The sequence below is a fragment of the Marinomonas sp. genome, from assembly GCF_039940335.1.
In the GTDB taxonomy this organism is placed as follows: Bacteria; Pseudomonadota; Gammaproteobacteria; order Pseudomonadales; family Marinomonadaceae; genus Marinomonas.
Window position 1 is genome coordinate 1 of record NZ_JBDVGW010000005.1, and the last position, 115,343, is coordinate 115,343.

Here is a 115,343-nt window from a genome sequence, read left to right on the forward strand (position 1 = left end):
GGATTCGAACCCCCGACATCCTGCTCCCAAAGCAGGCGCGCTACCAGACTGCGCTATACTCCGATGGCTCCTCGAACTGGACTCGAACCAGTGACCCAATGATTAACAGTCATTTGCTCTACCAACTGAGCTATCGAGGAACTAATTTTATCTTGTTCGCAACAAACTTCCTTTAAGGAAGATGGCGGAGGAGGAGAGATTCGAACTCTCGGTAGGCTATTAACCTACGCCAGTTTTCAAGACTGGTGCATTAAACCGCTCTGCCACCCCTCCGTTGCGAGCGAGGTGTATATTACTGATTTGAAATTTCAGTGCAACATTTTTTTTAAAAATTTTTAACTTTTTTCACTTACATAGCCCAGTTCTGCAGACGTACGTATCCAGACATTGGAATACCAGTAATAATGCTGGCCAGAATAATCAGGCATAGTGCAGTTAATGCGACCGCGTCCAACAGGAAAAGGCTTCATTGCCGTTGCCACTACTTCATTATCTGTTACCCAATCTAGCGTCGCTTTACCTTGGCCTGATACGTAACAGGTCAAATCTTTAAAGCGGTATTTACCTTCTTTAAACGTTAGCTTGAGTGAGACGGGCTGATCGGTCGCAAAATCGCCTCCGCGTTGTGCTTCAAGCAATGGCATTGGCTTAGCGTTCAGCTTGGTTTTTAATGTCGATAACTTGGCGTAATTCCCTGAGGCAGGGAAGCGCGGCAAGTTTTCAAAATCTGAATCAGCACTCACAACACCGGACTGCTGACCAAAGGCCATAATACCTCGTTGCTTCATCAAGTCCCGAATCGTTCCATTTGATTCGCCGTACGGATAAGCCAACATTTTAGGTGAATGACCAAGATGTTTATTCAACAAAGTCTCGACTGCATCCACTTCATCTGTCATACGTTGCAGCCAAGCCTCATCCGACTCCCCTTCTAACTTACGCAACATATAAGGATGGCTCACCGTATGATTGGCAAATACACCGCCTGCGCTTTCCATTTCTTTCATCTGTTGCCAAGTAAGAAAATGGCGATTAGATTGCTCCACTGGCTGAGTATTAATAAACACAGTGAAAGGGAAGCCGCGCTCCTTCATGATAGGAAAGCCTGCCAAATAAATATTACGGTAGGCGTCATCAAAGGTAATGGCGACAGCTTTTTCTGGTAGAGCTTTATGAGCTTTTAAAGCTTCTAGCGCTTGGTATAGATCAACAACCTGAAAGCCTGCCGTTTTTAGGTAGTCCATTTGCTCGGTAAATTGCTCTGGCGTGACTGACGTCGAAAATGGCGTACTCTCGCCCACATGGTGATATTGCAACACAGGTAAATAATCTTGTGCTTGCACTGCTGCGCTAGCACATAGTGCACCAGTGACGATTCCATACATGATTTTTGACGACATATTTATCTCTCTTTAATTTCAATAGCTTCATTCTACGCGACACACGCCCCACATGAACAGCCAAGAGAGCCTTAACATTAACCAATAAACAAGGACAACTGTTATGGTCGTTTTACTAGGTCACTGCCTCTACAACCAAACCACAATCCCTTCTACACTCAAACTTAAGACATTAACCACTTATTATTAAACGTAGAGGTCGCCATGAGTAAGTCATCTTTTTATCAGCAGCTTGAAACCAATTTAAACCAACTTGATAGCCAAGGCCTGTTTAAAACAGAGCGCCCTCTTACCTCTTCACAATCCAGCCTAATCACCACCCAAGATGGCCAGCCGCTTATTAATTTATGTGCAAATAACTATCTTGGCCTTGCCAATGATCAGGGCGTTACTCATGCGGCCCACCAAGCCTTAGATGAGTATGGCTATGGTATGGCTTCGGTACGCTTTATCTGTGGGACACAAAACACTCATACCGCATTAGAAAAGAGCCTCAGTGAGTTTTTACAGATGGATGACACCATCCTCTACTCTTCTTGCTTTGATGCGAATGGTGGACTCTTCGAAACCTTATTGGACAAAGAAGATGCCATCATCAGTGATGCCCTTAACCATGCCAGCATTATAGACGGCGTGCGCCTATGTAAAGCCAAGCGCTACCGCTACGCCAACAACGATATGGCAGAACTTGAGGCGACTTTGCAACAAGCCGATAGCGATGGTGCCAGAACCAAGTTAATCGTGACCGATGGAGTATTTTCCATGGACGGCATTATTGCTGACCTAAAATCCATCTGTGATCTGGCGGATAAGTACGACGCCCTAGTGATGGTGGATGATTCCCATGCAGTAGGCTTTCTGGGAGAAAACGGTCGAGGCAGCCACGAGTATTGCCAAGTATTAGGTCGTGTCGACATTATTACTGGCACCTTGGGCAAAGCGCTAGGTGGCGCGTCTGGTGGTTACACCAGCGGAGCAAAACCTATTATTGATTGGCTACGTCAGCGTTCGCGTCCGTATCTGTTCTCTAATGCGTTAGCGCCAATGATTACCGCCACCAGCTTATACATTTTGGAATCTTTAAAACAAAGTGGCGAAGCGCGTCAACAACTCAGAACCAACAGTCAATATTTTAGAGAAAAGATGAGTGCGCTTGGCTTTGAGCTCGTGCCCGGCGACCACCCTATCATTCCGGTTATGCTGGGCGATGCTAAACTGGCTCAAGACATGGCCAACGCCCTTTTCCAAGAAGGCGTATTTGTGACCGGTTTTTCTTACCCCGTAGTCCCCATGGGCAAAGCAAGAATTCGCACCCAGATGTCAGCAACTCTGACTATAGAACAGCTCGACACAGCCATTGCCGCTTTTGCAAAAGTCGGTAAAAACCTAGGTATTATTTAAGAGGTTCAGATGAAAACATTAGCCAAAACTCACGCACAACCAGGCATCTGGATGACCGAAGCAGAAGCACCAGAATGCGGCCATAACGATGTGGTCATCAAAATTCGTAAAACGGCTATTTGTGGTACCGACATGCACATCTACCATTGGGACGATTGGGCACAGAAAACCATTCCAGTCCCCATGGCGATTGGGCACGAATTTGTTGGAGAAATTGCGCAAATCGGCCCTGAGGTTTCAGGCTTTGAAATTGGCGATCGTGTGTCGGGTGAAGGTCATATTACCTGTGGTCACTGCCGTAATTGTCGTGCTGGTCGTCGTCATTTATGTCGAGAAACCATAGGTGTTGGGGTAAATCGTAGCGGGGCTTTTTCGGAATATCTCGTGATTCCTGCCAGCAATGCCTTCAAGATTCCTAATGACATCAGTGATGACATGGCGGCGATCTTCGACCCCTTTGGTAATGCCGCTCACACAGCTCTCTCTTTCGACCTTATTGGTGAAGATGTACTGATAACAGGAGCAGGTCCAATTGGTGCCATGGCTGCGGCCATTGCCAAGCATGTGGGCGCGCGCAATGTGGTCATTACCGATGTAAACGACTATCGCCTAGCCCTCGCCAAATCCATGGGCGCCACAAGAACTGTCAATGTCCAAACCGAATCCCTAAAAGACGTCATGACAGAACTTAATATGCACGAAGGCTTTGACGTGGGATTAGAAATGTCAGGCAATGCGATGGCCTTTGAGTCCATGCTGGAAAACATGAACCATGGAGGCAAAATTGCCATGTTGGGTATTCCTAGCAAAGACACATCGATCGATTGGAATCAGGTAATCTTCAAAGGCTTAATTATCAAAGGTATTTATGGCCGTGAAATGTACGAGACTTGGTATAAGATGGTCGCTATGCTGCAATCAGGCTTAGACATTAGCCCTATCATTACTCACCATTTTTCAGTTGATGATTTCCAACAAGGCTTTGACACCATGGCGTCGGGGCAGTCTGGTAAAGTCATTCTAGATTGGCAATAAAATCCATGTGTTAATGCCAGAGTATGTTGCGTCTTGAAGAAGATAGCGTTAGCGTTATCTTTTCAAGATCGCAACAGAGCACAAACATGTTAGAAATTGGCACTCAACTCCACCCTACTCCGCACCCTGATGCCTTATTTATACTGCTGCATCGCAATCAAGTTCTCGTTGAAGCGGACAAACGCTACCTCTTCAAGCTTGCCGAGTTTCAGCCCGACGCATCGATGAGTGCGGTTTTCTGCGGTCAGTGGCAAGGGCAAGATGTTTTTGTGTGCAGCTTCACCAACTTGCCAAAAGGCTTTATTGAAGCAGACTTAAGAGAATTACTCTTTACTCAAGATAATGACCAATATCTACTACTCAGCCGTGCTCACCAGCTAGCCACCTGGGACAAAGACCATAAGTTTTGCGGCCGCTGTGGTACTAAAATGGACAAAAAGCACCCACGGGAGCACACCAAGATTTGTCCAAGTTGCAACTTGCGCCATTACCCAAGAATATCCCCCTGTATCATAGTGTCCATTCGTAAAGGCAATAGCGTCTTGCTTGCCCGCGGCTTACACGCCCCAAAAGGCAAATTCAGTAACATCGCAGGTTTTGTCGAAGCAGGTGAAACCTTAGAGCAAGCCGTGGCCCGAGAAGTACAAGAAGAAGTTGGGCTGAAGGTGAAAAATATACGTTATGTGGACAGCCAGCCGTGGTCTTTTCCTCACCAGCTTATGGTGGGATTTTTCGCGGACTACGAGAGTGGTGAGATTCAGCCCGCCCCCGGTGAGATTGACGAAGCCGACTGGTACCCTCTCGATGACTTGCCGCATATACCCAACCCAGCAACCATCTCAGGCCAATTGATACTGCGCCACATAGAACATATTCAACAGCAAGACTAGCATTGGTTCACCGCTAATAAGCCTCCAAATCATAGGAGGCTTATTTACTCTCCTCATTAGTCATAAGCCGTCAAAAAACATTTTGGCTTTGTATTCTCTATGCCTATACTAAGCGCTCTTTTTTACTCGGCTAGATGAGCGCATCGTGCAAGCACTACTTCAATCTATAGAACAAAGAGTTAAGCCACTTATAGGCAAGGGTAAAGTGGCGGACTATATCCCTGCTTTATCGAGTGTTGATGGCAACCAGTTTGGCATCGCGATCTACGGTCACGATGGCTCTCTGTATCAAGCAGGTCAAGCGGATACGCCTTTTTCTATTCAAAGTATTTCGAAGGTGTTTAGCTTAACGCTAGCCATTAAACATTATGGCGAAAGTATGTGGCAACGAGTGGGGCGTGAACCTTCAGGCAACCCATTTAACTCCTTAGTACAACTCGAATACGAAGCAGGCATACCTCGTAACCCTTTCATAAATGCTGGCGCCTTAGTGGTCAGCGATATGATTCAGTCTCGTTTCGCTACACCTCATTATGCGATGCGCGGCTTTATCCGTCGCCTAGCAAACAACCCAAACTTACACTCGGATAAAATTGTTTCTGATTCTGAATACGAGTTTCGGGCTCGCAATGCTTCCATGGCGTATTTAATGAAGGCCTTTGGCAATTTCGATAACGATGTTGAAAGCGTCTTGCACAACTATTTTGACAACTGTGCCATGAAAATGAGCTGCGTGGATTTAGCCAAGGCTTTTAGTTTTCTGGCTAACAAGGGGGTTTCCCCTCACACTGGAGATAGCATTTTAAGCGCTAGAGAAACCACTCAAATTAACGGTTTATTAGCCACCAGTGGTTTATATGATGAAGCAGGTAACTTTGCTTATCGCGTTGGTTTACCGGGTAAAAGTGGTGTTGGTGGTGGAATTATTGCCATTGTACCGAACCGTTATTCCATTTGTGTCTGGTCGCCAGAACTAAACAAAGCCGGCAATTCCTTAGCAGGTATGGCGGCCTTAGAAGCCCTTTCTGCTGACCAAGGCTGGTCGGTCTTTGGTTAAGCCATAAGCCAACAAAGGGCGCTCAGCGCCCTTTGTGTTTCACCTTTACTAATCTGTTAAAACTTTATAACAAGGGGTGTATTCACTGCCCGGTAGTTTCATTCTTTGTTGAGTTACAAAAGCTTGTAAGAGAGCGTCTAATTTAGCGAGCAAAGCACTGTCCCCATGGATTTCGAAAGGTCCATGCTTTTTAATGTAAGCCACACCTTGAGCTTTAACATTCCCCGCTACAATCGAAGAGAAAGCCCTTCGTAGATCCGCCGCCAACAAATGTGTCTCTTGATCAAAATGTAAATTCAGCTCAAGCATTTTTTCATGAGTTGGTTCAAACGGGTGCTGGAACTCTTCAGGAATATACAATTTCCAATTGTAATAAAACGCATCCTGTTGCGATTTACGGTATTGGCGTACTTCTTCAAGGCCTTGCTTCATAACACGCGCCACTTCCACTTCATCATCAATAATGATGCGGTATTTATTCTGCGCCTCAACCCCTAGTACATCGCCAATGAAGGCATGAATCTGCTCAAAATAGTCAGCACTTTCTTTTGGCCCAGAGAATACCAGCGGGAAAGGCACATCGGCGTTATTTGGGTGTAGCAGTATGCCAAGAATGTAGAGAATCTCCTCGGCTGTACCAGCCCCCCCAGGAAACACGACTATACCGTGCCCTGTGCGTACAAAGGCCTCTAGTCGCTTCTCGATATCAGGCATGATGACCAACTGATTAACGATAGGATTAGGAGATTCCGCAGCAATAATGCCTGGTTCTGTTAGACCCAAATACACACCACTACGATTGCGCTGTTTGGCATGGGCGATAGCCGCTCCCTTCATGGGGCCTTTCATGGCACCAGGGCCACAGCCAGTACAGATATTCAAATCACGTAGGCCCAACTCATGACCGACTCGTTTCGTATAGTCGTACTCGTGGCGGGCAATAGAGTGACCACCCCAACACACCACCATATCTGGACTTTGAATGCGACGAAACACATTGGCATTTCTCAGCAATTCAAAAACCACATTGGTGATTTCATCGGAGCTAGCTTCTTTCTCATTACGCACCAAGCTGTATTCATGGTAAGAAAAAATAATATCGCGCAGCACACTAAACAGCATTTCACGCACGCTGCTAATCATTTTGCCGTCCACGAAGGCACTGGCTGGTGCATTGGTAAGCTCTAGTTTCACGCCACGCTCTTGCTGGACGATCCGAATACCGAAGTCTTGATATTTATCCATGACAGCTTGCGGATCATCCAAGTCGCTACCACAATTTAAAATGGCTAGTGCGCAGCGACGGAACAAATCATTTAAAGGTCCGGATTTTTCGGACATTCGGGAAATTTCATTTTGAGACAGCATTTCTAGTGCGCCCTTAGGTGCGACTAATGCATCAATACGACCTTCATATGTCATATTCGCCCTCCTTCATTTTTATCTATAGGCGTTTGGTTTTCTTTCATCATGTGTCTTTCATCATGCACTAAAGTCAAAGTAAATAAAAACAATTAATTAGGTTTGATTTTGACACTTCTATATGAAGAGTAATCAGCTTTCATTGCACTTTATCAACCTTCGATTTAGATATCTAAATGCCTCTAGAGTTCGTTAATGGAGCCAAGACAAGCCCAATTTTTCATGCAGTAATATCTAGGTTTAATTAGCTAACATAATAACCACAAAACAATACAAACATGACTCTAAAAGGTTTTCGGTCTTTTTCGCCTTACAAATCAGGACGAAACATCACACAAGACTTTCAGCTTTTGCATGAAAATTAACCATTAATAAAGAGTTCTTAATTATTCCTATCCGTTAGTCATCCTGAGGTTGTATATGGGCATAAATGCAGCAGTAAAGCGTAATCCATGTAAACTATTGTTACTAGTATTAGGCCTCTATCAAACCAGCTTGTTTGCAGATGAATTAGAGCCTATTCGTTTACAACTTAAAGCCCCTCATTCATTCCAATTTGCAGGCTACTACGCAGCTAAAAAACTAGGTTATTACCAGCAAGAAGGGCTGGATGTGGAAATTGCAGCGGCAAAATTCGGACAGAATGTTGTTGAAGAAGTGGCTTCTGGCAGAGCTCAGTATGGTGTCGGGGACGAAGACCTGCTGATTGCCAGAGACAGAGGCTTCCCAGTCGTTTTGCTAGCCGCCATTTTTCAGCATACCGCCTCAGCCCTACTGGTAAACAATCATATTCTCAGTTTGCACGATTGGCATGATAAGGACATTATGGTTAAGCCTGACTCAGCGGCTTTACTGGCCTACCTTAAGAAAAACGGCATACTCATCAGCTCGCTAAATATCGTTAGGCATACCTTTGACATTCAAGATTTGATTGATGAAAAAATAGATGCCATAGGGGTAGACTCTCCTCTAGACGCCTTTCATTTAGAGACCATTCACTACCCTTACAAAGTTTTCACACCTAGATCATTAGGTATAGACTTTTTAGGTGACAATTTATTTACTAGTCAAAAGGAAATCGACCAGCATGCGGATCGTGTAGAAACCTTTCGTAAAGCCAGTGTTAAAGGTTGGCAATATGCCTTAGAGAACCAAACAACCGTTATTAATTGGATTATCAAAGATTACGACTCTTACTTATCTAAAGCGGCCCTAACCTTCGAAGCCAACGCCCTTTACCCACTCTTAGAGCCAAATTTAGTGCAGTTAGGCTATATAAACAAAGAGCGCTGGGCAAACATGGCCGCCACTTATTTTGATGTGGGTCTCACTCAACAGCCGTCCTTGGCAGAGGATTTCTTTTATTCGCCACCAAGTAAGCAAGACTACAGCATTGTCTATATTGTATTGACGGTCACCTCTTGCATCATCATCGCGTTATCCATGTTGGCAATCTTTGTAATGCGCACTAATCGTAAACTTGACGTGGCATTAGGCGAAAGCCGTCATGCAGAGCAAAGGATTTGGCAGCAAGCAAATTTTGATTCACTCACCAAATTGCCTAACCGACACAACTTTAAAACAGCACTGGATAAAAAAGCCACCTCAGCGCTAGATAAAGGTGAAACACTAACGCTCCTGTACCTAGATTTAGATCGTTTTAAAGAAGTAAATGATATTCATGGTCACGATGAAGGCGATAGAGTGCTCATTCAGGCCACTAGTCGAATGCAAAATCGTCTCCCAAATTTATGTATGGTTTCTCGTTTAGGTGGTGATGAGTTCACTATTATCATTGAAAATGTGAACGACCGAGCAACTATTGAGGCCATTGCACAGCGTATACTAAGTTGTTTGCGTCAGCCTTTTAGAATTGGTTCTGAAAGAATCTTTTTATCTGCAAGTATTGGTATTGCTCAACTACCTCTACATTGTACCGATGCAGACTGTTTAATTAAGTATGCAGATGAAGCTATGTATGCTGCCAAACATTTAGGACGCAATCAACTTCACTGGTTTACTAAAGAGTTACACGACAATGTATTGAATCGGATAGAGCTAATTTCTGACTTGCGTACAGCGATTAAAAATCGCGATTTTAGTTTGGTCTATCAACCTATCATTGATTTACAGAGCCACAAAATAATTAAAGTAGAAGCATTAATTCGCTGGCAGCACGCTAAAAAAGGCTTTATATCTCCCGCCGTCTTCATTCCTATGGCTGAAGAAGCGGGCTTAATTAATGAAATAGGAGATTTTGTCTTTCGTAGCGCGATAGCTCAGCTTGCTGATTGGCGTAATAGTATTGCTCCAAACCTCATGATTAGCATCAATACCTCACCCGCTCAATATTTGAACGAGCCAAATATCATGGTTGAGTGGTTCGATTTACTGCATGAGCTAACCTTCCCAGAGAATGTTGTAACGCTCGAAATTACTGAAAGTATGTTGATGCACAATAAAGATGCCATCACAACCCAGCTGCTTGCTTTTCGTGACCAAGGAATACAGGTCGCACTGGATGACTTTGGGACAGGTTATTCGTCTTTAGCTTATTTGAATCGATTTGATATTGATTTTATTAAGATTGACCAATCCTTTGTAAAAAGCCTTGAACTGAACAACAGTGAACAAACCCTATGTGAGGCCATCATAGATATGGCGAAAAAACTCGGCTTACAAGTCATCGCGGAAGGCATAGAAACAAATGATCAAATGAACATTTTAAAAACAGCAGGCTGTCAGTTTGGTCAAGGCTATTATTTGTCTTACCCACTCACTGCTGCGGCCATTACAGAGTTACTTCATCAACAAAGCCTAGTACTCATCAAGTCATCATGAGTGCTAGGCCGAGCCTATAATGTTTTAAAAGCTCCCACTTTTTTCACGGCATTGATAAAACCTGGTTGGGCTTCTAATGCTTTGATGTAGTTCAAAATGTATGGATAAGCCGACAAGTCTACTCTGGATTTTGACGCTATTAATGGAAAGCTCATTTGAATATCCGCCGCAGAAAAGGCATCCCCAGCCAACCATTTATGCTGCTGCAATCTCGCTTCTATATAGCTTAATTGAGGCGCGAGTCGCGGTAAGATAAAGTTTTCTTGAATCTTTGTCATCAGCATCTTGGCAATGGGTTTAATAAAGAATGGCATAGGATTTTCAGGCACCTTCATTAATACCAACTTCATTACCAACAATGGCATGAGCGAGCCTTCGGCGAAATGCAGCCAGTAGCGGTAATCTAATAGAGCTTGCCCTGCAAATGGGCGAAGCTGAAAATCTGGGTCGTAGGTATCCAGCAAGTATTCGATAATGGCTCCCGACTCAGCCACCACAAGATCACCGTCACATAGGATAGGAGACTTCCCTAACGGGTGTATCGCCTTTAGGGACTCTGGTGCAGAAGCACTTTGAGGGTCTCGCTCATATTGCACCACTTCGTACTGCAGACTGAGTTCTTCTAATAGCCACACAACACGTTGCGAACGTGAATTTTCTAAGTGATGTACCGTTATCATACCGCCTCCTACAATGACGAATAGTGGAGGTGTATATCGCCCCCTACATTTCTGATACTAAGGTTACGTGAAAAACTTCAAAAAAGATTGGCTACTTTTCGTAATCCCCTTTTCCACTTTATATTTCAGTAACGATCTCTTGTCTTGTATCCATCAAAAACCACTAACCTGTCTTTTTATTTAACACGCCGGGCAATATCCATTAGTGGCTACTAAATGCTCAAAAACCAAAATAGCCAAAAACTATTAATAAAAACTTATTAAGAGATATGATCAACAAAATACCAATAAAAAGCAAATATGTATTTGTTTTAAAATTGATCAGTATTTCGCCATATAAGTTCATATTTAATGCACATTTCATCACAAAAAACGATTTACAGCACAAAAACTGCTGGTAAAGTTCACCGAATTTTTAAGCTGGTCAAATCATAAGCGTTCATTTTTTATTCAATTAAACAATGAATGCCAGTATGACTGAATGAAAACTGCGCGGCGAAAATCGCGACTATGTCTAGCCTTCTGGTTATTCATCACTGCATTTCACCACTTGTATATGCGTTCTAATACCAAAATATAGAACTGATTTCATATGAAGATAGTGACACTCACCTATATCAACTTCCTGTTGGCGGCTCGATCGCCTGTGTCCTTGTGCGCCTCTTTCTTTTTAGACCAGCTTATTCTGTCGCCTGTTCGTAATGTGTTAGGCGGCTTGGGATTCTCCCAACCAACCCTTGATCCAAAAATAACGAGATAACAAGATGAGTTTTGAAAAACTAGACAATGTCAGCGAGGAACAGCTGCCAATTGCTAAGCATAAACAGCATGGATGGAAGCACTTCCTCGGTCTCTACGCGGGTGAGCATGTTGCGGCAACTGAATTTGTCATCGGGGCTACTTTCGTGGCTCTTGGTGCAAAAACCATGGATATTTTACTGGGTTTGCTAATTGGTAATATTCTAGCCATTTTGAGCTGGACGCTTATTACCGCGCCTATTGCGACACAAACACGACTCAGCTTGTATACCTATCTTGAAAAGATCGCTGGCCAGTCCATGACCAAGCTCTATAACTGGGCGAACGTTATCATCTTTACGGTGATATCCGCCGCCATGATTACGGTCTCCAGTACGGCGGTACGTTATCTATTCAATATCCCAGCTCAGCTAAATTGGTACCCAACAAACCCTTGGTTTGTTTTGGTGGTATTAGCCGTGGGGGTTGTAGTGGTATTCGTTGCTATGTACGGCTTTAAAACAGTGTCTGAGTTTTCCAGTATTTGTGGTCCATGGTTGTTTGTCATGTTCGGGTCGGGGGCTCTTGTGATGATGCCCGCTCTTGCCGACTCGGTGTTAGGCACCACGACGTTAAGCAGTATCAAAGACTTTATAACCATAGGAGACCAATCCATTTGGACAGGGGTGAATGCCCATGGGGAGCCTGGCATTGGCTTGCTAGAGGTGATTGGTTTTGCTTGGGCTGCTAACACTATTACGCACTTTGGCCTGATCGATATGGCACTGCTTCGCTACGCTAAAAAGCCTATCTACGGCTTAGCTACCAGCTCTGGCATGTTATTTGGCCACTTCATTGCTTGGATCTCTGCAGGCATCATGGGAGCCGGCACAGCAGTTTTAGTGAAAAAGTCTATCATCGAACTTGACCCAGGCGACGTTGCTTTCCAAGCACTTGGTTTATCTGGTTTTGTTATCGTGATTATTGCCGGTTGGACCACAGCAAACGCTAACTTGTACCGTGCAGGACTTGCCGCACAAGCCATTTTCCACCGTTACACTCGCCGTCAAACAACCCTTACTGTGGGCCTAGTGACAGTTATTGTGGCCTGTTTCCCATTCGTATTCGGAAAAATGCTACCGCTATTAACCTATGCAGGGCTATTAGTTGTACCTGTAGGTGCGATCGTGTTTGCCGAGCATATGATTTTTCCCAAAATTGGCTTTAGTCGCTACTGGGTGAGCTATAAGAAACTGACTCACAGCACGCCAGCCGTCGCTGCATGGGGCATTGGACTAGTATTTGGCTTTGGCCTTAACGCCTTAAACATTATCCCTTTCTACTACCTCTTCTTGCCTGCTTGGGTTGTGACCATTGTCGTCTATACCTTGCTTGCTAAACGCTATGGTGCTGACAAGGCTTACCCGCAAGAGCAAGCCGAAATGGAACGTCAAAATCAATTGGTTGAAGAGTACCATGAGCACCAAGCACAACAAGTTGATCCGATTGTTGAAGACACCTCTTTGTTGTCAAAAGCACTGAAAACTATCACTTGGGTAAGCCTAGGCATCACACTAGCGTTGGCATGCATCACCATGTTCGCCAGCCCAGACATGACTAGCTACTTAAACAACCGTGATACGTTCTACCTATACGGCTTTATTTGCACCCTTGTGTACTTCGTTGCAGCCTACTGGGCATTGCGTCGTAAAAAAGCCTTACAAGCGTAATTTTTTAGAGAATCACTGATGAACACAGCCATTACATTACAGCAAGCAAGCCTCACACAATTACCTGCCGAGGTGACTTACCCAAGCTACAACCGTAGCCAGGTAAAAGCAGGTATCGTTCACATTGGTGTCGGTGGTTTCCATCGATCCCATGAGGCTTTTTATACGGATCAATTACTTGCAACCACTGGAAGTACTGAATGGGGCATTTGCGGGATTGGATTACGTGAAGGGGACCGCAAAATTGCCGACGTACTGAAGCAACAAGATTACTTGTACACTTTGGTGGTTAAGCACCCTGACGGTAAAGTCGAAAACCGTGTTATTGGCTCTATTATTGATTTCATGTTGGCTTGCGATAACCCAACTGCTGTCATTAATAAAATGGCCCATGTGGACACAAAAATCGTCTCCCTGACCATTACCGAGGGTGGCTATAATTTTAACCCTGCAACGGGTGACTTCGATTTTACCAATCCAGATGTACAGCATGATCTGACTCACCCAGATCAGCCAAGAACTGTATTCGGCTACCTTACCGCAGCTTTAAAAGCGCGTCGTGTGATAGGCCTGCCTGCGTTTACCATTCAGTCTTGTGACAACATTCAGCACAACGGTAATATGACGCGCAAAATGGTACTGGCGTTTGCTCAGCAACAAGATGCAGACCTTGCCCAGTGGATCGCAACGGAAGTGTGCTTCCCGAATGCTATGGTGGATCGTATCACGCCTGTTACGACCCTTGCGGACATTACAACCCTTGAAGAGCAAGGTGTGACGGATGCTTGGCCTGTGGTTTGTGAACCTTTCACACAATGGGTCATTGAAGATACGTTCTCTAATGGCCGTCCGGCTTGGGAAGAAGTAGGGGCTCAGTTTGTAGAAGACGTAACCCCTTACGAGACAATGAAAATTCGTCTACTAAATGCGGGGCATTCTGTGTTGGGGCTGTTAGGCTCATTACACGGCCATGAAACCATTGATGGTTGTATCGCAGACCCTTTGTTTGCGACTTTCTTGCGTCAATTTATGGATGTGGAAGCAACACCTGTATTAGACCCGGTGCCAGGCATTAACCTAGACCAATACAAAGACACCTTGATTGAGCGTTTTGGTAACCCGAACGTGAAAGATAACTTGGCACGTATCTGTCTAGAAAGCTCTTCTAAGCTGCCTAAGTTCTTGATTTCGACCATTACGGAAAACCTTGCTAAGGGTGGACGTATTGAGCAAGCAAGCTTGGTGCTGGCCGCTTGGTGTTATTACTCAGACAAAGGTGTGAACCAAGCAGGTGAACCATTAGATATTGTCGACGAGATGAAAGTGGCATTGCATAACGCAGCAGCAGCCACTCAAGAGGATATCTTAGCCTTTGTGAAACAGAGCAGTATTTTTGGTGATTTGGCCAACAATGCTACTTTTGCCGAGACTTACTCACGCTTAGTGGGTGAGCTTTACAACCAGCGTAACATTGCTCAGCAAATGCAAGATATGCTACCAACCGAAGCGCAACGCATCGCCTAACCTTTGCGAAACAAAACGGTAACACCTTCAAAACCTTACTGATTAAGTCAGTAAGGTTTTTTTATCTCTTGGCAAAACAAGTCCCTATTCAAAAAGACGTTCAGTAAATCGTACAAAAGCGCTAAACTGTGCCTGTGACAGGCTGCTGGCTAAAGACCCCTTTATGTAAAATACTAAGGTGAAAGAATGAACTGGATGTCAATAATTCTAACGCTGACGGGTATTATTACCCTTGTATTCAGTTTAAAACCTGCGTCACAAATCTGCCAAGAAGACCATCATTTTGGTTGGCGAGTTCTGTCCTTTCTCATTCTCTTTTTTATCTTAGGCTACAGTGCAGCCTTATATTATTTAATCCAACACCCTGTTGAAAGTGGCCTAGATGAAGCCTTCTCGGTGATATTGTGTGGCGGTGGTTTTTTCGTCTGTATCGTCATCAATATGAGCCTAAACAGTATTATTAAAATCGAACAAGTGGCTGAACAGGAAAGACATAACGCCCTGCATGACAACCTCACAGGACTACCTAACCGAAAATACTTATTGCTGAAAATGCAGTACTTTCAGCAGCAAGAAAAAGATTTTGCCCTGCTCTCCATCGACTTAAATAACTTCAAGCAAGTCAACGATGCGTTAGGCCATCACTATGGCGATGAGCTGTTAGTGGCTGTGTCAAAGAGAGTAAACAGCATACTTCCCCAGTCCGCGTTTTTGTCACGTTTGGGAGGGGACGAATTTGCCATTGTTACGCCACCCGCTAAAAAATCCGACTATATGAGAATAGTCGAGATGGTACATGATGCTCTAAAGGACCCGTTCAAACTGGTGGGCTACGACATTAATGTTTATATCAGCATGGGCATTAGCCTGTTTCCTGAAAACACCTCACATATCGATGAATTAATGAAGCAAGCCGACATGGCCATGTATGTTTCTAAAAATAAACGACTTGCTTTTACTCTATTCAACAAAGACTTAAGTCAGGGTGTCAATGAAAGGCTGGCCATTTCTTCACGCATTGAGCAAGCTATAGACAAACACGAATTCGAACTGCACTACCAAGCGATTGTCGATAACAATAAACACATTCATGGTGCCGAGGCGTTAATTCGCTGGCCACAACAAGATGGCAGTTTTATCGACTCAGAAACTTTCATCAAGATCGCAGAACAGAGTACATTGATTGATAAAGTGACCATTTGGGTTCTGGACCAAGCAGTCAAAGACTATGCGCAACTTATCGCACAGGGCTTAACTGGCCCACTGCACATCAACCTTTCAGCACAAAACCTGCAAAGCAGCTTGTTTTTCCAGCATGTCTCGAAGTTGGTGGAAAAACAGCATATCCAGACAGGGCAATTTGTTTTTGAAGTCACTGAAAGTGCCATGATGACCAACCTACAAGCCACTAAAAGCATGATGCAAAAATTCCATGCCATGGGTTTTGAATTTAGCATTGATGACTTTGGCACAGGTTTCTCCTCTTTTTCACTATTACGGGAGCTGCCAATTAAGCAGATTAAAGTTGATCGCTCGTTCGTCACCCAAATGACCGCCAACGACATCAACCATTCGATCGTAAAATCTGCGGTTTACCTAGCTAAAAATTTAGACTGTAGTGTCGTAGCAGAAGGGGTTGAAAATGACACTGTGGCACATTTATTAGCCGCATTAGAATGTGATTACTTACAAGGCTACCTGTTCAGTGACCCTCTTTCGTTGGCAGATTTTAGCGCTCTATTAAACGCTAACACTACCTATTCAAAATAAAGACAAACCTATGCCTTCACTTAAGTTTCTGCTAGATTTAGGGCGACTTTTTGTTTTAGAGGCTCAATCGTCTAGATACGCCCTAACCCTTTGACTGACAAGAATATACACAGAAAAAATGATCATTAACCCTATCAAGTTCTACAAATGCCTTGCCGATGAAACCCGCTTACGTTCTATTATGTTGATACAAAGAGAGCAAGAACTCTGTGTTTGTGAACTCATGGCAGCATTGGATGAAACTCAGCCAAAAGTGTCTAGACATCTGGCATTATTAAGACGTGATGGCCTGCTGACGGATCGTCGCCAAGGCCAATGGGTGTACTACAAAATCAACGCTCAACTGCCCCAATGGGCAGTTAACGTCATCACAGAAACGAGCCTGAGTAACAGTGAGTTTATCGAAGAGAACTTAACCAAATTACAAAAAATGGGCGATCGACCCGAGCGCCAAAGCTGTTGCTAGAGTCACCAGCTAACAGACCAACCTGAATTTCCATATTCACCTGAACGCGCCATAATCGTTCAGGTGTCTTCATTTTTCTAGCATTTCTCTTTTCATACAATCCATCACTCTATTTTAATCGATTAACACCCCATCAAACCGCCCTTCGGGCCACCGACACAAAACTGTCAAAAATCGTTCAACAAACCTTCACACGAAACCAATAGTATTTCGATCGATAGAAAAAATACATATTAGGGTTTCGAATGATAGACAACTTATCAACAAGACAAAAAGAGATTCTGGCGCTACTCAAAAACCACGGAGGCAAGGTGTCCAGTGCTGAGCTCACACAACATTTTGACGTGTCGGTACAGACCATACGAAAAGAGTTGAACCTGCTCAGCGAGTTGGCATTGGTAAAACGCGTCCACGGGGGAATCTGCTTACCAGTACAGCGTAGTAACTTGTCTTTTTCGAATCGTCAAATTATTCACCTAGAAGAGAAAAAGCAGATTGCCAGCCAGTTAGTGGCGTACTTGCCAGAAGGCTGCAGCCTATTTTTGGGTATAGGCACGACTCCTGAGCAAATTGCCCGTCACCTGATTCATCACCCGGGCTTAACTGTCATCACCAACAACCTAAATGCCGCCATCGCCTTATGCGAAAACCCTAATATCGAAACTCATATGGTCAGTGGCCGCATACGCGGCACCGACCAAGACGTAGTCGGTGAAGACGCTACTCAATACCTCAGAAAGTTTCAGGTTAACTACGGTATTTGCGGAGTGGGAGGCATCTCCAGCACGGGTGATTTACTCGATTTTTCACCTGAAGAATCCCACTTATCCCAAGCTATTTTGGACAACTGTGAACAACGTCTTTTAGTGGCAGATCAGCACAAATTCCAACGCAGCGCGCCTGTTAAAAGCAGCCATTTGAAAGATATCGATATGTTTTTCACCAACCATATTTGTCATGAGCTCATGCAATTATGCGAGCACCATGACGTGAAAGTTACAACGGCAGATAACACATCTGCGAGGGCATTATGAGTTTTTTAAAGGTTTCCAACTTAACCAAAGAATACGCTAATCATTGCGTCGTCAATGATATTAGTTTCTCTATCGAACAAGGGGAATTCATCTCCCTACTAGGGCCAAGCGGTTGTGGTAAATCGACCACTTTAAACATGATTGCAGGGCTGGAGTCCCCTAGTGGCGGTGAAATTCATCTAGGAAATAACAACATCACCCACTTGCCACCCGGCAAACGTGGCTTATCCATGGTGTTTCAGTCCTATGCTCTATTCCCTCACCTAACCGTGAAGGAAAACATTTTGTTTGGCTTGAAAGCACGGCGGGTGGATAAACAAGAGCAGATTAAACGACTCAAGCATGCCATAGAGCTGGTGGGTCTTGAGGAACATATCCACAAGAAACCCAGCCAGCTTTCTGGTGGCCAATGCCAGCGTGTGGCGCTAGCTAGAAGCATCGCTTCACAAGCGCCATTGTGTTTGATGGATGAGCCGCTTTCTAACCTAGACACCAAGCTGCGGAACGAAATGCGCAATGAGCTGCGTCAGCTACAAAAGAATCTCGGCCTAACCCTAGTTTATGTCACCCACGATCAGATCGAAGCCATGAGTATGGCCGACAAGATCATACTGTTAAACCAAGGACAAGTAGAACAACAAGGTACACCTGAAAGCTTCTATCAACAGCCAGAGTCAACGTTTGTTGCGCGGTTTATCGGTCATCCACCCATGAACCTGATTCCCCATGGGGAGCACATCATTGGGATTCGCCCTGAACATATCGAACTGAACTCGGCAGGCCATGCCGCCACGATCAATAGCTGTGATTATCAAGGCGCGACCACTGTCATCAATGTGGACATTGTCTCTGGCCCCTATCAAGGCGCTAAAGACATTCAATTGTCCCTGATGGGTAAACATCATTTAAGCACAGGCGCACAGCTCAACATCCTTTGGCCTGAGCAAGAACAACACCTTTTTTCCAAAACAACTGGCAAACGTCTTGCCGGGGTATAGCACTATGAAAATCAACCTGAAAGGAGCGACTGTAATGCGTAAAAACCTGAAGAAACTTCTCACTGTGGGAGCAATAGGGCTGAGTTTTTCAGCGTTAGTGCATGCCAAAACTGAATTAACCATGTACTACCCTGTCTCCGTTGGCGGGTCATTAACCAAGGTAGTGGACTCCATTGTGGCCGACTTTGAACAACAAAACCCAGACATTGACGTTAATGCAATTTATGCTGGTAACTACAATGATGCCCGCGTTAAAGCGTTAGCAGCACTCAACAGTGGCAAGCCAGCACAATTATCCGTGATGTTCTCCATTGATGTTCATGAACTGATGGATTTAGACGCTATCGTGCCATTCGACGAAGTGATCAGTACCCCAGAAGAAAAAACTTGGCTAAACAGCTTCCACCCAGCATTAATGGAAAACGGCCTAGTCGATGGTAAAACCTACGGCATTCCTTTCCAGCGCTCGACCATTGTTATGTATTACAACAAAGACATGTTCCGCGCCGCAGGCCTTGATCCAGAAAAAGCCCCAAGCAGCTGGCAAGAGCTGATCGACATGGGCCAGAAACTGACGAAAAAAGACAGTTCTGGCAAGGTTACCCAGTGGGGTGCCATGATTCCTTCCACGGGTTATCCATATTGGATGTTTGGTGCCTTAACGAAAGAAAAAGGCCACAAATTAATGAACCAAGCGGGCAACAAAACCTACTTTGATGACCCGAAAGCCATTGCCGCTTTAGAGTTCTGGCAAGACCTAGGTGATAAATATCAAGTGATACCAAAAGGCACCATTGAATGGGGCACCCTTCGCCAAAACTTCCTAGAAGAAAAAACCGCCATGATGTGGCATTCGACCGGTAACCTGACCGCAGTGAAAAATGCGGCGAAGTTTGACTTCGGTGTGGCTATGTTGCCTGCCAATGTAGAGCGCGGTTCACCAACAGGTGGCGGTAACTTCTACCTATTCAAAAACGCAACCACTGAAGAGAAAAAAGCGGCTTTAGAGCTAGTGAAGTTCATGACATCACCAGAGCAAGCGGCTAAGTGGAGCATCCAAACAGGCTACATGGGCATCAGCCCAGCGGCTTATCAAACGCCAGAGCTGAAAGAGTATGTAAGCAGCTTCCCACCTGCGGCAGTGGCGCGTGATCAGCTTAAATTTGCCACGGCAGAGCTGTCTACGCACCAATCAGGTCGTGTACGCAAACTGCTAGATGATGCTATCCAAGCAGTACTAAACGGCCAACAGAGCGCTGAGCAGGCGTTAACCTCTGCCCAGAAGCAAGCTGATCGTATTCTGTCTCGTTACCGTTAATTTTCACCTGAATACAGCGGGGCCTTTGTTGGCCCCGCACTGAGATCAAAAATGTTTAAAACTTACAAAGCCCAAGCTTGGTTATTATTGGCACCAGCCCTAATTCTTCTGGTCGCTTTTACTTATTTCCCCATTGGCAATACGGTATGGCGCAGTTTTTTCGGCTTTGGCGTACAAATGGGTGACTACCTCAGCGATGAGAACTATGCCCGCTTAATGGAAGACACCGTTTTCTGGAAGGTCCTGAAAAACAACCTGCTTTATGCCCTAGTAACAGTGCCTGCTTCCATCGTGCTGGCATTAGTCATGGCCCTATGGGTCAACAGCAAGATTGCTGGGCAAAGCTTTCTGCGACTTTCCTTCTTCACTCCCACTATGTTACCGATGATCTCCGTTGCAAATATTTGGTTGCTGTTTTACAGCCCAGAAATTGGCTTATTTAACAGTGTATTAGAAAGCTTTGGTGGCTCAGGAATCAATTGGTTAGGGGACCCGGACACTGCCCTGTACAGTTTGATGGCGATGACCATTTGGAAAGAAGCAGGCTTCTTTATGATTTTTTATCTCGCGGCATTACAAACTATCTCGCCTGACTTATATAAAGCCGCCAGAACCGAAAATGCTTCTGCTTGGTACATCTTTAGACGCATCACTTTTCCACTGCTGATGCCGACGACGTTATTTGTTTTCGTGAACGCCTTACTGAATGCGTTTAAGTTGATTGACCACCTTTTTATCTTGACCAAAGGCGGCCCAAACAACGCAACCAATTTGTTACTTTATTATATCTACGAAAACTCATTTTCCTTTTTCGATACCGCCTATGCTTCCGCACTTACTGTGGTCTTGCTACTGGTGTTGATCATTATGGCACTCATTCAATTCGGCATTATTGAACGTCGTGTTCACTATTAATTCCCTAACAGTAGAGATCAATCATGAATAAGTTATTCACCGCCTGCTCTTCTAGTGTCGCTTGGGTCTTCGCTCTGCTTTGGGTGTTTCCTTTGCTGTATGCCTTTTGGGCGGCGTTTCACAGCGCAGAATACGCCACCAGCTTCCAGCTTTTTGCGCCATTGGAAATCAACAATTTTATTAAGGCTTGGGATCAAGCGCCTTTCGTTCGGTACATGCTCAATACCTTCGCGATCAGTCTATTGACCCTAGCAGGACAATTAATCGTCTGTACCTTAGCGGCTTATGCGCTCGCGCGTATTGCCTTTCGAGGTCGAGCGTTAATCTTTAGTTTGATCATTATGCAACTGATGGTGACACCGGAAATACTCATTGTAGAGAACTACCAAACACTTGCTCAATTACGCCTTATTGATACCTACTTTGCTGTGGCCATTCCTTATATGGCCAGTGCCTTTGGTATTTTCTTGCTACGCCAGAGCTTTAAAAGCGTACCGATGGATTTGGAAAATGCTGCCAAGCTCGAAGGTTGTAACCTTTTACAAATCATTTGGAAGGTCTATGTGCCACTCGCTAAACCCACCTATGTGGCTTATGCCTTGGTGTCGATCAGTACCCATTGGAATAATTTTCTTTGGCCTCTGGTGGCGACCAATACCGAAAATAGTCGCCCGTTAACCGTAGGCTTGTCTATTTTTGGCGCGCCAGAATCCGGTGTGGACTGGGGCGTCATTTGCGCGGGCACCTTGATCTCTATCGGGCCATTACTGGTGGTATTTATTCTCTTTCAGCGCCAGTTCATCCAATCCTTTATGCATGCAGGAATTAAATAATGCGGATAATCAGTTGGAACATTCAGTCCATCAAGGGTTGCGATGATGTCTATGATAGCGAGCGAATTATTAAAGATATCAAGGCCTTTGGCGAACTTGACGTTATCTGTTTACAAGAAGTGGCTCGCTATATTGAGCCTTATAACAATGACGACCAGAAACAACTATTTGAAGAGGCCTTTGCCGACTACCACAGCGCTTGGGCACCGGGCTTTAGCCGCCCTTTGGATGCTCACAGACAACAAGAATTTGGTAATCTCACCTTGGTAAAACACGGTAAACTGTTGGATCAGCGCAGTCATCAGTTGCCTATGCCTTGTGTGCTACCCGCGATACAAATCCCTAGAACCCTGGTAGAAACCGTGATTCGCTATCATGATTCGAGTATTACTCTGCTTAATACCCATCTTGCCTATCATTCAGCGCTAGAGTCCCAGCAACAGTTAGAGTTTTTAGCCCATTTAAAAACTCAGATTCTGAGCCATGTATCGCCTTTGCAAACATCGAACCCTGCACGGTTCGATCAAGATGCTTACCACAGTGCAGAAAAGGGTCATCATGTACTGCTTTGTGGTGACTTAAATGTTGCGCTTGATAGCCCTTCTTACCAACAACTTACGCAAACGGATGGCTGGCTTGATTGCGCCATGCTTACCGCCAGCAACTCGCGACAACCAACCTGTGGCGTGCATGACCAAGCACTTTGGCCTGAAGGCCCACACACCCGAGATTACTTCCTGTGTGGTTCGAGTTTGCAGAACCTTATCGACACGCTGGAAGTGAACACAGACACCATGGCTTCGGACCACCAGCCCATCTGCCTTACTTTAAAAGACTAATTACTTATGACTATGCCAGAACCATTACCAACCCAGCTTAGCCAAAACATTCGCGTGCTATTTACCGATGTAGACGACACACTGACCTACAACGGCGAGATTCCCTTCGAGACAATACAAGCTATACATCAACTAAGAGCGGCAGGTATTTTAGTGGTACCTGTCACCGGCGCCAGCGCTGGCTGGTGTGATTGCTTATTAAAAACCCTGCCGATCAAATACATTGTCGGTGAGAACGGTGCCTTTTATATGGAACAAGCCGAGGGTGGCCATACTATTACTCACTTTCTAAAAGCGGCTGAACGGGTTGAAAAAGACCTCTCGCAATTGAAGGAGCTTGCTCAACAGCTGAAAACCACCTTTGCAGATATCGGCTTTACGCAAGACCAAAATTTTCGCATTAGCGATGTGGCGCTGGACATCGGTCAGGCTGTCAAAGTCGAGTTCTCAAGAGCAAAACAAGCCACTGAATGGCTGAAATCTCAAGGTGTAAACGCCAAGCTTAGCTCGATTCACATCAACACTTGGATCGGCAATTACAACAAAGCCAGTGGTGCTCTGGCATGGATTGATGCCCAACAAATCCCCTTAGCGCAATGTGCTTTTATCGGTGATTCCACCAATGATGAGGCCATGTTTGAAGCCATGCCGTTATCCGTCGGCGTGGCCAATGTACAAAAATTTTTACCCACCCTGAGCCATAAGCCTAACTACATTACCCAGCAAAATGGCGGGCTAGGTTTTGTCGAACTTGCCAAGGCACTGCTAAATAAAAACTAACAGCAGCCTGCTATCATCACCCCACAGAAAGGTTTGTGGGGTGAATCACAACAGCTGCTTTTTCACTGATAAAATGGTGTTAATAAGGTGATCAGGAAAGTTTTGATCCTTTTTATGGGCCAAGCCCACCACCCGCTTTAACTTCACATCATGAAGTGGGCGTAAGCAAATGTCATCACGACCACGAGAAGAATGCTCAGGGATCAAGGAGATGCCCAAACCTGCAGCAACCAGATCCAGTGCGTATTCCTCAGTTTTCACTTGTGCGCGCACATCGGTGGTTAACTCCTGCTTTTGCATGAGGTAGTTCCAAGACTCCAAGATGTCACAAGAAGTACGAGAGATAAAAGGTTGATTATCAATTTGCTTAATAGACAATGAAGCGAATTCTGCCAAAGAATGTTCAAGAGGCATGGCAATCACATAGTGATCTTCCCATAAAGGATAAAAGACATCTTCCTTGGTGATGTAATGATTGCTAGTGAAGTACAAATCCGCACTCTCGGACTCATCGACTAATGTGAGACTTAATCTTGGTACCTCATCAAGCATGGTTTTAATAGCCTGACTCACCAATGCACCGGAAAGAAAGGGTGTCAAAGATATAGATAAGGTAAGTGGTGCGGGAGACTCAAGAAATAGGCTGCGCATATCACTTAAATCGTTCACCATTTTGCAGGCATAGGGGTACAGCAATTTACCACTGTCTGTTGCAGAAACTCCCTTTGAATGGCGTACAAACAGCTTAACATTTAGGTCTTCTTCTAAATGCGCCACCATAGTAGAAATAGAGGGTTGGGCAATGAAACATCGCTTTGCGGCAGCATTAAAACTACGCTCTTCGTACACGGCAATAAAATAACGTAACGATCGAATATCCATAGCTCATCACACCTTGAATCGAATAGCTCATAATATATCGAACTCAGGCAACAAATAGCTATAGGAAAAACCTTTACCTATAGAAGATAAACAGTATTTTCTATTCGTTAACAGGCTCGATATGGTTAATGAAGTTTAAATTCACCTTCAAATACATACATATCAGAGGTTTCAGATGTCACCAGCTTGCTTAGAGATACTAGGTATAAATGCCCTAAAACAAGGCGATACGTTTTACAGTCTACTAACTGGGAATACCAAAGCATTGGGAGACGGTGCGAGCTTTTCCGTACCAAGCCCGATTGATGCAGAGCAGCTTTCTACGTTCAATAATGCGACACCTAGCCAACTCGACGCAGTCAACCTTGAGCTAGAAGAGGCCTTTAAAGTATTACGCTCCATTCCTGCACCACGTCGTGGTGAACTGGTACGCCGAATAGGTGATGAAGCTCGTAAATATAAGAATGAATTAGCGCAAGTCATCTCTTTAGAAGCAGGTAAAATTGTCCCAGAAGCGTTGGGAGAAGTACAAGAGTGGATTGATGTCTGCGATTTCGCGGTGGGTCAATCACGAATGTTACATGGTTTATCCATTGTCTCTGAACGCCCAGGCCATCGAATGATGGAGCAATGGCAACCACTAGGCCCAGTCGCCGTCATTACCGCCTTTAACTTCCCGATGGCTGTTTGGGCTTGGAACGCTATGCTTGGTCTAGTGTGTGGTAACCCTATTCTGCTAAAACCATCCGAAAAAGCCCCTCTATGTGCCTTAGCCATGTATCAAATCGCACAAAACGTCATTGCAGGCATGGAGGATATTCCTAAAGCGGCCGTGTCTGTGATGATAGGGGGTCGCGACCTTGGTGAAGCGATTGCGGCAAGTGAGACATTCCCTCTTGTATCAGCGACAGGCTCTACCGCAATGGGACGCGCTGTCGCGAAAACAGTAGCTGGTAGATTAGGGCGTTCTTTATTAGAGCTTGGCGGCAATAACGCCATGATAGTGTCAGAGTCAGCCGACCTTGAACTGGCTCTACGTGCCATTGTTTTCTCTGCCGCAGGGACTGCAGGCCAGCGTTGTACGACTTTACGCCGCTTAATTACCCATGAAAGTGTGGTCGATGGCTTGGTGGCGAGTTTAGCCAAATCTTACAGCTCACTTTCTATTGGTAACCCTCTTATCGAAGGTAACCTAGTGGGTCCACTGATTGATGAAACAAGCTTTAATACTATGCAAAATGCATTAAAAGCAGCTCAAGAACAAGGTGGTGAAATCGTTTGTGGTGGTGAGCGTGTCACGGAAAACGTCCCTACCGGTGGGTTTTATGTGAAACCAGCCATTGTTCGCATTGCGCACGATGCACCCATTGTTCATCAAGAAACCTTTGCTCCAATTTTGTATGTTTTGACCTATAGTCATTTTGAGCAAGCTATTGATATTCAAAACGAAGTTCCACAGGGTTTATCATCTGCTGTGTTCACTGAAAGCATGCGTGAAGCCGAAATATTCATGTCACCAGCAGGCTCTGATTGCGGCATTGCCAATGTCAACATTGGTACATCCGGCGCTGAAATCGGTGGAGCATTTGGTGGTGAAAAAGAGACGGGGGGTGGCCGTGAATCTGGCTCCGATGCATGGCGTAATTACATGCGCCGTACCACCAATACCATTAACTATGGCGGTGAACTGCCATTGGCTCAAGGTATTGTCTTCGAATAGCAACTAACCGGTATGGCCAGCAAAAGTTGGCCATTCTTTTGCTTCTATCATCTCATCACGTTTTTAGAAGGTGAGCATTATGTCTAAGCTCTTATGTGATTCTTTATGGAGAGCCAGTGCACCACAAGGCCCAACACTGGCCCCATTACTGGGTGAGGTAGAAGTAGAGGTTGCCATTGTTGGTGGTGGCTTTACCGGACTTTCTGCCGCCTTACATCTCGCCAAGTTAGGCGTTTCTGTCGCGGTCATTGAAGCTCAAGAAATTGGCTTTGGCGGCTCGGGGCGCAACGTTGGTCTCGCCAATGCGGGCTTATGGCTAGAGCCGAATAAATTGGACCAAACCATAGGCGCCACGGCGGGTAAAAAGCTTTATGACACCCTATCTGCAGCACCAGACTATGTTTATCAATTAATCGATCAATACCAGATTCAATGTGAAGCGACCCATGCTGGTACACTCCACGCTGGCGTTGGTAAATTAGGGCTAAAACAATTACAGCGCCGTTATGAACAACTGTCTCGTCGAGGTGCTCCAGTTCAGCTATTAGACAGCGCCGCCGCACAACAACGCATAGGCTCTACCAAATTCAATTCGGCCTTGTTCGACCCAAGAGCAGGCACTATTCAACCGTTAGCCTATGCTCGTGGCCTAGCGCATGCAGCGTTACAAGAAGGTGCGAGATTGTTCGACCACTCTTCCGTCCAGAAAATGGAACCCTCCAGCAAAGGCTGGACGCTTTACAGCGAGCAAGGGCAAGTCCATGCGAACAAAGTGATACTGGCCACCAATGCCTACTGTGAATATGGCGCTAAGCAACAAGAGCAAAAATTTATCCCTATCCATTACTCACAACTTGCCAGTAAGCCTCTTAGCGAAGAGCAGTTAGCGAGCATTTTGCCCAACAAAGAAGGGGTATGGGATACCTGCACCGTCATGAGTTCATTCCGCTTAGATCAACAAGGTCGTTTTATCTTTGGTGGTATGGGTGGCAAAACTGGTGCTCTTGAAAACTGGGCAAGCCAAAGAGTCAGCGATCTCTTCCCCGCACTGAGCAAAGTAGAGTGGGATTATTATTGGACGGGGACTATCGCCTGTAGCGAAGACCACATTCCCCACTGCCAAGAGCTGCAACCAGGCCTTTATAGTGTGGCGGGGTACAGTGGTCGAGGCATTGGACCGGGCACCATGGTGGGGGCAGAACTCGCCCAATGGTTAACCGGAAATATTGAAAGCTTATCCATTCCTACTACTCTCTTAAGGGACGTGCCTTTTCGAGAAGTGAAACGCATGTTTTATGAAATCGGTGCCCATGCCTATCACCTTGGGCAACAGTCACATGCACTGGATTAAGCGAGCTCATTTACTCGAATGACTCTTAAGACTAAAAATAGTCGATAATGGTTTCAGTAAATAAAAGGCTGGCTCCGTTTAATCGATAAAGCATAAAAAGCCCCATATCAGCGTCACTCGCCTTGATATGGGGCTTTCTATTTTTCGCACTTCCTTGATGCCAAAAAGTGTCTTAAGCAAAAGGTATTCCGTATCTAAACCGCACGTTGTACCGCGTTTGACCAAAATCAGCCGCAGCATCACCACTCCGATAACAAAAGTAATGACAGCCTCCTTTATTCATTCATTGTGTGTTTTTTAAAACTCTTTCTTGACGAAAACATTTTCAAAATGTATTTTGTATCCAATATCCTAAAAGACGGTGATTGTTAAAACAATTACAGGTGACCTTCATCATCTAAATACGGATATGGAACGCTCGCTTCATCGCGAATTATGGTCAGTCCCTAGATATCTAGGACAACCACTATTAACAATGATACCAGTCATAACGACCGCTCTTTTATGAGTGAAAAAAGGACAAAATGATGAACAAAGAAATCTTTCACGGCGTAATTCCTGCCTTAATGACACCTTGTAAAGCCGACCGTACACCAGACTACGATGCACTTGTAAGCAAGGGTCAACAAATGATTGAAGCAGGTATGTCTGCTGTCGTTTACTGCGGTTCAATGGGTGACTGGCCATTGTTAACGGATGAAGAACGTATGGAAGGGGTCGAGCGTTTAGTAAAAGCAGGCATTCCTGTCATGGTTGGTACTGGAGCAATTAATACCAAATCAGCCGTTGCGCATGCTGCTCATGCTGAAAAAGTAGGGGCTGCAGGTTTAATGGTTATTCCTCGTGTTCTCTCCCGTGGCTCCGTCATTGCTGCACAAAAAGACCACTTTAAAGCCATTCTTAATGCTGCTCCTTCTATTCCTGCAATCATTTATAACAGTCCTGTCTATGGGTTTGAGACAAGAGCCGATGTATTTTTTGCGCTTCGAGAAGAGCATAAAAACCTAATCGGTTTCAAAGAGTTTGGGACTAAAGAAGCGATGCGATATGCCGCAGAAAACATTACCTCTAAAGAAGAAGAGGTATTGTTGATGGTAGGTGTTGATACTAGGGTTTATCACGGCATTGTAAATTGTGGTGCAACCGGCGCGATCACAGGTATTGGTACAGCATTACCAAAAGAAGTTTTATTGCTGACAAAATTATCGAAAATGGCAGCATCAGGCAATCCAGAAGCACGATTACGAGCACAAGAGTTGGAAGAAGCTATGTCGGTACTTGCAAGCTTTGACGAAGGTCCAGAACTTGTCTTGTTTTTTAAATATTTATTAGTGTTACGAGGTGAAAAAGAATACGCTCTGCACTTTAATGAAACAGATAAATTAAATGAAGAGCAGCGCATCTATTGCGAGAAACAATTTAAGCTTTTTAATACTTGGTTTGCACAATGGGTGCAGCAAGAAGGTGTGATTAGTGAGTGTCTAGCCTAGACCATCAGTAAAAATTATCACTAAAACCTGCCAGCGTGCGTCGTTACCTGTTTTATTAAACGAAACGACAAGCGCTGGCATTTTTGTATGTAAAACCTATCTCAATTTTAAACACTACCCATTGGCCAATAAAAAACCCCAATACAGACAACTCTGAATTGGGGTTGATTGTTTTATTAAAGGTTAAATAAGGTCTTCTGGTAACAAACTTGAAGGGATATCTTGGTAGCATACTGGTCGTAAGAAGCGGCGTATCGACATTGTGCCAACTGAAGTTGCACCAAAGTTTGTCGAGGCGGGATAAGGGCCGCCATGAACCATGCTGTCACATACTTCCACTCCTGTAGGAAACGCATTAGCTAGAATGCGACCGGCTTTGCGTTCCAGAATAGGTAAGAAACTTTTTGCGGCATTGATATCTGTATCATCAATATGAAGCGTACAGGTCAACTGCCCCTCTAAGTGTTTTGCTACGTCCAACATCTCATCCACCGATGAAGCAAACACAACAACACCTAACGGCCCAAACACTTCTTCTGCTAATGTTTCATTTCTTAACCAGTCTTTTGCCGTGGTGGCGTACAGGTAGGGCGTAGCGCCTCTCATTTCACATGAAGTCGAGAGTACCTCACGCACTCCTAATGTCTCTGCAATACGTTTCTGTCCTGCACGATAAGCATCCGCAATTCCCATTGTTAACATGGTTTGGGCTGGCACACTTGCCAAACTCTCACTCGCAACAGATAAAAATTCGTCGCCTGATGAATCCGCCAATAAAACGGCAATGCCTGGATTAGTACAGAATTGCCCCGCCCCCATAGACAATGAAGCTGCCCAACCTTTTGCGAGCGCTTCTCCGCGTTGTGCGACAGCATTAGGAAATAAGAACATAGGATTCACCGACCCTAGCTCACCAAAGAAAGGAATCGGCTCAGGGCGGGCAGCACACAAGTCAAATAAAGCTCGGCCCCCTTGCAATGATCCAGTAAAGCCAACCGCCTTGACCAATGGATGCTGCACCAGCGCAGAGCCCACTGCACGGTTTCCACCTTGTATTAAACTAAACACCCCTGCTGGCATCGCACATTTTTTCACGGCTTGGTTGATTGCATCAGCAACGATTTCAGCTGTACCTGGATGTGCACTGTGCCCTTTTACAATAACCGGACAACCAGCGGCTAGCGCGGCGGCCGTATCTCCACCTGCAGTTGAAAACGCCAGAGGGAAGTTCGAAGCACCAAAAACAGCGACTGGCCCAATAGGTCGCTGTATCAATCTTAGGTCAGATCGTGGCAAAGGTTGACGTTCTGGTAACGCCGCGTCATGCCGTTTATCAAGATACTCACCTTGTAAAAGATGCTCTGCAAATAAGCGTAATTGCCCACATGTACGGCCTCGTTCTCCAATTAACCGTCCCTCAGGTAGCCCTGTTTCTGCACAGCCAACTTTAGTGATGTCCTCGCCTCGAGCCTCTATTTCATCTGCTATCACATTTAAAAAAGCGGCTCGGGTTTCACGGGAGGTATAACCGTATTCTAGAAAAGCATTTTCCGCCGCCTCAACCGCTTGATTGACTTGCTCAACTGTACCTACCGAGAAGTTATAAGCTTCGCCAAAAGCAGGAGAAGAGGCAAAAGTATACTCTGAGGAGATTAATTGCCCGGCGATAGAATGTTTTCCATGCGGTATGAAACTCATATTTGTCTTACTCCATCCATTTTTGATTAAAGGGTGTTTTATGGATATTGTATCCAATATAAGCTTGAGTACAAGCAATAAACTGCCTTCTACACGAAAGGTGGGCGTATTCTAAGGTTAAGGGCAGAGAATCGTTTCGTGGAATTGATGGATAAGCACAGCAGAACAATGAATAAAGTCGCCTTCCTTAGCCACTCTCATTAGTTGAAATAAATTATGATTCACTCATTCGCGTTTGAGCGATCAATTCAAGAATTTGTTGTTGTGTATTGGTTAGATGAGAGCACAGTAAATCTGCCGCGCCTTCTATATCTCGCTGACGAGCAAAGTCCAATAATGCACGATGATCATGCTCTGCACTGCCTGTTTTCTGCAATTGGTCTATGTGCATACCTACATAGCGGTTGGCTTGCATGCTCACACGGTCGAGCAGTTGCATCGTCAGCTTCTGGTTTGACGCTTCATAGAGTGTTTCATGAAATTGTGCGTTTAATGGTCCCCAATCCGCAACACGACCTGCCGCGTAAGATTCTTTCATTTGATCGAGTAACTCTTCGCACTTTTCAAAATGATGTGCTTCCATCTGAGGAATGGATTTTTTTAATAAATCAATTTCTAAAAGTGCTCTAATATCAAAAAACTCAGCAATTTCAGAGAGAGTATGTTTTGTTACTGTCGCTCCTCTATTGTTAATAAAAACAACCAAACCTTCTGAATCAAGGTGCTTCAACGCCTCACGAATAGGCATTCTAGAAACACCATACTCTTCAGCTAAAAGCTCTTGGCGAATAAGATCGCCTTCAGATAAGTCCCCTGACAAGATACGATTTCGTAAATCCGTAGCAATCACTTCAGGCAAACTCTGGCGTTGAACCGCCCTTTTCTTAACCAACTTATCATCCTCTGCAAACATAAATTACGGATAGTCAGAGACTTCCAATAAAACTCAAATGTATACTTTATACAATTAGCGCATAATTATACGCAAATCTAGCAAGACATTAAGAACTATTTATAGCGTGCCTGGCACCTATAAGTTCGCTGAAAAGCAGCCATACCTACCATTTTACTACGATAAAAATAGCCCTCTGATTCTTCCTTTATGCCATTCAAAATTAAAAATAAACATGGGGTTAATTCATCTAAAAACCTTTTTTTAAAAGCGGTTGTATCTAATTTCAAACCTGAAAATACGCCACTTTGATAGATACACTCAGCCACTAATTGTTCAAAAAATCGACGCCTAAGAAAATACCATCGCGGCTAATACCTGCAATTCATTCTGGAATAGTGCAAAAAGAAAGCACTATTCACCTTGATATTGTATATTGGATACAATATATTGTTTTCAGGGTGGTATTCTCGATACATACCGAACTCCCGTGAATGAAACAACAACTATGCTGTTCTATGGAGATAAACATGAAAATATTAAAAACATTGGCTGCTTCGGCCATTCTAGGTAGTGCGCTTCTTTCCCCTTTGGCAAGCGCAGCCGAAATAACATGGAAGGTTCCTTCTTCTGTTCCTGAAGGCTCCTTCTTCTATAACAATTTCCTGAAAAGGTTTGCTGGCCATGTCGGAGACTTAACAGACAGCCAAATCAAAGTTAGACCCTTTGGAGCAGGCGTTATTGTTCCTGCTTTTAAAGTATATGAGTCCGTTCAAGACGGCATAGTAGAAGCAGGTCACTCAACGCCTAGTTATTTGGTCAACCAAGACCCAACAAATGCTATTTTTGCGGGTTTCCCTGGTGGCATGTCTCCTGAAGCGATGATGGCATGGCTATATGAGGACGGCGGGGTTGAACGTATGCAGGACTACCGTAGAGAAAAGATGGGCCTACATAGTTTAATTATCGGCATCGGTACGTCTGAAGTCCTTGCTCATGCCAACAAACCGATCAATAAAATTGAAGACTTCGCTAACTTAAAATACCGTACTTCAGGTGCATGGGCAGGTGTATTGAAAGATCACTTGAACGGTGTTCCTACTGTTGTACCACCAGGGGAAATCTATACGTTGTTACAACGTAAAGGTGTTGATGCTGTCGAATGGGCAACACCTGGCTCTAACTTGTCGGAAGGCTTCCATGAAGTGGCGCCTTACATAATAGTACCCGGAATCCATCAGCCTACTTTTGTTTGGGAAGTGGTTGTTAAAACAGAAACGTGGGACAACTTGTCAAAAGATTTGCAAACCAAAGTAGAGGCTGCTGCTCGTCTCACAACGATGGAAGCCTTTTTACGTTTTGCCAACGCTGATATCAAAGCCATGGATGAATACCGAGACTTTGGTACAGAGATCATCACTTTGGATAAATCAGTTCTTGCCGAGATTCGTGGTTACGGACATCAGTGGATGAAAGCCCGTGCGGATGAACAAGCTGCAAAAGGTGATAACTCAATGAATTCTATTCTTGATGAATACTTTGCTTATCAGAAAGCTTGGAGCCGCAATTCAAGTGTTTTTGTACGTGACGCAGAATAATAAATAGATCCAATCCAAAAGGGGCGCCTCTGGCGCTCCTATAAGGTTACCCACATGTATAATTCTCTGAAATATATTAACTCGATCTCTACATTGCTAGGCAAAGCCGCGATGGTACTTACCTGTCTAATGGTTTGCTCAATGTTGTATGAAGTAGGGGCTCGTTATATCTTCCAAGCTCCGACACTATGGGCTTTTGACATTTCCTATATGTTAAATGGCAGCATTTTTCTTCTCGCTGGCGCCTACTCTCTTAACCATGAAGCCCATGTACGAATAGACTTTCTTTCAAGTAAGCTACCTATTCGCTTTCAACAGAATCTAAACGCGATGGTTTACGCATTCATTGCTGGCCCTGCTTTTGCCGCATTCTCTTGGGTGGCTAGCAAAAAGGCCTATGTCGCATTTATAACAGGAGAGGTTGAAAATGTTAGCCCATGGGCACCACTTGTTTGGCCTTTCTACTCCATTCTTGCGTTAGGTTTAATCGCCTGCACTATTCAACTTTACCTAGAAGCTATTAAGTTTATGCTCGGCTCTAAAATCCCAGGCCATACGACAGAATCAGGAGCACCCCTAAATGACTGAGTTAATTCCTATCTGGATGTTTGTTGCTTTATTTGTATTTGTATTTGCAGGTATTCCAGTCGCTTTATCATTAATCGCAATCGCTACGGGCTTCGGTTTAATAGTGTTTGGAGATAGCTTATTTTTACAGTTGTATGGTTCAATCCTTCATACGGCTTCAAACTTTACACTTTCAGCCATTCCACTTTTTATCCTTATGGGTGCACTTCTTGAACAAACGGGTCTCGCACTGCGTTTATTCAAAGCGTTGCAATTATGGATGGGGAAATTCCCTGGAGGTCTAGCCGTTTCCACCATCACCATGTGTGCTATTTTTGCCGCCGCTTCCGGTGTCGTTGGTGCGGTAGAGATTGTCGTCGGTATGATGGCATTACCTGCTATGGCTAAATATAAATACGATCAAAGCTTAATGGCTGGTACGGTCTGCGCTGGTGGGTCTCTTGGGACTATAATTCCGCCCTCTATTGTTGTCGTGGTGTATTCCTCTATGGCACAACTGTCCATTGGTCAATTATTTGCAGCCAGTTTATTGCCTGGACTCATCATGGTTGTACTCTTCATTTTGTACATTCTGATTACTTGTCGCATTAATAAAAAAATGGGGCCTGCATCAACAGAAGCCGATACCGTTCCATTGTCCGAAAAATTGCAAATCACACTGTCTGCCATCATTCCACCCATGCTCTTGATTACCGCCGTACTAGGGTCTCTATTACTAGGAATTGCTTCACCAACCGAAGCGGCTGCCGTTGGCGCAGCTGGGGCGGCATTACTGTCTCTGGCATTTCGTGAATTAACGTTCACTAAATTCATCAATGCTCTGAAAACCACAATCAAAATCACAGCAATGATCATGCTTATTGTTATGGGTGGCACCATGTTCACAAGTATCTTTGCTGTATCGGGTGGTGGCTGGATGATCACAGAATGGGTAGATGGGTTAAACATGGGGCCTTACGGTCTGATATTTTTACTCATGTCCGTCGTCTTCATTGCAGGGTTTGTACTCGATTGGATTTCTGTTGTTTTGATATTCGTTCCTATATTCACACCATTAGTCAACGCAGCCGGTATTGATCCAATCTGGTTTGCAGTGATGTTCATGGTCGTTATTCAAACGTCTTATCTTACTCCTCCTATGGCACCGTCTATTTTCTATCTAAAATCGATAGCCCCAAAAAGTATGACCTACAGTCATATGTATAAAGGCGTCATGCCATTTGTACTAATCCAACTACTAGTATTAGCAATCGTGGTATTTATACCCGATGTAGCGACCTATTTACCGAGTTTAATCACTTCTCGATAATGCAGTACAAAGCGAAAGACTGACCAAGCAGTCTTTCGCTTTAGCTGCTCCATTCCCACCATACTCTATAAACGACGGACTTTTTCGGGAAATGAAGCGTATGTTTTATGCTTGATCGAGAATATATTGAACCAGTGAGTCCGTGTGACACTGTAAAGAATCAATCAGGGGAATTGAGCAATAGACGTCTTTTAGTAACAAAGGAAACTCGGTACAACCAAGAATAACCGCTTGCGCCCCTCGCTCTTTTAACGACTCAATAATCTTCAAGAACAGGGCTTTTGTTTCGTCATCAAATACCCCCATAGAAAGCTTGTTGTACAGTGCCTCTTGAATTTCACCTTGTTCTGAGGCGGGCGGGACAAGCGTTTTCACCTGATATCGTTCCAGCAATCTACCCTTAATGAAGTCTTCCGCCATGGTAAAACGGGTACCAATCAGGCCAACCGTATCAAAGCCATTGCTTTTAAGATTATCACCAATAGCATCCGCCACATGCAGAACAGGAATCGAGAGCGACGCTTGTAATTGCTCGTACACCTTATGAGGTGTATTGGCACAGAAAGAAATAGCATCAACGCCAATGCTTTGCAGTTTTTGGCCCGCCGTCACCATAATATCACCGATTACATCCCAATCATCAGATCGCTGTAGATCGTGAATTTGCTTCTGATTGAGATTAATCAACACCAATGGAGGGTTCACATTCCCATCGTAATGATCGTTTATCGCTTGGTTGATACCTGCATAATACTCCACCGTCGAATGCCAAGACGTTCCACCAATCATTCCTAATTCTTTCATTTAGCTAACTTCTCCTGAGTACTGAGTCGAATCAAAATCGGAAGCAGCATCTTTATACCATGTCTAAGAGCCTTTCTGAATTTTTGAGTTTCCAAGCTGATTTAAAGGCTCTTTGATTTGTACACAGAGTACTCCATATAGCTTTAAGGCTATCTCATTAAGGCTATCTTTTGAGGTAAAAACGGCATCAACACCGAGGTTTTCTAGGTTGCTTATATCTGATGAAGGAATCACGCCACCTACAAAGATTGAACAAGCCTTTCGCGTTCTCTGAGTTAATTGATTAATAAAAGGGATATGCGCACCGGATAAAATAGATAAGCCAATACCATCATATGGCGACAGCGCATCTTTCTGAATAATGTCGTCAATGCTGGAAAAGACAGGCAGATAGTCAACCTCAACCCCTAACTCTTGCAGCAGGGATACTATCAATTTGGCGCCTCGGTCATGGCCGTCCAGACCGATTTTAGACACTAAAAAGCGAAGTGGCTTACCTAACTTAGCGGTCAGTGATTGATAACGCTTAATAATATCTTCATCAAGACAGCTAGAGAATGGACCTTCTTTTATATATTCTGGTTTTTGATATCGTGGGGCTTCATCTGTTAAGGCTTCAATGCATTCGCCAACTGTCGCTCTAACTCGAATCGCATTGATAGTATAAGGCATTAGGTTCTTTTGACTGCTCGCCGCTGCTCGTAATGCTTGTAACGCCTGTTTAACCGCTCGATCGTCGCGCTTTAATTTCAATATTGAGATTTTTTTCGATTGTTGCCATAAGGTTTTGTCTGAGGAGATGACCCGCTCATTTTGCGGGTTATCATCAGTATTTCGATAACAGTTTTTACCGATGATTTTTTTATTTAAGGACTCTTCATCAATTGCTACTTGCACCGCTTTTTGGTGTATAAAAGCCGTCAATTGACCCGAGGCGACAAGTTCCAAAACGCCACCTTCTGTATCTATATTTGCTTGCATCTTTCGCACATAATCAATCATATTCTGTGTAGCAGTTTCCATCATGTAAGAACCTCCCCAAGGGTCCACTACATCACAGATACCCGTTTCATGCTGCAATATTAGTTGCGTTTCTAACGCTATCTTACTCGCGTGTTCCGAAGGCAACGAAATGGCTTCATCATAAGAGTTGGTATGAAGGGATTGAGTACCGCCAAAAACACCAGCCATCGCCTCAATAGTTGTGCGGACAATATTATTGTAAGGTGAGCTCTCTGTAAGCGAGGCGCCTGATGTTTGACAATGCATTTTGAGTCGTCTGGCACTTTCTGTGCGAATGTCGAACTCTTCCAATAATTCGTTCCATAAAAAGCGTGCCGCTCGTAGCTTTGCAACTTCTTTATAAAAGCTCATACCAAGGCCAAAGAAAAAGCTCAAACGCTTTGCGACAGCTTCTAAATCAATGCCTTGCTGCCGAAAATAAGTTAAATACGCTCTAGCATTGGCCATAGTCAGTGCTAACTCAAGTTCTGGCGACGCTCCAGCTTCTTGAAAGTGGTAGCCTGAAATAGACATGCTGTTAAAATATGGCATTTGTTCAGAGCAATAGGCCACCACATCAGACACGACACGCATGGAAAATTCTGGTGAATGGATATAAGTATTGCGGGCGATATACTCTTTGAGAATATCATTTTGAATGGTACCGCTAAGCATATCGGGCGCTACGCCTTGCTCTTCTGCGGACACAATAAAACAAGCCATGATTGGCAGCACTGAGCCATTCATTGTCATGGATACACTGACTTTATCGAGGTCAATTCCCTGAAAAAGCATATTCATGTCTTCAACGGAATCAATAGCAACTCCGGTGCGGCCAACGTCCGCTGCGGCTATTTTACATTCAGAGTCAAATCCTAAATGCGTAGGCAAATCAAATGCTACAGATAAACCTGTTTGCCCTTGTTGCAAAGAACGTTTAAAAAAAGCATTCGTTTCTAAAGCGCCTTCAAAACCCGCGTATTGTCGAATTGTCCAAGCTTTCTTCTGATACATTCTCTCATAAGGACCTCGGACAAAAGGGGCCTTACCATGGGCATTACGCCAACTATCTAATGATTCAGGAAGCGTCGAATACGCCCCTTTAATTTCTGCAAATAACGGAGTTTTCATAATTCAACTCCCGCTAACACAACCTCTTCATTCTTCTTAAACGAAACAAGTGGATGATCCATATAGCGTTTTTTTGTTATCACATTGGCAATCAGTGCATTATCTGACTGACGATAAAGCCGTCCACAGTGACCCAACAACGACTTCCTGTGATCAGATGGTAAGATTGTATAGAGATGGGCCGCCAAGGCGTCATCTAGGTTTATATTGCCGTAATAGCAAATAGTTCGTTCTACAACTTGCCACAAAACTAAAGGTTTATTTGGAGAAGGTGAGCTTGAAGGATCTGCGTTAAAAGCTTGCAGACCCGCTTGAAAAAAACGTTCTGCGCGATCCATTACTACCTGGAATTGAGCGAAATATAAGAAATCTGCACCATTAAAATCAGCATAAGGGCAAGGTTGATACACAAAAGGGACTTTACTTATAGAGGTAACTTCTGCATTCGGTAAGTTTCGACCTTTTTTATGCTCAGCCATCATTTGGCTCGCAGGCTCGCAAGCAGACCAACCTCCCTTCAACATCTCGTTGCGTGCAACACTCTGATTATTCCCTTCTTCATGTCGGCTAACAAAACTAGACAATAATTCCACCTGAGCAATGACCTGCTTACTAAGGCCCTCTTCTTCAAGACAAAGGTCATGCCTGCTATAGGAACGAGATGGTGAGACACGCTTCAGCTGTGTCGCGATTGATAAACGGCTATTCTCAGTCACCCGATGTAATACGGCGTTACTCACTCTTACCACTAGAAACGCAGCGTACAACTTTCGATTATGCTCATCGACAAAACTTGGCACTGGCAAATTTAAGGATTTAGCCAGTGCCAACCAATGTTGATGACCACATTCTTTAAGTAACCAGTTTTCACTGATGCCTCCCAAAGCTAACTGTGGCATCCCAATTAAATAGTCTTGCTCAACAGAAGTGGCGTCTATTAAGTCTGTTGCCATATCAAGAAACCTCAAACAAAGGTTTGGACAACTCACTCTTATCTCTAGACTTTTCAATAACGTCACTAAGATAATCTGCATCGATTCCTACACCAGAGAACCGTCCCGATCCCCAAGTATGCAGCCAAGGCAGACCAATAAAGTACACCCCTTTTTCATTTGTTACGCCACGATGATGGACGGGGGCACCCATGCCGTTGAAAACGGGTAAATCTAACCAAGAGAAGTCAGGCGTAAAGCCAATACACCAAATAATACTGGTAATTCCAGACGTTGCTAGGTCTAAGTTTTCACGCTCATTTTCCGGTTCCCATACTGGTTTATATGGCGCTTCCATGGGAGCATTAATGCCATTTTTCTCGATGTAAGCATCAATGCGCGCATTGATATTTTTATAGGTATCGTCTGCAGCATTTAAGTTGGAGGCTAAATTTGGTTTAAAAACCAGCTGACCATCTTGATAGTTTTCCATTAAACCAAACAGCTCCATGCCTTCCTGTGCAAACTTACGTAAGTCAATTTCACGGCCACCATCACGCCCCGTAACATAATGATTGGTATTATCACGAACACCCTCTCGCAATGGATGTTCATCCACAGACTTTTGGTAGTAACCCATATCATCCAGCCACTCCACCACATCTTTACCACGGTACAAGCGAGCAACGCGTGGTGCATTACCGGTCGCTAGAAAAACCTTTTTGCCATCAATATGCAGATCCTCTGCTATTTGAGCACCTGATTGACCAGAACCTACCACTAGCACTGCGCCATCTGGCAGTTGCTGAGAGTTTTTATATTGATTAGAGTGTATTTGTAAGACAGTTTCAGGAATACGTTCTGCCATACGCGGAATAATGGGTTTTAAGTACCCCCCAGAGGCAATGACCACTTGGTCACTGGTAAAAGAGCCTTTGGTAGTGTCCACATGAAATTGACCATTATCCATTTTTCTAACTTTCTCAACGCTCACACCTTCTAAAATGGGTGGTTTAACCTTGGCAGCAAAACGATCCAAATAACCAATAATCTCTTCTCGTTTCATAAAGCCTTTTGGATCACCTCCGTCATAAGGGTGATTTGGTAACTCACATTGCCAATTTGGTGTCACTAAAGTGAAAGAATCCCAACGCTGAGTTTTCCAGCTATGCATCATAGTGTTTTTTTCAAAAATCAGATGGTCGATCTTCTTTTCTTGCAAACAAGCACTCATGGATAAACCCGCTTGACCACCGCCAACGATTAGTACGGAATAATGTGTCGGCTGGCTATTTTGTTTTGTAGACATAATGGTTTTCCTCTAATCGATAAATCTTGTGACTTTTACTGATGCGTTTGGTGTTTTTTCATAACTGGAGCAACGTACCTTAATGACGCTGAGTTGATCCATGGCACTAGAGCAAGCAAAGCCGAAACGTTCGAGAACACGATCACTCGCTGAGTTAAGCGCCGTTTCACAGATCGCTAAAAATTCGTTGATTGGATAATCTTTACCTTCACAAAAATGCTCTTTAATGACGCTGGAAGGGGAATAACAGGCTTCGGTTTTACCATCAGGCCAAACCACTTCAAATTGCACTACTGGCATAACATCCTCTCTTCTTTGCTCGAATCTTGCTTGCCTTCTCGAAAACCTAAAAAGGCGGCTTGCTCAAAATCCCAAAATGTGACCTTTTGATCTTCATTCATCACCTCAATAGATGGCCTATCTGTCACATAACCAATCATTGCCGAATGGATTGCTCGACTGCTAAAAAGTGCCACCACGTCATTAACCTTGCTGGCTGGACAAGTCATCACAAAACCAAAACTTGGGAAAGCACAGAGCCAATCAGGCCAACTCACTTGATCAGGTTTCGGAATCTGCTGTAAAAAAACATCCGCACCTTTTCGTGAACAATCCATAAACATAGCTAACGTGCCCAGCAACCCTGCTTGGCTAATGTCCTTACAACCCGTTACCCAGCCTTTTTCAGCCAACATAGGTAATAATTCTAGGTCTTCTCTTAAACGTTCAGCTGGGACGTTCGTTGTGGCATTCCAATTAAGGTAAGGTGCACGGAAAGAGCCTCGTTGATCCATGGCAACCACAATGGCGTCGCCCGTGTTGGCGGCAAAGCTCGTTAGTACTTCATTAGCATGCCCCAAGATCGACACAGCAAGCTGTGTGCTTTGACTGTTATGGCTAGTATGGCCACCAACAACCGGCACACTATACGTCGTAGCGGCAGCTTTCATTCCTGCTAGTATTTGCGCGCTGACGGCATCTTCTGCGCTCCATAATGCATTCACCACCGCTTTGGCTCGTCCACCCATCGCGGCAATATCACTCACGTTCACCATCACGCCACACCACCCTGCAAACCAAGGATCTTGCTTGACAAATTCAGGGAGAAAGCCTTCTATCGCAAACAAGTCGTAGCCATGAGCGCTTTTAAGTACCGCTGTATCATCGCCATTTGAAAAACCCGATTCATTACGCTTTTCAAATGAAGATATAATCGGCGCCAAAGCAACTTTTGAAGCTACTCCCGGATAGTTACGAACGGACTCAATGAGTTGCTGAAGCATTTTCCGCCTCCACAATACTATTAACGTTGGTTGGTTCTGGTCCTATCAGATACGGGCTAATTGCGATATTTTTAACTGGGCGACCGGAAACCCAAAAGCCTAGAGATGGTTCAACTAAAGGCGGGTAATATTCGAGTTCTGCCTGCATTTTGACGTGCTTCATTCCATGAATATCTTGATATCCAGTTGTCGACCAATGCAGCCTTTTGAACAGAACTTCATTCTGCTCTTGCACCGTTGCTAAAAAGGTATGACAGCCTAAAGTGTTGGCACTGGACACCGCTAGGCGAATCAAACTAGCGCCCAATACACCTTGACGACGAAAGGCTTTTTTTACGGCTAAGCGCGACCCCCACCACAAACCCGGCTCCGATTGATGTATCCGTACGGTACCGACGACTTCTTCAGGCATTCCTAAAATTGACGTGGTAACAATTAACGGCTGTGCAATCAGGTCAATTTCATCCCTATCATGATCTTCAAAAAGCTGTTGTTCTTCACAGAATACTTCTCGTCGAATACGGCTAGCCTGCTCAATCTCCCAAGCATTCGTCGCCCATTTCACTTGAAACACTCGACCTTGATTAGACTGTTTCATAGGTAGCCTCCTTTTCAAATCGAGAAAGAGAAGAGCAAGCACCACAGCGAACACAGCCCGCCTTGACCTTATCGGAAGTCATTTTGAGGTTAACTAAGTCTTGCGCTAAAGGGCGTAACACAGCTTCCATAAATGAAGCCAGTGGTGCTGGTCGATCTTCTAACGGCGTACCTGATATCGGCACAAAAGGCACGACAAATGGATAAACGCCTATGGCAACCAACTTACGACAGGTATCAATAATGGTTTCTTCTGTGTCGCCAAGACCAGCCAAAATATAAGTACTAACTTGACCTCGACCAAATACAGCCACAGCGTCTTCAAAGGCCTGAAAATACTCCTCCAAAGATACTTCTGATTTACCAGGTGTTATGGTTTTGCGTAATTCGGGAGTTATTACCTCTAGATGCATACCTAACGAATCAATGCCCGCATCTTTCATACGCTGGTACCAAACAGGGTCTTTTGGTGGTTCACATTGACCTTGTATAGGCACATCAACAACAGCCTTGATTCCCTTAGCACTTTCACACATAACCTTGGCGCCACGATCTTCACCGGCTGGTGTACCCGTGGTCATAACAATATGCTTAATGCCATCTAACGCCACGGCAGCTTTCGCTACTTCAGCCAATTGCTCTGGAGTTTTATGAGCGATGGTTCGCCCCGCACGAAGGGACTGACCAATGGAACAAAATTGACATGCTTTACGTCGGCTTTCATAACGAATACATGTTTGCAAGACCGTGGTAGCTAGGACATCAGTACTGTGCAACGTGGCGATATGTGAATAAGGAATCCCATCTTTGGTCGATAAATTGTAAAACTCTGGATCTTTGGCAAAAGTCACGTCGGCTAGAGGAATACTGTTCGATAAAAGCTGAGTAGCGGGAGTATCTTGTGTGGCATCAATTTCTTCACCAATATGTCCATTAGTCACCTCGTCATCCGACAAGGTAAAAGGTGATGCCCACGCTGTTTGAGTATATATAGGCACCATTAATGTCGTTCCATCGACGGTAATGGCTTGATGGTCTGAAGGGCCCGCTCCGCCACGGCGACTAACGTGCTCTTGATCCAATGAGGTCAGGCGCAAGCCTTTGGTTTGTAGCTCAGTTAGAAATTGAGATGCTTTCATCTTGAGTTGTGTCGTCATGGGACTCTCCTCTATTAAATGATTCTGGTAACACTGAGGTACGAACAGTTTCTGGCGCAGACTCTGGGAGGCCTGTGACATATTGAGATGTTTGAGAATTCACTTGCAGACTCAAAAGTTCAGGGCGTGCGTAGTGACCAACAGAGTCCATCATGCGTTTACGCTTATCGATTAACCGGAAGTCTAAATCTGCATAAATGAAGCCTTCACCTTCTGTCAGAGGGGGGGCTAGATGTTTCCCCTCAGGAGAAATAATCGCTGTATTACAGCCATCTCTTAGTGCTTTTTGCATGGTCGGATCTGCAGTAATACTTTGAATTTGCTCTTCTGTGAGCCAGCCGGTTGAATTAATTACAAAACAGCCAGACTCTAATGCGTGATGACGGATAGTGACATCCATTTGCTCGCCAAAAATACGACCGACTAGTGACCCTGGAAACTGCGCACAGTGAATTTGCTCATGTTGCGCCATTAATGAGTACCGAGCCAATGGGTTGTAATGCTCCCAACAGGCTAAAGCACCAATTCGGCCGACGGCAGAGTCAACTACCTTTAAACCTGATGCATCTCCCTGCCCCCAAATCATTCGCTCATGATAGGTAGGTGTAATTTTGCGGCGTTTCAAAATTAACTCGCCTGTTTTATCAAACACCAGTTGAGTGTTATACAAGCTGCCGTTATCACGCTCATTAACACCTATCACAACAACCATTTGGTTCTCTTTCGCTTTTTGACCAATAGCTTCCGTTGTTGAACTTGGTACCACTACCGCCTCTTGGTACAAACGAAGATGTTCAGGGCCTTGACTCACAGGAGGCAGAACAAAGGAAAAATAAGGATAGTAAGGCATGAAAGTTTCAGGAAACACTATGATTTGAACACCGCTTTTAGATGCCTCATCTATCATATCTAGTACTTTACGCAGCGTACCGGCCAAACTCTCTAAGTCAGGAGATATCTGGACGGCCGCGGCGCGAACGATTGGGTAATCACTCATCACCGCGGCTCCTTTTACATTGTCCAAGTATCAACAATCAACGCATTGTCGCGACTGTGAAGAAGCTTAATATCCAACACATCTAATGGATTAATCGGTCGAATCCCTTCAATTAATGATCGTTCACCATGGCCGTACAGTGCTTGCAAAGCAAATCGGCAAGCGTAGACCTTACCGCCTTCTGCCATAAACTTTTTAAGCTGATTGTTAAAGTTCATATGACCAGGAAACGCTTCATCGCCCAAAGTAGGGAAACCACGTTGCACACCCAAATTCACCCCTGGACCGTAAAGTAAAATACTGGTTTCATAGCCTTTACGAAGTAGGCGAGTCGCTTGCAGCATGTTTACAAAACCAATTGAACCTTCAAATGCAACGGTGTGGAAAGTCACTAAGGCTTTCTCACCAGGTTCAGCTTTCACGTCTTCAAAGACCTTTTCTTCGTAATCCACTAAGAAATCACCGTCTTTATTTAATGCATGTGTCACTTCTGGCATGTTATCTCTCCGATCAAGTTATTGTTTAAGAAACCGATGTGTCTACTTTCAACTTGATCATTGCAACCCGAGTGCCAATGATCGCAAACAAAAAAGCAATCAATGTGCGATAAAGCAAAACATAATTGAAACATCCACGATAATATTTTTTAAAAAACGGCTTGATTAGACTTAAAAAATCATTAAATTCCAGGAAAAACCTTGCACCATAAAAAAACATTATGTGAGAACCTTCACCAATTGAGTGCAAAAAATCCTTCGTTTGAATGGTAATAACGAGTAAGAACTGACCAATGAAATGCTATATAGCCTCATTAATAACAAATGAAAAATAGCGGGCACTCTGTGGCGAAATGAGTTGATACATCCATGAAAAATAGCCCTACATGCCTTGTATAGACTAGTTCAAAGCCCAAAGACTCAAAATTTAAAAACTGAGCATTAATGTATAATCCTCCCGGCCATCACGAAATTTTTTCCAATAACGTTGTCTTTGTATATAACAGTCAGGAGTAATTATTTAAAAATTTGGCAAATTGATTGCATATAAAAGCAATCAATAAATATATAATTAATTAAGAGATTAGAATGCCGACATCGCTATTATTTACTTGGAAAAAAGAACTAGATAACAAAGGAAAATACCCAGCCTATAAGCGGATTGCCGAGCTGATTGACGAAAACATCGAATCGGGAAAACTTCAGCCACAAGACAAACTCCCACCTATGCGAGATCTAGCTGAAGCACTAAGTATTAATTATTCAACGGCTTCAAGAGCCTATGCCGAAGCAAAAAGGCGAGGTCTAATTGATACCATCACAGGTGCAGGTAGCTTCATTAAAGGCAAAGTTCCTGCTGTAAAACCTAGCCTTGCTCCCTATGAAATGACGATGAACCTAGTAATCGAACCTTCTATACCAACCTTGCTGGAAGAGCTAAAAGACGGAGCTTTAAGTAGCATCGCTTCAGCAGACTTACTCAGTTGTATCCGTTATCAAGACTTTGGAGGGAACTCAGAAACTAAACAGTGCTTTCTAGAGTTAATAGTAAGACGTGTGAAAAGTGCTAACTTAGATCGGGTAGTTTCTTGTCCCGGCATCCATGGTGGATTAGTCGCTTTGATTACTCAGTTATGCAGTAATCAGCAGATTATCTGTGTCGACAGTCTTACATATCCGGGCATTAAAACTATCGCGGCGCAACTTGGTAAAACCTTATTTTCTTTAGAAAGAGACAGTGATGGGCCACTAGTAAACGCCTTCGAAGATGCCTGTAAAACACATGATGTAGCCGCTTTATACATCAATCCAACAATGCAAAACCCGACTTCTGCGAGTGTTTCAAAAAGTCGTAGAGAAGCGCTTGTTGACGTTGCTCTACGCTTTAGTATTCCAATTATTGAAGACGATGCATATGGCTTAATCAGCAACGATACAGCACCAACTTTTGCCACTCTAGCGCCAGAGTTAACTTATTATATTGGTGGTTTATCTAAATGTTTTGGCCCTGGAATGCGGACAGGATTTATTTTATGCCCTACTCATCGCCAAGCTGAATATACGGCAGGGGCATTACGCTCATTAAATGTAATGGAAAATCCTATTATGCATGACATCGTCTGTCGCTGGGTCAAAGATGGGACGCTAGACCACATGATCCAAGCCATAAAAAGAGAAGCCAATGCACGGCAGCTAATGATCAGAGAGTCATTAAAAGCACATAGCTTATCAATGGAAGAAAATGCTTTTCACTTCTGGATAAAGCTACCGAAGCACTTGGGTTGGAATCCATCAGATTTGGCAACCAAGCTTCGTTCGCAAGGCGTCAATGCAGTGGCTAGTGCAGCATTTGCAACAGATAACAATCCACCGCAGGCATTAAGGATCTGCTTTGGAGGCCCATCCTCAAGACAACAGTGCCAAGAGCAAATGACCATTTTGTCCGAACTGCTGAATCAACCGGCACATTTAGCCAAAGTCATGTATTGAGCAATTGTGAGAATGGCACGCCCGAGAGGATTCGAACCCTTTTATTAGTACTGACAATGAGTACTAATGAGCTGCAATGAACGTAATCAAAAGGCTGTAGCCACCCCAGTGATTCATTACTGCTCATTACGACTCTATTTTGTAGTCATGATATGGACATTAGCTAAGATAAGATATGAACTTCCCAGAGTTTGCTAGACAGTAGGAACTTCTAAAAAATACTTTTCTTCGAATTTAGCAGGTGACACACCGCCTGTATGCGAATGTCGTTTTATCGGATTGTAGAACATCTCAATAAAATTAAATATCTCACCTTTCGCTTCCTCTCGTGTCGAGTAGATCTTCCGTTTTGTCACCCTCTTCTTGAAAGTCGCAAAAAAGCTTTCTGTCACCGCATTATCATGACAATTTCCTCGACGACTCATTGATGGTGCTAAATTATGAGCCTTCATAAAAGCGAGATAGTCAGAGCTCGCATATTGGCTCCTCTGATCGCTGTGTACCAGAACTTCACCTTTAGGTTTACGCTGCCAGATGGCCATTAGTAAAGCATTAATGACCAGATGACGATCCATCATTTTATCCATTGACCATCCAACAACACGTCGGGAAAATAAGTCGATAACAGTCGCGACGTACAAAAAACCTTCATGGGTCCTAACGTAGGTGATATCACTTACCCACGCTTTATTAGGGGCATCAGGATTAAACTGACGCTTCAATATGTTGTCAGCAATCTTGCCTACTTTACCGCCTTGGATATGGCGACGTTTATAGCCAATCTGGGCCTTAATCTTGTTATTACGCATGATCTTGGCAACACGATGTACGCTACAAGATTCTCCCTCATCCCGAAGGTCACGATGTATCCATGGGCTTCCATAGGTCCCACCGCTAGCGATGTGGCATTCACGTATTCGTTCTAACAGTCGCAGATCTTCAATAGTCCGATCAGACAGTGGCTTTTTCAACCAAGCATAATAACCGCTTCGATGAATTTTAAAGACGTGACACATCAATTGAACAGAGTGTTCTTTTTGGTGATCTCGAACAAAGGCGTACTTTACTCTGGGTTGTTGGCAAAGTACCTTGCGGCCTTTTTTAGAATGTCACGCTCCTCCGTGATCCGTCTCAGTTCAGACTTGAGTCGAGCGTTCTCAGAGGCTAAATCAATGTCTTTGGATGGTTGAGGCTGTGGCTCTCCATACTTTTTGATCCAAGCGTATAAACTATGGGTGGTTGTATCGAGCCGTTGAGCCACTTCAGCAACAGAATAACCACGCTCTGTCACTTGTTTAACCGCTTCTCTTTTAAATTCTTCAGGGTAACGTTTGGACTTCATAATACACCTCTTATTTAACTAGATTTTAACGTTAATAGGTGTCTAGTAAAGTCTGGGAAGTCCATACCTCAATGCCGTTTTTAATGAACTGGAACGCACCCAAACAATTGGCTACAGCAACCCTTTAAAGGGTGTGCGCCCTATCAAAATCAGTGAAAAAGAATTGAGCTGGTTAACTTCAGAACAAATCGAAGAGCTGTTATCTACTCTAGATGAGATTGGTAATGAGCACGTTTCCCTTATAACAAGAGTTTGTCTATCTACTGGGGCAAGGTGGGGAGAAGCGGAAGGACTAACAGCGAAAAATATTAGGAATGGTCAGGTAGATTTTACAGATACAAAAAGTGGTAAAAATCGCTCGATTCCAATTAATGACTCTCTATTCAAGCAACTTGAAGATCACATGAAAACTCATGGTCGATTCTTCGATTGCATAAAGTCTTTCAGAAAATATCTGAAAACTACGAGTATAAAACTACCTCAAGGGCAATCATCACATGTATTGAGACATAGTTTCGCAAGCCATTTCATGATGAACGGTGGAAACATACTGACATTACAAAAAATTCTTGGACACTCAACGATTATAATGACAATGAGATATGCTCATTTAGCACCAGAGCATTTGAAAGATGCAGAGAGACTTAACCCTCTTAATCAGAAGTGAGATGATTTAAACCTAACTCTTCATGATAATTAATCAATGTTGTGAACTTATATGCATTAGAGTTCAAAGTATTATCTTTGCCAAATTCAACTGCATTAACATAGTTTTTTACATAACGTTCAAACTGATTTTTAATCATTTTTTTACTAGATATTAATTTTTCTTTTTGCGTATCAGGAATAAAAAACGGATCTCCGATTTCTTTTTCCTGATCTTTTATCAAAAGAGCTTTAGTAAAATCCAACCCCCGTTTTAATCGTTTTCCATCACGAACAACAGTATCCAACACTACACTAGAGCTGTGCCTCAAATTACTACGTAATGGAATGGCAAATGTGAGATCTTTATACTGAATAGTAATTATGCCATGTGGTCGACTCTTATCATGAATGATCTCTCGTAATGTAGAGTTCTGATTTACAGCAAATTCTGTAAGAGTCGACACTTTTAACATTTAGGAAATCTTCCATGTAAAATCAAAAAAGCCTCCATTTAGGAGGCTAATCTGAGTGAATAATCTTTAAGTCTGGACATTTCATTGTTAATGCTGGCTCTCCAGTGGCGCAGCTTCTTTACATGTGGACATTTCATTGTTGATGCGGGGACTCCACTGCCGCCGCTTCATTCACATCAATATACTAGCAACATACATAAGGAATGTAAACTTGATTTATCATTTTTTCTATATTTATAGATATCAACACTATAGTCAAATTGTAGTCATCTCTTTCGATAGGAGACAATATTAAAAATAAAATCCTTATATATCATGGTTTTAAAAAAAATAAATGGCACGCCCGAGAGGATTCGAACCTCCGGCCTTCGCCTCCGGAGGGCGACGCTCTATCCAGCTGAGCTACGGGCGCATGACTGTGGCTAAGATGTAAAAAAGCCAAGCAAGAAATGAAGTGCGTATTCTAAAGGAAATTCGTCAGGATTCCAGTGCTTAATGGCGCTTTCGCTTTAATAGGCTGAACTTTCTAAGTTTTGATTTGTCTTTTAAGCTAAGCATTTAGCTTAACGAGGCAGAGCTTATCAAGGTAACATTTTTTGCTCACTGCACCACTCTGTTATGCTAAGCCAATTCTTACCTTTAGGTGACCTTACAATGATGCGCACTCGTTTTCTTTTACGTCTTTCATGGCCGCTTTTGGCTATGAGTTTTGTCTTCGCAAATGACGCCCTAGCAGAGCGTAGTGGTGAGCAGGTGGTGAATACCTTTTGTGTCGCTTGTCATATCAGCGGTGTGGCGGGGGCGCCTCGTATTGGTAATAAAGCCGATTGGCAGCCAAGAGAAGATAAAGACATAACGGAACTGTTAGCCAGTGTAACCAACGGCTTGAATGCTATGCCCGCCAAAGGTTTATGTGCCAACTGTACCGAGCAAGAATTAGAAAATGCGGTGCGTTACATGCAGGAAAAAGCGTCTCAGTAATAAAGCCTAATTGAAGAGAAAACCCATGATTCTCTATTCAGATCATCATGGGTTCTAGAAGTCAGCCTTAAATTGAAAAGGCAAAGATCAAGGCTAAGCCAAGCATCAAATACACCACTCGCTTTATCTTGCCTAACGGTGCAATCAGCGCCATCGAGATGAAGTAAAGTGCAAGCGCTATCTTCAATGCGGCCAGAATCGCGAGTAAAGGGTTCTCTGCCAAGCCCAATAGGGATGGGTTACTGACCATAGCCAACGGAATAAGATACAAGCCCACGCCTAGCATCATGGCGACACCTGCCACTTTCAGCCAGTTTTCCTTCACCATACCTGCGGCAATAAATACGCTGCCACAAACAGGCGGGGTAATGGTGGACAACAAAGCAAACCAGAATACAAACAAGTGCGCTTGTAATGGTGAAAGGCCAAGTTGTGACAGAGCAGGCCCAGCAACGGATATACAAATCACATACGCCGCCGTCGTCGGTACTTCCATTCCCAGTATAAGGCATGCTACCGCCGTTAATAAGATGGCTAACCAAAGCATTCCGGAAGAGCCTGCAATGATCAGAGAGGTAATTTTCACCCCTAAGCCAGTAATGGATAGCACACCCACAACGATCGAAGCACAAAGGATAATAGAGGCGATCATGGCAATTTGCTTGCCTGCGTTGGTGCCTACATCTTCAATGCGACTGAGTATCTGCGCTTTTCCTGACAAGCCTTTAGGATTAAACAAGAGCAAAATCGCCGCACCAAAAATAGCAATACTGGCCGCAAACTGGGGTGTATAAGCAGGTCCAAACATTCCCCATAATAAGAGTGCGAAGGGCACCATGAAGAAGCTACAAGTAATCAACAACTGTCGGCCGCTAGGTCGTTGATCCTTACTTACAGCTTTTAGATCGTAACGTAGTGCAAAAGCGTCTATTCCAACCCAAACTGCCCAGAAGTACAAAATTGCCGGTAAAATCGCGGCAAACATAATACTTTGATAAGGAATACCCGTCAGCTCTACCATCACAAACGCGCCCGCGCCCATTAACGGGGGCATGATTTGCCCGCCTGAAGAAGCAACGGCTTCGGTGGCGCCAGCTAGAGATCTGGGATACCCCAATTTAGTCATGGCTGGTAAGGTAATGGCGCCGGTGGAAGCCACGTTAGCCGAAGCTGACCCAGAAATAGAGCCAAACAGAGCGGAGGAGATCACTGAAACTTTCGCCGCGCCGCCTTTTAAACGCCCAGCAGCGGTGACCGCAAGGTTCATAAAGCCTTGGCCTGCTTCACCGGCATTTAGCATGGCGCCGAATATCACGAAGATGGCGACAATGCTAACGGACACGCCGGTTAATTTCCCCCAAATACCGCCTTCGGCAATAGTTAAGGTGCCTAAGAAGCTACCAATAGGTAAGGATGGGTGACCAAACTCACCCGGTATATGCTGCCCAAACAACCCGTAGGCCAGTGCTAGCGCGGCGACCATAGGCAAAGGCCAGCCAATACAACGTCTCGCCATTTCTAACACACACAAAAGTAAGATAGCTGCTATCCACAGCTGATACTCTTGGCTGATATAACCATATTGATCCCCGAGCACATCAGCATTGTATGCCACCCAAAACGTCGCGAGTAAACCTAACAGGGTAAACACATAGCCGGTATAACGCTGCCATGGGGTATTGCTCAAAAAGATGAAGGCCCAAGGCAAAGCTAACGCCATATGTAAAGGCCGGCTAACAAGGTTGGGGACCAAGCCAGAAAAAATTAACGTTAGATGGAAAATAATGCTTACAAAGCCAAAAGCGGCCCAAAAGTACTTACTAGGCATGGAAAATCGCCTGTTAAAAAAGAGTGAGAAGGAAAATGAAACTATCGAAATACCATCTGAATAGAGTCTGACGTTATCTCGTCAGACTCTATTCCATAACACTTACTGGCAATAAAATTATTGCTGTGCAGCGCTCAATGTCACACCCATTTCACGATAATATTTCGCAGCACCTGGGTGAATCTTGCCATTTATATTGCTCAACATGTCGGTAGAAACGCCTTTCCACCAAGGGGAAGTATCGGACATGGTCTGCTTTTGCCCCCAAAAGGCTTTGGTAAGTGCATAAGCCGTCGCCTCGTCCATGGTACTACTTGTGTAGGCGACAACAGGTAAAGAAGTGGTCGTAATGTCTTGTTGCTGGCCTGTGTAAGTACCGGCTGGAATGACTAACTTAGTACGTTTAGTTTGAGCGACTTGCTCATCCGACAAAGACAAGACTTTCACCCCTGTTCCAGCGGCTGCTTCAATCACGTTGGGCGCAGGGAAGGAGCCTGCCGTCACAAACCCATCAATTTGGCCGTTTTTCAACGCCGATACGGCATTAGAAAGCTCAACTTTAGATAGATTGATCTTACCCTCTAAACCAAACATTTTAATGTATTTCGCGCCTTCATTGGCACCAAACGAGCCTTTACCCAGTAGAATGTCTTTACCTTCCATTTGAGCAAAGCTCTCAATACCACTTTTATCGGATACAACAAAATGCATGGTTAACGATGGAATAGGGAAAAGCGCACGAATTTCGTCGAACTTAGGGTTATTACGGCCTTTAAACATTGCCTTACCACTTTGGGCTAGTCCAACTAAGGCTGGCGGAGTGGTAAACACATAATTCGCCCCACGAAAAGCCGATTCCATAACGTTTTGTACAGAGCCTTGGCTTTCTTCTACGGTAAGAATCAGTTCACTGTTGGTGTCTTTTTTAACAGCTTGGGCAATCTCAACCGCCATCTGATAATAAGATGAGCTGGTCTTAGCAGATTTATAAGTGATTTGTGTTTGTGCAAAGCCTAGCTGAGAGACAGACAAACCCATTGCGGCACTGAATAATACTTTAGATAGTTTCATTGGGGCGATTCTCTGGTGGTTTATTATTGTTTCCTCAGCAAATTTTACCAAGATCTGAAGAGTAATGTACATTTTTGTAACACAAACAATAAGATTTGCCCCGCTTCTTCTCAACTAATCATTCAGCATGGCTTTCAAGGCAGATAACGAGGCTTTACCACGCTCTTTTTTAACGCTTTCGGTTTCATCGCCACGACCTTCCCAAACCAAATCTTCTTCCGGTAGCTCGTCTAGAAAACGGCTCGGTAGGCAGTCGATTTCTTCACCGTACTGGCGGCGTTTAGCGGCAAGGGTAATGCAAAGGGTACGTTTTGCACGGGTAATGCCCACATAGGCGAGGCGTCGTTCTTCTTCGATGTCGTCGTTTTCGATGCTGTTACGGTGAGGTAGCAGCTCTTCTTCACAGCCGATCAAAAATACGTGGGGATACTCCAGCCCTTTCGAGGCATGAAGTGTCAGTAGCTGAACTTTGTCTTCATCTTCCTCTTCTTCTTGTCGCTCCAGCATGTCGATCAATAACAACTTGCTGATGGCTTGGTCGAGACCTGCGGTTTCATCTTCTTCCCAGGCGGATTCCATCATGCGTTGGATAGATTCCAGTAGGAATCGTACGTTTTCAATGCGTCGTTCGGCCGCTTTAGCCGAGGCGGTTTGCTCCTGAATCCAACCGTAATAATCCATATCGTGGATCATTTGTTCGATCACCGGCACAGGGGAAGCGCCTTCTAAACGCTGGCGCAGGTTAGACATCCAGCGTTCAAAGTCTTGTAGGCTTTTTAGCGAGCGGCCAGAAACCGTTTCTTCAAGCTCTTTGTAGCCTGCTGCTTCAAATAAGCTTACGCCACGCTCGGTCGCAAGGTTACCCACTTTTTCTAACGTGGCTGGACCAATTTCACGGCGGGGCAAATTGACGACACGTAAGAAGGCGTTATCGTCTGCTGGGTTCACTAGCAATCGCAGATAGCCCATCAGATCTTTGATCTCAGCCCGTGAGAAAAAAGAGGTGCCGCCATTCATTTTGTAAGGAATACGATAGGCCTGCAGTTTAATTTCGAGCAAACGCGCCTGATGATTACCTCGATACAAGATAGCAAAGTCACGGTAAGGAATATCATGGCGCAGATGACGGGATTGAATTTCCGCCGCCACCCGTTCCGATTCGGCATCTTCATTACGAGTCACCATGACACGAATCGGATCACCGACACCTAGATCACTCCATAGGGCCTTGTCATAAACGTGCGGGTTATTGGCAATCAGGGTGTTGGCAGCTTTTAGTATGGTTTTTGTGGAGCGGTAGTTTTGCTCCAGTTTGACCATTTTTAGATTCGGGTAATCGGTCGACAGGCGCTCAAGATTTTCTGGGCGCGCGCCACGCCAAGCGTAGATGGATTGGTCATCGTCTCCTACTAAAGTAAAGCAGCGTCGAAAGCCCGCTAACAAACGGATCAACTCGTATTGGCTGGCGTTGGTATCCTGACACTCATCCACCAGCAAGTAACGCACGCGATTTTGCCAACGATCTCGAAGCGCTTCATCGGCCATTAATAGACTTACTGGCAAGAGGATTAAGTCATCAAAATCCACTGCATTATAGGCACGTAAATAACGCTGGTACTGGCTATACACCTGAGCGGCCAACAGGAACTCTTCCGTATCGGCATTCACCATGGCTTCGTTCGGCGTGGTTAAATCGTTCTTCCAATTGGAAATAGTGTTCTGACAGAAGTTCGCCGCATCGACTTGTTCATTAAATTCTTTGTCTAATATCTCTTTCACCAAGGCGAGAGAGTCTTGCGAATCAAATAGGGTAAAGCCCTCTTTCAGTCCTGCTCGATGATATTCCTTGCGCAAAATGCGTAAACCCAAGTTATGAAAGGTCGAAATACTCAAGCCACGACTTTCCGATTTCGACAACATGCCTACTACCCGTTCTTTCATTTCGCGAGCAGCTTTGTTGGTAAAGGTTACGGCAATGATGCTATTGGCCTTAAAGCCACAGGTTTGAATCAGATAGGCGATTTTCGTGGTAATTACACTGGTTTTACCTGAGCCTGCCCCGGCCAACACCAACAAAGGGCCATCAATTTGCTTGACGGCATCCAGCTGGCGGTCGTTAAGACTCTTGAGGCGATGAGTGATGGATAATAGCGGCTCAGACATAAATAACTCGAATCAAAAAGAAGGTAATAATTAGACGACAAGTGTACCCGAGATACCCAAGGCCCGCACAATTTCCCGATCAAAAGCACAAAAAAAAGAGCAATGCTGAGTTCTGCATTGCTCTTCCTAACGACTACACAAGTTTTCTAAACACCTATCTACTTTAGCGCAGATAAGCTTTATTGATTACTCTGTGTCGCTGTCTTTTGCTGCAAGGGGTTTACGGCTCCAGTAACTGGCCAATAACGAACCAGAAATGTTGTGCCACACACTAAAGATACTGCCTGGTAGTGCGGCCATTGGGGTAAAGAACTTAATCGCTAGGGCGGCGGCCAAACCTGAGTTTTGCAGACCCACTTCAAAAGCAATAGTTCGGCATACGCGCGCATCAAAACCAAGCAAGTAAGTAACCCAGTAGCCAAGTAGTAAACCAATCGCATTATGTATAACGACGGCAGCCACAACGATCAAGCCAACCTCAACGAGCTTAGAGGAGCTCAACGCCACCACGATTGCAATAATCAAGACAATGGCGAACATTGAAACGTACGGTAGCACAGGCTCAGCCTTACGAATCACATTACCAAAGAAGGTGTTAATCAACACACCAGCCGCAACAGGCAATAAGACAATTTTAAATAAACTTATCAGCATAGAAGCCACTGGCACATCAACACTCTGACCAATCATCAAAGACACAAGGAAAGGGGTAAGTACCACACCCAACAAGGTTGAAATTGCCGTCATGGAAATAGACAAGGCGGTATCGCCTTTCGCCAAATAACACATAACATTTGAAGATGTACCACCCGCTACACTACCGACAAGTAGCATACCGACGGTTAGTTCCGTGTTAAAACCAAAGCTTAACGCCACGGCAAACGCAGCAATCGGCATCACCATGAATTGCAGTAAAACCCCAACCACAACCGCTTTACGGTTATGCAAAACTTTCTTGAAATCTTTTGGACTCAAGGTCAGCCCCATCGCCAACATAATGATGGTTAGCAGGGGAACAATATAGGATTTTAGCCCTACGAATAAATCAGGCTGAAAAAATGCTGCAACAGAAAGTAATAACGCCCATAAAGGGAATAGCTGAATAACCATAAATTAACACTCCAAAAATGCGCTTGTTGTGTTTCATATTGTCACAACGAGCAAGCGCGAAATAATTCATTATTATTAATTCCCAAGGGCCATACATAGCACCAACGAAAAGTAAAAATCTGCTAAAAGAAGATCACTTTAAAAATGGGGTGTGAATTGTAACGAAATGTTAATTACTTAAATAGCCTAATCCGTGAATTACTGATGGGCTAATTCCACGCAAGGCCGTTAAGGAAGGGATAACGCTGCAGAGTGTTACCGGTTAAAAAGACAGAAATACCGCGACACCATATTCATCAGAAGTATTGGCCGGCTCATACCAACCACCGCGACTATTATAGGTGATTTGGGATTTTTCAATGTTCCAGTGACGATAAAAAGGATTCACAATGATCGCCCCGCCTTGAGGAGAAAGAGCTTTTTCAAACTCAAGTGAAAAACGATAACCGTGACCATAATTCTGCTCTAACTGCACATCACTATAACCCGGGATAGTGCTTAAGTAAGAGGTATTCTTACCATAAAAAAAGTTATCGTACTCCGCACGACCACTTACATTCCAATCACTACTGCTTAGACGATTTTTAAGTTCAATACCGATTGGCGCATAGTAATAAAGTTGCTCTCTTTCATAGCCATGATGCCCCGTGGAAGAGATTCGTCCACTAGAATCATCGTTTAGGTTTCGATAGCCTAAACCGATAAATACCGTCAGTAACTTAGCGTCCCCAAACGGTGCACTGCGGCCAAGTAAACCACGAGTTTCCCAGAGGGTATTGGGAATACCGTCTATTCGTCCGGAGCCATTATAATCCATATTGCCGTCAGCATAGTTCACCTCAATACGTATCATGGCTAAACTGTTGTAAAGGGTCATGCTTCCCGCTAAGCCACTCAAGCTGCCTTTTTCTTTCATCACATTGGGCTCAGTGTACGTAATATTAGAAATATAAGGCCCTAAGTTCAGTTGCCATTTCTCGACGGCAGACCATGAAGGAAAACTAAGAAATAAAGTAAAAATGAAGAGGAATAATCTAAGTGAGGCATTTAAAAGAGTATTCATATAAGTAAAGCCTGCCTTTGCACAAAGTTTGATTTGTGTTTCCTATGAAACAACCATATTGGCACTGTACTACGTATTTTGATTGAAATGTAGCGCAACTAGATGAGTTTTTCCTTTGATTTTCCTTTAATAGCCAAACAAAATTTATATTCTAAAAATACGTCATAACGATCCGTCAATTATTCGCTGACGACAGTACTTTCTCCATTTTCCGATAACTTAAAGATTCCATTAAATGCTCTCGACATACTGAACTGGCATTTAAATCTGCCAAAGTTAATGCCACTTTTAATACCCGATGGTAAGCCCTAGCGGAGAGTTTTAAAGATTCTAACGCCTGTTGCATGAATTGTTTGTCTTCATGACTTAACGCACAGATACTTTCTAATTGTCGGCCGCCTAATTGTGCATTCAAAAAACCCTGCCGCTCTCTTTGTCGAGCAACGGCTAACTCAACCCGAGAACGAATCGACTCACTGCTCTCGCCTACCTCCTTTTCATCTACCAGCACTTTTGATGGTAGTGGGGGTACTTCCACGTGCAAATCGATACGATCTAAAAATGGAGCAGAGAGTTTTTTTAAGTATTTTTGGCTGGCACTGGATTGGTAGTATTCCATTCCGCCACTGTAAGCTTCATTACTAGCATTCATTGCTGCGACCAACTGAAAACGGGCCGGGTAGCTAACTTGCCCTCTGGCCCGAGACAAATGCACTTCGCCACTTTCTAGCGGCTCTCGCAGTACTTCCAGAACTTTACGGTCAAACTCTGGCAACTCATCTAAAAACAAAACCCCACAATGAGCCAAAGACGCTTCCCCCGGCTTAGGTATCGAACCTCCTCCTACTAAAGCGGCTGCTGAGCAAGAGTGATGAGGTGATCGAAATGGCCGCTCGGACCAATGCCAATCGAAGCCCATTTTTCGGCCAGCAACTGATTGAACGGAGGCAACGGCCAAGGCTTCTTGCTCTGTCATTTTGGGCATAATGCTGGGCAGTCGAGAAGCCAACATTGTCTTGCCTGTCCCCGCGGGCCCAACAAACAAAAGGTTGTGGCCACCCGCCGCCGCGACTTCTAGTGCTCGACGAGCCTGATATTGGCCTTTTACGTCCTGCATGTCTTTATGAAGCTCGCCCACTAGGACATCATTGCTAGACTCGCACATGGGCAAATTGGTTTGCTTTAACAAATGGGCAGTCACTTGGGTCAAGTGGGAAGCGTGGAGTGCGTCACTGTCTACCAGTGCGGCTTCTCTTTGGTTACTACTGGGTAAAATTAATTGCCGTCTGGATTGATGGCTGGCGATGGCCGAAGGCAGCAACCCCGACACACCTCGAATATCTCCAGATAAAGCCAACTCACCGATAAATTCGAAGGCTCTTAGGTTAATATCGCCCAGTTGGCCTGACGCCGCTAAAATACTAATCGCAATGGCAAGGTCGTAGCGACCACCTTCTTTCGGTAGATCCGCTGGAGCAAGATTTATCGTGACACGCTGGGTAGGAAATTCGAAATAGCTATTAATGATGGCACTGCGCACGCGATCTTTCGATTCTCGTACCGCGGCTTCAGGCAAACCCACTATGTTTAGCGCTGGAAGGCCATTTGAAATGTGAGTTTCTACTGTGACAAGAGGCGCAACGACACCCACTCTTGCTCGGCTATATAAGGTCGCTAAGCTCATGATCACTCCTTGATCAGAGAGGTAAAGACCTTAGTATAGTCAGCCTAAGAGGATTTATTTATCCAATTCACTCAAGCGTGCTTCAAGCGCCACTAGGCGCTCACGATATTTTTGCAACATGGCTGCTTGCACTTCAAACTCTTCACGAGTCACCAAATCCATTTTTGATAAGGTGTTTTGCGCCACTTGATGTAATTGCGCTTGTATCTCTTCTTTAGGCAGTTTACCTAAGGTATCAGCCGCTTGCTCTAAGCCCGTACCGAGCTGTTTAATAAATTGATCTATCATCTGGCCTAACGCCTCCATTTAATCTTTTAAAAAGGCAGCATTTTAAAGCTGCCTAACTCTCTCTCACGTTAGTATAAAAGCCTAGCCCCTTGCTGTCTCGGGGAATGTGCTATCACAGGCTTTTCCACTGCACTATTTTCCACTGCACTAAATAGGACCTTAAGACTGGACAAGAATTTTATTGCGCATCAAAAATGTGCAAAAAAACATTTCACTTAAGCCTCTAGAGACAAACCCATCCACCATAGAGCACAGTAAAAAAGCCAATTAAGGACAAAAAATACCAATAAAAATCAGACACCTACACCTACACATTACAAAAAACTGACAGTCTCGCTCCAAATGGGTGCGCAATATCCCCCATTCACCCCAAGATGCCGCACTAAATAAAGACAACTGCACTATTTATTCATTCATCCCATAGCAAACACGCAGAACGCCTAGTGTTCAAAGATATGGCACGCATATTGAATAAAGGATTCTACCTGCAATACATAAGACATAACGAAAACTAGACTGACTTTAACAGGAGACAGTGGGTATGAAACTTATAACAGCCATCATCAAGCCATTTAAACTCGATGATGTTCGAGAAGCACTTTCTGAAATCGGTGTACAAGGTATTACCGTTACGGAAGTTAAAGGTTTCGGACGTCAGAAAGGCCACACAGAACTATACCGCGGCGCGGAATACGTTGTGGATTTCTTACCTAAAGTAAAAATCGAACTAGCCATTGCAGACGACATGAGCGATCAAGTGGTTGAGGCTATTACTAGTGCCGCAAACACAGGCAAAATTGGCGACGGTAAAATCTTTATCGTTAACCTTGAACAGGCGGTTCGTATTCGTACCGGCGAAACAGGTGTAGAAGCCGTTTAATAACGACTCGAATCTTACAAGCCTTTAGGGGGGCACAACATGCAAGATCAAATTTTTCACTTACAATATGCCATGGACACATTCTACTTCCTAGTATGTGGCGCACTGGTTATGTGGATGGCAGCCGGCTTCGCAATGCTAGAAGCAGGTCTTGTTCGTTCTAAGAACACAACTGAAATCCTGACTAAAAACGTCGCTTTGTTCGCGATTTCCTGCATCATGTACCTAGTATGTGGTTACTCAATTATGTACGGCGGCACTTGGTTCCTAACAGGCATTCAAGATGTAGACGTTGCCTCTACACTAGGTGATTACGCTGGCCGTGAAGGCGGTTTTGAAGGTGGATCTATCTACTCTGGCGCTTCTGACTTCTTCTTCCAAGTAGTATTCGTTGCGACGGCTATGTCTATCGTATCTGGTGCTGTTGCTGAGCGTATGAAGCTTTGGGCTTTCCTAGCATTCGCAGTTGTCATGACTGGTGTTATCTACCCACTAGAAGGTTCTTGGACTTGGGGTGGCGCGGATGTATTCGGTATGTTCAACCTAGGCGACCTTGGTTTCTCTGACTTCGCAGGTTCTGGTATCGTTCACATGGCCGGTGCAGCTGCTGCCCTTGCTGGTGTACTTGTACTAGGCGCTCGTAAAGGCAAATACGGTCCTAACGGTGAAGTACGCGCGATTCCTGGTGCTAATCTTCCACTTGCTACACTAGGTACTTTCATCCTTTGGATGGGCTGGTTCGGCTTTAACGGTGGTTCTGTATTGAAACTTGGCGATATCGCTAGCGCGAACTCTGTTGCTATGGTTTTCCTAAACACTAACGCTGCGGCAGCAGGTGGTGCAATTGCAGCACTTATCCTAGCACGCATCTTGTTTGGTAAAGCTGACTTAACAATGCTGTTGAACGGTGCACTTGCTGGTCTTGTTGCAATCACAGCTGAGCCTTCTACTCCGACTGCACTAGGTGCAACACTAATCGGTGCTGTAGGTGGTCTAATCGTTGTTATCTCTATCTTGACTCTTGATAAACTGAAAATCGATGATCCAGTGGGCGCTATCTCTGTTCACGGTGTTGTTGGTCTTTGGGGTCTTCTAGCAGTTCCTCTAACAAACGATGGTGCTTCTTTCTCTGGTCAAATCGCCGGTGCAATCACTATCTTTGTATGGGTATTCGCTGCCAGCCTTGTGACTTGGTTGATCATTAAAGCCATCATGGGTGTACGTGTAACGGAAGAAGAAGAGTACGAAGGTGTTGATATCTCTGAATGTGGTATGGAAGCCTACCCAGAATTCAAGAAGTAAAATCTTCGACCTTACTTTATAAGCTCAAACTTAGCTTATAACATCAAAACCCTCGCCTCGGCGGGGGTTTTGTTTTTCTGGCCTTGTTGCAAGTTTTACTTCGTTTTCTATCGAGACAAGGTATCATTCTAAGCCATGAAAAGACGCGAGCCGTTGCAAAGTTAATGATTGCAAAAGGTCCGCCGTCACAACCTATACTGCCTAAACTGGAAACAACTTAAAGAGAGCAAAATGGCTAAAGCAAAAACCGCTTTTGTATGCAATGAATGTGGCGCGGACTACGCCAAATGGCAAGGCCAGTGCCAATCGTGTAAAGCGTGGAACTCCCTTAGCGAGATCCGCTTAACCTCCAGCAAAACCTCGGCACGAGTTTCCGCTACTCAAGACCCTAGGTATCAGGGCTACGCTGGTGCCACTACAGGCATACAAGATTTATCCGATGTAGATCTAGGTGATGTCCCCCGCTTTAGCTCTGGCGCCAGTGAATTTGACCGCGTACTGGGCGGTGGTCTAGTCCCCGGCGGCGTGGTATTAATTGGCGGTCACCCAGGGGCAGGTAAAAGTACCCTACTATTACAAACCATGTGTTGGTTAGCACAACAACAAGGTGCTCTTTATGTCACAGGGGAAGAATCCCTACAGCAAGTGGCCATGCGTGCTCAGCGCTTAGGGCTGCCGACACAAAACCTAAAAATGCTCTCAGAAACCAATGTTGAAGCGATTTTAAACATTGCTCAGCAAGTGAAACCAAAAGTCATGGTCATTGACTCAATTCAGGTAATGCATCTTGATGGCATCGAATCGGCACCGGGCAGCGTTTCCCAAGTGCGCGAAAGTGCTGCCGTGCTAACGCGCTTTGCAAAACAAACCCAGACAGCGGTACTGCTGGTCGGCCATGTCACGAAAGATGGTTCTCTTGCAGGACCAAAAGTTTTGGAACATATGGTGGACTGCTCGGTACTATTAGAGGGCTCGGAAGATTCACGTTTTCGTACCCTTAGAGGTATGAAAAACCGCTTCGGTGCTATTAACGAACTGGGTGTCTTCGCTATGTTGGAAAATGGCCTAAAAGAAGTGAAAAACCCTAGCTCCATCTTCTTGAATCGCAGCAATCATCCTGCGGCTGGCAGCTTAGTAATGGTGGTTTGGGAAGGTACTCGTCCTTTATTAGTAGAACTGCAAGCGCTCGTAGACGACTCGGCTTTAGGTAACCCCCGTCGTGTCACCGTTGGTTTCGACCACAACCGACTCGCTATGCTGTTAGCCGTATTACACAAACACGGCGGTTTACTCACCTCAGACCAAGATGTTTATCTAAACGTGGTAGGTGGGGTAAAAGTTCTAGAAACCAGCGCCGACCTTGCGGCTATTGCGGCAGTAGTATCGAGTTTTCGGGATCAAATACTTCCACATGATCTGGTCGTACTGGGAGAGGTGGGTCTATCAGGCGAGATTCGCCCTGTACCTTCGGGTCAGGAGCGTATTAGCGAAGCAGCCAAACACGGCTTTACCCGTGCAGTGGTTCCCAAGGCTAATTGCCCCAAAAAGCCCATCGAAGGCATGACGGTAATAGGTGTTGATCGATTGTCCGAAGCATTGGAACAAATATTTGGCTAGGCTTTATTGGTGGCTAATTCTGCGGGGAGGTGAGAGTCGAAAACAAATCGGCAATTGGCTCATCTTCCATACCATAAGGCAGTGCCTTATCAGAATTGGCCTCTAATCTAGCTTGGCGCGCTTTTAACAGCCGAGCTTTACGCTGTTTACAAAGATCCAGCACATGATGCTTGTCTTCGTTACTCAAAGAAAACCAGTGAAATCTCTCTTCACGGCTGCGTAAGCACCCTTTGCAAAATCCCTTAGCACTGTTCTCACATACGCTAATACAGGGGTTCTCTATGCTGAATAGCTCAATCTGCTGCATGCTTCCCCCTCCGATGTGATAACACGGTTATTGAGTCGCCATTTGAAAGTCGTACACTTCTTCCGGTGATAAGAAATAAATACGACTCGCTGGGGCGGCACTTAGCGAGAACCAATAAAAGGATTCTGGAATACCCATCTCCAAGTAGAAGTTCACATAGGTGGCATGTATTGGGTCTGCCATATTTAACTCCGAAGCCTTCACGCCACTGCCGTCCGTCCAAGCATGAATACCAACCCCTGCTCCTGCACCAATAGTGCGTTCCACCCCTCCTAAAAATAGATCGACGCCCCCAGATAATACATAGCCGGTGTGGGCAATATGAGTATTTAGCCCTAATTTACGAATCAGTCTAGCACCATCCATGGTTGCTTGCTGATCAATTGAGCCTGGGATGTCCACCAGCACTATGTCGGTAATATTTGGATTTTGTCGAATAAAGTCCGTCAATGTCGTCACTAAGTTACTGTCTAGTACCCCAGACAAAAACGCTGTGTTATTGCTCACACCTATGGTCAACGTGTCCTCATACTCGCTGCTATCATTGGGTTTAGAGCCCGTCGATTGACAGCCGACTAGAGTCAACACAACCATTACTAGGGAAATTTTGAACAGACCTATAAAGCTCATACTAAGCACTTCAAGCAATGAATGGGAAATTCTTCTTTGATGAATAAATAGTAGAGTAAATCACTAGGCCATACCATAGCCGAGAATAGGAAAAAAAATGACCACGACTAATGTTTAGCCGCGGCCATCGAATGGCTTCCTCCCCTGTCAGCAAGGAAGAAAACGTCTGGGACTAGGATGGGAAAGAGAAGTGACTGCCTTCACGCAAGTCTGCTGAAGGCCAGCGCTGAGTGATGGTTTTACGCTTAGTGTAAAAGCGTACGGCATCTGGGCCATAAGCATGCAGATCACCAAACAAAGAGCGTTTCCAGCCACCAAAGCTGTGGTACGCCACGGGCACTGGCAGCGGTACGTTAATACCTACCATGCCCACTTCAATGTGATCAGAGAAATAACGAGCCGCTTCACCATCGCGGGTAAAGATACAAGTACCATTGCCGTACTCGTGATCATTGATCAGCTGCATGGCCTCATTCATGGTATTCGCACGAATCACCTGCAGAACTGGACCAAAGATTTCTTGCTGGTAGCTGTCCATGTCTTTAGTGACGCCATCGATCAAGGTAGCGCCTACAAAGAAGCCCTCTTCGAAGCCAGCTACTTTTGGTTGACGGCCATCTACGACAACGGTTGCACCTTGAGCTTCAGCACTATCAATAAAGCCAACCACTTTTTGCTGATGCTCTTTGGTAATCACAGGACCAAAGTCGTTATCTTTATCGGTATGTTCGCCAACCTTGAGAGGCTGCATCGCGGCAGACATTTTTTCGATTAGCGCATCGCCCGCTTCTTGGCCAACCGCTACGGCAACAGAAAGCGCCATACAACGCTCACCAGAGGAACCAAAAGCCGCACCTAATAGCTGGCTAACAACGTTATCCATGTCTGCATCTGGCATCACGATAGCGTGGTTTTTCGCGCCACCAAGTGCCTGACAACGCTTACCATTGGCACTGGCTTTGCTGTAAATGTATTCCGCTATCGGGGTGGAACCCACAAAGCTTACCGCTTTAACTTTTGGATTTTCTAGAAGCGTATCTACTGCTTCTTTGTCACCATTTACCACGTTGAATACGCCGTCTGGCAAACCCGCTTCTTTCAGCAATTCCGCTAAAAATAACGCTGTACTTGGGTCTCTTTCAGAAGGCTTTAAGACAAACGTATTGCCGCAGACGATGGCCATTGGGAACATCCATAGTGGCACCATAGCAGGGAAGTTAAATGGCGTTATACCGGCCACCACACCCAGTGGCTGAAACTCACTCCAAGAATCGATATTTGGGCCAACATTTTTACTAAACTCACCTTTAAGCAATTCAGGAGCACAGCAAGCGTATTCAACATTTTCGATGCCACGCTGCAGCTCACCTGCTGCATCGTGACAAATTTTACCGTGCTCAGCACCAATCAATTCGATAATACGGTCCGCATGCTCTTCCAATAGGCTTTTGTAGCGAAACATAACTCTCGCTCGCTTCAACGCAGGCATATTTCGCCATTCTGGGTAGGCTGCCTGAGCAACATCAATAGCCTCTTCAACCGTCGCCCGAGGGGCAATGGCTACTTGTTTTGCCACCTGTCCTGTTGCTGGATTGAACACATCTTGTGTGCGTGCTGCCTGTGAAGATAACTGACCGCCAATCCAATGTCCGATGGTTTCCATATGCACTCCTACTCGATACTGTGAAACTTACTAACTGTTAAGTTGAATGTTTTAGATGAATCATTGTTGACAGACTATGCCCATAGAAATAGATTAGTAAAAGACGATTTTATTAATTCTTAGTTAATCATTTAGTTAACTATATAAATATCTAATCTAATTGCTTAGCTAAGTTGGGGAAACCACCATGAAAGAATTTAAAAGCCAAGTCAGTGATGCAGACCTGCGTATTCTCAGGATCTTTAAAACAGTCGTTGAATGTGGCGGCTTCTCTGCGGCAGAAGTAGAACTCAACATTAGCCGCGCCGCCATAAGCATTGCTATTTCAGATTTAGAAACGCGACTTGGTTTTCGCCTTTGTCAGCGTGGACGCTCAGGCTTTTCCCTGAGCAATGAAGGTAGTCAAGTGTATGATCACACCTTACAATTACTTTCTTCCATTGAAGACTTTCGCACACAAATCAATGCCTTACACCAAAACCTGCAAGGTGAGTTAAACATCGGTATTACCGACAACTTAGTGACGCTGCCCTATACTCGCATTACCAAGACGCTCGCAGCGCTAAAAGACAAAGGACCAAATGTTAAAATCAATATCCGCATGATCCCACCAAACGAAGTGGAACGAGGCGTGCTCGACGGCAAACTGCACATCGGTATAGTGCCTAATCTAAAGATTTTACACGGCTTAGATTACCAACCTCTTTATGAAGAGCGCTCGCAACTGTATTGCAGTGATATGCATCCCTTGTTTAGCCAAAACGTTGCTCTACAAAAAAGTCACCTGAAAGACTTTGATGCAGTATTACCCGCTTATGCACAAACGCCCGAGATTAAAGCCCAGCATCAACCTCTCACCTCAACCGCGACTGCCACCGACCGAGAAGGCATTGCATTTCTTATCCTAACGGGGCGCTACATTGGCTTTTTACCTGATCACGTCGCTGAACGCTGGGTACGCGATGGCCGCATGCGTAGTGTATTGCCTGACGAATGTCATTACGTCACCCAGTTCTCAACTATTACTCGCAAAGGCGCTCGCCCAAATTTGGTTCTGGAAACTTTTTTAAGCGAATTAGAGAGCACGAGCACACACCTCGATAGTCATTAAAACGAGAACATTGCATGAGAATCGAGCAAGATATAAAAAAATTACATATCAGTCATATATGTATTAAAATTTATATCTTGCTCTAAGAGATATAAAATAACGGAATTGTCATTTTTATATCTAATATGGAGTCATCAATGAATCGCCTTTCAGGTAAAACACGCCTATTCGGTGCTATGTTGCTCACCACGGTTGCCTTAACAGGTTGCTCTGGAGAAGAGGATGCCCAAGCCCAAACCACAGAAGAAATTGTCCGCCCTGTCAAACTACTGACCATCGAAGCGACAAATGCCGTAAATATTCGTCGCTTTCCTGCCGAATTACAGGCCAGCGAAGAAGTTGATTTGGCGTTTCGTGTAGGCGGTCAGATTATCAAATTAGATGCGACCTCGGGTCAACGAGTGAAAAAAGGCCAGTTACTGGCAACCCTAGACCCAACCGACTACCAACTCCAAGTTGAGCTAGCAGAAGCAAACCAACAACTGGCTCAAGCCCAATTTGAGCGCATTCAAACCATGCTTAAGCAGAACGCGGCCACGCGCTCCCAATTTGATAGCGCAAAAGCAAACCTAGATCAATCCAACAATGCGCTACAAACGGCTCGCAACCAGCTTAAATACACTAAGGTTTATGCGCCTTTTAGTGGTGTTATTGCCTCTGTCGATACCGAGAATTTTCAATATGTCAGTGCAACTCAGAAGCTAATGCACATTCAAGACATTGATAATCTTGAGGTGAGTTTTCAAATTCCTGAAAACCTAGTGGCCAGTATTCGCTCAACTGAGTCAGGTTATACCCCACAGGTCATTATTGATGTTGCACCAGATGACACTCTTTATGGGAAATATAAGGAACATAAAACAACACCAGATGTGAGCACGAAAGCGTACGATGTCACTCTTAGTTTGTTGCGTACAGACCAAAGCCAACACACCTTACTACCCGGCATGACCGCCAACGTAGACATTGATCTTGAGCAGCTACTAGGCAGCGTCAAACACTTCACTGTCCCTGTTGAAGCGGTATTACGTCAAGAAAACACCACCACTGGCGAAGCTGAGAGCGCGATTTGGGTGTATAACAACGCCACTCAAAAAGTCGAAGCACGAGCGGTGAAGCTTGGCGCCTTACAAGGCAATTCCATTGAGATTGTGGAAGGGCTCAAAGTAGGTGATCAAGTAGTGACTGCTGGGGTCCATACCCTGACAGCAAACATGATGGTGCGTCCATGGACACGTGAGAGAGGTCTATAATGGATATCGCTTCCTATTTTATTGAACGCAAAGTTACCAGTTGGATGCTTACTCTGATCTTATTGATCGGGGGAGCCATTGCCTTCACCAATTTGGGCCAACTGGAAGACCCTGAGTTCACCATTAAAGACTCATTGATCATTACGACTTATCCGGGAGCCTCTCCGGAGCAAGTGGAAGAAGAAGTGACCTACCCGATTGAGCAGGAGTTACAAAACCTTCCTTATGTGGATAAGATAACTTCCACATCGAGAGCAGGTTACTCTCAAGTTCAACTCACCATAAAAGACAGCTACCGCGCCGCTGAACTTAAGCAAATCTGGGATGAAGTACGCAAAAAAATCCGTGATATCGAAGGTAGCTTTCCTAGTGGCGTGAGCTCACCGCTGGTATTAGACGATTTCGGTGATGTATACGGCGTCATGCTTGCGATACACGGCGAAGGTTACCCTTATAAAGATTTGGAAAACTATGTTGATTACATTAAGCGTGAGCTAGTGTTGGTCGATGGTATTGCCAAAGTGACGGTAGCGGGTGAACAAAGTGAGCAAGTTACTATTGAGATTTCTCGCTCAAAATTGGCAAACATGGGCATCGCTCCAAGCCAATTACAATCTTTGCTAGCCAATCAAAACAGTGTGTCCAACGCGGGTAGCGTGAAAGTCGGCAGCGAATACATTCGCATCAGCCCAACAGGAGAGTTCAAAGATATTTCCGAGCTGGAAAACCTGATTGTTGGAACACCAATTGATGGCAACCTCATTCGTTTAAGCGATGTGGCCACCGTGAAGCGCGAATACACAGACCCACAAAGCCATTTAGTCAACTTTAATGGCGCTAAATCGCTATTACTTGGTGTGTCTTTCTCCTCAGGTGTGAACGTGGTGAAGATCGGCGCGGATTTGGAAAAACGTATTGAAGAGCTGAAGTACCAACAACCTGTTGGCATGGAAATGGACGCTATTTATTTCCAATCCAAAGAAGTTGATCGCTCTGTATCTAACTTCCTGCTAAACCTAGCCGAAGCCGTGGGTATCGTAATTCTAGTGCTATTGGTCTTTATGGGCATTCGCTCTGGTATCTTGATTGGTTTGATCTTGCTACTGACCATATTGGGTACTTTCATTGTGATGGACTACTTTAAGATCAACTTGCAACGCATCTCTCTTGGAGGGCTCATCATTGCCCTGGGGATGTTGGTCGATAACGCCATCGTAGTGACCGAAGGCATACTCATTGGCTTACAGCGTGGTATGACCAAACTGCAGGCTGCAAGCTCGGTAGTTAAACAGACCAAGTGGCCATTGCTAGGGGCGACCATCATCGCGGTAACCGCTTTCGCTCCAATTGGCTTGTCTCCTGACGCCGTGGGTGAATTTGTTGGCTCGCTGTTTTACGTGTTGTTAATTTCTCTACTATTGAGCTGGATTACGGCCATTACCCTAACGCCTTTCTTCTGTGATTTATTCTTCAAAGAAAGCATCGCTCAAGGTACAAACGATGAAAATGTAGACCCATACAAAGGCTTCTTATTTACGGGCTACAAGTGGCTTTTAGATAAAGCGCTACGTTTTCGTTGGCTAACCGTGGTTCTACTGCTGGGCAGTTTGTTCACCGCGGGTTGGGCGTTCCAATTTGTTAAGCAAGCCTTTTTCCCACCTTCCACTACGCCTATGTTCTACATGGACGTGCAGATGCCAGAAGGCACGCACATTGAAGACACTTATGCCAAAGTTGAAAAGATCGAGTCTGAACTACTGGGTGATGAGCGTATCGAATACGTGACGTCAACCACAGGCCAAGGTGCCCTGCGTTTCATGCTGACCTATAACGCCGAGCAAACAAACTCTAGTTATGCTCAGTTCATCATTCGTACCACGTCGAAAGAAGTGATACCTGAACTGCTCACTGAGCTCTATAAAAAGATGAAAGAAGGTTATCCTGAGCTGGAAGTAAAACTGGAAAGGTTGCAGCTTGGGCCAGCAGGTGGCGCTAAGATTGAAGCTCGCATTAGTGGGCCTGATCCTAAGCTTCTGCGTCAATACAGTGCCCAGATCCAGGATATTTACCGTGCCGATGGCGGACTGGAGAACATCAAAGACGACTGGCGTCAGCCGGTTAAAGTGTTACGCCCTATATTTAATGATGCTCAAGCTCGTCGTTTAGGCATTAGCAAAACCGATCTAGACAATGTCTTACTAACGAATTTCACAGGCTCGCAGATTGGCTTGTACCGTGAAGGCACAGACCTATTACCGATCGTACAAACCGTGCCAGCCCATGAAAGAGTATCGATTGACCAGATACGTGATCTGCAGATTTATAGTCCTTCTTCTGGTTCCTATGTCACCCTGTCGGCACTCGTTTCTGGCTTTGAAACCCGTTGGGAAAACCCGATCATTGAACGTCGTGATCGCAAACGCACCATCACAGTGATGGCCGATCCTAATATTCTTGACGATGAAACCGCTATGGCCGTGTTTAGCCGTGTGCGTGCTCCGATTGAGGCTATCGAACTGCCAGCAGGCTACAACTTAGAATGGGGTGGAGAGTACGAAAGCAGCACAGATGCTCAAGCGAACATTTTTAAAGCCCTACCAATGGGTTACCTATTTATGTTCATCATTACCATCTTGTTGTTTAACTCTATCCGAGTGCCATTAACCATTTGGTTCTGCGTACCCTTAGCATTGGTTGGGGTATCCTCTGGCTTACTTATCATGAACTCAGCATTTGGCTTTATGGCGTTGCTAGGCTTCTTAAGTCTGTCGGGCATGATAGTGAAAAATGGCATAGTGCTGGCGGATCAGATTAATTTCGAGCGCGACCAAGGCACCGAGATTTATCAGGCCATTTTTACTTCAGCAGTCAGTCGTGTACGCCCTGTGTGTATGGCGGCGGTAACCACTATCTTAGGCATGGTGCCATTACTCTACGATGCTTTCTTTGAAGGCATGGCAGTGGTGATTTCCTTTGGCCTTGGGTTTGCAACCATTTTGACGCTAATTGCCGTACCTGTGTTCTACGCTATGTTATTCCGCGTGAAATACAGAAAACATGCTGAATTCAAATAACCAAAAAAATCAACTAACTGCACAAGGTTAGCCTGTTATAAGGAAGGTCTATAGGGCCTTCCTTTTATGTTGTGAGGGAAGGATGAATCTTAACGAGATACTAAAACTGGACATTAAGTTATTGGTGGCTTTCATTACCATTTTGGAAGAAGGCAGTGTGTCTCGTGCCGCTGAACGATTGGGGGTTACGCAACCCGCTTTAAGCAAAAGCTTGCAGCGCTTGCGAGAAATATTCAAAGATTCACTCTTCACTCGACAGGCTTATGGCTTAAGCCCAACCGCACGGGCCATTGAACTGAGTGACATGATAAAGCCGATACTCAATTCCCTATCGGATCTTATGCACCCTTCTGCCCTCAATTTAGAAACTCTAAATAGAAAGTTTCGAATTAAAGTCAACGAAGGGGATTTAGAAAGCTTTATCGAGCCTCTGTTAGCCGAGTTACAATATAAGGCACCAGGTATTCGACTGTCTTTAAGCAGCAACGATGAGCTAAATTTTGATGATTTACTGTCTGCACAAACGGACATGAGTATCATGCACGCCAGCGAAACCCCAGGTAACATTCGCTCTAAATTGATTGGTTATATGGGATCTTGCGTCATTTTAAGTGAGACAAACCCATTGTTTCATAAAGAAGATGTTAGTTTTGAAGATTTATTGACTCACCGAAGTGTCACCCATCATTTACCATTGAACTGTATCAACAGCTTGTCCATAACAGCTAACAAGTTAAAAAACCAAGGTTATTGCATTGAACCTACCTTAGAAACGGACAGTTTAATGGTGGCTATGCAAGCGGTGAAACGAGGAATGTCTTTTTTTGCTCCCCGTTCCATAGGAGAGTTATTCTTAAATGTGATCAGCACCAAACCGAATTTTTACCCTGTTAAGCTCATTCCGATGCCAAAAGAAATTGTTGAACTCGATGAACACAACGGTAATCGTCCGCTGCAAATATGCTGGCATGAACGCTCAAACAATGATCTTGCTCACCGCTGGTTACGTGAGCGAATCATTTATTTCATGCGTGAGTCACCCTGGATGCAAGTACCAGAATAACGCCCGACTCACAGAAAGCTTAAGGTGAACTTAAGCTTTCTCTTTTTCTTCTCTTACCCAATCAAAACGCGGAATACTCTCACCGTTAATCTCAACACTTTCACGGAACATTGACATAGGTCTTGCCCACCAGCCAAATTCCCCGTACAAAGCCTGATAAATCACTAAACTTTCTTCTGTTTCGCTGTGTTTTACGACACGCTCAACCCAGTACTCTGCCCCTTTATAGTGGCGGTAGACCCCTAATTTCATTTCTCTCTCCTGCCGTTTTTATAAAAAACCGACCATTTTCACCTTAAAAGCTAAAATAATGTCGCAATTTAGTAATTCACACCCTTACTAGTCGCTTCACTCTTCAGCCATAATAGACCTATTCCAAATAGCGTCACCGTATTTTTCATAGGGCCGTTTATGTATCTAGTTAGACCTGTTGATTTTGCCGATCTGCCCGCTTTAGAGAGACTTGCTCAGCAAGCAGGTATTGGCTTTACCAATTTTCCAGCCAATCGAGAACGCCTTAACGATAAAATTGCGTCTTCACGTCGCTCTTTTCAAACTGACGTCGTCTTGCCAGGCAACGAATCCTACTTGTTTGTGCTAGAGGATACTAGTAGCAATGAAATAGTCGGAACCTGTGGTATGGAAGCCATGGTAGGAACCGATACGCCCTTTTACAGCTACCGTATTGATGAAGTCGTTCACGCATCGCCACAGTTGCAAATCCATAACCGTATTTCTGCGCTGTTTCTGTGTCATGACTACAGTGGCACCAGCCGCCTAATGGCACTTGTGGTGGATAAAGCTCATCAGAACCATGAAGCTATGTCTTTACTTTCAAAGGCCCGCCTATTATTTATGGCTCGCTACCCGGAACGCTTTACTAAGCGCTGTTTCGTCGAGATTCGAGGCGAAAGCGACAAGCATGGTTATTCGCCATTTTGGGAAGCGTTAGGCAAACATTTTTTCACTATGGATTTTCAAAAAGCGGACTATTTATCAGGCATCAGCAATAAACATTTCATCGCTGACCTGATGCCAAGATACCCTATTTATGTACCGACCCTTCCTGCTGAAGCCCAAGAGGTTATCGGTGTCGTCCACGAGGAATCAGGACAAGGCACCGACATTTTATTAGAAGAAGGTTTTGAATTCCGTGGCTATGTAGACATTTTTGATGCTGGTCCGACAATCGAGTCCCGCACTGAGAACTTACGCACGGTTAGTCAGCAAAAAGCGGGCAAAGCCTTACTTCAGCCTTCTGGCACAACGGCCAGCAAAAACAACAATGCAAAAATGCACTTAATCGCTACCGGCCATTTAGAGAATTTTCGCGTTACTGCCGCCTTAGCAGAACCTCAGGCAGCAGGACTTTCGATTAATCAGGCGACCCAAGAAGGTTTAAATATTTCCTCTGGGAGCCAAATTCAGTGGGCTATTCTTTAATGGCTAATAACACACAACCCTTTATTTACTCATCCATCCTGTGGAGGTTTTTCTTATGATGGTAATTCGCCCCATCCAGCAAAGCGATCTCGATTCCCTGTATCGCTTAGCCGAAAAAACAGGCATTGGCTTTACTTCACTAGTAGCCGACACAGACATACTACAAGCTAAAATTGACGCAGCGATTCGCTCTTTCGCGAAAGAGAATGTCAGCAAACCTGCTAACGAAGACTATTTAATGGTACTCGAAGACACAGAGACCGGTGATATCGTCGGTACCACAGGATTACTTGCTGCGGTTGGCTTAGATGAGCCTTTCTACAGCTATCATTTAGGCACCATTACTCATGCATCCCGTGAGTTGGGTGTGCACAACATTATGCCGACTCTCATATTGAATAATGACTTCACTGGGGTCAGTGAGATTTGTACGCTTTTCTTAGAAGAAGGCTACCGTCATTCTAAAAATGGCCAGCTGCTCTCGAAATCTCGCTTTATGTTTATGGCGCAATACCCTGAACGCTTTACCGATAAAATCTTCGCCGAAATGCGTGGTGTTTGTGACGAAAATGGCGTCTCTCCACTTTGGGAAAGTCTTGGTCGACATTTTTTCTCCATCGACTTTGACCGTGCCGACGAACTAACCTCCCTAGGTAGCAAGCAATTCATTGCCGAACTGATGCCAAGTAACCCAGTGTACGTTAACTTGTTATCAGCAGAGGCTAAAGCCGTCTTAGGACAGGTTCACAAAAATACTGTTCCTGCTCGCAGACTGCTAGAACAAGAAGGTTTCCGCTACGAAAACTATGTGGATATTTTTGATGGTGGTCCAACCCTTGAAGCGCGCGTACAAGATATTCGCGCGGTACGAGAAAGCCGTTTATACCTCGCCAACATTGGCCAACCGAAGAGCACTGACCAAGGCAACTATTACATTGTTGCTAACACCAAGGTCAAAGATTTTCGTTGCATTTTAATCCAGCGACCAACGGCTCCAAACAGTGCCATTGTGCTCAGCCAAGATGAAGCCGATACCCTGTGCATCGTCAATAAAGACCCTGTACGTATCGTTGAGCTTTCTCCCAATTAATCACCCAATCAAGCAAGGTAACACGATGAAACAAGCAAATTTTATAAATGGTCAGTGGTTGATTGGTGAAGGTCAGCTGTCAAAATCTATCGACCCGAGCGATGCTAGCTTAGTTTGGCAAGCCAAAAGTGCCTCTGTCACTCAGGTCGACTTGGCCATTGACGCGGCCCGCCAAGCTTTTCCTACTTGGGCAAACTTAGCTCTCGAAGAACGCTTAACCATTATCGACGCCTTCGGTGAGCTACTAAAAGAAAACAGCGAAAATATCGCGCACATTATTAGCCGTGAGACGGGTAAACCTATTTGGGAAACTCGCACGGAAGCCGCTGCTATGGTGGGAAAAATCGCGATATCTAAACAGGCTTACCATGAGCGCACAGGCGAAAAGAGTACCGCTATGCCCGGCGCTACGGCCCGTTTACGTCACCGTCCTCACGGTGTCGTAGCTGTATTTGGCCCTTACAACTTCCCGGGGCACTTGCCAAACGGACACATAGTGCCCGCCTTAATCGCGGGAAATACCGTGGTCTTCAAACCCAGTGAGCAAGCGCCAGCGACGTCCGATCTTATTATTCAATTATGGCAACAAGCCGGTCTACCGGATGGGGTATTAAACTTAATCCAAGGGGAAAAAGAAACCGGCATCGCCTTAGCAAACCATGCGGGCATTGATGGACTTTTCTTCACGGGTAGCCCCCTAGTTGGTCACATTTTGCACCAAAGTTTTGCAGGCCATCCTGGCAAGATTCTGGCGTTGGAAATGGGCGGCAATAACCCTTTACTGGTCTCTGATAAAATTGCTGATACCCGTGCCGCCGTGCATGAAATTATTCAGTCGGCCTTTATTTCAGCGGGACAGCGCTGTACTTGTGCCCGTCGCTTGTTGATTCCTGCAGGGGAATTTGGCGATAAACTGCTAGCGGATCTTGTTAGCGCCACCAAAGCCTTAAAAATTGGCCGTTTTGACGCTGAAGACGCTCCTTTCATGGGACCTGTCGTGTCTGCCGCAGCAGCAGACGGCCTGATAGAAGCGTATCAACATCTTGTCTCGCTTGGTGCAGAGCCTGTGTTGGCAATGCAACGCGGCGAGGCGAACACTGGCTTTGTAACACCCGCCATTGTGGATGCCACCAAGATGCTTGATCAGCTTCCAGACCAAGAATACTTTGGCCCAATATTAACCGTTATTCGCTATAGCGACATGTCCCAAGCCATGACCATCGCTAACAATACCAAGTTTGGTTTATCGGCAGGTATTTTGTCGGACGAAATCAGCGAATATGAGTGGTTCTTACAGCACAGCCGTGCAGGCATCATTAACTGGAACCGTCAGACAACAGGCGCATCCAGTGCCGCACCATTTGGTGGTACAGGAGCAAGTGGCAATCATAGAGCAAGTGCTTACTACGCGGCTGACTACTGTGCTTACCCAGTTGCCAGTATTGAAGCTGACAGTTTAAGTATGCCAGAGAAGCTACTGCCTGGGCTAAGTTTATAACCTAGTACCGCGCTTAACGGTATCGCCGCCCCAGATTAGACGAGTTTAGAGGTATTTATGAAAACCATGGCAGAAGCCAATTTTGACGGCTTAGTGGGTCCTACTCACAACTACAGTGGCCTTTCCTACGGAAATGTGGCCTCACTTAACAATTCTGCGCGAGCATCCAACCCTAAAGCCGCGGCTAAGCAGGGTTTGGTGAAAATGAAAGCGCTGGCTGATATGGGGTTTGTTCAAGGTGTTCTAGCACCCCATGAACGCCCTCATATACCGTCTTTACGACGTTTAGGCTTTACCGGTAGCGATGAGAGTATTCTTGCTAAAGCCGCTCAGCAAGCGCCTAAGATTCTCGCTGCTGTGTCTTCTGCTTCGTGTATGTGGACAGCCAATGCAGCGACAGTCTCCCCCAGTGCTGACACTCAAGATGGCCGGGTCCATTTCACCCCAGCCAACTTGGTGAATAAGTTCCATCGTTCGATTGAGCATGAAACCACTGGCGCTATTTTGCGTGCGACATTTAGAGACAGCGACTACTTTGCTCATCATTCTGCCCTACCGGGCGTCGAGCATTTTGGTGACGAAGGTGCCGCCAACCATACCCGTTTCTGTGACGGCTATGGCCAAGCAGGCATTGAGTTCTTTGTTTATGGAATGGAAGCTTTTAACACCCAAGCACCAAGACCGCAGAAGTTCCCCGCACGACACACACTAGAAGCCTCTCAAGCGGTGGCTCGAAGCCATGGTCTTAATGAAAGCCAAGTTGTCTACGCACAACAGAACCCAGATGTCATCGATGCCGGTGTGTTCCATAACGATGTCATCGCGGTCGGTAATGGCAATGCGCATTTCTACCATCAAGAAGCTTTTCTTGATACGGCAAAAATGAAGCAGGACTTATTAGCGGCTTGGGGAGATCGTCAAAACGAATTCCACCTTATTGAAGTACCTAGCCAAGCGGTTTCGGTGGATGACTGCATCCGCTCATACTTGTTTAATAGCCAGCTTTTAAGCCGTGGCGACAACGACATGGTGTTGATCGTACCGGGAGAATGTGAAAACAACCCTCGCGTCTGGGCTTACTTGAACGAACTCGTTGCTAGCCGAGCACCGATTAATGAAGTCAAAGTATTCGACTTAAAGCAGAGCATGAGCAATGGCGGCGGCCCTGCGTGCCTACGTTTACGTGTCGCTCTTAGTCCAGAAGAGCAAGCAGCGGTTAACCCCGCAACGCTGATGAATGATCGCCTGTTTGAGCGCCTCAATACTTGGGTGGACAAGCATTACCGTGACGAATTATACGAAGCGGATTTAGCTGACCCTAAACTGCTCATAGAAAGCCGTGAAGCGCTGGATGAGCTAACTCAGATCATGAATTTGGGCAGCGTTTACGAGTTCCAGAAGGTCTAAAAAAAGCCCCAGCACGACATTAAGTCATGCTGGGGCTTTTTTATTCAAGGCGTATTTCTAGTTAGAAATGCTCACCATTTTCATAATAGTCCTGCCCCTTAATATCTCGAAACACCACCGTAATATCTTTGCCGACCTCTGTTAATGGGCGCACCAAGTCTTCTATCACTTGTACCACTTTCAGTTTTATTTCTGGCCCACGATCAAACCATAGCATTTCAAAGAATGGATACGCTGGGGAAGCACCACCCACCACCAAATAAGTGCTGGCTTGGTACTCTAAGGTAAAATGCGAGTTAGGGGTATCAGTGATGACGGCTAAGCGCTCGATGAGTAAATCCCCTACCGACTCTAGATCTTCAAGTGGTAATCCACGAACACGTAAATGCGGCATATTAATCCTTAAACAACAAAAGGCATAAATAAAAAAAGGGACTAAGTCCCTTTCTATTCTTGTAACATTAAAATGGCTTAATAGTCATCTACATAATCAAAAGAGTGGGTTTCAATGACCTGACCATCACGGATAATGTCGACGCTCCAAGTGCCATCAAAGCCTGGCATGAGTCGCTTACTAGACCATACACGCCAGCGGTCGCCACCAATCTCGAAGCCAACATCCGCTTGATCTATACCGTCCAGTTTCCAGCGATGGGTCACCAAACTGCCTGACATACCGCGCAGATCTGTAAAGAAGTACACGCGCTGTATTTCGCCGTATTCTACTTTGATCATGTTACCAATATCGTCAATTGGTTCACGGTCTATGACATCACTCGAAAACACAGCACGAGCGACATTGGTGTCTTCTGCCCATGCCTGAGTCATTGCCGACAAGGATAAAGCACACACCACAACAAACTGAACAAGTACTCTCCACATAATCAAATCCTAATACGATTCTCAGTGTTCAAAATCTAACAACTTATTCCCAACTTTCTCCAGCATAGTGTTTTTTGCTAGAAAAAATAGTCTTATTAACAATAAAAAACGATCTTTATTGTACATTAGATGAGCGAAATTAATTGTTAAAACTTAGCAAGAAACACTTAAGTTACGTATTCAATTCGATGATAGCAATTATTTTCCTTGGCGGTCCGCCAGAGGCGTCGAGAAGGTATACTCCATATCCCAAGGGAAGCGAATCCAAGTATCTTGGCTCACTTCCGTGACAAAAGTATCCACTAATGGTTTACCGGCAGGTTTTGCGTAGATAGTTGCGAAATGCGCTTTAGGGAGCATTTCTCGTACTTTGGCTGCGGTACGACCTGTGTCGACCAGATCGTCGATCAGAATGAAGCCTTCACCGTCACCCTCCACCCCTTTCAGTACGTTCAGCTCTCCTTGCTTCATGGCCGCGCCACCTTCTTCTGCGCTGTAACTCACCACACAGATAGTGTCGATCAGGCGGATGTCCATTTCACGACACAAAATGGCTGCTGGCACCAAACCACCACGAGTAATGGCAATAATGCCTTTCCAAGGACCCTGCTCCAATAAACGCCACGATAAAGCACGAGCATTGCGGTGTAACTCTTCCCAAGATACTGGAAAATCCTTCGAATACGGGGTCATGTAAAGCTCCTAAGCTTAGTTTTAATAAAGGTATTATCGGAATACTAAAATTTTAGCGGCATTGGTAGGCCCGCTGCAACTAAAGTTACCCGTTCGGTCAATTTTGCCAGTTGTTGGTTCAATAGTCCCGCTTCATCCGCAAAACGACGAGCCATGGCATTCATGGGTATGATGCCCAAGCCCACTTCACTGGACACCAAGACTAATTCCCCTTGAAAATTTGCCACGGCTTCTAGCAAAGCGGCTTTTTCAGCGGCAAAACGAACCTCATCTTCAAGACAGATCAGGTTGGTCAGCCAAAGTGTTAAACACTCCACCAAAACACTCTGTTTACCAGTGCTTAATGCGTTTAGACGTGTTGCCACAGCAATCGGCTCTTCAATGAGTTGCCAATGACTAGGTCGACGCTCTTGGTGGATGCGCACTCTTGCTGCCATTTCGTCATCCCAAACTTGGCTAGTAGCTATATAGCAAACCTCTTGTTCATTGCCTGCAACTAATTGCTCTGCATAGGCACTTTTACCACTGCGCACACCACCTAATACTAGATATCTCATGCTAAATCTCGACCTCCGGCGCCTTTTAATAAACCAATTAACGCCTTATCCAAAGGACGTATTTCATTCATGGCGGGCAACGCCACACGAATCCAGCCGTCCCCTAAGCGCACATGAACACCTACCTGATGCAGCCATTCAAACACCTGTTGAGCATATTCATGGCTTTCCAATTGCCAAGTGGCGAACAAAGGTGTCAGGGCATACTCTTGGCTATCAAAAATAGTATTGAATTTAGGGATTAGGGTTTCAGCAAAAGTACGCTGACGCTGCTGTAAAGATTGCAAAGCTCTTTGTTGCCACTCCTGATCTGCCAACGCTTTTCCAACGATATGTAAGCTAGGCGTTGCTACCGGCCAAGGGCCTAACAAGTTACGTAAAATAGCTTGCCAAGCTTGTGCGCAAAAAACAAAGCCCACTCTTGCCCCTGCAAGACCAAAGAATTTGCCGACAGAACGTAGGATAAACAGAGATTTATCTTCCTCATCAAGAGTGGATAAAAAGCTTAACTCTGGCTGAGCATCCACAAAGGCTTCGTCTATCACTAAATACCCGGATTGAGCTTGGGCTTTAGCGTGCACGGCTTGCAGGCCTGCTCTATCGTAACTTCGTCCTGTGGGATTATTGGGGTTAATCACCACCACAACATTCCAAGCTTGCGATAGCAAATCGTCTAGATTGTCGTAGAAACACACTTCATAGCCCCACTTTTGCCAAGCAAAAGCATGCTCTTGATAACCAACTTTCGGCACCATCACAATTTGATTTTCTGTTACCTCGGCCGTTTTTAACAACAAGGGCAACGCTTCGATGATTTGCTGCGAGCCACTGCCAATGGCCATGGGCTTAACACCAAAGTAATCATTGGCTTGAGTCATTAACAGGCTTTGATCTGGCAGTTCCATCCACAAATCGGAGTCTATTTTAGGAATAGGCCACGGCTCACGGTTACAGGCGGAAGAAAGGTCCAGCCAGCTTTGTGCAGCGTCATCGACTTGTTGTTGCCAAGCAACAAGATCTCCGCCATGTCTTGGGGGGGTTAAAGTAAGAGACATATAACCAGCCCCCATAGATACACGGATTTATCCACCAGCGAAATGGCCTCTAATAAATGTTTGGGTTGCGGTTTTACCCCTTCCCCTAAAATTGGACGCGACTCAGCTTTACCAAAATAAATGGCATCGCCACCTAGTTCAATTCCCAGCGCACCCGCACCCGCAGCCATCACAGGGCCTGCATTTGGGCTTTTCCAGCGAGCCGAAGGGCGACGAGCACTGGCCAAGGCAATACGCCAATGACCACACGCCCCGTAGCTATAAACCACCAAGCGAGCAGGCAAGTAATTCAACACGTCATCAAAACGCGCGGCAAACCAGCCAAAGTACAAGAATTTTTCATTTTTATAGCCCCACATGGCATCCAGTGTATTAGCCAAGCGATACAGTAGAACCCCAGGAGCGCCTAAAATTAAGAACCAGAAAATGGGCGCAAAAATAGCGTCACTGCCATTCTCTAACACTGACTCAATACCAGCCTTGGCGATCTCGTCGGGGCTTAGGCTTTGAGTATCTCGACTGACAATTCGAGATACAGCCAAGCGCGCCTCGTCTAAATCGGAACGTCCTAGTGGCAGGGCATTGAGCGGCTTAGCAATGGCTAATCCATGCTCGCGCAGGCTTTGCCAGCCAATCGCAAAATACAACACTAATACGCTCAGCACATTCTCCAACCAGGTTGGCAAAGCCATGCACAAATATGCCAGCAACCAGACAGGTGGCACCACAGCAAGACCCCAAGCTAAGACGCCTGCCCAGCGTTGACGGGCAGAATTTTCCATCAAAGGTAACTGACAATATTGACGGCACAAATCCACCCAGCGCCCAAAAAAGATCAGTGGGTGCCATGACTTTGGCTCGCCAAAAAGGCGATCGATCAGCAACGCCAAGATGAGAATCCAACCCGTAGAAGAAATAAAGCCCGTAAGAGCGTCAAAAATAGAGGAGATCATGTTTATAAGTCGTTTTTTCACTTAACAAGCTAATAAGGTAGGGTAGAATTCTAACACCTTATTGATTTAAAACGTGATGATACTGAATGCCAGCTTTTAGTTTAATGGTCCAAGGGACCACTTCCGATGCCGGAAAGAGCACACTGGTGACGGCTTTATGTCGCCTGTTGGTTCGACGTGGCATAGCCGTTGCCCCTTTCAAACCACAAAACATGGCTCTTAACAGTGCCGTCACGCCCGAAGGAGACGAGATAGGCCGTGCCCAAGCGGTGCAAGCTTACGCAGCAGGCTTAGCCCCCCATGTGGATATGAACCCTATCCTGTTGAAGCCCAATACAGATACGGGCGCTCAGGTGATAGTTCACGGTCAAGCGGTAGGCAACATGAATGCTGTGGGCTATCACCAATATAAAAGCATCGCCAAACAAGCGGCGCTGACCTCCTACGAACGTTTGGCGGATCAATACCAAGCTGTCCTCATCGAAGGTGCTGGCAGCCCTGCAGAAATTAATTTACGCGCTCGAGACATCGCCAATATGGGCTTTGCCGAAGCGATTGATTGCCCAGTTATTATCATTGCAGATATCGACAAAGGGGGCGTATTTGCGCATCTAGTGGGAACACTGGATTTACTCAGTGCTAGTGAGCAACAAAGAGTCATCGGCTTTGTCATCAACCGTTTTCGTGGTGATATTCGTTTATTGCAATCGGGTCTGGATTGGCTGGAAGAACGCACCGCAAAGCCTGTTCTAGGTGTGCTGCCATTTTTACCCGGCTTTCATCTAGAATCAGAAGATGCCGTTGCCCACAGCCCAACAAAAGATGATCAGCAAGCCTTACTGCAAGTGGTCATTCCGATATTACCCCGCACCAGTAACCACACAGATTGGGATGCCTTACGCCTACATCCGAACGTACAAGTGACCTTAGTAGGTGCCAATCAAGTCATTCCCCCTGCGGATTTCGTCATCTTGCCCGGTAGCAAAAGCGTGCAAACTGATCTTGCTTTTTTACGTCAAGCGGGCTGGAGTGAATACCTTGCCAAGCACCTTAGATATGGCGGCAAGGTCATGGGTATTTGTGGTGGTTTTCAAATGCTGGGGGAAAAACTTTCAGACCCGTTAGGTCTTGAAAATAAAGAACTTAATTCGCAAGCTGAGGGATTTGGCTATATCCCCATGAGCACTGTGCTTGAAGCACAAAAGCAACTCAAACAGTGTGGTGGAACACTTAATATCCAAGATCAACAAGCAAAATTAAGCGGTTACGAAATCCATTGTGGAGTGGCGCACTTTCACCAAGACATACAGGCCTTCGCTGAGCTCGACAACGGCAACCATGATGGTTACGTGTCCCCAGATGGGCAAATCATCGGCACTTACCTCCATGGTATATTTGATCACCCAGAAGCGCTGCAGGCTCTATTAGAATGGGCCGGTGCGGAGCAAATAAGCCCCTTTGATTACCAGGGTTTTCGTGACCAAGAAATTGATCGCCTTGCCGACAGTGCAGAAGAGCACATGAATATCGATCAGCTCATTAAGCAATGCCAAGCCTTTGCTAAAGCCTAACCATCACCCTTTCTTTAAGTACTGCACACCAAAGTAATTATTACCTTTGGTGTGCACCCCTCTTACCTTTCTGTAGATCAGCTGTTATAACAGAGTAATGGGACATTTTTGTCCATGATCTGGCTTTATACTGAGGAAAATCAAGGCCTAAAGTTGGCATTAATTTTTCATTAGCCCATAAACAATAATAACAATCAGGCAAAACTCATATGAAGGCCTTCATTCCTTTATGGATCAAACAAATTGGCATTGGTGGGCGGTTATTCCTCGCTTTTGTGCTGATATCCTCAATCACCTTGCTGGCCAGTGTGCTCGTTACCCACACTTATTTAGACCTAAGTAATCGACTTACGTCCCTCAAACAACAAGATATTCCTGGCCTAGACGCGGCCGCACGCCTTAATGACAAAAGCCGCTTAATTGTAGCGACCGCCCCTTTGCTGGTAACAGCAGAAGCTAATGCTATCCGTAAAAATGCCATGCAAGAATTGCAAATTGCGATCCTAGAAATGGACACACTAATGCGTAATTTACCCGACTATAATCGCTATTTTGTTGAGTTAATTACCCAAATTCATAATAGCCTTACTCTGTTGAATCGCAGTGTTGAGCAAGGTGAACAGGTACGAGCACAGATTTATCAGCAAAGTTTACATATCTACCCATCTTTTGAAATATTAATCACCGAGATCATGTCTCTTACAAATGCTAAGCAGTTGTCACCTATTACTGAACGTTTGTATTACCTCTCTGGATTAATTGAAAAAGTCAGTAATGACAACTCCTTTAATGAGCTTGATTACACATTCTTACGGTTAGAAAAGTTAGGGAATGAAATCCGACAAGCCTTACAAGAACCAACAACTATTCCTCTCTCATTAGAGACAAAAATCAATCAATTTGTCGCTCTTGGTTCACGCCAAAGTGCGCTATTTAAATTAAAAAATGAAGAGCTGGAACTGCGTTACCAGCAAAGCTATTTTCTCAGCAATAGCCAAAATCATATTCAGCAATTAGCTGCACAAGTTAACCAATACACCAATCAAACTAATGCTAGTATCCGTGGCTCCCTTGATAGCGCTCTGCAATTAATGAATATCAGTGTGCGGAATGTGTTGCTACTTTCCTTAATAAGTTTAACTGCCGCTTGTGCTATTTCATGGTTTTACGTTCGAAAAAATGTCCTACAACGCATCTTGGCTCTACAGAAAAATATGCGGGCAATTGCCAGTTCGCAATTGGAAACAGAGGTGCAAATTATTGGTAGAGATGAAATATCGTCAATGGCCAGAGACTTAAAGTTCTTCCAAGATACCGCTATTAAAGTCGAGCGAACTAACCAACAATTGGCGGCAGAGGTTGAAGAGCGCATTGCGGCAGAAAAACAGTTAAAGACGACTCAATCAGAACTGGTACAGGCGGGTAAGCTCGCCGCTTTAGGGCAGTTAAGTGTGGGGATTACCCATGAAATTAATCAACCCCTTACTGCTATATCAAGTCATATCCATACCGCTAAACGCTATTTAGAAAAGCATCAATTCGATAAAGTGACAGCGAGCCTGGATAAGATCAGCCACCTACTCAGTAAAACCGCTGGGATCACTCGTCATCTAAAAGCCTTTGCTCGTGAAGCCGGAACAGAATGCTATGCCGTTGATTTAAACAAGGTAATCCAAGAAGCGGTCGAATTAATGCGCGCCCCAATCCATGAGCATAACTGCGAACTAAAGTATCAACAGCACAATGATCTATGGGTGCTTGCTGAGCCGATACGATTAGAGCAGGTGTTGGTCAATTTACTCAGTAACGCAGTTGATTCACTTACAGACAGCGCGAGTAAAACAATAACGATTACAGCAGAAGTTCTGGAGACTGAAGTGCTCATCCATGTCATAGACACAGGTTGTGGCATCCAACAACAACATTTGAACGATATTTTCGACCCCTTCTACACCCAAAAAGAAGTGGGTGAAGGCTTAGGTTTAGGCCTATCCATTAGCTACAACATCATCCAAGATTTTGGTGGCCGCATCTTAGTGACCTCTACAGAGGGTGAAGGTAGTTGTTTTTCCCTAGAGTTAAAAAAATACAATAATTAAAAACTTGAGGTTTATATGCTAAGTGACATCTGCATCATGATAGTTGATGACGAACAATCCATTCTTGAGGCATTAACAGAAATGTTAGAACTTGAAGGTTTCCATGTTGAAGTTTTCAAGCAACCTGACAGAGCGTTGCAATCACTAAGAAAAAATAGCCCTGTGGTTGTACTAAGCGACGTTAAAATGCCCAAAATGGGCGGTTTAAGTCTATTAGCTCAAATACACTCTTTCGATAAAGATATCCCTGTCATTCTGATGAGTGGTCATGGTGATATTCCAATGGCGATTGAGGCCATGAGAGAAGGCGCTTATGACTTCTTGGAAAAACCTTTGATACCAGATGTGCTAATCCAACAGTTACATAGAGCCATCGAAAAACGTCAGTTGATCTTAGAAAACCGCAAACTTCGCCAGGGAATACAGCCGCATCAAGGTATAGAAAGCACAATCATTGGCGACTCAAGCGCTATCCAAGCCATTCGCCAACAAATACTTTCTTTAGCTCAAGCGAATGTAGATACCATTATTTATGGTGATACTGGCTGTGGTAAAGACGTGGTAGCAAGAGCTTTACACGAATACAGTGAAAGAAAAGAACAGCGTTTTATTGCCATTAACTGTGGCGGAATGAGTGAAAGCCTCATCGAAAGCGAGTTATTCGGTCATGAAGCAGGCTCTTTTACAGGCGCAAGCAAACGCCATATAGGTAAAATTGAAGCGGCTAATGGCGGAACCTTATTTCTTGATGAAATAGAAACCATGCCTATTGCAGTACAAATAAAACTATTACGAGTGCTACAAGAACGAACCATTGAGCGTGTTGGCAGCACAAAAACTATTCCTCTAACCTTAACTGTTATTGCAGCTAGCAAAGAAAATCTCGCACAGCTGGGAGATGCAGGGCTCTTTAGAAAAGACCTATTTTACCGTTTAAATGTCGCCAGTCTGACGATTCCGCCCTTAAAAGATCGTCCTGAAGACGTATTACCATTATTCCATTTTTACGTTGCTCAAGGGGCAAAGCGTTATCAGAGACCTTTACCTGATACCAATGCTATGACCCTCAATAGACTTTTACAACATGATTGGCCTGGAAACGTTCGAGAGCTCAAAAATGCCGCCGATCGTTTCGTGCTAGGTATTAGTGAAGCTTCTATCGACTCGATCAAAGCACAAGATGACCGTGTTGGTTGCTATGAGGAACGCATGGAGCAGTTTGAAAAGCAATTACTTATTGATGGCTTGAGGGCTACCCAAGGCCAGCTTAATGATGCAGCAGAGCTACTGAATTTATCCAGAAAAACCCTCTATCGAAAAATGAGAAAGCACCACCTAGATAAACATAATTTTAAACTCTCCGACGACTCAGGACAACTTTGACCCATTTGCCAACACTATGAAGACAAAGGTGACCCAAAGAAAGTGTTAGTTAATGCAATATAAACATAAGACACTGATAAATATAAGTTTTATATTTCTGGCATTCGCTTTGCTCTAGCGTATTACCCCACAATAGTTGGGTAAACGCATCTCCGTCTACGGAACCTCCCGACCGGTGATAAAAATAAAAAAAATGTGTTGAGGAAATAATAATGTCTAAAAAAATACTAACAGGACTATTAGTTTCAGGATCTTTGTTACTTACCAGCTCCATGACTATGGCGGCAGATTGTGACCATCGCGGCGTACTCGATGAAAAGTTCTGTGATGAAAACATGGACCTAGTTGCTGACACACCGAAAGACCCAAGCCAATGGCGTGATCCAAGTACCCTTGTGTTTACCTATACGCCTGTAGAAGACCCTGCGGTCTATAAAGATGCCTTCCATGAATTCCAAGAATACTTAACTGAAAAAACTGGCAAGAAGGTCATCTACTATACTGTCCACTCTAACGCAGCGGAAGTTGAGGCTATCCGATCTGGACGCTTACATATTGCTGGCTTTTCAACAGGACCTACTGGTTACGCTGTAAATCTAGGAGGCTATGTTCCTATCGCCGTAAAAGGTACAGCAGAAGCTTTCCAAGGCTATAACCTAATCATAGTAACCAAGCCTGACAGTGGCATTAAAACGGTTGATGACCTAAAAGGCAAAGTGGTTGCTCATACCTCAGCTTCTTCTAATTCTGGTAACCTTGCACCTCGTGCTTTATTCCCAAATCTAGGTATCACGCCAGATAAAGACTACCAAGTTAAATACTCAGGTAAGCATGATCAATCTATCATGGGCGTATTATCTGGAGATTACGATGCCGCCCCAGTCGCATCCGACGTATTTAAACGTATGGTTGATGCAGGGCGTATTAAAGCGGAAGACTTCCGTATTATTTACACTAGCCCTCGTTTTCCTACCTCGGCATTCGGCTACGCTCATGACCTAAACCCTGAACTCGTTGAAAAAATTAAAGAGGCTTTCTTTACTTTCCGTTTTTCTAAAGACATGCAAAACACCTTCGGTGGCGCAGACCGCTTCTTCCCTATCACTTACAAAGAAGACTGGGCTGTTATTCGTGATATCGCACACGCAACAGGTACAGCGTACACCAAAACTGGTTTGCAAAAACTCGCGGAGAAAGAAGCAGAAAAAGCCGCTAAAAAACGAGCAGCAGAACTGGCTAAACAAAACGGTTAGCCACCTCCAGTAATCCTATTTAACTTTTTTTGATCTTAATTATAAGGCTATGTGATTGTGAAAATCACATTCCATAGCCTTGCTCGTCTTTAGGAATTTATTATGCAAACAACTGCTCCCAACTCCCTGCTCTCCATTCGCGGTTTACACAAGGAATACGTTGCTGGTAACGCTATTTTAAAAGGGATTGATATCGATATAGCGGAACAAGGCATTATCGCTATTATCGGCCCTTCCGGTACGGGTAAGAGTACCTTGTTACGCTGTATTAACCGTCTAATTGACCCAACCCAGGGACAGATTTTATTAGAGCAAGAAGATTTGTCTCAAGCCAGTGGCAAGCAGCTGCGAACATTACGCCGTAAAATAGGCATGGTATTCCAAGAATACAATCTAGTTGAGCGCTTAACGGTCATAGAAAATGTTTTAACGGGTCGATTGGGTTATATGTCCGCGTGGGATGCTTGGCGTCGCAAGTTTTCACAAGAAGACATTAATACCGCCTTTCAACTATTAGAAGCCGTTGGTCTTGCAGAACATGCTAAGAAACGTGCTGACAGTTTATCTGGTGGACAGAGACAACGTGTAGGTATTGCTCGAGCCGTCATGCAAAACCCTAGACTACTGCTCGCTGACGAACCGACTTCGTCATTGGACCCAAAAACAGCGGTTGAAATCATGGAGCTTTTAGAACGCTTCGCTGAAGAGAAAAACATGCCCGCTCTTGTCAATATTCATGATGTGAATCTAGCTCGTCGTTATGCAAAGCGCATGATAGGTATGAGCAATGGTGTTGTTATTTATGACGGTGCCCCTGAAGGCATTACGGATGACCATCTGAAACAAATTTACGGAGGTGAATCATGGCTCGTTTAACAACCGAGAAGCATTATGAGGATCCATTCAAACCCAGTTGGTTAGTTCGTGTGGCTTAGTTGATCATTGCGGCTTATCTTGCTTACTCATTCAATGCTATGGGTCTAGAGTGGGAACGAATCCAGCAAGGCTTAGGCCAAGCGAGTGCGTTATTGGATCGCATGTTTCCGCCCAACTTCTCACGCTGGGAATTGCTGTTAAGTGGCCTTGCGGAAAGCTTAGAGATTGCGATTATTGCCAGTATTGCTGGCATAGTATTATCACTCTTTTTTGGGTTGTTTTCTGCTCGTAATTTAATGCCAAACTGGGTAAGCATTCCTATGCGTGGCCTGATCGCTTTATGTCGTACTTTTCATCCCGTTATCATTGCGATTTTGTTTGTTAAGAGTGTCGGATTTGGCGCCCTCGCCGGTATTCTCACATTGGTCGTTGCATCTATTGGCTTTATTGCCAAATTGTTTGCAGAAGCCATTGAAGAAATATCACTTAAGCAAGTGGAAGCAGTACGCGCCACTGGAGCAGGCTTTGTGAGTGTTATTTTATTCTCTGTTATGCCACAAGTATTTGCCCGTTTTATAGGTTTCTCTACCTACCAACTCGACTCCAACTTACGTAATTCCACCATGGTCGGTATTGTTGGTGCCGGTGGACTTGGTGGGACATTATTTTCGGCATTTCAGCGATTTGACTACGATTTTGTCGCAGCGATTCTTATCACCATTATTGCGATCATCATGGTAGGTGAGTTTTTATCTAATATTGTGCGCCGCATATTTAGCTAGGTGTGAAGGAGTCCATTATGCAAACAAATATTAATCACCATTGGCAACGTTTCACACTCAAACAAAAACTCTCTCGCTATAGTGTGTATCTGGTATTAGTTATTGCGCTAGTACAGTCCGTACAAAGCGTCGAAGTTATCCCTGAGTTTTTCTATGACGCGCCAGAGCAGATGGCCGATATGTTCAGTCGTATGTGGCCAATGGAGTGGAGCTATTATCCACTTTCCGTTCATGATGCAATTATTGAAACCTTGAACATCGCCACTATTGGCACCTTGTTAACACTTTTTATTGCGGTGCCTCTGGCTTTGATGAATGCCAGCAACATTACCCGTTCGGTTTGGAGCCAATGGATTGCTCGCTTCTTCTTAGTATCCTCTCGCTCTGTTAACTCATTGGTTTGGGCTCTGCTGTTCGTAGCTATCTTCGGACCAGGAGTCCTCGCAGGAGTACTAGCTATTGCGTTTCGCTCGGTAGGCTTTGTCGGTAAGCTTTTAGCGGAAGCCTTGGAGGAAGTAAATATGGGGTCGGTCGAGGCAATACGCGCTACAGGTGCTTCCCCAACAACCATTTTATTCAAAGGTTATTGGCCTCAGGTGTTACCTGCTTTCTTTAGTATCGTGCTCTTTCGCTGGGATATAAATGTTCGTGAATCTGCGGTACTAGGGCTGGTAGGTGCAGGTGGCATTGGTGTCGTACTCAGTGATTCCATGAACTTATTCCAATGGCAAAGGGTTTCCATTGCATTGTTGGCTATTTTCGTCGTGGTAATTTTAGCTGAGATATTAGTGGTGAATATTCGTAAAAAGCTAATCTAAGTTTAATTTAAACAACGATGTGCAATAAAATACGCCGCTATGAGAAAGCCTCATGGCGGCGTATTATTCTTATCGCGTCAATTACCTAGCTCGCCGACATATACGGGTAATCCGTATAGCCTTTTGCATCGGTTGTGTAGAAAGTCTCTTGGTCTGGCACGTTTAGAGCGTGACCCGCTTTGACTCGTGCTGGAAGGTCTGGATTCGCTAGGAACGCCGTACCAAAAGCCACACTGTCAGCTTGTTGCGCCTGTAGAGTTTGGTTGGCTTCTTCGGCGTTGTAGCCCATGTTCACCATTAAGTGGCCTTGGTAAGCTTCGCGAGCAACACTGATCACCTCTGCTTCTTGAATACCAAAGAAGTCAGCACGCATAACATGCAGATAAGCAAGGTTAAACTGATTCAGGTGAGTTGCAAGGTAGCGAACCCACTCAACAGGGTTGCTGTCTTTCATACTGTTAAAGCTGTTCAAAGGGGATAAACGCAATCCAACGCGACCACTGCCAAACACGTCCGTGACTACTGCCAAAATACGATTCAAGAAACGCGCTCTGTTTTCAAAAGAACCACCGTACTCATCGGTGCGCTGGTTGCTGCTGTCACGTAAAAATTGGTCAATCAAATAGCCGTTCGCACCGTGTACTTCCACCCCATCAAACCCTGCCGCTTTGGCGTTGACCGCACCTTGGCGGAAATCCTCTACAATCTCGTCAATTTCCGCCACAGTAAGCGCATGAGGAACCGTATAAGGCTTTTTACCTTCTGGTGTATGAGTTTCATCATCAATAGCTATAGCACTTGGCGCAACACATGGTTTACCACCATTCAGCAGTGGATGAGCCGCTCTTCCTGCGTGCCATATTTGCAGAAAAATCCGTCCATCCGCTTGATGCACAGCGTCTGTAGTGAGCTTCCAGCCTTCGATTTGGGCTGGGCTATAAATGCCAGGGTCATTGCCAAAGGAAGAGGTGTTTTCGCTGACCATAGTACATTCTGTAATTAACAGGCCTGCACTGGCTCTTTGACCATAATATTCTGCCATCAAAGCGTTAGGCTGGTGGTCTACGGCTCGTCCACGCGTTAAAGGCGCCATGATAAAACGGTTAGGTAATTGTAAGTCCCCTAATGTTGTTGGGGTAAACAAGTTGTTTTCGCTGTTCGACATGAAAAGCTCCTTAATATTCAAATTTTGATACTTAGATCAAAGACTCGGTATATCTTGGGCTGGGCACGAGAAAAACAATGTAAGCACGACGATTTAAAGGCTGAAGAAAGGACTTTCCTTATTGCTTGTGTTTTCTGTGTTTCACACTTGGTTTTAAGCAGACATAAAAAAAGCGATTAAGTTACCTTAATCGCTCTTTTCAAATGTCTCAGGCTATCTTCCGTTTTGGGCGTTACGGATTTTTTCATCTGTCTTATATTGGCTCAATGCATAAACAGACCAAATCGCCGCTGGCACCCATCCGATCAGAGTGATCTGTAAAATCAGACAGAAGATGCCGGCAAACGGTCGGCCTATGGTAAAAAACTGCAGCCAAGGCAAGAGTATTGCTAGTATTAATCTCATCGTGTGTTCCTTATTGAGCTATGAGCTCTCGATATATATCTCAATAGAAAAAAGTGCTGGCGATAATGCGTAGCACTCTTTTAACCTATTGATTAGGCTACCGAAAAATTCAGATAAACACACAGATAAAATTGCTAAATTTTGTGTCTCAACTAACTTTCAGAGTCCGCAAGTGCCTGATCAATATCTGCAGCGCTGTGACGCTCTTCCAAGAAAGCATCCCCCCAGCTACGGTTTACAATGCGACCACGCTGAACGGCTGGACGCTGTTCCATCATTTTCGCCCAACGAACGACATGGGTGTAGCTTGCCACATCTAAGAACTCTGCTGCCTCATATAAGTTACCTAATACAAGGTTGCCATACCAAGGCCAGATAGCAATATCGGCAATGGAGTATTCTTCGCCCGCAAAGTAGGTATTTTCAGCTAAGTGCTTGTCCAATACATCCAATTCGCGTTTCACTTCCATGGCAAAACGATCGATTGGGTATTGCATTTTGAAAGGTGCATAGTGGTAGAAGTGACCAAAACCACCTCCTAGATAAGGGGCTGAACCCATTTGCCAAAATAACCAGTTGCGGCACTCTGTTTTGGCACTGTGAGCCTGGGGAATTAAGGCATCAAATTTTTCAGCTAAGTATTGTAAGATCGAGCCAGATTCAAATACACGGGTTACAGGCGTCGTACTATGATCTAATAAAGCAGGAATTTTTGAGTTCGGGTTAGCTTCCACAAAGCCAGAAGAGAACTGATCGCCGTCACCAATTTTAATCATGAAAGCATCGTATTCTGCTTCATTAAAACCTAGGCTTAATAGCTCCTCAAGCATGATGGTTACTTTTTGACCATTAGGGGTTGCAAGAGAGTAAAGTTGTAACGGGTGTTTGCCTTGAGGCAAGATTTTATCATGGGTTGAGCCAGCTATAGGTCGATTCAAACTCGCCCACTCACCGCCATTTTCCGCTTCCCATTTCCAGACCTTTGGTGGTACGTAATCTTGCTGATTGGTGTTGTCAGTTGCCATGAAAAATACCCTTAAAATAATTTATTTTGTAAGAAAGTTGCGATTAACAACGTCAAAGAACGAATACTTGGTTATTTATCTTATATAGGATTGTCTAAGCCTTTTGCAATATGATGACATTAGATCAAATCGCTCTAAGTAAGAAATAAATAGCTCTTTCGTTCATTTTTCCACGATAAGGCTCATAGATATGAAGATTAAAAAAGTATTGCGCTCCTCCTTGGGTTTTGGCCTGCTTTGTAGTGCCAGCCTGTTTGTGAATACCGCACATGCTGAGACCCAAAGTATCATTGTCGCAGGTGGTTGTTTCTGGTGTGTCGAATCCGACTTCGAAAAAGTACCTGGGGTTCTGAGTGCAGAATCTGGCTACATAGGGGGTTACACCAAAAGCCCAACCTATAGCTCTGTATCGTCAAAAAATACCGGCCATTATGAAGCGGTAGAAATTCTTTTTGATGATAATCAGGTTTCTCTCACCGAGTTGAGCGACTACTTTTGGAAAACCATTGACCCAACCGATCCAATAGGACAATTCTGCGATAAAGGCTCACCGTATAAAACGGCCATGTTTTACCAAGATGATCAACAAAAAGCCGTGTTCGAAGCGTCTCTTGCACAAGTCGAGGCGACTAAGCCTTTCGATGCAGAGGTGGTAACAAAGCTTCTACCTGCCAGCACTTTCTATTCGGCAGAGGAATACCATCAGGATTATTACAAGAAAAACCCTATTCGCTACAACCTATACCGTAGTAGCTGCGGACGTGACAGCAAGATAAAAAATCTATGGGGTGCAGTGGCGAGTAAAGCCTACCACTAGGAATGGTCTCGCTTACCAAGATGAAAGGTAAGTACCATGATGCCAGCCATCATGGTACTTCTTCAGTTAAGCTAAATGCTTATTGAAGAACTCAACCGTGCGATCCCAAGACAGTTCAGCTTGGTCTTCCACATAACGAGCGGTAGAGTCGTTATGGAAACCATGGTTCGCGCCTTTATAGATATAAGCCGTATAGTCCGCTTTAATTGCTTTTAAGGTCGCTTCGTAGTTTGGCCAAGTGGCATTGACTCGCTTATCCAATTCACCAAATTGCAACAGCAGTGGCGCTTTAATATTTGGAATAAACTCCGCTTTTGCAGGTGTACCGTAATAAGGCACAGCCGCGTCGATAAGTTCAGGGACTCGTGCTGCCAGCATGTTGCTCACATACCCACCAAAACAGAAGCCAACAACCCCTAATTTACCGTTACTTAATTCATGGTTTTTCAGGAATTTCGCGGCGTTAATGAAGTCTGTTTCCACTTTCACTTTATCTAGGCTTGCTTGCATGGCACGACCTTCATCATCGTTACCAGGGTATCCGCCAAGAGTGTGAAGAATATCTGGAGCGAAAGCCACGAAGCCAGCTTTCGCTGCACGGCGCGCCACATCTTTAATGTATGGGTTCAAACCACGGTTTTCATGAACAACAAGCACAACCGGCTTTTTCTCTGCGCCACCTTTGGGCACGACAAGGTAACCGCGACCGCCCCCTAATCCATCTGGAGAAGGAAATTCAGCGTAGCTGGCCGTAATATCTGAATCATTAAATGAAACCTGTTCAGCGAGTGCGTAATTAGGAATTAGACCACCTGCCACTGCAGCAGAGGTTAGGCCAATGGCCGCTAATCGAGTCAAAAACGTACGTCGGTCAATATCGCCATGGGCGTATTCATCGTACCAATCGAAGGCTTCTTGGGGAATGGTTGATGCAGACTCTGTGTTCAAACGCTGAATTGACATGTGCTTATCTCCCGTTAAATGATGGACCTTGTGCTTTACGAAAAACGTAATAGCTTGGATCATCATATTAAAAAAAAGTTCAGCAAGGATAATTCTAACGCGTAAATTTACGTTAATTTACTTTCGCAGAGATGTGAAAAAATGCTGCTAGCACGCGCCTCATAGCGTCGTGCTAGCAGGGACATTAAGCGTTGGCGTTGATACTCAATGCCATAGCTTCAGCGATTTTAATACCATCAATAGCGGCTGACATAATACCTCCAGCATAGCCTGCACCCTCTCCTGCTGGAAAAAGGCCTTTGGTATTAATACTTTGCAGGTTTTGACTGTCACGCTTGATATTGATCGGTGCTGAGGTGCGAGTTTCCACACCAGTCAGTAGAGCATCCTCAAAAGCAAAACCACGAATTTTCTTGTTAAATTCAGGAATCGCCTCTCGGATGGCTTCTATACAAAAGTCAGGTAATGCGTCAGAAAGATCCGTTAACTTGATACCCGGTTTAAAGGAAGGTTCCACACTACCAAGCTCTGCGGGTGTTTCACCACGTAAAAAGCCCCCCACCGTTTGCGCTGGCGCATCATAATTACTACCGCCCATCACATACGCATGGCTTTCCAGTTTGCGCTGAAATTCGATGCCAGCCAACGGTCCACCCGGATAATCGGAAGGGTCAATACCCACCACAATGGCACTGTTTGCGTTGCGCTCATTTCGGGAATATTGACTCATACCATTGGTCACTACACGGTTTTCTTCTGACGTGGCCGCTACAACAGTACCGCCAGGACACATACAGAAGCTGTAAACTGAACGGCCATTTTTACAATGATGTACAAGTTTATAATCCGCCGCCCCTAGAATTTCATTCCCCGCATTCGGACCAAAACGCGCTTGGTCAATCACAGATTGTTCATGCTCGATTCGAAAGCCCACCGAGAAAGGTTTTGCCTCAATATACACACCTTTGTTGTACAGCATTTCAAAGGTATCACGAGCACTATGGCCAATCGCCAACGCGATATGGTTGGATACGATGCGTTCACCATCCGCCAAGGTAACACCCGTAATCTGCCCATCTTCAATGTGTAGGTCATCTACTCGAGCACTAAAGCGTATTTCGCCCCCTAGCGCTAAGATCTCGGCACGCATTTTCTCAACCATGGCCACCAGCTTGAAAGTACCGATGTGTGGCTTACTAACATAAAGAATTTCTTCTGGTGCGCCCGCCGCAACAAACTCTTCTAATACTTTGCGACCGTATTGCTTGGGGTCTTTTACCTGACTGTATAGCTTACCGTCCGAAAACGTCCCAGCACCTCCTTCACCAAACTGTACATTCGATTCTGTATTAAGAATTTTTTTGCGCCAGAAACCAAAGGTATCTTTAGTACGTTCACGAACTTCCTTGCCCCGTTCTAGAACAATAGGTTTGTAACCCATCTGGGCTAACACCAAAGCCGCTAATAGCCCACAAGGACCAAAACCGATCACTACTGGCCGCTCTGTTAGAGTAACAGGTGCTTGCGCTACAGGGTGGTAGTTTAAATCTGGTGTTTTCTTAATTTGCTGATGATCTGTGAATTTCTCTAATAACGCCTCTTCCATGCTAGTTTCTACATCCAATGTGTAAATCAGCATAATTTTGCTCTTCTTACGAGCATCATAGCCACGTCGGAAAACCGTAAAGTCCACCAATTGCTCAGCGCTTATATCAAGCTGGCTTAAAACCGCTTGCTGTAACGCTTGGTCATCATGGTCGAGAGGAAGTTGTAGATTAGAAATTCGTATCATAAGAGTCTTTATTTTCGCTAGGACGGAGAAAAGTTAATGGCGTGCATAATACGCTATTTTTCCCGAAATATCTGCTGGCTAAATACGCCTATTGGCTAATACATCGCCAATGTTTTCCACCAAATAAAATCCAATGGCAGCAATATCAAAGACGTTAGTACAAACATCAGTAAACACACTTTACTGACCGCACTAATGGACAAACGACCTAAGGCAATTGCGGTAATCAAAGGCGGTGCTTGATAAGGCAAAAGTACATTTGAAAAAGCCAACACCTGACTCATGATGACTGTATATGTCGACAACCCAGTAATGTCTGCAAGATGCTCAGCCATAGGTGTCATCACCGCAGGCACACCCGCCAAATTCGTCACTACTGCGACACAAGTGGAAAGCAGCGTCAGTAGGGTTAAGTTGGTTAGTGAACTGTCCTCCACAAAGGGAATCACCGCTGTCATACTGTCTACCAGCACCTTACCCAAGCCAGAATAGGCAATAATGGCGCTTAACCCTATGATGCCTGCTGCGAAAAATAAAGTAGTGTATTGAATGTCTTTATCCAGACAGTTTTTCGACGTTAGACCACTGCTCGGCCATAGACATACTAACGCTGCCATCAACCCGACCCAACCCGCTGATATGTGGTGCCAAGCATCGGTAAACCAAAGCGCTAAACAACCACCCAGTACAATAAACAAACGTCTCTCTGCTTCAGAATAAGGCTGCTTCGTGGATGCCTCATCACTCTTTTCAACTGGGTCTTTATCTGGGAATAGCCAGAGAATAACGCCAATTAACAAAGCCAATTTCGCCAAACCAAGTATTGGAAAATGCAGGAGTAAATACCCTCCATAGGAGGCAGGCATACTGTATAAAGCTTCTGCCATACCAGATAACAACATGTTTGGGGCATTTGCTGGCAAAATGGAAAATGCCGGAAGAAAGGTTCCAAATGCCGCTGCGAGCAACATACCTTGGCGGCCTTTGGAGCCTTGCTCATAGCCAAAGTGATCCGCAAGAGACGCAATAATGGGGACAATCAACACAATTCGCCCAATACCAGATGGGATAACAAAGGCCAGCAGCATGGCAAACAAGGCAATTTTGATAATAGTGCCCCGATAACTTTGCCCTAGCACCATACGTAATAGGCGCGTTGCACGACTGTTTAATCCAGTGTGGCTGATCGCCGCACCAAACACCATGCCACTGAACAGTAACCAAAAGGTGGAAGATTGGAAGCCCGAGAAAATCACCTCGGGGGGAGCGAGTTTGGCCACCATCGCAAACGCCAACAATCCCAATGCAGGCCAATAAGCTGGAATTAAAGAGGTCGCCCAGAACAGAATACAGATAAACAATAGGCCCGCGCTCAATGATTGAGGCAAGGTTAGGTAAAAGCTCAGCCCCCAGCTCAATAAAGTTGTCAGTAAAAATACAGCCAATATTTTCATGGTGTGCATTAGCGGTTTGTCTTGCGAATCTGTCGCCGCAATAGGCTGACCTGAGTCCTTAGCCAAGAATTCACTCCTTATTTTTCACGTTGATACGGTGTTCTGAGCTCGCTATTTTGCCATGCTAATCACCACAAACCTATCCAGTCTCATTCGCTCGCTTAGAGAAATACCAAAAGATATTCAGTATCTGTCATTTCATGCATAAAAAGACGTAACAAGCTATGCTAACATCTGCTTTGAAAGGGTGTGGATTTTACTATCTTCACCTTAAGCTTCATTTTTCATTTACTATTTTGCAGAAAGGAAATGCCATGATTACTACCGTGCCTAACGTTGTATTTAAAACTCGCGTTCGCAATGAAGAACTAGGTGGACCAAACCCATTCGAATGGAAAGATGTTTCCTCTGATGACCTTTTCAAAGGTAAGAACGTAGTCGTTTTCTCTTTGCCAGGCGCTTTCACGCCAACTTGCTCCACTTCTCACTTGCCTCGTTACGAAGCGCTATACAGTGAATTTAAAGCACAGGGCGTAGACGCCGTTATCTGTGTGTCAGTAAACGATGCATTTGTTATGTACCAGTGGGGCAAGAGCCAAAACGCCGAAAACGTTTTCTTACTACCAGATGGTAACGGCGATTTCACTCGTCAAATGGGCATGCTAGTTAAGAAAGAAAATCTAGGTTTCGGCATGCGCAGCTGGCGTTATGCTATGCACGTTGAGAACGGCACCATCAAGAAAATGTTCTCTGAAGCTGGCTACCAAGACGATGCTCCAGCCGATCCTTTTGAAGTATCTGATGCAGACACTATGCTGAACTACCTAAAAGCACGCTAATCCAGCGATTGCTAACCGGTATTTCATTAGCAGACCCACTTTATGGTGGGTCTGCTTTTTTATGCCTACTATAAAAAGGCTCGTTTGGGAGAAAGCGCCTTTAATAAAGCATCGTCTTTGCCTGCCATCGCTTCCGTCAGCAAGGCTGCTGTTGTCGGACCTAAGGTAAAACCCTGATGACCATGACCAAAATGGAACCACATGCCTTTATGACGCGGAGCCTCTCCTACCATAGGCAACATATCTGGCATACAAGGGCGAGAACCAAACCACTGAGGCTCACTGATTCTTTCCTCTAATGCCAACATATCACTCAGAGCATTCACCCCATAATCTAACTGGCGAGTGTCAATTGGGGCATCCAATGACACTAAAGACGCGCCTGTTGTCACTCTAATCCCCTGTTTCATGGGAGCTGCTAGCACACCATTTTCTGCATCGAGAAAAGGTCTTTTTAACATATTCGGAGATGGATAATGTCCATGATAGCCGCGCTTATAAATCATCGGGATGGTATAGCCAAAACGTTTTAATAGCTCTGGTGACCAAGGCCCGAGAGCCACCACCGCTTGCTCAGCCTGAACCTCACCCGACATAGTATTAACGCTCCAACCATTAGGCTGTGGCTGCAAAGAGTCAGCGTCACCTGTAAAGATTTCCCCACCACGCGCTACAAACAACTGACTGTAGGCTTGCGTTAATTCACCCGGGGAAGCACAGGTCCAGCTTTGGGTGAAGTGCACTACGCCCGCTGGTGTTTGTAATAATGCAGGCTCTTCCGCTTGGTAGTCTTTGCCCGCTAAGACTCTTGATGTCACACCGTATTGACGAGCAAATCTCTGGGCACGCTGCGCCGCTTCATCAAACGCTTTTTCTTCTCTAAAAAGTAACGCATAACCATCCTGCTGGATGAGATGTTGGCAATTAGACGCTTCAATAAGCGGCTGATGATCCACAGTGCTTCTTGAGGTGAGCTGCGCATAAAGTGACGAAGTGGCTTGATGTCGACTGACTGAAGAGTGACGAAAATACGACCACAAAGCGGGCGCCATTTTTAGTACCCCAGGAACCGTCCAAGTAACATGATTGGTCAAGCCAAACATGAAGTTAGCCAGTGTCGGGAAATCACGGGGCAAAGCATAAGGCTCCGCCGCTTCGGCCTGTATAATACCCGCATTGCCATAGCTGGTTTCTTGACCAGGAGGCTGCTTATCCACTAAGGCAACCTTATGACCTTGAGCCTGTAAAGCCAACGCAGTGCTAACCCCTACCATTCCAGCACCCAACACAATAAAATCAGTCACAACCTCTCCCTATTTTCCCATCAAAATGTGACGTGAGAAAACTCAACTAAACACCTTGAGTCGCTTTTTGTAGCACGATTAGCATGTCTTGAATTAACCGATTCCCAAGCGCTTGTTTTTTATAAACAACACCGATTTCCCTCTCGAACCCCAGTTCGCCTAAAGGGATCTCTTGGATATTCGGCCCCCAATCGAGGTATTCATCTGTTTGCGGCACCATACCAATGCCCACTCCCAGCTCCACCAGCTTTACCAAGGCGCTGATTTCATCCACTTCACACTTTTCATTCACGTTAATTTGAACACGCTGGAGCCAGCGATCCACCTGTCGACCACCAAAAGAAGTGCGGTCATAACGAATAAATGGCAGATCGATTAAAGCGGTTTGCCAGTCTTTCACCGCAAACGTTTTCGGCGCAATTAATCGAAAAGGCTGTCGGATGAGAGGGCGCCAAGCAAGGTCTGGCAACAGATTAAAGGTCGGTAAAATAATGATGGCTAAATCCAATTCCCCCGCATCGACCTTATCGAAAAGATCCATAGACACTCCGGGCAACACCCGTGAATGACAATTTATATGTTGCTGATGAAAACTCGCTAAGGCGCTGGGTAAAATACAACGCTGAATCGTCGTAATCGCCCCCATAGTCAGCATTTGCTTGCTATCTTCCAAGCGACTACTGGTACCTAGCTGATGATACCGTTCAATGATTTCCTTAGCTTGATCCAGCACTCCAAGCCCAGTTTGGTTAAGTTGGGCGGTTCTGCCAACTCGCTCGAAAAGCTGCAAACCAAGCTCTTGCTCAAGCCTTTGTATTTGTGCACTGACCGCTGCTTGAGTTAAACCAATCTTATTCCCTGCTGCCGCAAACGTACCTTCACTTGCTACCGCCAATAGGGTTTTCAACTCTTTAATCATAAAAATAATCTATCAATTAAAACAATATACATTGATATTATTGTTGTTAGTTGCCGATTACAATCTTTCTATTCCCACAAGAAAAAAGACAGAGGCACTTAATGAGCGTACAACCCTTTCACCTAGCCATTCCTGTATACGATGTCCCACTGGCGCGCGCGTTTTACCGTGATGTATTTGCTTTAGAAGAAGGCCGTAGTTCAGAAACTTGGGTCGACTTTAACTTCTTTGGTCATCAATTAGTCATTCATCATCATCCAAAAACGCCTGGCCAAGAGCAAGCATCGACTAACCCAGTAGATGGTCATGATGTACCTGTGCCGCACTTTGGTGTTGTGCTGACTTGGACACAATGGGAAAACCTAGCGGAGCGTTTAAAAGCTCATGGTACAGAATTTGTAATCGAGCCTTACATTCGATTTAAAGGACAAGTTGGCGAGCAAGCTACAATGTTTTTGTTAGATCCTTGTGGTAACGCATTAGAGTTCAAAGCCTTTAAAGACATGGGCCAGTTGTTTGCAAAATAGGTTTCTATAGGCTCACAGTTAGAACCAAATGACAAAAAGACAAGCCTAAGTAAGAAAATTGTAAATGGCTATTTTTTTAGGCTTGTCTGTTTTCTAACCAGACATTTAGGTTTATAGTGTTGCCTTAGCTTTTCGCAAATAGTCAGGTTAGCAATGATGGAATATAACTTCGAGCAGTTCGTGGATGAGCTCGATGCCGCCCAAAAAACCCATTTTACTTGGACTCATAGTGTTCTGAGGTGCGCTGTCTTGCACTCTCTTCCAGGAGAGGACGTTCTACTTGAAGATACCCACCTTAGGTGTAGCTTTGGTCGCTTTTTGATCGAGCAAGAAGCCCTGTTTGTTGCCATTGACGAAGACAAAACTTACGACCTAATTCATCAGCATCAAACCATGCACGATGCTATTCGCAAGATTTTCCAGTGCATTTGTTCAGGTGCCCCAGGCAAAGAAGAAGACCTAGATGAATTCGAAAAAGCCCAACAAGGTTTGTTAGACCATTTAGCCTACTTTAAAACTCAAGCCTTATATTGCACCACCCCTACCGACGCACTGACCAAGCTTCCCTTACGCCAACGTTTAGATCTCGACTTTAAAGCACGTTCTTCAAGCTTACCGCCGGATAAAACTTTGGTGGTGATGTTGGTAGATGTGGATAGATTTAAATGGGTCAACGATCAATACGGACACAATATTGGCGATCAATTGCTGCAACATTTAATTTCGATCATTACCCCTATGCTGCGAGCGAACGATAAAATTTACCGCTATGGTGGTGAAGAGTTTGTCATCCTCATGCACCCAGAGCATGAAAACGACAATTGCTTAAATGCCGCGGAACGTATTCGAGAAATAGTTGCCCTAGCGCCTATTACCATCGCTAATGGTATCTCCGTTCCTCTGACGATCACCATAGGTTGCGCTAAGGTCTTGCCGGACGAAACTCTGAAGTCGGCTATTGATCGAGCGGACAAAGCCATGTACCAAGGCAAAGTTAGCGGTCGCAATTGCTGCATCGAAGCACCGATCCCCCACTAATAGAATCGTTGAGGGACTCGGGTTAGTTTGCCTTTAAATCTTATCGATCTAAACAACGCCCTCTAGGCTCATCGCCTTCATAAAGCACAATATCCGAATGTAAAAACTCAGCCGCCTGAGCAGAACCTCGTACTTTCACTTCACTGCGAACAAGCATTTCTGCTTCATAGTCATTTAGAACACTATGCCGAATGCCAACCTCTTGCCAGTTTGAATATGGCCCGCAGCCTTGATAAAGACTTCTAGCCAAACTTAACGCATCTAACAACGCTTGATTGGCTCCTTGTCCCTTAAAGGGACTCATTGGGTGCGCAGCATCCCCGATTAAAGTGGTATGAGTACCTTGCTGCAACCATTGCGGCTGTAACATAGTACGGTCGTACACTGGATAACCTGAGACCAACGAGGCATCGGTAGCTTCCATTATGGCCGGAATAGGATTATGCCATTGAGTTCGACGACACGCCTCTGCTTTTAATGCCTGTGCGCCTTGCAGACTTAGCAACTTGGCCTCGTCCTCGGGCATAGGGAAGCTCAACTGCCACATCACAGAATCCGCCGTAAACGGCATCATATAGATTCGCTCGTTACCATTGGCGGTTTGAAAAACCGTCGCACCGTCCAATAGCTCATGCTGCATATCTTTTAAATTCGCTAGCGGGCAAATACCGAGAATGACCATGCAGCCCAAATAGCGCAAGGGTGCTACTGTCTCACCCACTAATTGCTGGCGCACCACACTACGAATGCCATCAGCTCCGACTAATAAATCGGCTTTAGCCGTTTGTACTTGGCCATTTACAAGGAAGTCCAGCTCGATACCTCCATCTTGTTGACGAGTCTCCAGCAACTGATGTCCCCAAGTGACCTGACCATCACCTCCTAGCTGCTCCAACAAGGCGGCGCGCAATGACTGACGAGCTATGTGAATATTGGTGCGCTTAGGGGTCGACGCGTTTTCCCCAGCCAACCACTTGCGCATCCCCCATTCACCCAATACTCTCCCTTCCGTGTTGTGTACCACATGGCGGGTAGAAACTACGCCACTAGGTAATTCAAACAGACCAAAACCTTCAATCGCCTTACTGGCTTGCTGCAACGTCAATCCATAACCTTGCGAACGCGCCGCAAAGCCATCATCACGTTCATAAAGAGTGAAAGGAATACCACGATGACGACAAGCAACGGCTAGAGCTACGCCACCAATCCCCCCGCCGATAATCGCCACGTGGGGCAAGTTATCGCGATCAGGCTCTAACCATTGCTCCGCAAGCAAAAGACCAGAACCAGAACAATCTACACAATCATCAAGGTGACCTTTCGGGCGCTCCGGCGGCTCCCCGATCGAGCCAGCCTTTTCAAACTCGGCCAGTGCTTTTAAGTAACTTAAGCGCACTTTTTTACGCACCCGACGGCTGCGCTTACCTCGCCCTTGGCATTTTGAACATGGCGCCCAAGCTGCTACTTTGTTTTCCGCTGTCATTAATACACATCTACCAAATTAGAAATAACGTACCATTCCGCCATATTAGCTTGTTCCATCCATTAGCACTATTTGGAAGTTGTGTATAAAGGCAAAACCAAATAAACAAGTGGTATATACATCTAGAAAAAACCAAATAAATTAAATGAACAAAATTAGTGCATATATTAGAAAAACGCGCTAAATTCTAGCAACAGACCAAGGTTTTAGCCCTATAAAACAAAAATAACAACCAAGATTAATTGTATATACATGTAGGCATATTTATTGCTACACAATTTAATCTAACCTAAAAGGAGCCACGAAAATGAATTCGACCAGCCCTAATAATGCCTCAGCTTTTAAGCTAATTATCTTTAGCCTTGTCGGCTTAGTGTTTTTCTTTCTTCCCATCAACCTGAATGGTAAAAGCACCATTCCACTAGATCATATAGTGTCCTGGCTACGCGCCGACTTTTCAGGCGGTACTCAAATTTATGCCTTACTCGTCATCATTGCTGGCGGCATCTACCCTTTTTTGAAAGGCACATGGAATGATAGCCTCACCCAAAGAATTCTCTCTCTATTTAAACTATTGGGTGTGGCGACAGCCTTTATGGCTTTTTTCTCAATAGGACCAGCCTTTCTACTTGAAAAAGGCATGCTGCCATTTTTATTCTCTAAACTTGTTGTTCCGGTTGGTTTAATTGTTCCTATCGGTGCCATTTTTTTGGCATTTCTCATTAGTTATGGATTACTAGAGCTAGCAGGCGTCCTCCTACAACCCATAATGAAACCAATCTTTAAAACACCAGGGAAGTCCGCTATAGATGCCGTTGCTTCATTCGTGGGGAGCTATTCTGTCGGTTTACTAATTACCAACAAGGTGTACAAGTCTGGACAGTATTCTGCGAAAGAAGCGGCGATTATTGCTACCGGTTTTTCTACCGTTTCAGCCACCTTTATGGTCATCGTGGCAAAGACGCTTGGTTTAATGGAAGTTTGGAACCTATTTTTCTGGAGCACCTTGATCATTACCTTCCTCGTTACGGCTATTACCGTACGTCTTCCGCCACTGCGAAATTTTGACGATAGCAAAAGTGTTCAAGATGATATTGAGGTGACTGGATCTCGCATTGTACAAGCCGTCAATGAAGGGCTTAGCGTTGCAAAGCAAGCACCACCGTTATCACAAAGTATTCTACAAAACGCCAAAGACGGCCTACTGATGGCAATGGGTATATTGCCCTCTATTATGTCTGTGGGACTATTAGGCTTAGTATTGGCTAAGTACACCCCCATCTTTGAATGGATTGGCTACTTGTTCTACCCATTCGCATGGGCACTGCAACTTCCTGACCCATTATTAGTATCTACTGCTTCCGCAACCGGCTTAGCCGAAATGTTTCTGCCTGCTCTTCTTGCGGCCAAAAGTGTTTTCGTTACGAAGTTTGTAATCGGTGTTATCTCTATTTCATCAATACTATTCTTCTCGGCATCCATTCCTTGCATTTTATCCACCCAAATTCCTATTTCAGTGAAGCAAATATTGGTTGTATGGTACCTACGTACCGTATTAACCATGATCATTGCGACACCAATAGCATTTTGGGCGGCTGGGGCATAACCCTTTTTCACCATCCAAAAAAGCGCCTACATCCTTCAATGTAGGCGCTTTTGGCTTTCGTTCAAACACTCCGAGATACGCTAAAGCGAAACCCACAATTTGCCTCTCATAGAAAACTAAGAAAGGGGCTTGGGTATCTTTATTTGCGCTGACGCGTCGAGACAGGCGCAAGAAAATAGAGCATACCAAGCCGATTTGGATAACCATGAATTAATACTGTTGGGCTGGTGCGGGAATTTGGGTTAATAAAAGTCCTCAGTTGATCAGCTAAAGCAAAAAATAAATCAGGCCTTACGGAAAGCTTGAGTATCTTTATTTGCGCTGACGCGTCGAGGCACGAGACAGGTGCAAGTAAATAGAGCATACCAAGCCGATTTAGTTACTAAGCGCCAAAACAAGCGAAGGAAAAAGGTTTAAGACGAAAAAGAAAGGCTTAACAAAGCGGCTATCACATCTTTAAGCTGTTGCTGAATCGCTGGCAGCTTAGTGTCATCCAGTTGATAACTTTGCTGCTGTGCTAGTTCATCCACCAAATACGTTGCTTGAGAAAGCTCTAGCTGAATAGCGTGGATGTTAGCGTCTGGGCGACCAAATTCACGAGTAATATAGCCTCCTTTAAAGCGACCATTCACCACTTGCGAGTAATTCGGACTAAGTACCTGAGTCACCACATGGGCCAAGCTTTGATCACAAGATTTGCCCTGATTCGTGCCCCAATTGAAATCTGGTAACGTTCCTTCAAACAACATAGGGACTTGGGCCGCAATGCTGTGGGCATCAAACAAAATAGCAAAGCCAAACTGTGCTTTAATACGCTGCAACTCGGCCTCGATAGTTTGGTGATAAGGTTGCCAAATTTGTTCCTTACATTGCTGTTTATGAACCTCACCTGGCTCACCTGCCACTTCAAATACCGGACTATCGGCGAACAAAATATCCGGAAATAGACCGGTGGTTTTGGTCTCGTACAGCGGTTTATCATCATAAGGTCGATTCAAATCAATCACATAACGTGAATAATTAGCCTTAATGCAACCAACTCCTAAGCGTTCAAGGAAATCGTACAACTCAGGGATATACCAATCTGTATCCGGGAGTTTCTTTGCAGATTCAGTGAGCCCAGCGGCGACGGACGGCGTCACAAACAGCCCAGAATGAGGCATACTTACCAAGATAGGACTTTGTGAAGGACGAAACTCAAACGGCTGCTGAATCTTTCCCTCAAGCATTGCTTGTTCTGTAAACGGACTCATGTCACCACACCCTGCTGCACTCTTTGCTTCACTAAATTGCCGCCCAACCAATAACAAAGTTCACCCGGACTCTCGACATCCCAACAAATAAAATCGGCGACTTTACCTAGCGCTAAACTACCATGAGTTTTGTCTATACCCAAGGCTGTGGCTGCATGAATCGTTGTCCCAGCTAACGCTTCCTCAGGTGTCATGGAGAACAGAGTACAAGCCATGTTCATCATCAGACGCAGAGATAACGCAGGCGAAGTACCCGGATTCGCATCGGTCGCAATGGCGATCTTCACCCCATACTCACGCAATAAATCCATGGGCGGCAATTGGGTTTCCTTCAAGGTATAAAAAGCGCCCGGTAACAACACTGCAACCGTACCGGATTTGGCCATCGCGGCCACATCCGCTTCTTCCATAAACTCAAGGTGGTCCGCCGACAAAGCTTGGTAGGAAGCGGCTAGACGCGTACCGCCCAATGAAGATAGCTGCTCCGCATGTAGTTTGACAGGCAAGTCTAAAGACTGGGCAACCTTAAAATAACGGTCAACTTGATCAACACTAAAAGCAATGCCTTCACAGAAAGCATCCACCGCATCCGCCATGCCCAAGGCCGCCACTTTTGGCAGCACTACTTCACACAAATGATCAATGTAAGCATCTTTATCGGCAAACTCAGGAGGCATAGCATGAGCAGCTAAACAAGTACGCTTCACTGTAATTGGCAAGGTGTTTTCCAGCTCAGTCGCCACTCTCAGCATTTTCAATTCACTTTCTAACGACAGGCCATAACCCGATTTGATTTCAACCGTGGTCACTCCGTCTTGCATTAGGCTTAATAAACGACGACGACTGCTTGCCACTAACTCCGCTTCACTAGCGTCACGAGTGGCGCGCACAGAGGCGGCGATACCACCTCCTTGCTGAGCGATCTGCTGATAACTTACACCATTAAGGCGTTGCTCAAATTCACCCGCTCGATTGCCACCAAACACTAAGTGCGTGTGACAATCAATTAAACCCGGCGTGATCCAAGCCCCCTGCAAATCATGACATTGTTGAGCTTGATATTCGGGTAACTGGGAAGCTTCTCCTAGCCACGCAATACGTCCATCCTTAACACCCATAGCGGCATCATGAATGACATGATACTGACCACCTTCCATGGTCGCCACATGGCCACCCAACCAAATACCATCAAACTGCACAGGGCTTTCGATCAAATCCATAGTCTTAAGCCACCAAACTTGGCAACAAGCCTTTCGGCATGCTGTCATTGTGAGCCGCTTCTAGTAGAAGCTCATTGGCTTTTTCGATGTCCGTCGCGAAGTAACGATCTTTATCGTAAAAAGGAACACGAGCTCGCAAGGTTGCACGAGCTTGCTCTAAGCGCTCACTGGTTTTTAGTGGTGCACGGAAATCCAAGCCCTGAACGGCGGAAAGAATTTCTACGGCTAAAATACCACGGGTATTTTCCGCCATGTCTTTTAGGCGACGAGCAGCAAAAGTGGCCATCGACACATGATCTTCTTGGTTCGCAGAAGTTGGCAAACTGTCTACAGAAGCTGGGTGGGCAAAGGTCTTGTTTTCACTCGCAAGGGCTGCAGCCGTTACCTGAGCGATCATGAAGCCAGAGTTAACACCACCATTATCCACAAGGAAAGGCGGCAATTTACTCAAGTTGCTGTCGATCAACAACGCCATACGGCGCTCAGACAAACTGCCGATTTCAGCAATGGCTAAGGCTAGATTATCCGCCGCCATAGCAACTGGCTCTGCGTGGAAGTTTCCTCCTGAAATAATGTCGCCTTGCTCTGCAAATACCAGCGGATTATCCGAAACAGAGTTGGCTTCTACGCATAACACTTTCGCTGCGCCGCGAATTTGCTCTAAACACGCACCCATGACTTGCGGCTGACAACGTAATGAATAAGGGTCTTGCACCTTTTCACAATCTTCGTGGGAATTGCCAAGGTCACTGGATTCACCTAACAAATGACGATAAGCCGCTGCCGCGTCAATTTGTGTTTGGTGGCCACGTACCTGATGAATACGATCATCGAAAGGACTACGGCTGCCGAGTGCGGCCTCGACAGACAAAGCACCGCAAGTTACTGCCGAAGCAAATAAATCTTCCGCATGGAATAAGCCTTCCAAAGCAAATGCGGTAGAAGCTTGTGTGCCATTAAGCAGAGCTAGGCCTTCTTTAGGCGCCAATGCAATCGGTTCAAGACCCGCAATTGATAGCGCCGCACCACCCGAGATGATTTCACCATGGTAACGCGCTTTACCCTCACCTAACAAAATCGTACTCATGTGTGCCAAAGGTGCTAAATCACCGGATGCCCCCACCGAGCCTTTTTGCGGGATACACGGGTAAACTTCTTTATTAATCAAGGTAATCAAGGCTTCAATCACTTTCAGACGAATGCCAGAAAAACCACGAGCTAAGCTGTTTACTTTAAGCGCCATAATCAGCTTCACGGTATTATCGCTCATCAACTCGCCAATACCGGCCGCGTGAGACAAGACGATACTGCGCTGTAGTTCATCCAAATCTTCTGGTGCAATACGAGTATTGGCCAATAAACCAAAACCTGTGTTGATGCCGTACACGGTACGATTTTCAGCGATCACATCATCGACCACTTGGGTGCTGGCATGTATACCAGCAATGGCAGATTCGTCTAGGCTTAACGCTACTTTTTGACGACTGATTTGACGCAAATCATGCAGACTTAATTTTCCTGGCTGAATGGTTAATTCGAACATGGTATTCCTCTTTAATGTGCGTTGTAGTGCACTGCTTTATTGATCTGGGCGAGTATCAAAAATTATTTGCCAGTGATCATAGGTAAATGTAAGTTTTGCTCTTTGGCGCATTCAATAGCGATATCATAACCCGCATCTGCGTGACGCATAACACCTGTCGCTGGGTCATTCGTTAAGACGCGAGCAATACGCTCGGCGGCTTCATCACTGCCATCACAGACGATGACCATGCCAGAATGCTGAGAGAACCCCATCCCAACACCGCCACCATGGTGTAACGACACCCAAGTCGCCCCAGACGCCGTGTTCAATAAAGCGTTTAGCAAAGGCCAATCCGATACAGCATCCGAACCATCTTGCATGCCTTCTGTTTCACGGTTAGGGCTGGAAACAGAGCCAGAATCTAGGTGGTCACGACCGATAACAACCGGTGCCGACAACTCACCACTGCGGACCATTTCATTAAAGGCTAGGCCTAATTTTGCACGTTGGCCAAGACCTACCCAACAAATACGTGCTGGCAAACCTTGGAACTGAATACGTTCACGGGCCATGTCTAACCAATGATGTAAGTGGGCATCATCTGGAATGAGTTCTTTGACCTTTGCATCGGTTTTGTAAATATCTTGTGGGTCACCCGATAAAGCGGCCCAACGGAAAGGACCAATACCGCGACAAAATAGCGGACGGATATAAGCCGGTACGAAACCTGGAAAGTCAAAGGCGTTATCGATCCCTTCTTCCATGGCCATTTGGCGAATATTGTTACCGTAATCAAAAGTCGGGACACCCATCTTCTGGAAATCCAACATAGCCTGCACATGCACAGCCATAGTCTGTTTAGCCGCTTTTACGATAGCTTTTGGCTCTGTTTGCGATTTTTCTCGGTACGTTTCCCAGCTCATACCAGCAGGCAAGTAACCATTTAAAGGATCATGGGCAGACGTTTGGTCTGTCACCATATCTGGGCGAATGCCGCGCTTTACCATGTCTGGTAACACGTCGGCAGCATTGGCACACAATGCGATAGAAACTGCCTTGCCTTCTGCTGTGTATTTCTTAATACGCGCTAGGGCATCGTCCAGATCGGTCGCTTGCTCATCCACATAACGGGTTTTCAAACGGAAATCGATACGGCTTTGCTGACATTCAATGTTCAATGAACAGGCACCAGCAAGGGTCGCTGCAAGAGGTTGTGCGCCCCCCATACCACCTAGACCCGCGGTCAGTACCCAGCGTCCTGTCAGGTTACCACCGTAATGCTGACGACCCGCTTCTACAAACGTCTCATAAGTGCCTTGCACTATGCCTTGGCTACCTATATAGATCCAAGAGCCGGCGGTCATTTGACCGTACATCGCTAAACCTTTGGCATCCAGTTCGTTAAAATGCTCCCAGTTCGCCCAATGAGGCACAAGGTTAGAGTTGGCGATTAGCACTCGCGGTGCATTGGAATGGGTTTTGAACACCCCCACAGGTTTACCGGATTGCACCAATAAAGTTTCATCTTCTTCAAGGTTTTTAAGGGTCTCAACAATCTTGTCGTAGCACTCCCAATCACGTGCTGCACGCCCAATACCACCATAAACCACTAACTCTTCTGGGTTTTCCGCTACTTCTGGATCAAGGTTATTCATCAGCATGCGCATTGGTGCTTCGGTAAACCAAGACTTAGCAGTCAGTTTATTACCTGTCGCGGCTTTCACTTCACCGGCACGAAAGCGTTTTTGAGCAAGAGTTTGTTGAGTCATTTTACTTACCTTTTCAAGAGGAGTTCAGGATGTACTGCACTCAATAAAATTTAAATGTATATACAACTTAACGAAAACATAATTTTTATCATTGCAAGATGCAAGTATTTTTTCTCAAAATTTCGCAAAAAACCGAAAAACATCCCCTTCTTTTGAAGAGTTGAACGTATTAACTGCTGTCTATAGAAGGAGGTTACGAGGTCAAAAATAGAATCGGCGCTGATGAAAAACTTAAACTTGTATATACATTGTGAATTCTATTACACTCAAACTTTATATCGCGGCTTATAGAAGGACATAATCGTGTCAACAACGAAAGTTTCTGCTCCCTTGCAACACTATTTCGCTGAACGTGCTTTACTGCCTTCTGGTTGGGCTTTTAATGTGCGTTTAAGCGTCCAACACGGACGCTTTACTCACGTCCGCCCAAACAGCACCATGATTGAGGGCGACATTCACCTTGATGGTCCAGTGCTACCCACCATAGGTAACTTACACTCCCACGCATTTCAACGTGTTATGGCTGGTGCCGCAGAAGTCAGCTTGAATCCCAATGACAGTTTTTGGAGTTGGCGAGACCTTATGTATAAGGTGGTGCAAAAGCTTAGCCCAGAAGATGCACAAATCATTGCGACCCAACTCTACATAGACATGCTCAAAGCAGGTTACAGTCAGGTTGCTGAATTTCATTACTTACATCACGCCCCCGGCGGACAAGCGTATTCGCAAGTGGAAGAAATGGCCTTGCAACTTATGCAAGCGGCTCAAAACTCAGGCATAGGTTTAACCTTATTACCGGTACTTTATTCTTATGCAGGCTTTGGCGGCCAAACGCCAAGTGTAGGGCAAGCACGCTTTATTAATAGTACCGATGAGTATTTGGCCTTACACCACGCCTCCAGCGAGGCGCTTAGCCAGCTCAATAAACGCAATGTAAACCACCAGCACAAACACCAAATGGGCATCTGCTTCCATTCTTTACGAGCAGTCACTCAACCACAAATCGTTACTGTGCTCAGTCAATTAGACAGCTCGTTACCCATTCACATTCACATTGCTGAACAGCAAAAAGAAGTAAATGACTGCCAAACTTGGAGCGGCCAACGTCCGGTACAATGGTTAGATGACAACATAGGTTTAGACCCACGCTGGTGTTTGGTACACGCAACCCATTTAAACCAAAAAGAAATCACCGCCATCGCCAACACCCAAGCTGTAGTGGGTTTATGCCCCACCACAGAAGCCAACCTTGGGGACGGAATTTTCCCGGGAGTCGACTTTAGTGCACAAAATGGCCTCTGGGGCATTGGCTCAGATAGCCATGTGAGCTTATCTCTGGTGGAAGAGTTACGCACATTAGAATACAGCCAGCGCTTTCGTGACCAACAGCGCAATCGTCTGCATAATACTGCGCAAAATCGTGTGGGCGATCACTTGTTTACTCAAGCCTTGGCTGGAGGCAATCAAGCCTGCGGCGTTAAACTCGGACTTGCTCCCGGCCATCGTGCAGACTTTATGCTACTCGACCCTCAGCACCCCTTTATGGCCGCCAGTGCGCCACAAGATCTGCTTAACCGTTGGTTATTCGCTTGTAATGAAAACCTTATAAAAGACGTCTTCGTCTGCGGACAACAGGTCATTAAAGATTTCCATCACCCATTAGAAGAGAGCAGCCGACAGGCATTTACTCAGGTGATTAAAAAGGTGATGTATGACTGATCAAGGCACTTATTTAGCAGACGACTTAGTACTGATTACAAAAGAGGCATTTACCTCCATGCCATGGAAAAATGGTTTGGGAGTCACCCAACAAATCTATTTACATAAAGATGCTGAGGGGGTGCGCTTTCGCATTAGCCAAGCCGCGGTGGTCAAGGATGGGGTATTTTCAGACTTTGCAGGGTTGAAACGTACCTTAGTGCTACTCTCCGACACAGGCATGACACTAAGCCATCGAAATAAACTGCAACAGCAATATCGCCACCCGCTACAAAAAGCACTGGATATGGCAACCTTCTCTGGGGCAGACCAGACCGTTGCAGAGCTTCACCAAGGAGCCATTGAAGACTTGAACATCATGGTGCGAGATAAGGATAGTCAAGCACAAGTGCAGGCCTGTTACGGTCTTTGCACTTTGCACGCTAACACTTCATCCCCTGCCTTATTACGCGCTTTTTATGTTCATCAAGATTGTGAGCTGGCGACCAACAAAAAGTCGTATTCAATCGCACAAGGCAGTTTCGTGATCCTTAATGAGGGCATGGAGGTTTCCCTAATAACAGGGCAAGGTGTGGAGATAGGCATTTACGCCAAGTAATTTTCGGCGAATGCTTAGGGAAGGTACGAACAAGTCCACTGGCTTCAGCGTGTGGATAAAACTTTATTATTCGAGGTAAGCTTCACACTCCAATATTGAACATATTGGCAAGAAGATTAACAAAGCATAAAAAGTTTTAGCCCACGCCCTAGCGCCCGAAGTGCCCGAATAACTGAAAGCGGGAACCCGGGTGCAAGAGTCGGGCGGCGGTGACTATGTCTTCCCCAGACCAAGTACGACGCTTGATCTGGAGACAGGGCTCTTGGGCAGAGATTTGTAACCTTTGGCACTCCAATTCGCTGGGCAAGATAGCCTCCACCAGATGCTCACCCTCTGTCATCGGGGCAACACTCATCAAATAAGCGTAGGAAGTCTGCAGGGTAAAGTCTTGTTTATCGTAATCTGGAGTGAGCTTGGCGTTGACCACACGCTCTTCTATCTGAATCGGTAACTCATTCTCAAAGTGCAATACCACCGAGCGGTAGATTTCATGATTAGTACGCACCCCTAGCATCATCGCCTCTTCTACCGACGCCTTAGCACTCTCTAGTACCAAGAGTTGCGCTTTATGCTGATGGCCGCGAGCAGAAATTTCTTCCGCTATGTTGTGAACCTCAAATAGTGCTGAGTGTGCTTTCTTTTCCGCAACGAAAGTGCCTAAACCCTGATGACGAACCAACAAACCTTCCGCAGTTAATTCTCGTAAAGCACGGTTCACCGTCATGCGGCTCATGCCCAATGCATTAACAACTTCTGCTTCAGAAGGCACACGTTGATTTGCTTGCCACTCGCCAGAAGATATTTTTAACGAAATCGCCTGTTTTAACTTGGCATAGATTGGTTGTGGGGTATCTGGCAGATCGTCAAACAGATTACTCAATAGTGTCGAAGTTGGTGCGGTCAAAAGAGGTTCCAATTAGCCAAAAAATAGACAGATATTGTAGCCTGTATCGGCTTTTTTAAACAACATAAGCCGAGACAATAGCCATACTTTACCTACCGCGCTAAACTGACTTTTTCCTTGCGCCACCACTTCGACGTCGCGCACTTTTTTCTTCGAGGTATTCGTTTATGCAAACCGTCTCTGCCACGCCATCACATGCCTTATATCAGG

At 45.0% G+C, this 115,343-nt stretch carries 101 protein-coding genes and 3 tRNA genes (1 of these 104 running past the window's edge); 51 read left to right on the top strand and 53 right to left on the bottom strand.

The window, feature by feature from the left end; translation table 11 throughout:
* Positions 1-64: 64 nt before the first annotated feature.
* From ABJF92_RS02030 to ABJF92_RS02040, 3 genes are all read right to left on the bottom strand, one after another.
* Positions 65-140 (bottom strand) — tRNA-Asn (locus ABJF92_RS02030).
* A 42-nt stretch (positions 141-182) separates the two neighbouring features.
* Positions 183-273: transfer RNA gene (locus ABJF92_RS02035), tRNA-Ser, on the bottom strand.
* A gap of 62 nt (positions 274-335) precedes the next feature.
* Positions 336-1,400, bottom strand: coding sequence for a polysaccharide deacetylase family protein (locus tag ABJF92_RS02040; protein ID WP_446814185.1), 1,065 nt, complete (start codon positions 1,398-1,400; stop codon positions 336-338).
* A 204-nt stretch (positions 1,401-1,604) separates the two neighbouring features.
* Here ABJF92_RS02040 and ABJF92_RS02045 point away from each other — a divergent pair, with 204 nt between their 5' ends.
* The 4 genes from ABJF92_RS02045 (at position 1,605) to glsB (ending at position 5,783) form a co-directional block, all read left to right on the top strand.
* Complete coding sequence (locus ABJF92_RS02045) at positions 1,605-2,801, top strand: glycine C-acetyltransferase (RefSeq protein WP_446814186.1); 1,197 nt, start codon at positions 1,605-1,607, stop codon at positions 2,799-2,801.
* A gap of 9 nt (positions 2,802-2,810) precedes the next feature.
* A complete protein-coding gene (gene tdh / locus ABJF92_RS02050) occupies positions 2,811-3,836 on the top strand; it encodes an L-threonine 3-dehydrogenase (protein ID WP_446814187.1) in 1,026 nt (341 codons plus the stop codon).
* An 86-nt stretch (positions 3,837-3,922) separates the two neighbouring features.
* Positions 3,923-4,726: an NAD(+) diphosphatase gene (nudC, locus tag ABJF92_RS02055; RefSeq protein ID WP_446814188.1), complete on the top strand. Its 804-nt coding sequence runs from the start codon at positions 3,923-3,925 to the stop codon at positions 4,724-4,726.
* A 145-nt stretch (positions 4,727-4,871) separates the two neighbouring features.
* A complete protein-coding gene (gene glsB, locus ABJF92_RS02060) occupies positions 4,872-5,783 on the top strand; it encodes a glutaminase B (protein WP_446814189.1) in 912 nt (303 codons plus the stop codon).
* 48 nt (positions 5,784-5,831) lie between these two features.
* Here glsB and ppnN read toward each other — a convergent pair whose 3' ends face one another.
* Complete coding sequence (ppnN, locus tag ABJF92_RS02065) at positions 5,832-7,205, bottom strand: nucleotide 5'-monophosphate nucleosidase PpnN (protein WP_446814190.1); 1,374 nt, start codon at positions 7,203-7,205, stop codon at positions 5,832-5,834.
* A 420-nt stretch (positions 7,206-7,625) separates the two neighbouring features.
* Between ppnN and ABJF92_RS02070 the strand changes: the two genes are divergently transcribed.
* A complete protein-coding gene (locus tag ABJF92_RS02070) occupies positions 7,626-10,046 on the top strand; it encodes an EAL domain-containing protein (protein ID WP_446814191.1) in 2,421 nt (806 codons plus the stop codon).
* A gap of 14 nt (positions 10,047-10,060) precedes the next feature.
* Here ABJF92_RS02070 and ABJF92_RS02075 read toward each other — a convergent pair whose 3' ends face one another.
* Positions 10,061-10,726 (bottom strand): glutathione S-transferase, encoded by a 666-nt coding sequence (locus tag ABJF92_RS02075; RefSeq protein ID WP_446814192.1) that lies wholly within the window; start codon positions 10,724-10,726, stop codon positions 10,061-10,063.
* A gap of 764 nt (positions 10,727-11,490) precedes the next feature.
* Here ABJF92_RS02075 and ABJF92_RS02080 point away from each other — a divergent pair.
* The 11 genes from ABJF92_RS02080 to ABJF92_RS02130 all read left to right on the top strand — a co-directional run bounded on the left by ABJF92_RS02080 (position 11,491) and on the right by ABJF92_RS02130 (position 23,671).
* Complete coding sequence (locus ABJF92_RS02080) at positions 11,491-13,194, top strand: purine-cytosine permease family protein (RefSeq protein WP_446814193.1); 1,704 nt, start codon at positions 11,491-11,493, stop codon at positions 13,192-13,194.
* An 18-nt stretch (positions 13,195-13,212) separates the two neighbouring features.
* Positions 13,213-14,718 carry a mannitol dehydrogenase family protein gene (locus tag ABJF92_RS02085; RefSeq protein ID WP_446814194.1) on the top strand — a complete coding sequence of 502 codons (1,506 nt, stop codon included), beginning with the start codon at positions 13,213-13,215 and terminating at the stop codon, positions 14,716-14,718.
* A gap of 186 nt (positions 14,719-14,904) precedes the next feature.
* Positions 14,905-16,488, top strand: a complete 1,584-nt coding sequence (locus tag ABJF92_RS02090; RefSeq protein ID WP_446814195.1) for a putative bifunctional diguanylate cyclase/phosphodiesterase — start codon at positions 14,905-14,907, stop codon at positions 16,486-16,488.
* A gap of 118 nt (positions 16,489-16,606) precedes the next feature.
* Complete coding sequence (locus tag ABJF92_RS02095) at positions 16,607-16,954, top strand: metalloregulator ArsR/SmtB family transcription factor (RefSeq protein ID WP_446814196.1); 348 nt, start codon at positions 16,607-16,609, stop codon at positions 16,952-16,954.
* A 245-nt stretch (positions 16,955-17,199) separates the two neighbouring features.
* Complete coding sequence (locus ABJF92_RS02100) at positions 17,200-17,988, top strand: DeoR/GlpR family DNA-binding transcription regulator (protein WP_446814197.1); 789 nt, start codon at positions 17,200-17,202, stop codon at positions 17,986-17,988.
* A complete protein-coding gene (locus ABJF92_RS02105) occupies positions 17,985-18,986 on the top strand; it encodes an ABC transporter ATP-binding protein (protein ID WP_446814198.1) in 1,002 nt (333 codons plus the stop codon). Before ABJF92_RS02100 ends, ABJF92_RS02105 begins: the two co-directional genes overlap by 4 nt.
* Positions 18,987-19,020: 34 nt before the next feature.
* Complete coding sequence (locus ABJF92_RS02110) at positions 19,021-20,304, top strand: ABC transporter substrate-binding protein (RefSeq protein WP_446814199.1); 1,284 nt, start codon at positions 19,021-19,023, stop codon at positions 20,302-20,304.
* A gap of 51 nt (positions 20,305-20,355) precedes the next feature.
* Positions 20,356-21,219 (top strand): carbohydrate ABC transporter permease, encoded by an 864-nt coding sequence (locus ABJF92_RS02115; RefSeq protein WP_446814200.1) that lies wholly within the window; start codon positions 20,356-20,358, stop codon positions 21,217-21,219.
* A 23-nt stretch (positions 21,220-21,242) separates the two neighbouring features.
* Positions 21,243-22,052, top strand: a complete 810-nt coding sequence (locus tag ABJF92_RS02120; protein WP_445976788.1) for a carbohydrate ABC transporter permease — start codon at positions 21,243-21,245, stop codon at positions 22,050-22,052.
* Positions 22,052-22,891 (top strand): endonuclease/exonuclease/phosphatase family protein, encoded by an 840-nt coding sequence (locus tag ABJF92_RS02125; RefSeq protein WP_446814201.1) that lies wholly within the window; start codon positions 22,052-22,054, stop codon positions 22,889-22,891. The genes ABJF92_RS02120 and ABJF92_RS02125 overlap by 1 nt, the downstream gene beginning before the upstream one ends.
* Before the next feature lie 6 nt (positions 22,892-22,897).
* Positions 22,898-23,671, top strand: coding sequence for an HAD family hydrolase (locus ABJF92_RS02130; protein ID WP_446814202.1), 774 nt, complete (start codon positions 22,898-22,900; stop codon positions 23,669-23,671).
* A 45-nt stretch (positions 23,672-23,716) separates the two neighbouring features.
* On the opposite strand, the gene ABJF92_RS02135 is transcribed toward ABJF92_RS02130, so the two are convergent.
* A complete protein-coding gene (locus tag ABJF92_RS02135) occupies positions 23,717-24,553 on the bottom strand; it encodes a LysR family transcriptional regulator (RefSeq protein ID WP_446814203.1) in 837 nt (278 codons plus the stop codon).
* Positions 24,554-24,728: 175 nt separating this feature from the next.
* Between ABJF92_RS02135 and amaB the strand changes: the two genes are divergently transcribed.
* The 3 genes from amaB to ABJF92_RS02150 all read left to right on the top strand — a co-directional run bounded on the left by amaB (position 24,729) and on the right by ABJF92_RS02150 (position 29,114).
* A complete protein-coding gene (amaB, locus tag ABJF92_RS02140; protein WP_446814204.1) occupies positions 24,729-26,273 on the top strand; it encodes an L-piperidine-6-carboxylate dehydrogenase in 1,545 nt (514 codons plus the stop codon).
* Between the two features lie 79 nt (positions 26,274-26,352).
* Positions 26,353-27,624, top strand: a complete 1,272-nt coding sequence (locus ABJF92_RS02145; RefSeq protein WP_446814205.1) for an NAD(P)/FAD-dependent oxidoreductase — start codon at positions 26,353-26,355, stop codon at positions 27,622-27,624.
* 527 nt (positions 27,625-28,151) lie between these two features.
* Positions 28,152-29,114, top strand: a complete 963-nt coding sequence (locus ABJF92_RS02150; protein ID WP_446814677.1) for a dihydrodipicolinate synthase family protein — start codon at positions 28,152-28,154, stop codon at positions 29,112-29,114.
* A gap of 183 nt (positions 29,115-29,297) precedes the next feature.
* Here the strand turns inward: ABJF92_RS02150 and ABJF92_RS02155 are convergent, their stop codons facing one another.
* A complete protein-coding gene (locus ABJF92_RS02155) occupies positions 29,298-30,812 on the bottom strand; it encodes an aldehyde dehydrogenase (NADP(+)) (protein WP_446814206.1) in 1,515 nt (504 codons plus the stop codon).
* Between the two features lie 214 nt (positions 30,813-31,026).
* Positions 31,027-31,704 carry a GntR family transcriptional regulator gene (locus ABJF92_RS02160; protein ID WP_446814207.1) on the bottom strand — a complete coding sequence of 226 codons (678 nt, stop codon included), beginning with the start codon at positions 31,702-31,704 and terminating at the stop codon, positions 31,027-31,029.
* A 530-nt stretch (positions 31,705-32,234) separates the two neighbouring features.
* Here ABJF92_RS02160 and dctP point away from each other — a divergent pair.
* The 3 genes from dctP to ABJF92_RS02175 are packed head-to-tail and all read left to right on the top strand — an operon-like array spanning position 32,235 to position 35,199.
* Positions 32,235-33,302, top strand: a complete 1,068-nt coding sequence (dctP, locus tag ABJF92_RS02165) for a TRAP transporter substrate-binding protein DctP (protein WP_446814208.1) — start codon at positions 32,235-32,237, stop codon at positions 33,300-33,302.
* 54 nt (positions 33,303-33,356) lie between these two features.
* Positions 33,357-33,890, top strand: coding sequence for a TRAP transporter small permease subunit (locus ABJF92_RS02170; RefSeq protein WP_446814209.1), 534 nt, complete (start codon positions 33,357-33,359; stop codon positions 33,888-33,890).
* Positions 33,883-35,199, top strand: coding sequence for a TRAP transporter large permease (locus ABJF92_RS02175; RefSeq protein WP_446814210.1), 1,317 nt, complete (start codon positions 33,883-33,885; stop codon positions 35,197-35,199). The genes ABJF92_RS02170 and ABJF92_RS02175 overlap by 8 nt, the downstream gene beginning before the upstream one ends.
* A gap of 105 nt (positions 35,200-35,304) precedes the next feature.
* On the opposite strand, the gene ABJF92_RS02180 is transcribed toward ABJF92_RS02175, so the two are convergent.
* The 10 genes from ABJF92_RS02180 to ABJF92_RS02225 all read right to left on the bottom strand — a co-directional run bounded on the left by ABJF92_RS02180 (position 35,305) and on the right by ABJF92_RS02225 (position 44,908).
* The gene (locus ABJF92_RS02180) at positions 35,305-36,003 is read right to left on the bottom strand and encodes an aspartate/glutamate racemase family protein (protein ID WP_446814211.1); all 699 of its coding nucleotides are present in this window, start codon (positions 36,001-36,003) and stop codon (positions 35,305-35,307) included.
* Between the two features lie 63 nt (positions 36,004-36,066).
* The gene (locus tag ABJF92_RS02185) at positions 36,067-38,136 is read right to left on the bottom strand and encodes a methylmalonyl-CoA mutase family protein (RefSeq protein WP_446814212.1); all 2,070 of its coding nucleotides are present in this window, start codon (positions 38,134-38,136) and stop codon (positions 36,067-36,069) included.
* The gene (locus ABJF92_RS02190; protein WP_446814213.1) at positions 38,133-39,089 is read right to left on the bottom strand and encodes a Pnap_2097 family protein; all 957 of its coding nucleotides are present in this window, start codon (positions 39,087-39,089) and stop codon (positions 38,133-38,135) included. The genes ABJF92_RS02185 and ABJF92_RS02190 overlap by 4 nt, the downstream gene beginning before the upstream one ends.
* Before the next feature lies 1 nt (position 39,090).
* Positions 39,091-40,377: an MSMEG_0569 family flavin-dependent oxidoreductase gene (locus ABJF92_RS02195; protein WP_446814214.1), complete on the bottom strand. Its 1,287-nt coding sequence runs from the start codon at positions 40,375-40,377 to the stop codon at positions 39,091-39,093.
* A gap of 12 nt (positions 40,378-40,389) precedes the next feature.
* A complete protein-coding gene (locus tag ABJF92_RS02200) occupies positions 40,390-40,677 on the bottom strand; it encodes an MSMEG_0570 family nitrogen starvation response protein (RefSeq protein ID WP_446814215.1) in 288 nt (95 codons plus the stop codon).
* Positions 40,668-41,660: a sll0787 family AIR synthase-like protein gene (locus ABJF92_RS02205; RefSeq protein WP_446814216.1), complete on the bottom strand. Its 993-nt coding sequence runs from the start codon at positions 41,658-41,660 to the stop codon at positions 40,668-40,670. Before ABJF92_RS02205 ends, ABJF92_RS02200 begins: the two co-directional genes overlap by 10 nt.
* Positions 41,641-42,258, bottom strand: a complete 618-nt coding sequence (locus ABJF92_RS02210; RefSeq protein WP_446814217.1) for an MSMEG_0567/Sll0786 family nitrogen starvation N-acetyltransferase — start codon at positions 42,256-42,258, stop codon at positions 41,641-41,643. Before ABJF92_RS02210 ends, ABJF92_RS02205 begins: the two co-directional genes overlap by 20 nt.
* Complete coding sequence (locus tag ABJF92_RS02215) at positions 42,245-43,414, bottom strand: MSMEG_0568 family radical SAM protein (protein WP_446814218.1); 1,170 nt, start codon at positions 43,412-43,414, stop codon at positions 42,245-42,247. Before ABJF92_RS02215 ends, ABJF92_RS02210 begins: the two co-directional genes overlap by 14 nt.
* Complete coding sequence (locus ABJF92_RS02220; RefSeq protein ID WP_446814219.1) at positions 43,371-44,411, bottom strand: Nit6803 family nitrilase; 1,041 nt, start codon at positions 44,409-44,411, stop codon at positions 43,371-43,373. Before ABJF92_RS02220 ends, ABJF92_RS02215 begins: the two co-directional genes overlap by 44 nt.
* 14 nt (positions 44,412-44,425) lie before the next feature.
* Positions 44,426-44,908 carry an MSMEG_0572/Sll0783 family nitrogen starvation response protein gene (locus ABJF92_RS02225; RefSeq protein ID WP_446814220.1) on the bottom strand — a complete coding sequence of 161 codons (483 nt, stop codon included), beginning with the start codon at positions 44,906-44,908 and terminating at the stop codon, positions 44,426-44,428.
* Positions 44,909-45,496: 588 nt separating this feature from the next.
* Here ABJF92_RS02225 and ABJF92_RS02230 point away from each other — a divergent pair.
* Complete coding sequence (locus ABJF92_RS02230) at positions 45,497-46,897, top strand: aminotransferase-like domain-containing protein (protein ID WP_446814221.1); 1,401 nt, start codon at positions 45,497-45,499, stop codon at positions 46,895-46,897.
* 194 nt (positions 46,898-47,091) lie between these two features.
* Here the strand turns inward: ABJF92_RS02230 and ABJF92_RS02235 are convergent.
* Positions 47,092-48,239 (bottom strand): IS3 family transposase gene (locus tag ABJF92_RS02235; RefSeq protein ID WP_446814222.1). Its coding sequence is split into 2 segments (ribosomal slippage): positions 47,092-48,002 and positions 48,002-48,239, totalling 1,149 coding nucleotides; the frame shifts between segments, so codons are not numbered across the junction.
* 133 nt (positions 48,240-48,372) lie between these two features.
* Between ABJF92_RS02235 and ABJF92_RS02240 the strand changes: the two genes are divergently transcribed.
* Complete coding sequence (locus ABJF92_RS02240; protein WP_446814223.1) at positions 48,373-48,906, top strand: tyrosine-type recombinase/integrase; 534 nt, start codon at positions 48,373-48,375, stop codon at positions 48,904-48,906.
* Here ABJF92_RS02240 and tenpIN read toward each other — a convergent pair.
* Positions 48,893-49,360 (bottom strand): type III toxin-antitoxin system TenpIN family toxin, encoded by a 468-nt coding sequence (tenpIN, locus tag ABJF92_RS02245; protein ID WP_446814224.1) that lies wholly within the window; start codon positions 49,358-49,360, stop codon positions 48,893-48,895. The genes ABJF92_RS02240 and tenpIN overlap by 14 nt on opposite strands.
* A gap of 335 nt (positions 49,361-49,695) precedes the next feature.
* Positions 49,696-49,772, bottom strand: a tRNA-Arg gene (locus ABJF92_RS02250).
* Between the two features lie 242 nt (positions 49,773-50,014).
* Between ABJF92_RS02250 and ABJF92_RS02255 the strand changes: the two genes are divergently transcribed.
* Positions 50,015-50,341 (top strand): c-type cytochrome, encoded by a 327-nt coding sequence (locus ABJF92_RS02255; protein ID WP_446814225.1) that lies wholly within the window; start codon positions 50,015-50,017, stop codon positions 50,339-50,341.
* Between the two features lie 67 nt (positions 50,342-50,408).
* Here ABJF92_RS02255 and ABJF92_RS02260 read toward each other — a convergent pair whose 3' ends face one another.
* The 7 genes from ABJF92_RS02260 to ABJF92_RS02290 all read right to left on the bottom strand — a co-directional run bounded on the left by ABJF92_RS02260 (position 50,409) and on the right by ABJF92_RS02290 (position 59,548).
* Entirely contained in the window at positions 50,409-52,169 is a 1,761-nt protein-coding gene (locus tag ABJF92_RS02260; RefSeq protein WP_446814226.1) for a TRAP transporter permease, read from the bottom strand.
* 117 nt (positions 52,170-52,286) lie between these two features.
* The gene (locus tag ABJF92_RS02265; RefSeq protein ID WP_446814227.1) at positions 52,287-53,240 is read right to left on the bottom strand and encodes a TAXI family TRAP transporter solute-binding subunit; all 954 of its coding nucleotides are present in this window, start codon (positions 53,238-53,240) and stop codon (positions 52,287-52,289) included.
* 114 nt (positions 53,241-53,354) lie between these two features.
* Positions 53,355-55,403, bottom strand: coding sequence for a DNA helicase Rep (gene rep, locus ABJF92_RS02270; RefSeq protein ID WP_446814228.1), 2,049 nt, complete (start codon positions 55,401-55,403; stop codon positions 53,355-53,357).
* 186 nt (positions 55,404-55,589) lie between these two features.
* A complete protein-coding gene (locus ABJF92_RS02275; protein WP_446814229.1) occupies positions 55,590-56,513 on the bottom strand; it encodes a bile acid:sodium symporter family protein in 924 nt (307 codons plus the stop codon).
* 262 nt (positions 56,514-56,775) lie between these two features.
* Positions 56,776-57,432, bottom strand: a complete 657-nt coding sequence (locus tag ABJF92_RS02280; protein WP_446814230.1) for a hypothetical protein — start codon at positions 57,430-57,432, stop codon at positions 56,776-56,778.
* A 319-nt stretch (positions 57,433-57,751) separates the two neighbouring features.
* Positions 57,752-59,260 (bottom strand): YifB family Mg chelatase-like AAA ATPase, encoded by a 1,509-nt coding sequence (locus tag ABJF92_RS02285; RefSeq protein WP_446814231.1) that lies wholly within the window; start codon positions 59,258-59,260, stop codon positions 57,752-57,754.
* 54 nt (positions 59,261-59,314) lie between these two features.
* The gene (locus tag ABJF92_RS02290) at positions 59,315-59,548 is read right to left on the bottom strand and encodes an accessory factor UbiK family protein (protein WP_446814232.1); all 234 of its coding nucleotides are present in this window, start codon (positions 59,546-59,548) and stop codon (positions 59,315-59,317) included.
* A 541-nt stretch (positions 59,549-60,089) separates the two neighbouring features.
* On the opposite strand from ABJF92_RS02290, the gene glnK reads away from it, so the two are divergent.
* From glnK to radA, 3 genes are all read left to right on the top strand, one after another.
* On the top strand, positions 60,090-60,428 hold the full coding sequence (gene glnK, locus ABJF92_RS02295; protein WP_445976765.1) for a P-II family nitrogen regulator: 339 nt from the start codon (positions 60,090-60,092) through the stop codon (positions 60,426-60,428).
* A gap of 39 nt (positions 60,429-60,467) precedes the next feature.
* Complete coding sequence (locus tag ABJF92_RS02300; protein ID WP_446814233.1) at positions 60,468-61,730, top strand: ammonium transporter; 1,263 nt, start codon at positions 60,468-60,470, stop codon at positions 61,728-61,730.
* A gap of 231 nt (positions 61,731-61,961) precedes the next feature.
* Positions 61,962-63,347 (top strand): DNA repair protein RadA, encoded by a 1,386-nt coding sequence (gene radA / locus ABJF92_RS02305; RefSeq protein WP_446814234.1) that lies wholly within the window; start codon positions 61,962-61,964, stop codon positions 63,345-63,347.
* A 13-nt stretch (positions 63,348-63,360) separates the two neighbouring features.
* Here the strand turns inward: radA and ABJF92_RS02310 are convergent, their stop codons facing one another.
* The 3 genes from ABJF92_RS02310 to ABJF92_RS02320 form a co-directional block, all read right to left on the bottom strand.
* Positions 63,361-63,654, bottom strand: a complete 294-nt coding sequence (locus ABJF92_RS02310) for a DUF1289 domain-containing protein (RefSeq protein ID WP_446814235.1) — start codon at positions 63,652-63,654, stop codon at positions 63,361-63,363.
* Between the two features lie 27 nt (positions 63,655-63,681).
* A complete protein-coding gene (locus ABJF92_RS02315; protein WP_446814236.1) occupies positions 63,682-64,284 on the bottom strand; it encodes an alpha/beta hydrolase in 603 nt (200 codons plus the stop codon).
* Positions 64,285-64,456: 172 nt separating this feature from the next.
* A complete protein-coding gene (locus ABJF92_RS02320; protein WP_446814237.1) occupies positions 64,457-65,947 on the bottom strand; it encodes a CoA-acylating methylmalonate-semialdehyde dehydrogenase in 1,491 nt (496 codons plus the stop codon).
* Between the two features lie 187 nt (positions 65,948-66,134).
* Here ABJF92_RS02320 and ABJF92_RS02325 point away from each other — a divergent pair, with 187 nt between their 5' ends.
* The 4 genes from ABJF92_RS02325 to ABJF92_RS02340 all read left to right on the top strand — a co-directional run bounded on the left by ABJF92_RS02325 (position 66,135) and on the right by ABJF92_RS02340 (position 72,448).
* On the top strand, positions 66,135-67,058 hold the full coding sequence (locus tag ABJF92_RS02325; protein WP_446814238.1) for a LysR family transcriptional regulator: 924 nt from the start codon (positions 66,135-66,137) through the stop codon (positions 67,056-67,058).
* Positions 67,059-67,195: 137 nt separating this feature from the next.
* A complete protein-coding gene (locus ABJF92_RS02330) occupies positions 67,196-68,311 on the top strand; it encodes an efflux RND transporter periplasmic adaptor subunit (RefSeq protein WP_446814239.1) in 1,116 nt (371 codons plus the stop codon).
* Complete coding sequence (locus ABJF92_RS02335) at positions 68,311-71,385, top strand: efflux RND transporter permease subunit (RefSeq protein WP_446814240.1); 3,075 nt, start codon at positions 68,311-68,313, stop codon at positions 71,383-71,385. The genes ABJF92_RS02330 and ABJF92_RS02335 overlap by 1 nt, the downstream gene beginning before the upstream one ends.
* Positions 71,386-71,467: 82 nt before the next feature.
* Entirely contained in the window at positions 71,468-72,448 is a 981-nt protein-coding gene (locus tag ABJF92_RS02340) for a LysR family transcriptional regulator (RefSeq protein ID WP_446814241.1), read from the top strand.
* 30 nt (positions 72,449-72,478) lie between these two features.
* On the opposite strand, the gene ABJF92_RS02345 is transcribed toward ABJF92_RS02340, so the two are convergent.
* Positions 72,479-72,700, bottom strand: coding sequence for a DUF1653 domain-containing protein (locus tag ABJF92_RS02345; RefSeq protein WP_446814242.1), 222 nt, complete (start codon positions 72,698-72,700; stop codon positions 72,479-72,481).
* 159 nt (positions 72,701-72,859) lie between these two features.
* Between ABJF92_RS02345 and ABJF92_RS02350 the strand changes: the two genes are divergently transcribed.
* From ABJF92_RS02350 to astB, 4 genes are read left to right on the top strand one after another with little or no spacing between them, the layout of a single operon-like run.
* Entirely contained in the window at positions 72,860-73,891 is a 1,032-nt protein-coding gene (locus tag ABJF92_RS02350) for an arginine N-succinyltransferase (protein ID WP_446814243.1), read from the top strand.
* A 55-nt stretch (positions 73,892-73,946) separates the two neighbouring features.
* Entirely contained in the window at positions 73,947-74,981 is a 1,035-nt protein-coding gene (gene astA, locus ABJF92_RS02355; RefSeq protein WP_446814244.1) for an arginine N-succinyltransferase, read from the top strand.
* A 25-nt stretch (positions 74,982-75,006) separates the two neighbouring features.
* Positions 75,007-76,479, top strand: coding sequence for a succinylglutamate-semialdehyde dehydrogenase (gene astD / locus ABJF92_RS02360; RefSeq protein WP_446814245.1), 1,473 nt, complete (start codon positions 75,007-75,009; stop codon positions 76,477-76,479).
* A gap of 57 nt (positions 76,480-76,536) precedes the next feature.
* Positions 76,537-77,886 carry an N-succinylarginine dihydrolase gene (astB, locus tag ABJF92_RS02365; RefSeq protein WP_446814246.1) on the top strand — a complete coding sequence of 450 codons (1,350 nt, stop codon included), beginning with the start codon at positions 76,537-76,539 and terminating at the stop codon, positions 77,884-77,886.
* Positions 77,887-77,947: 61 nt separating this feature from the next.
* Here the strand turns inward: astB and ABJF92_RS02370 are convergent, their stop codons facing one another.
* From ABJF92_RS02370 to cbiB, 6 genes are all read right to left on the bottom strand, one after another.
* Positions 77,948-78,280 (bottom strand): DUF1904 family protein, encoded by a 333-nt coding sequence (locus ABJF92_RS02370; RefSeq protein WP_446814247.1) that lies wholly within the window; start codon positions 78,278-78,280, stop codon positions 77,948-77,950.
* Between the two features lie 77 nt (positions 78,281-78,357).
* Complete coding sequence (locus tag ABJF92_RS02375; protein ID WP_446814248.1) at positions 78,358-78,768, bottom strand: DUF2914 domain-containing protein; 411 nt, start codon at positions 78,766-78,768, stop codon at positions 78,358-78,360.
* Between the two features lie 198 nt (positions 78,769-78,966).
* Entirely contained in the window at positions 78,967-79,461 is a 495-nt protein-coding gene (gene gpt / locus ABJF92_RS02380) for a xanthine phosphoribosyltransferase (protein ID WP_446814249.1), read from the bottom strand.
* A 44-nt stretch (positions 79,462-79,505) separates the two neighbouring features.
* A complete protein-coding gene (cobU, locus tag ABJF92_RS02385; RefSeq protein WP_446814250.1) occupies positions 79,506-80,018 on the bottom strand; it encodes a bifunctional adenosylcobinamide kinase/adenosylcobinamide-phosphate guanylyltransferase in 513 nt (170 codons plus the stop codon).
* Positions 80,015-81,073 carry an aminotransferase class I/II-fold pyridoxal phosphate-dependent enzyme gene (locus ABJF92_RS02390; protein WP_446814251.1) on the bottom strand — a complete coding sequence of 353 codons (1,059 nt, stop codon included), beginning with the start codon at positions 81,071-81,073 and terminating at the stop codon, positions 80,015-80,017. Before ABJF92_RS02390 ends, cobU begins: the two co-directional genes overlap by 4 nt.
* The gene (cbiB, locus tag ABJF92_RS02395; protein ID WP_446814252.1) at positions 81,058-82,026 is read right to left on the bottom strand and encodes an adenosylcobinamide-phosphate synthase CbiB; all 969 of its coding nucleotides are present in this window, start codon (positions 82,024-82,026) and stop codon (positions 81,058-81,060) included. Before cbiB ends, ABJF92_RS02390 begins: the two co-directional genes overlap by 16 nt.
* Before the next feature lie 86 nt (positions 82,027-82,112).
* Here cbiB and ABJF92_RS02400 point away from each other — a divergent pair, with 86 nt between their 5' ends.
* The 7 genes from ABJF92_RS02400 (at position 82,113) to phnE (ABJF92_RS02430) (ending at position 90,808) form a co-directional block, all read left to right on the top strand.
* Positions 82,113-83,597 carry a cobyric acid synthase gene (locus tag ABJF92_RS02400; RefSeq protein WP_446814253.1) on the top strand — a complete coding sequence of 495 codons (1,485 nt, stop codon included), beginning with the start codon at positions 82,113-82,115 and terminating at the stop codon, positions 83,595-83,597.
* Positions 83,598-83,806: 209 nt separating this feature from the next.
* Complete coding sequence (locus tag ABJF92_RS02405) at positions 83,807-85,696, top strand: ATP-binding protein (protein ID WP_446814254.1); 1,890 nt, start codon at positions 83,807-83,809, stop codon at positions 85,694-85,696.
* A 15-nt stretch (positions 85,697-85,711) separates the two neighbouring features.
* A complete protein-coding gene (locus tag ABJF92_RS02410; RefSeq protein WP_446814255.1) occupies positions 85,712-87,079 on the top strand; it encodes a sigma-54-dependent transcriptional regulator in 1,368 nt (455 codons plus the stop codon).
* Between the two features lie 212 nt (positions 87,080-87,291).
* Positions 87,292-88,332, top strand: coding sequence for a phosphate/phosphite/phosphonate ABC transporter substrate-binding protein (phnD, locus tag ABJF92_RS02415; protein ID WP_446814256.1), 1,041 nt, complete (start codon positions 87,292-87,294; stop codon positions 88,330-88,332).
* A 102-nt stretch (positions 88,333-88,434) separates the two neighbouring features.
* Positions 88,435-89,208 carry a phosphonate ABC transporter ATP-binding protein gene (phnC, locus tag ABJF92_RS02420; RefSeq protein WP_446814257.1) on the top strand — a complete coding sequence of 258 codons (774 nt, stop codon included), beginning with the start codon at positions 88,435-88,437 and terminating at the stop codon, positions 89,206-89,208.
* Between the two features lie 59 nt (positions 89,209-89,267).
* Complete coding sequence (gene phnE, locus ABJF92_RS02425; protein WP_446814258.1) at positions 89,268-89,990, top strand: phosphonate ABC transporter, permease protein PhnE; 723 nt, start codon at positions 89,268-89,270, stop codon at positions 89,988-89,990.
* 17 nt (positions 89,991-90,007) lie between these two features.
* Positions 90,008-90,808 (top strand): phosphonate ABC transporter, permease protein PhnE, encoded by an 801-nt coding sequence (gene phnE, locus ABJF92_RS02430; protein WP_446814259.1) that lies wholly within the window; start codon positions 90,008-90,010, stop codon positions 90,806-90,808.
* 85 nt (positions 90,809-90,893) lie between these two features.
* Here phnE (ABJF92_RS02430) and ABJF92_RS02435 read toward each other — a convergent pair whose 3' ends face one another.
* From ABJF92_RS02435 to yghU, 3 genes are all read right to left on the bottom strand, one after another.
* Positions 90,894-91,973, bottom strand: coding sequence for an alkene reductase (locus tag ABJF92_RS02435; RefSeq protein WP_446814260.1), 1,080 nt, complete (start codon positions 91,971-91,973; stop codon positions 90,894-90,896).
* Between the two features lie 213 nt (positions 91,974-92,186).
* Entirely contained in the window at positions 92,187-92,378 is a 192-nt protein-coding gene (locus ABJF92_RS02440) for a YqaE/Pmp3 family membrane protein (protein WP_446814261.1), read from the bottom strand.
* Positions 92,379-92,530: 152 nt separating this feature from the next.
* Positions 92,531-93,403 carry a glutathione-dependent disulfide-bond oxidoreductase gene (yghU, locus tag ABJF92_RS02445; protein WP_446814262.1) on the bottom strand — a complete coding sequence of 291 codons (873 nt, stop codon included), beginning with the start codon at positions 93,401-93,403 and terminating at the stop codon, positions 92,531-92,533.
* Positions 93,404-93,593: 190 nt separating this feature from the next.
* On the opposite strand from yghU, the gene msrA reads away from it, so the two are divergent.
* On the top strand, positions 93,594-94,220 hold the full coding sequence (gene msrA, locus ABJF92_RS02450) for a peptide-methionine (S)-S-oxide reductase MsrA (protein WP_446814263.1): 627 nt from the start codon (positions 93,594-93,596) through the stop codon (positions 94,218-94,220).
* A 66-nt stretch (positions 94,221-94,286) separates the two neighbouring features.
* Here the strand turns inward: msrA and ABJF92_RS02455 are convergent, their stop codons facing one another.
* From ABJF92_RS02455 to ABJF92_RS02465, 3 genes are all read right to left on the bottom strand, one after another.
* A complete protein-coding gene (locus ABJF92_RS02455; RefSeq protein ID WP_446814264.1) occupies positions 94,287-95,183 on the bottom strand; it encodes a dienelactone hydrolase family protein in 897 nt (298 codons plus the stop codon).
* 184 nt (positions 95,184-95,367) lie between these two features.
* Positions 95,368-96,975, bottom strand: coding sequence for an NAD(P)/FAD-dependent oxidoreductase (locus tag ABJF92_RS02460; RefSeq protein ID WP_446814265.1), 1,608 nt, complete (start codon positions 96,973-96,975; stop codon positions 95,368-95,370).
* A gap of 95 nt (positions 96,976-97,070) precedes the next feature.
* On the bottom strand, positions 97,071-98,495 hold the full coding sequence (locus ABJF92_RS02465; protein ID WP_446814266.1) for an SLC13 family permease: 1,425 nt from the start codon (positions 98,493-98,495) through the stop codon (positions 97,071-97,073).
* A 248-nt stretch (positions 98,496-98,743) separates the two neighbouring features.
* Here ABJF92_RS02465 and ABJF92_RS02470 point away from each other — a divergent pair, with 248 nt between their 5' ends.
* A complete protein-coding gene (locus ABJF92_RS02470; RefSeq protein WP_446814267.1) occupies positions 98,744-99,268 on the top strand; it encodes a redoxin family protein in 525 nt (174 codons plus the stop codon).
* Positions 99,269-99,336: 68 nt separating this feature from the next.
* On the opposite strand, the gene ABJF92_RS02475 is transcribed toward ABJF92_RS02470, so the two are convergent.
* Together ABJF92_RS02475 and ABJF92_RS02480 are read right to left on the bottom strand one after the other, a co-directional pair.
* Positions 99,337-100,572 (bottom strand): NAD(P)/FAD-dependent oxidoreductase, encoded by a 1,236-nt coding sequence (locus ABJF92_RS02475; RefSeq protein ID WP_446814268.1) that lies wholly within the window; start codon positions 100,570-100,572, stop codon positions 99,337-99,339.
* A 46-nt stretch (positions 100,573-100,618) separates the two neighbouring features.
* A complete protein-coding gene (locus ABJF92_RS02480) occupies positions 100,619-101,491 on the bottom strand; it encodes a LysR family transcriptional regulator (protein WP_446814269.1) in 873 nt (290 codons plus the stop codon).
* Between the two features lie 101 nt (positions 101,492-101,592).
* Here ABJF92_RS02480 and ABJF92_RS02485 point away from each other — a divergent pair, with 101 nt between their 5' ends.
* Both ABJF92_RS02485 and ABJF92_RS02490 read left to right on the top strand, forming a co-directional pair.
* A complete protein-coding gene (locus ABJF92_RS02485; protein WP_446814270.1) occupies positions 101,593-102,018 on the top strand; it encodes a VOC family protein in 426 nt (141 codons plus the stop codon).
* A gap of 153 nt (positions 102,019-102,171) precedes the next feature.
* Positions 102,172-103,056 (top strand): diguanylate cyclase domain-containing protein, encoded by an 885-nt coding sequence (locus ABJF92_RS02490; protein ID WP_446814271.1) that lies wholly within the window; start codon positions 102,172-102,174, stop codon positions 103,054-103,056.
* A gap of 40 nt (positions 103,057-103,096) precedes the next feature.
* Here the strand turns inward: ABJF92_RS02490 and ABJF92_RS02495 are convergent, their stop codons facing one another.
* The gene (locus ABJF92_RS02495; RefSeq protein ID WP_446814272.1) at positions 103,097-104,539 is read right to left on the bottom strand and encodes an FAD-dependent oxidoreductase; all 1,443 of its coding nucleotides are present in this window, start codon (positions 104,537-104,539) and stop codon (positions 103,097-103,099) included.
* Positions 104,540-104,846: 307 nt separating this feature from the next.
* Here ABJF92_RS02495 and ABJF92_RS02500 point away from each other — a divergent pair, with 307 nt between their 5' ends.
* Positions 104,847-106,145, top strand: a complete 1,299-nt coding sequence (locus ABJF92_RS02500) for a YjiH family protein (protein ID WP_446814273.1) — start codon at positions 104,847-104,849, stop codon at positions 106,143-106,145.
* Between the two features lie 413 nt (positions 106,146-106,558).
* Here the strand turns inward: ABJF92_RS02500 and hutG are convergent, their stop codons facing one another.
* The 4 genes from hutG to hutU form a co-directional block, all read right to left on the bottom strand.
* Positions 106,559-107,398, bottom strand: a complete 840-nt coding sequence (gene hutG, locus ABJF92_RS02505) for an N-formylglutamate deformylase (protein WP_446814274.1) — start codon at positions 107,396-107,398, stop codon at positions 106,559-106,561.
* Positions 107,395-108,618, bottom strand: coding sequence for an imidazolonepropionase (gene hutI / locus ABJF92_RS02510; RefSeq protein ID WP_446814275.1), 1,224 nt, complete (start codon positions 108,616-108,618; stop codon positions 107,395-107,397). The genes hutG and hutI overlap by 4 nt, the downstream gene beginning before the upstream one ends.
* 4 nt (positions 108,619-108,622) lie before the next feature.
* Entirely contained in the window at positions 108,623-110,161 is a 1,539-nt protein-coding gene (gene hutH, locus ABJF92_RS02515; protein WP_446814276.1) for a histidine ammonia-lyase, read from the bottom strand.
* 62 nt (positions 110,162-110,223) lie between these two features.
* The gene (hutU, locus tag ABJF92_RS02520; protein ID WP_446814277.1) at positions 110,224-111,912 is read right to left on the bottom strand and encodes a urocanate hydratase; all 1,689 of its coding nucleotides are present in this window, start codon (positions 111,910-111,912) and stop codon (positions 110,224-110,226) included.
* Positions 111,913-112,215: 303 nt separating this feature from the next.
* On the opposite strand from hutU, the gene ABJF92_RS02525 reads away from it, so the two are divergent.
* Together ABJF92_RS02525 and ABJF92_RS02530 are read left to right on the top strand one after the other, a co-directional pair.
* Positions 112,216-113,631 (top strand): formimidoylglutamate deiminase, encoded by a 1,416-nt coding sequence (locus ABJF92_RS02525; protein WP_446814278.1) that lies wholly within the window; start codon positions 112,216-112,218, stop codon positions 113,629-113,631.
* Entirely contained in the window at positions 113,624-114,229 is a 606-nt protein-coding gene (locus ABJF92_RS02530; RefSeq protein ID WP_446814279.1) for a HutD/Ves family protein, read from the top strand. The genes ABJF92_RS02525 and ABJF92_RS02530 overlap by 8 nt, the downstream gene beginning before the upstream one ends.
* Positions 114,230-114,377: 148 nt before the next feature.
* On the opposite strand, the gene hutC is transcribed toward ABJF92_RS02530, so the two are convergent.
* Positions 114,378-115,133 carry a histidine utilization repressor gene (gene hutC / locus ABJF92_RS02535; protein ID WP_446814280.1) on the bottom strand — a complete coding sequence of 252 codons (756 nt, stop codon included), beginning with the start codon at positions 115,131-115,133 and terminating at the stop codon, positions 114,378-114,380.
* A 12-nt stretch (positions 115,134-115,145) separates the two neighbouring features.
* The gene (locus ABJF92_RS02540; RefSeq protein ID WP_446814281.1) at positions 115,146-115,277 is read right to left on the bottom strand and encodes a hypothetical protein; all 132 of its coding nucleotides are present in this window, start codon (positions 115,275-115,277) and stop codon (positions 115,146-115,148) included.
* A 23-nt stretch (positions 115,278-115,300) separates the two neighbouring features.
* Here ABJF92_RS02540 and pepQ point away from each other — a divergent pair, with 23 nt between their 5' ends.
* Positions 115,301-115,343, top strand: the 5' portion of a protein-coding gene (gene pepQ, locus ABJF92_RS02545; RefSeq protein ID WP_446814282.1) for a Xaa-Pro dipeptidase. The gene runs 1,274 nt beyond the window's last position; the window shows 43 of its 1,317 coding nt (coding positions 1-43); the start codon lies at positions 115,301-115,303; the stop codon falls past the right edge of the window.

What these genes read in the sequence shown, in the direction of transcription:
- ABJF92_RS02040 (WP_446814185.1), bottom strand. Translation starts at nt 1,400, where the DNA reads ATGTCGTCAAAAATCATGTATGGAATCGTCACTGGTGCACTATGTGCT.
- ABJF92_RS02045 (WP_446814186.1), top strand. Translation starts at nt 1,605, where the DNA reads ATGAGTAAGTCATCTTTTTATCAGCAGCTTGAAACCAATTTAAACCAA.
- tdh (WP_446814187.1), top strand. Translation starts at nt 2,811, where the DNA reads ATGAAAACATTAGCCAAAACTCACGCACAACCAGGCATCTGGATGACC.
- nudC (WP_446814188.1), top strand. Translation starts at nt 3,923, where the DNA reads ATGTTAGAAATTGGCACTCAACTCCACCCTACTCCGCACCCTGATGCC.
- ppnN (WP_446814190.1), bottom strand. Translation starts at nt 7,205, where the DNA reads ATGACATATGAAGGTCGTATTGATGCATTAGTCGCACCTAAGGGCGCA.
- ABJF92_RS02070 (WP_446814191.1), top strand. Translation starts at nt 7,626, where the DNA reads ATGGGCATAAATGCAGCAGTAAAGCGTAATCCATGTAAACTATTGTTA.
- ABJF92_RS02075 (WP_446814192.1), bottom strand. Translation starts at nt 10,726, where the DNA reads ATGATAACGGTACATCACTTAGAAAATTCACGTTCGCAACGTGTTGTG.
- ABJF92_RS02080 (WP_446814193.1), top strand. Translation starts at nt 11,491, where the DNA reads ATGAGTTTTGAAAAACTAGACAATGTCAGCGAGGAACAGCTGCCAATT.
- ABJF92_RS02085 (WP_446814194.1), top strand. Translation starts at nt 13,213, where the DNA reads ATGAACACAGCCATTACATTACAGCAAGCAAGCCTCACACAATTACCT.
- ABJF92_RS02090 (WP_446814195.1), top strand. Translation starts at nt 14,905, where the DNA reads ATGAACTGGATGTCAATAATTCTAACGCTGACGGGTATTATTACCCTT.
- ABJF92_RS02095 (WP_446814196.1), top strand. Translation starts at nt 16,607, where the DNA reads ATGATCATTAACCCTATCAAGTTCTACAAATGCCTTGCCGATGAAACC.
- ABJF92_RS02100 (WP_446814197.1), top strand. Translation starts at nt 17,200, where the DNA reads ATGATAGACAACTTATCAACAAGACAAAAAGAGATTCTGGCGCTACTC.
- ABJF92_RS02105 (WP_446814198.1), top strand. Translation starts at nt 17,985, where the DNA reads ATGAGTTTTTTAAAGGTTTCCAACTTAACCAAAGAATACGCTAATCAT.
- ABJF92_RS02110 (WP_446814199.1), top strand. Translation starts at nt 19,021, where the DNA reads ATGCGTAAAAACCTGAAGAAACTTCTCACTGTGGGAGCAATAGGGCTG.
- ABJF92_RS02115 (WP_446814200.1), top strand. Translation starts at nt 20,356, where the DNA reads ATGTTTAAAACTTACAAAGCCCAAGCTTGGTTATTATTGGCACCAGCC.
- ABJF92_RS02120 (WP_445976788.1), top strand. Translation starts at nt 21,243, where the DNA reads ATGAATAAGTTATTCACCGCCTGCTCTTCTAGTGTCGCTTGGGTCTTC.
- ABJF92_RS02125 (WP_446814201.1), top strand. Translation starts at nt 22,052, where the DNA reads ATGCGGATAATCAGTTGGAACATTCAGTCCATCAAGGGTTGCGATGAT.
- ABJF92_RS02130 (WP_446814202.1), top strand. Translation starts at nt 22,898, where the DNA reads ATGACTATGCCAGAACCATTACCAACCCAGCTTAGCCAAAACATTCGC.
- ABJF92_RS02135 (WP_446814203.1), bottom strand. Translation starts at nt 24,553, where the DNA reads ATGGATATTCGATCGTTACGTTATTTTATTGCCGTGTACGAAGAGCGT.
- amaB (WP_446814204.1), top strand. Translation starts at nt 24,729, where the DNA reads ATGTCACCAGCTTGCTTAGAGATACTAGGTATAAATGCCCTAAAACAA.
- ABJF92_RS02145 (WP_446814205.1), top strand. Translation starts at nt 26,353, where the DNA reads ATGTCTAAGCTCTTATGTGATTCTTTATGGAGAGCCAGTGCACCACAA.
- ABJF92_RS02150 (WP_446814677.1), top strand. Translation starts at nt 28,152, where the DNA reads ATGAACAAAGAAATCTTTCACGGCGTAATTCCTGCCTTAATGACACCT.
- ABJF92_RS02155 (WP_446814206.1), bottom strand. Translation starts at nt 30,812, where the DNA reads ATGAGTTTCATACCGCATGGAAAACATTCTATCGCCGGGCAATTAATC.
- dctP (WP_446814208.1), top strand. Translation starts at nt 32,235, where the DNA reads ATGAAAATATTAAAAACATTGGCTGCTTCGGCCATTCTAGGTAGTGCG.
- ABJF92_RS02170 (WP_446814209.1), top strand. Translation starts at nt 33,357, where the DNA reads ATGTATAATTCTCTGAAATATATTAACTCGATCTCTACATTGCTAGGC.
- ABJF92_RS02175 (WP_446814210.1), top strand. Translation starts at nt 33,883, where the DNA reads ATGACTGAGTTAATTCCTATCTGGATGTTTGTTGCTTTATTTGTATTT.
- ABJF92_RS02180 (WP_446814211.1), bottom strand. Translation starts at nt 36,003, where the DNA reads ATGAAAGAATTAGGAATGATTGGTGGAACGTCTTGGCATTCGACGGTG.
- ABJF92_RS02185 (WP_446814212.1), bottom strand. Translation starts at nt 38,136, where the DNA reads ATGAAAACTCCGTTATTTGCAGAAATTAAAGGGGCGTATTCGACGCTT.
- ABJF92_RS02190 (WP_446814213.1), bottom strand. Translation starts at nt 39,089, where the DNA reads ATGGCAACAGACTTAATAGACGCCACTTCTGTTGAGCAAGACTATTTA.
- ABJF92_RS02195 (WP_446814214.1), bottom strand. Translation starts at nt 40,377, where the DNA reads ATGTCTACAAAACAAAATAGCCAGCCGACACATTATTCCGTACTAATC.
- ABJF92_RS02200 (WP_446814215.1), bottom strand. Translation starts at nt 40,677, where the DNA reads ATGCCAGTAGTGCAATTTGAAGTGGTTTGGCCTGATGGTAAAACCGAA.
- ABJF92_RS02205 (WP_446814216.1), bottom strand. Translation starts at nt 41,660, where the DNA reads ATGCTTCAGCAACTCATTGAGTCCGTTCGTAACTATCCGGGAGTAGCT.
- ABJF92_RS02210 (WP_446814217.1), bottom strand. Translation starts at nt 42,258, where the DNA reads ATGAAACAGTCTAATCAAGGTCGAGTGTTTCAAGTGAAATGGGCGACG.
- ABJF92_RS02215 (WP_446814218.1), bottom strand. Translation starts at nt 43,414, where the DNA reads ATGACGACACAACTCAAGATGAAAGCATCTCAATTTCTAACTGAGCTA.
- ABJF92_RS02220 (WP_446814219.1), bottom strand. Translation starts at nt 44,411, where the DNA reads ATGAGTGATTACCCAATCGTTCGCGCCGCGGCCGTCCAGATATCTCCT.
- ABJF92_RS02225 (WP_446814220.1), bottom strand. Translation starts at nt 44,908, where the DNA reads ATGCCAGAAGTGACACATGCATTAAATAAAGACGGTGATTTCTTAGTG.
- ABJF92_RS02230 (WP_446814221.1), top strand. Translation starts at nt 45,497, where the DNA reads ATGCCGACATCGCTATTATTTACTTGGAAAAAAGAACTAGATAACAAA.
- tenpIN (WP_446814224.1), bottom strand. Translation starts at nt 49,360, where the DNA reads ATGTTAAAAGTGTCGACTCTTACAGAATTTGCTGTAAATCAGAACTCT.
- ABJF92_RS02255 (WP_446814225.1), top strand. Translation starts at nt 50,015, where the DNA reads ATGATGCGCACTCGTTTTCTTTTACGTCTTTCATGGCCGCTTTTGGCT.
- ABJF92_RS02260 (WP_446814226.1), bottom strand. Translation starts at nt 52,169, where the DNA reads ATGCCTAGTAAGTACTTTTGGGCCGCTTTTGGCTTTGTAAGCATTATT.
- ABJF92_RS02265 (WP_446814227.1), bottom strand. Translation starts at nt 53,240, where the DNA reads ATGAAACTATCTAAAGTATTATTCAGTGCCGCAATGGGTTTGTCTGTC.
- rep (WP_446814228.1), bottom strand. Translation starts at nt 55,403, where the DNA reads ATGTCTGAGCCGCTATTATCCATCACTCATCGCCTCAAGAGTCTTAAC.
- ABJF92_RS02275 (WP_446814229.1), bottom strand. Translation starts at nt 56,513, where the DNA reads ATGGTTATTCAGCTATTCCCTTTATGGGCGTTATTACTTTCTGTTGCA.
- ABJF92_RS02285 (WP_446814231.1), bottom strand. Translation starts at nt 59,260, where the DNA reads ATGAGCTTAGCGACCTTATATAGCCGAGCAAGAGTGGGTGTCGTTGCG.
- ABJF92_RS02290 (WP_446814232.1), bottom strand. Translation starts at nt 59,548, where the DNA reads ATGATAGATCAATTTATTAAACAGCTCGGTACGGGCTTAGAGCAAGCG.
- glnK (WP_445976765.1), top strand. Translation starts at nt 60,090, where the DNA reads ATGAAACTTATAACAGCCATCATCAAGCCATTTAAACTCGATGATGTT.
- ABJF92_RS02300 (WP_446814233.1), top strand. Translation starts at nt 60,468, where the DNA reads ATGCAAGATCAAATTTTTCACTTACAATATGCCATGGACACATTCTAC.
- radA (WP_446814234.1), top strand. Translation starts at nt 61,962, where the DNA reads ATGGCTAAAGCAAAAACCGCTTTTGTATGCAATGAATGTGGCGCGGAC.
- ABJF92_RS02310 (WP_446814235.1), bottom strand. Translation starts at nt 63,654, where the DNA reads ATGCAGCAGATTGAGCTATTCAGCATAGAGAACCCCTGTATTAGCGTA.
- ABJF92_RS02315 (WP_446814236.1), bottom strand. Translation starts at nt 64,284, where the DNA reads ATGAGCTTTATAGGTCTGTTCAAAATTTCCCTAGTAATGGTTGTGTTG.
- ABJF92_RS02320 (WP_446814237.1), bottom strand. Translation starts at nt 65,947, where the DNA reads ATGGAAACCATCGGACATTGGATTGGCGGTCAGTTATCTTCACAGGCA.
- ABJF92_RS02325 (WP_446814238.1), top strand. Translation starts at nt 66,135, where the DNA reads ATGAAAGAATTTAAAAGCCAAGTCAGTGATGCAGACCTGCGTATTCTC.
- ABJF92_RS02330 (WP_446814239.1), top strand. Translation starts at nt 67,196, where the DNA reads ATGAATCGCCTTTCAGGTAAAACACGCCTATTCGGTGCTATGTTGCTC.
- ABJF92_RS02335 (WP_446814240.1), top strand. Translation starts at nt 68,311, where the DNA reads ATGGATATCGCTTCCTATTTTATTGAACGCAAAGTTACCAGTTGGATG.
- ABJF92_RS02340 (WP_446814241.1), top strand. Translation starts at nt 71,468, where the DNA reads ATGAATCTTAACGAGATACTAAAACTGGACATTAAGTTATTGGTGGCT.
- ABJF92_RS02345 (WP_446814242.1), bottom strand. Translation starts at nt 72,700, where the DNA reads ATGAAATTAGGGGTCTACCGCCACTATAAAGGGGCAGAGTACTGGGTT.
- ABJF92_RS02350 (WP_446814243.1), top strand. Translation starts at nt 72,860, where the DNA reads ATGTATCTAGTTAGACCTGTTGATTTTGCCGATCTGCCCGCTTTAGAG.
- astA (WP_446814244.1), top strand. Translation starts at nt 73,947, where the DNA reads ATGATGGTAATTCGCCCCATCCAGCAAAGCGATCTCGATTCCCTGTAT.
- astD (WP_446814245.1), top strand. Translation starts at nt 75,007, where the DNA reads ATGAAACAAGCAAATTTTATAAATGGTCAGTGGTTGATTGGTGAAGGT.
- astB (WP_446814246.1), top strand. Translation starts at nt 76,537, where the DNA reads ATGAAAACCATGGCAGAAGCCAATTTTGACGGCTTAGTGGGTCCTACT.
- ABJF92_RS02370 (WP_446814247.1), bottom strand. Translation starts at nt 78,280, where the DNA reads ATGCCGCATTTACGTGTTCGTGGATTACCACTTGAAGATCTAGAGTCG.
- ABJF92_RS02375 (WP_446814248.1), bottom strand. Translation starts at nt 78,768, where the DNA reads ATGTGGAGAGTACTTGTTCAGTTTGTTGTGGTGTGTGCTTTATCCTTG.
- gpt (WP_446814249.1), bottom strand. Translation starts at nt 79,461, where the DNA reads ATGACCCCGTATTCGAAGGATTTTCCAGTATCTTGGGAAGAGTTACAC.
- cobU (WP_446814250.1), bottom strand. Translation starts at nt 80,018, where the DNA reads ATGAGATATCTAGTATTAGGTGGTGTGCGCAGTGGTAAAAGTGCCTAT.
- ABJF92_RS02390 (WP_446814251.1), bottom strand. Translation starts at nt 81,073, where the DNA reads ATGTCTCTTACTTTAACCCCCCCAAGACATGGCGGAGATCTTGTTGCT.
- cbiB (WP_446814252.1), bottom strand. Translation starts at nt 82,026, where the DNA reads ATGATCTCCTCTATTTTTGACGCTCTTACGGGCTTTATTTCTTCTACG.
- ABJF92_RS02400 (WP_446814253.1), top strand. Translation starts at nt 82,113, where the DNA reads ATGCCAGCTTTTAGTTTAATGGTCCAAGGGACCACTTCCGATGCCGGA.
- ABJF92_RS02405 (WP_446814254.1), top strand. Translation starts at nt 83,807, where the DNA reads ATGAAGGCCTTCATTCCTTTATGGATCAAACAAATTGGCATTGGTGGG.
- ABJF92_RS02410 (WP_446814255.1), top strand. Translation starts at nt 85,712, where the DNA reads ATGCTAAGTGACATCTGCATCATGATAGTTGATGACGAACAATCCATT.
- phnD (WP_446814256.1), top strand. Translation starts at nt 87,292, where the DNA reads ATGTCTAAAAAAATACTAACAGGACTATTAGTTTCAGGATCTTTGTTA.
- phnC (WP_446814257.1), top strand. Translation starts at nt 88,435, where the DNA reads ATGCAAACAACTGCTCCCAACTCCCTGCTCTCCATTCGCGGTTTACAC.
- phnE (WP_446814259.1), top strand. Translation starts at nt 90,008, where the DNA reads ATGCAAACAAATATTAATCACCATTGGCAACGTTTCACACTCAAACAA.
- ABJF92_RS02435 (WP_446814260.1), bottom strand. Translation starts at nt 91,973, where the DNA reads ATGTCGAACAGCGAAAACAACTTGTTTACCCCAACAACATTAGGGGAC.
- ABJF92_RS02440 (WP_446814261.1), bottom strand. Translation starts at nt 92,378, where the DNA reads ATGAGATTAATACTAGCAATACTCTTGCCTTGGCTGCAGTTTTTTACC.
- yghU (WP_446814262.1), bottom strand. Translation starts at nt 93,403, where the DNA reads ATGGCAACTGACAACACCAATCAGCAAGATTACGTACCACCAAAGGTC.
- msrA (WP_446814263.1), top strand. Translation starts at nt 93,594, where the DNA reads ATGAAGATTAAAAAAGTATTGCGCTCCTCCTTGGGTTTTGGCCTGCTT.
- ABJF92_RS02455 (WP_446814264.1), bottom strand. Translation starts at nt 95,183, where the DNA reads ATGTCAATTCAGCGTTTGAACACAGAGTCTGCATCAACCATTCCCCAA.
- ABJF92_RS02460 (WP_446814265.1), bottom strand. Translation starts at nt 96,975, where the DNA reads ATGATACGAATTTCTAATCTACAACTTCCTCTCGACCATGATGACCAA.
- ABJF92_RS02470 (WP_446814267.1), top strand. Translation starts at nt 98,744, where the DNA reads ATGATTACTACCGTGCCTAACGTTGTATTTAAAACTCGCGTTCGCAAT.
- ABJF92_RS02480 (WP_446814269.1), bottom strand. Translation starts at nt 101,491, where the DNA reads ATGATTAAAGAGTTGAAAACCCTATTGGCGGTAGCAAGTGAAGGTACG.
- ABJF92_RS02485 (WP_446814270.1), top strand. Translation starts at nt 101,593, where the DNA reads ATGAGCGTACAACCCTTTCACCTAGCCATTCCTGTATACGATGTCCCA.
- ABJF92_RS02490 (WP_446814271.1), top strand. Translation starts at nt 102,172, where the DNA reads ATGATGGAATATAACTTCGAGCAGTTCGTGGATGAGCTCGATGCCGCC.
- ABJF92_RS02495 (WP_446814272.1), bottom strand. Translation starts at nt 104,539, where the DNA reads ATGACAGCGGAAAACAAAGTAGCAGCTTGGGCGCCATGTTCAAAATGC.
- ABJF92_RS02500 (WP_446814273.1), top strand. Translation starts at nt 104,847, where the DNA reads ATGAATTCGACCAGCCCTAATAATGCCTCAGCTTTTAAGCTAATTATC.
- hutG (WP_446814274.1), bottom strand. Translation starts at nt 107,398, where the DNA reads ATGAGTCCGTTTACAGAACAAGCAATGCTTGAGGGAAAGATTCAGCAG.
- hutI (WP_446814275.1), bottom strand. Translation starts at nt 108,618, where the DNA reads ATGGATTTGATCGAAAGCCCTGTGCAGTTTGATGGTATTTGGTTGGGT.
- hutH (WP_446814276.1), bottom strand. Translation starts at nt 110,161, where the DNA reads ATGTTCGAATTAACCATTCAGCCAGGAAAATTAAGTCTGCATGATTTG.
- hutU (WP_446814277.1), bottom strand. Translation starts at nt 111,912, where the DNA reads ATGACTCAACAAACTCTTGCTCAAAAACGCTTTCGTGCCGGTGAAGTG.
- ABJF92_RS02530 (WP_446814279.1), top strand. Translation starts at nt 113,624, where the DNA reads ATGACTGATCAAGGCACTTATTTAGCAGACGACTTAGTACTGATTACA.